This is a genomic window from Macrococcus bovicus (assembly GCF_004359575.1).
Classification (GTDB): Bacteria; Bacillota; Bacilli; order Staphylococcales; family Staphylococcaceae; genus Macrococcus; species Macrococcus bovicus.
Genome location: NZ_SCWF01000004.1, coordinates 1 through 112,791, shown reverse-complemented (window position 1 = coordinate 112,791; position 112,791 = coordinate 1). Strand labels below are relative to the sequence as shown.

General features: G+C 45.0%; 116 protein-coding genes, 32 tRNA genes, 1 rRNA gene and 1 riboswitch (1 of these 150 only partly in view). Of the genes, 31 read left to right on the top strand and 118 right to left on the bottom strand.

The genetic code is table 11. From position 1 onward, the window contains the following. The 4 genes from ERX55_RS05645 to ERX55_RS05635 all read right to left on the bottom strand — a co-directional run. On the bottom strand, positions 1–439 hold the 5' portion of the coding sequence (locus ERX55_RS05645) for an N-acetylglucosaminidase (protein WP_165983717.1). Its footprint begins 419 nt before the window's first position; only the first 439 of its 858 coding nucleotides appear in the window; it begins with the start codon at positions 437–439; its stop codon lies off the left edge, out of view. A gap of 95 nt (positions 440–534) precedes the next feature. Continuing rightward, entirely contained in the window at positions 535–666 is a 132-nt protein-coding gene (locus ERX55_RS11620) for a hypothetical protein (protein ID WP_279512554.1), read from the bottom strand. 16 nt (positions 667–682) lie between these two features. Further along, complete coding sequence (locus ERX55_RS05640; protein WP_165983716.1) at positions 683–1,540, bottom strand: helix-turn-helix domain-containing protein; 858 nt, start codon at positions 1,538–1,540, stop codon at positions 683–685. A gap of 117 nt (positions 1,541–1,657) precedes the next feature. Beyond that, complete coding sequence (locus ERX55_RS05635) at positions 1,658–2,368, bottom strand: transaldolase (RefSeq protein WP_133451598.1); 711 nt, start codon at positions 2,366–2,368, stop codon at positions 1,658–1,660. A 116-nt stretch (positions 2,369–2,484) separates the two neighbouring features. Between ERX55_RS05635 and ERX55_RS05630 the strand changes: the two genes are divergently transcribed. The 4 genes from ERX55_RS05630 (at position 2,485) to ERX55_RS11400 (ending at position 3,728) form a co-directional block, all read left to right on the top strand. Further along, positions 2,485–2,778: a hypothetical protein gene (locus tag ERX55_RS05630; RefSeq protein ID WP_133451597.1), complete on the top strand. Its 294-nt coding sequence runs from the start codon at positions 2,485–2,487 to the stop codon at positions 2,776–2,778. Between the two features lie 40 nt (positions 2,779–2,818). Continuing rightward, complete coding sequence (locus tag ERX55_RS05625) at positions 2,819–3,169, top strand: fluoride efflux transporter FluC (RefSeq protein WP_133451596.1); 351 nt, start codon at positions 2,819–2,821, stop codon at positions 3,167–3,169. Continuing rightward, positions 3,169–3,474 carry a fluoride efflux transporter FluC gene (locus ERX55_RS05620; RefSeq protein WP_243721466.1) on the top strand — a complete coding sequence of 102 codons (306 nt, stop codon included), beginning with the start codon at positions 3,169–3,171 and terminating at the stop codon, positions 3,472–3,474. Before ERX55_RS05625 ends, ERX55_RS05620 begins: the two co-directional genes overlap by 1 nt. Positions 3,475–3,557: 83 nt before the next feature. After that, positions 3,558–3,728 carry a hypothetical protein gene (locus tag ERX55_RS11400; RefSeq protein WP_165983715.1) on the top strand — a complete coding sequence of 57 codons (171 nt, stop codon included), beginning with the start codon at positions 3,558–3,560 and terminating at the stop codon, positions 3,726–3,728. Positions 3,729–3,763: 35 nt separating this feature from the next. Here ERX55_RS11400 and ERX55_RS05615 read toward each other — a convergent pair whose 3' ends face one another. From ERX55_RS05615 to metK, 3 genes are all read right to left on the bottom strand, one after another. Beyond that, complete coding sequence (locus ERX55_RS05615; RefSeq protein WP_133451594.1) at positions 3,764–4,603, bottom strand: aldo/keto reductase; 840 nt, start codon at positions 4,601–4,603, stop codon at positions 3,764–3,766. A gap of 86 nt (positions 4,604–4,689) precedes the next feature. Then, positions 4,690–5,607, bottom strand: coding sequence for a nuclease-related domain-containing protein (locus ERX55_RS05610; RefSeq protein ID WP_133451593.1), 918 nt, complete (start codon positions 5,605–5,607; stop codon positions 4,690–4,692). Positions 5,608–5,807: 200 nt separating this feature from the next. Next, complete coding sequence (gene metK, locus ERX55_RS05605) at positions 5,808–7,001, bottom strand: methionine adenosyltransferase (RefSeq protein ID WP_133451592.1); 1,194 nt, start codon at positions 6,999–7,001, stop codon at positions 5,808–5,810. A 100-nt stretch (positions 7,002–7,101) separates the two neighbouring features. Beyond that, positions 7,102–7,201, bottom strand: a riboswitch (SAM riboswitch). 189 nt (positions 7,202–7,390) lie between these two features. Between metK and pckA the strand changes: the two genes are divergently transcribed. From pckA to ERX55_RS05585, 4 genes are all read left to right on the top strand, one after another. Beyond that, the gene (pckA, locus tag ERX55_RS05600; protein ID WP_133451591.1) at positions 7,391–8,974 is read left to right on the top strand and encodes a phosphoenolpyruvate carboxykinase (ATP); all 1,584 of its coding nucleotides are present in this window, start codon (positions 7,391–7,393) and stop codon (positions 8,972–8,974) included. Positions 8,975–9,349: 375 nt separating this feature from the next. Then, entirely contained in the window at positions 9,350–9,442 is a 93-nt protein-coding gene (locus ERX55_RS05595) for a type I toxin-antitoxin system Fst family toxin (protein ID WP_133451590.1), read from the top strand. Positions 9,443–9,747: 305 nt separating this feature from the next. Beyond that, complete coding sequence (locus tag ERX55_RS05590; protein ID WP_133451589.1) at positions 9,748–10,329, top strand: DUF536 domain-containing protein; 582 nt, start codon at positions 9,748–9,750, stop codon at positions 10,327–10,329. A 132-nt stretch (positions 10,330–10,461) separates the two neighbouring features. Further along, the gene (locus tag ERX55_RS05585) at positions 10,462–11,028 is read left to right on the top strand and encodes a tyrosine-type recombinase/integrase (RefSeq protein WP_133451588.1); all 567 of its coding nucleotides are present in this window, start codon (positions 10,462–10,464) and stop codon (positions 11,026–11,028) included. Positions 11,029–11,093: 65 nt separating this feature from the next. On the opposite strand, the gene ERX55_RS05580 is transcribed toward ERX55_RS05585, so the two are convergent. The 4 genes from ERX55_RS05580 to ERX55_RS05565 form a co-directional block, all read right to left on the bottom strand. Continuing rightward, positions 11,094–11,432 carry a hypothetical protein gene (locus ERX55_RS05580; protein WP_133451587.1) on the bottom strand — a complete coding sequence of 113 codons (339 nt, stop codon included), beginning with the start codon at positions 11,430–11,432 and terminating at the stop codon, positions 11,094–11,096. Positions 11,433–11,447: 15 nt separating this feature from the next. Beyond that, a complete protein-coding gene (locus tag ERX55_RS05575) occupies positions 11,448–12,038 on the bottom strand; it encodes a hypothetical protein (RefSeq protein ID WP_133451586.1) in 591 nt (196 codons plus the stop codon). Between the two features lie 771 nt (positions 12,039–12,809). Continuing rightward, positions 12,810–13,577 (bottom strand): alpha/beta hydrolase family protein, encoded by a 768-nt coding sequence (locus tag ERX55_RS05570; protein WP_133451585.1) that lies wholly within the window; start codon positions 13,575–13,577, stop codon positions 12,810–12,812. Then, positions 13,553–14,008, bottom strand: coding sequence for an NUDIX domain-containing protein (locus ERX55_RS05565; protein ID WP_133451584.1), 456 nt, complete (start codon positions 14,006–14,008; stop codon positions 13,553–13,555). Before ERX55_RS05565 ends, ERX55_RS05570 begins: the two co-directional genes overlap by 25 nt. A gap of 111 nt (positions 14,009–14,119) precedes the next feature. Between ERX55_RS05565 and yidD the strand changes: the two genes are divergently transcribed. After that, on the top strand, positions 14,120–14,350 hold the full coding sequence (gene yidD, locus ERX55_RS05560) for a membrane protein insertion efficiency factor YidD (protein WP_133451583.1): 231 nt from the start codon (positions 14,120–14,122) through the stop codon (positions 14,348–14,350). 258 nt (positions 14,351–14,608) lie between these two features. On the opposite strand, the gene ERX55_RS05555 is transcribed toward yidD, so the two are convergent. The 11 genes from ERX55_RS05555 to ERX55_RS05505 form a co-directional block, all read right to left on the bottom strand. Further along, positions 14,609–14,917 carry a DUF2812 domain-containing protein gene (locus ERX55_RS05555; RefSeq protein WP_133451582.1) on the bottom strand — a complete coding sequence of 103 codons (309 nt, stop codon included), beginning with the start codon at positions 14,915–14,917 and terminating at the stop codon, positions 14,609–14,611. After that, entirely contained in the window at positions 14,914–15,234 is a 321-nt protein-coding gene (locus tag ERX55_RS05550) for a PadR family transcriptional regulator (RefSeq protein WP_133431282.1), read from the bottom strand. The genes ERX55_RS05555 and ERX55_RS05550 overlap by 4 nt, the downstream gene beginning before the upstream one ends. A 230-nt stretch (positions 15,235–15,464) precedes the next feature. Next, the gene (locus ERX55_RS05545) at positions 15,465–15,794 is read right to left on the bottom strand and encodes a hypothetical protein (protein ID WP_133451581.1); all 330 of its coding nucleotides are present in this window, start codon (positions 15,792–15,794) and stop codon (positions 15,465–15,467) included. A 181-nt stretch (positions 15,795–15,975) separates the two neighbouring features. Continuing rightward, positions 15,976–16,314 carry a hypothetical protein gene (locus tag ERX55_RS05540; RefSeq protein ID WP_133451580.1) on the bottom strand — a complete coding sequence of 113 codons (339 nt, stop codon included), beginning with the start codon at positions 16,312–16,314 and terminating at the stop codon, positions 15,976–15,978. Positions 16,315–16,316: 2 nt separating this feature from the next. After that, positions 16,317–16,517: a helix-turn-helix transcriptional regulator gene (locus ERX55_RS05535; RefSeq protein WP_133451579.1), complete on the bottom strand. Its 201-nt coding sequence runs from the start codon at positions 16,515–16,517 to the stop codon at positions 16,317–16,319. 121 nt (positions 16,518–16,638) lie between these two features. After that, positions 16,639–17,601 carry an enolase C-terminal domain-like protein gene (locus ERX55_RS05530; protein WP_165983713.1) on the bottom strand — a complete coding sequence of 321 codons (963 nt, stop codon included), beginning with the start codon at positions 17,599–17,601 and terminating at the stop codon, positions 16,639–16,641. Beyond that, positions 17,588–18,976, bottom strand: coding sequence for an o-succinylbenzoate--CoA ligase (gene menE / locus ERX55_RS05525; protein ID WP_133451577.1), 1,389 nt, complete (start codon positions 18,974–18,976; stop codon positions 17,588–17,590). Before menE ends, ERX55_RS05530 begins: the two co-directional genes overlap by 14 nt. Before the next feature lie 64 nt (positions 18,977–19,040). Then, complete coding sequence (menB, locus tag ERX55_RS05520; protein WP_208001507.1) at positions 19,041–19,862, bottom strand: 1,4-dihydroxy-2-naphthoyl-CoA synthase; 822 nt, start codon at positions 19,860–19,862, stop codon at positions 19,041–19,043. Beyond that, on the bottom strand, positions 19,852–20,634 hold the full coding sequence (menH, locus tag ERX55_RS05515) for a 2-succinyl-6-hydroxy-2,4-cyclohexadiene-1-carboxylate synthase (RefSeq protein WP_165983712.1): 783 nt from the start codon (positions 20,632–20,634) through the stop codon (positions 19,852–19,854). The genes menB and menH overlap by 11 nt, the downstream gene beginning before the upstream one ends. Further along, positions 20,627–22,264: a 2-succinyl-5-enolpyruvyl-6-hydroxy-3-cyclohexene-1-carboxylic-acid synthase gene (gene menD, locus ERX55_RS05510; RefSeq protein ID WP_133451574.1), complete on the bottom strand. Its 1,638-nt coding sequence runs from the start codon at positions 22,262–22,264 to the stop codon at positions 20,627–20,629. The genes menH and menD overlap by 8 nt, the downstream gene beginning before the upstream one ends. Then, the gene (locus ERX55_RS05505; RefSeq protein WP_133451573.1) at positions 22,261–23,493 is read right to left on the bottom strand and encodes an isochorismate synthase; all 1,233 of its coding nucleotides are present in this window, start codon (positions 23,491–23,493) and stop codon (positions 22,261–22,263) included. The genes menD and ERX55_RS05505 overlap by 4 nt, the downstream gene beginning before the upstream one ends. Before the next feature lie 143 nt (positions 23,494–23,636). Between ERX55_RS05505 and ERX55_RS05500 the strand changes: the two genes are divergently transcribed. Next, positions 23,637–24,557, top strand: coding sequence for a 1,4-dihydroxy-2-naphthoate polyprenyltransferase (locus ERX55_RS05500; protein ID WP_133451572.1), 921 nt, complete (start codon positions 23,637–23,639; stop codon positions 24,555–24,557). A gap of 33 nt (positions 24,558–24,590) precedes the next feature. On the opposite strand, the gene ERX55_RS05495 is transcribed toward ERX55_RS05500, so the two are convergent. From ERX55_RS05495 to ERX55_RS05425, 15 genes are all read right to left on the bottom strand, one after another. Then, the gene (locus ERX55_RS05495) at positions 24,591–24,866 is read right to left on the bottom strand and encodes a hypothetical protein (protein ID WP_133451571.1); all 276 of its coding nucleotides are present in this window, start codon (positions 24,864–24,866) and stop codon (positions 24,591–24,593) included. An 18-nt stretch (positions 24,867–24,884) separates the two neighbouring features. After that, on the bottom strand, positions 24,885–25,355 hold the full coding sequence (locus ERX55_RS05490; RefSeq protein WP_133451570.1) for a PH domain-containing protein: 471 nt from the start codon (positions 25,353–25,355) through the stop codon (positions 24,885–24,887). Positions 25,356–25,457: 102 nt separating this feature from the next. Further along, positions 25,458–25,546, bottom strand: a tRNA-Ser gene (locus ERX55_RS05485). A 37-nt stretch (positions 25,547–25,583) separates the two neighbouring features. Further along, positions 25,584–25,655 (bottom strand) — tRNA-Glu (locus tag ERX55_RS05480). Next, positions 25,656–25,730 (bottom strand) — tRNA-Asn (locus ERX55_RS05475). A gap of 7 nt (positions 25,731–25,737) precedes the next feature. Then, a tRNA-Gly gene (locus ERX55_RS05470) sits at positions 25,738–25,811 on the bottom strand. Between the two features lie 10 nt (positions 25,812–25,821). Next, positions 25,822–25,894 (bottom strand) — tRNA-His (locus tag ERX55_RS05465). Positions 25,895–25,900: 6 nt separating this feature from the next. After that, positions 25,901–25,976, bottom strand: a tRNA-Phe gene (locus tag ERX55_RS05460). A 4-nt stretch (positions 25,977–25,980) separates the two neighbouring features. Beyond that, a tRNA-Asp gene (locus ERX55_RS05455) sits at positions 25,981–26,056 on the bottom strand. An 8-nt stretch (positions 26,057–26,064) separates the two neighbouring features. After that, positions 26,065–26,138 (bottom strand) — tRNA-Met (locus ERX55_RS05450). Positions 26,139–26,339: 201 nt separating this feature from the next. Then, positions 26,340–29,354, bottom strand: coding sequence for an efflux RND transporter permease subunit (locus tag ERX55_RS05445; protein WP_133451569.1), 3,015 nt, complete (start codon positions 29,352–29,354; stop codon positions 26,340–26,342). Positions 29,355–29,454: 100 nt separating this feature from the next. After that, positions 29,455–30,378 carry a 2-dehydropantoate 2-reductase gene (locus ERX55_RS05440; RefSeq protein ID WP_133451568.1) on the bottom strand — a complete coding sequence of 308 codons (924 nt, stop codon included), beginning with the start codon at positions 30,376–30,378 and terminating at the stop codon, positions 29,455–29,457. A gap of 123 nt (positions 30,379–30,501) precedes the next feature. After that, positions 30,502–30,589 (bottom strand) — tRNA-Ser (locus ERX55_RS05435). Between the two features lies 1 nt (position 30,590). After that, a tRNA-Asn gene (locus ERX55_RS05430) sits at positions 30,591–30,665 on the bottom strand. 78 nt (positions 30,666–30,743) lie between these two features. Next, positions 30,744–31,304, bottom strand: a complete 561-nt coding sequence (locus tag ERX55_RS05425) for a competence protein ComK (RefSeq protein WP_133451567.1) — start codon at positions 31,302–31,304, stop codon at positions 30,744–30,746. 190 nt (positions 31,305–31,494) lie between these two features. Here ERX55_RS05425 and ERX55_RS05420 point away from each other — a divergent pair, with 190 nt between their 5' ends. Beyond that, a complete protein-coding gene (locus tag ERX55_RS05420) occupies positions 31,495–31,695 on the top strand; it encodes a hypothetical protein (RefSeq protein WP_133451566.1) in 201 nt (66 codons plus the stop codon). A gap of 65 nt (positions 31,696–31,760) precedes the next feature. Here ERX55_RS05420 and lplA read toward each other — a convergent pair whose 3' ends face one another. The 4 genes from lplA to hemE are packed head-to-tail and all read right to left on the bottom strand — an operon-like array spanning position 31,761 to position 36,143. After that, a complete protein-coding gene (gene lplA, locus ERX55_RS05415) occupies positions 31,761–32,741 on the bottom strand; it encodes a lipoate--protein ligase (protein WP_133451565.1) in 981 nt (326 codons plus the stop codon). A 42-nt stretch (positions 32,742–32,783) separates the two neighbouring features. Then, complete coding sequence (gene hemY, locus ERX55_RS05410; protein ID WP_133451564.1) at positions 32,784–34,154, bottom strand: protoporphyrinogen oxidase; 1,371 nt, start codon at positions 34,152–34,154, stop codon at positions 32,784–32,786. Between the two features lie 18 nt (positions 34,155–34,172). Beyond that, the gene (hemH, locus tag ERX55_RS05405; RefSeq protein WP_133451563.1) at positions 34,173–35,093 is read right to left on the bottom strand and encodes a ferrochelatase; all 921 of its coding nucleotides are present in this window, start codon (positions 35,091–35,093) and stop codon (positions 34,173–34,175) included. 12 nt (positions 35,094–35,105) lie between these two features. Continuing rightward, positions 35,106–36,143: a uroporphyrinogen decarboxylase gene (gene hemE / locus ERX55_RS05400; RefSeq protein WP_133451562.1), complete on the bottom strand. Its 1,038-nt coding sequence runs from the start codon at positions 36,141–36,143 to the stop codon at positions 35,106–35,108. Between the two features lie 147 nt (positions 36,144–36,290). Here hemE and ERX55_RS05395 point away from each other — a divergent pair, with 147 nt between their 5' ends. After that, positions 36,291–36,803 carry a putative antibiotic biosynthesis monooxygenase gene (locus tag ERX55_RS05395; RefSeq protein ID WP_133451561.1) on the top strand — a complete coding sequence of 171 codons (513 nt, stop codon included), beginning with the start codon at positions 36,291–36,293 and terminating at the stop codon, positions 36,801–36,803. 454 nt (positions 36,804–37,257) lie between these two features. On the opposite strand, the gene ERX55_RS05390 is transcribed toward ERX55_RS05395, so the two are convergent. Together ERX55_RS05390 and ERX55_RS05385 are read right to left on the bottom strand one after the other, a co-directional pair. Continuing rightward, positions 37,258–38,469 (bottom strand): ABC transporter permease, encoded by a 1,212-nt coding sequence (locus ERX55_RS05390; RefSeq protein WP_133451560.1) that lies wholly within the window; start codon positions 38,467–38,469, stop codon positions 37,258–37,260. Continuing rightward, positions 38,462–39,199 carry an ABC transporter ATP-binding protein gene (locus tag ERX55_RS05385; protein ID WP_133451559.1) on the bottom strand — a complete coding sequence of 246 codons (738 nt, stop codon included), beginning with the start codon at positions 39,197–39,199 and terminating at the stop codon, positions 38,462–38,464. The genes ERX55_RS05390 and ERX55_RS05385 overlap by 8 nt, the downstream gene beginning before the upstream one ends. Positions 39,200–39,306: 107 nt before the next feature. Between ERX55_RS05385 and ERX55_RS05380 the strand changes: the two genes are divergently transcribed. From ERX55_RS05380 to ERX55_RS05360, 5 genes are all read left to right on the top strand, one after another. Next, on the top strand, positions 39,307–39,726 hold the full coding sequence (locus ERX55_RS05380; protein ID WP_133451558.1) for an HIT family protein: 420 nt from the start codon (positions 39,307–39,309) through the stop codon (positions 39,724–39,726). 51 nt (positions 39,727–39,777) lie between these two features. Further along, positions 39,778–40,134 (top strand): YtxH domain-containing protein, encoded by a 357-nt coding sequence (locus ERX55_RS05375; RefSeq protein WP_133451557.1) that lies wholly within the window; start codon positions 39,778–39,780, stop codon positions 40,132–40,134. A gap of 89 nt (positions 40,135–40,223) precedes the next feature. After that, positions 40,224–40,769 (top strand): HTH-type transcriptional regulator Hpr, encoded by a 546-nt coding sequence (locus tag ERX55_RS05370; RefSeq protein ID WP_165983711.1) that lies wholly within the window; start codon positions 40,224–40,226, stop codon positions 40,767–40,769. Positions 40,770–40,805: 36 nt separating this feature from the next. Continuing rightward, positions 40,806–41,351, top strand: coding sequence for a DUF3267 domain-containing protein (locus ERX55_RS05365; RefSeq protein WP_133451556.1), 546 nt, complete (start codon positions 40,806–40,808; stop codon positions 41,349–41,351). Positions 41,352–41,412: 61 nt separating this feature from the next. After that, complete coding sequence (locus ERX55_RS05360) at positions 41,413–42,339, top strand: peptidylprolyl isomerase (RefSeq protein WP_133451555.1); 927 nt, start codon at positions 41,413–41,415, stop codon at positions 42,337–42,339. A gap of 36 nt (positions 42,340–42,375) precedes the next feature. Here ERX55_RS05360 and yhaM read toward each other — a convergent pair whose 3' ends face one another. The 7 genes from yhaM to xdrA form a co-directional block, all read right to left on the bottom strand. Then, a complete protein-coding gene (yhaM, locus tag ERX55_RS05355; protein ID WP_133451554.1) occupies positions 42,376–43,317 on the bottom strand; it encodes a 3'-5' exoribonuclease YhaM in 942 nt (313 codons plus the stop codon). Continuing rightward, entirely contained in the window at positions 43,317–46,223 is a 2,907-nt protein-coding gene (locus ERX55_RS05350) for an ATP-binding protein (protein ID WP_133451553.1), read from the bottom strand. The genes yhaM and ERX55_RS05350 overlap by 1 nt, the downstream gene beginning before the upstream one ends. Then, positions 46,213–47,349 (bottom strand): metallophosphoesterase family protein, encoded by a 1,137-nt coding sequence (locus tag ERX55_RS05345; protein ID WP_133451552.1) that lies wholly within the window; start codon positions 47,347–47,349, stop codon positions 46,213–46,215. The genes ERX55_RS05350 and ERX55_RS05345 overlap by 11 nt, the downstream gene beginning before the upstream one ends. Positions 47,350–47,421: 72 nt before the next feature. Further along, complete coding sequence (locus tag ERX55_RS05340; protein ID WP_133451551.1) at positions 47,422–48,888, bottom strand: coproporphyrinogen III oxidase; 1,467 nt, start codon at positions 48,886–48,888, stop codon at positions 47,422–47,424. 57 nt (positions 48,889–48,945) lie between these two features. Continuing rightward, positions 48,946–49,299 carry a YlbF/YmcA family competence regulator gene (locus ERX55_RS05335; protein ID WP_133451550.1) on the bottom strand — a complete coding sequence of 118 codons (354 nt, stop codon included), beginning with the start codon at positions 49,297–49,299 and terminating at the stop codon, positions 48,946–48,948. A 70-nt stretch (positions 49,300–49,369) separates the two neighbouring features. Then, a complete protein-coding gene (locus ERX55_RS05330; protein WP_133451549.1) occupies positions 49,370–50,500 on the bottom strand; it encodes a DUF445 domain-containing protein in 1,131 nt (376 codons plus the stop codon). Between the two features lie 44 nt (positions 50,501–50,544). Next, positions 50,545–51,009: an XRE family transcriptional regulator XdrA gene (gene xdrA / locus ERX55_RS05325; RefSeq protein WP_133451548.1), complete on the bottom strand. Its 465-nt coding sequence runs from the start codon at positions 51,007–51,009 to the stop codon at positions 50,545–50,547. Positions 51,010–51,317: 308 nt separating this feature from the next. Here xdrA and ERX55_RS05320 point away from each other — a divergent pair, with 308 nt between their 5' ends. Together ERX55_RS05320 and ERX55_RS05315 are read left to right on the top strand one after the other, a co-directional pair. Continuing rightward, a complete protein-coding gene (locus ERX55_RS05320; RefSeq protein ID WP_133451547.1) occupies positions 51,318–52,205 on the top strand; it encodes a cation diffusion facilitator family transporter in 888 nt (295 codons plus the stop codon). Further along, positions 52,192–52,890 carry an SDR family oxidoreductase gene (locus ERX55_RS05315; RefSeq protein WP_133451546.1) on the top strand — a complete coding sequence of 233 codons (699 nt, stop codon included), beginning with the start codon at positions 52,192–52,194 and terminating at the stop codon, positions 52,888–52,890. Before ERX55_RS05320 ends, ERX55_RS05315 begins: the two co-directional genes overlap by 14 nt. 31 nt (positions 52,891–52,921) lie before the next feature. Here the strand turns inward: ERX55_RS05315 and ERX55_RS05310 are convergent, their stop codons facing one another. The 3 genes from ERX55_RS05310 to ERX55_RS05300 are packed head-to-tail and all read right to left on the bottom strand — an operon-like array spanning position 52,922 to position 56,192. After that, positions 52,922–53,551, bottom strand: a complete 630-nt coding sequence (locus ERX55_RS05310; protein WP_133451545.1) for a response regulator — start codon at positions 53,549–53,551, stop codon at positions 52,922–52,924. A 4-nt stretch (positions 53,552–53,555) separates the two neighbouring features. Continuing rightward, positions 53,556–54,644 (bottom strand): GAF domain-containing sensor histidine kinase, encoded by a 1,089-nt coding sequence (locus ERX55_RS05305; RefSeq protein ID WP_133451544.1) that lies wholly within the window; start codon positions 54,642–54,644, stop codon positions 53,556–53,558. A 9-nt stretch (positions 54,645–54,653) separates the two neighbouring features. Beyond that, the gene (locus ERX55_RS05300) at positions 54,654–56,192 is read right to left on the bottom strand and encodes a carbon-nitrogen hydrolase family protein (protein WP_133451543.1); all 1,539 of its coding nucleotides are present in this window, start codon (positions 56,190–56,192) and stop codon (positions 54,654–54,656) included. 78 nt (positions 56,193–56,270) lie between these two features. Between ERX55_RS05300 and ERX55_RS05295 the strand changes: the two genes are divergently transcribed. Beyond that, entirely contained in the window at positions 56,271–57,092 is an 822-nt protein-coding gene (locus tag ERX55_RS05295) for an RluA family pseudouridine synthase (protein WP_133451542.1), read from the top strand. Positions 57,093–57,151: 59 nt separating this feature from the next. After that, positions 57,152–57,757 (top strand): nitroreductase family protein, encoded by a 606-nt coding sequence (locus ERX55_RS05290; protein ID WP_133451541.1) that lies wholly within the window; start codon positions 57,152–57,154, stop codon positions 57,755–57,757. 35 nt (positions 57,758–57,792) lie between these two features. Here ERX55_RS05290 and ERX55_RS05285 read toward each other — a convergent pair whose 3' ends face one another. From ERX55_RS05285 to ERX55_RS11395, 4 genes are all read right to left on the bottom strand, one after another. Next, positions 57,793–59,955 carry an RNA degradosome polyphosphate kinase gene (locus tag ERX55_RS05285; protein ID WP_133451540.1) on the bottom strand — a complete coding sequence of 721 codons (2,163 nt, stop codon included), beginning with the start codon at positions 59,953–59,955 and terminating at the stop codon, positions 57,793–57,795. 51 nt (positions 59,956–60,006) lie between these two features. Next, entirely contained in the window at positions 60,007–61,542 is a 1,536-nt protein-coding gene (locus tag ERX55_RS05280; RefSeq protein ID WP_208001506.1) for a Ppx/GppA family phosphatase, read from the bottom strand. Between the two features lie 25 nt (positions 61,543–61,567). Then, a complete protein-coding gene (gene fumC, locus ERX55_RS05275) occupies positions 61,568–62,953 on the bottom strand; it encodes a class II fumarate hydratase (protein ID WP_133451538.1) in 1,386 nt (461 codons plus the stop codon). An 81-nt stretch (positions 62,954–63,034) separates the two neighbouring features. Beyond that, the gene (locus ERX55_RS11395) at positions 63,035–63,172 is read right to left on the bottom strand and encodes an SAS053 family DNA gyrase inhibitor (RefSeq protein WP_165983710.1); all 138 of its coding nucleotides are present in this window, start codon (positions 63,170–63,172) and stop codon (positions 63,035–63,037) included. 78 nt (positions 63,173–63,250) lie between these two features. Between ERX55_RS11395 and ERX55_RS05270 the strand changes: the two genes are divergently transcribed. Continuing rightward, positions 63,251–64,132 (top strand): nuclease-related domain-containing protein, encoded by an 882-nt coding sequence (locus ERX55_RS05270; protein WP_133451537.1) that lies wholly within the window; start codon positions 63,251–63,253, stop codon positions 64,130–64,132. A gap of 209 nt (positions 64,133–64,341) precedes the next feature. Here ERX55_RS05270 and ERX55_RS05265 read toward each other — a convergent pair whose 3' ends face one another. The 6 genes from ERX55_RS05265 to ERX55_RS05240 form a co-directional block, all read right to left on the bottom strand. Continuing rightward, on the bottom strand, positions 64,342–64,959 hold the full coding sequence (locus ERX55_RS05265; protein ID WP_133451536.1) for a sugar phosphate isomerase family: 618 nt from the start codon (positions 64,957–64,959) through the stop codon (positions 64,342–64,344). A gap of 276 nt (positions 64,960–65,235) precedes the next feature. Continuing rightward, positions 65,236–65,976 (bottom strand): oxygen-insensitive NADPH nitroreductase, encoded by a 741-nt coding sequence (gene nfsA / locus ERX55_RS05260; RefSeq protein ID WP_133451535.1) that lies wholly within the window; start codon positions 65,974–65,976, stop codon positions 65,236–65,238. A gap of 11 nt (positions 65,977–65,987) precedes the next feature. Next, positions 65,988–66,461: a tRNA (uridine(34)/cytosine(34)/5-carboxymethylaminomethyluridine(34)-2'-O)-methyltransferase TrmL gene (gene trmL / locus ERX55_RS05255; RefSeq protein ID WP_133451534.1), complete on the bottom strand. Its 474-nt coding sequence runs from the start codon at positions 66,459–66,461 to the stop codon at positions 65,988–65,990. After that, positions 66,451–67,584: a tRNA epoxyqueuosine(34) reductase QueG gene (gene queG, locus ERX55_RS05250; protein WP_133451533.1), complete on the bottom strand. Its 1,134-nt coding sequence runs from the start codon at positions 67,582–67,584 to the stop codon at positions 66,451–66,453. Before queG ends, trmL begins: the two co-directional genes overlap by 11 nt. Before the next feature lie 70 nt (positions 67,585–67,654). After that, positions 67,655–68,377 (bottom strand): amino acid ABC transporter ATP-binding protein, encoded by a 723-nt coding sequence (locus ERX55_RS05245; protein WP_133451532.1) that lies wholly within the window; start codon positions 68,375–68,377, stop codon positions 67,655–67,657. Then, positions 68,370–69,815: an ABC transporter substrate-binding protein/permease gene (locus ERX55_RS05240; RefSeq protein WP_133451531.1), complete on the bottom strand. Its 1,446-nt coding sequence runs from the start codon at positions 69,813–69,815 to the stop codon at positions 68,370–68,372. Before ERX55_RS05240 ends, ERX55_RS05245 begins: the two co-directional genes overlap by 8 nt. A 158-nt stretch (positions 69,816–69,973) precedes the next feature. Between ERX55_RS05240 and ERX55_RS05235 the strand changes: the two genes are divergently transcribed. Then, entirely contained in the window at positions 69,974–71,131 is a 1,158-nt protein-coding gene (locus ERX55_RS05235) for an aminotransferase class I/II-fold pyridoxal phosphate-dependent enzyme (RefSeq protein ID WP_133451530.1), read from the top strand. Positions 71,132–71,157: 26 nt separating this feature from the next. Here the strand turns inward: ERX55_RS05235 and ERX55_RS05230 are convergent, their stop codons facing one another. The 4 genes from ERX55_RS05230 to ERX55_RS05215 form a co-directional block, all read right to left on the bottom strand. Next, positions 71,158–71,880, bottom strand: coding sequence for an amino acid ABC transporter ATP-binding protein (locus ERX55_RS05230; RefSeq protein WP_133451638.1), 723 nt, complete (start codon positions 71,878–71,880; stop codon positions 71,158–71,160). Further along, a complete protein-coding gene (locus tag ERX55_RS05225) occupies positions 71,873–73,339 on the bottom strand; it encodes an ABC transporter substrate-binding protein/permease (RefSeq protein ID WP_133451529.1) in 1,467 nt (488 codons plus the stop codon). Before ERX55_RS05225 ends, ERX55_RS05230 begins: the two co-directional genes overlap by 8 nt. A gap of 119 nt (positions 73,340–73,458) precedes the next feature. Then, entirely contained in the window at positions 73,459–74,493 is a 1,035-nt protein-coding gene (locus tag ERX55_RS05220; protein WP_341777460.1) for a PTS sugar transporter subunit IIC, read from the bottom strand. Positions 74,494–74,550: 57 nt separating this feature from the next. Beyond that, complete coding sequence (locus tag ERX55_RS05215; RefSeq protein WP_133451528.1) at positions 74,551–75,360, bottom strand: alpha/beta fold hydrolase; 810 nt, start codon at positions 75,358–75,360, stop codon at positions 74,551–74,553. Between the two features lie 157 nt (positions 75,361–75,517). Here ERX55_RS05215 and ERX55_RS05210 point away from each other — a divergent pair, with 157 nt between their 5' ends. The 3 genes from ERX55_RS05210 to ERX55_RS05200 all read left to right on the top strand — a co-directional run bounded on the left by ERX55_RS05210 (position 75,518) and on the right by ERX55_RS05200 (position 78,792). After that, a complete protein-coding gene (locus tag ERX55_RS05210; protein WP_133451527.1) occupies positions 75,518–76,801 on the top strand; it encodes an MFS transporter in 1,284 nt (427 codons plus the stop codon). Then, entirely contained in the window at positions 76,788–77,717 is a 930-nt protein-coding gene (locus tag ERX55_RS05205) for an ornithine cyclodeaminase family protein (protein WP_133451526.1), read from the top strand. The genes ERX55_RS05210 and ERX55_RS05205 overlap by 14 nt, the downstream gene beginning before the upstream one ends. 169 nt (positions 77,718–77,886) lie before the next feature. After that, the gene (locus tag ERX55_RS05200) at positions 77,887–78,792 is read left to right on the top strand and encodes a 3-hydroxyacyl-CoA dehydrogenase (protein WP_133451525.1); all 906 of its coding nucleotides are present in this window, start codon (positions 77,887–77,889) and stop codon (positions 78,790–78,792) included. A gap of 192 nt (positions 78,793–78,984) precedes the next feature. Here ERX55_RS05200 and ERX55_RS05195 read toward each other — a convergent pair whose 3' ends face one another. From ERX55_RS05195 to ERX55_RS05130, 13 genes are all read right to left on the bottom strand, one after another. Next, positions 78,985–79,896: a D-ribose ABC transporter substrate-binding protein gene (locus ERX55_RS05195; RefSeq protein ID WP_133451524.1), complete on the bottom strand. Its 912-nt coding sequence runs from the start codon at positions 79,894–79,896 to the stop codon at positions 78,985–78,987. A gap of 35 nt (positions 79,897–79,931) precedes the next feature. Beyond that, the gene (locus ERX55_RS05190; RefSeq protein WP_133451523.1) at positions 79,932–80,873 is read right to left on the bottom strand and encodes an ABC transporter permease; all 942 of its coding nucleotides are present in this window, start codon (positions 80,871–80,873) and stop codon (positions 79,932–79,934) included. Further along, positions 80,866–82,350, bottom strand: a complete 1,485-nt coding sequence (locus ERX55_RS05185; protein ID WP_133451522.1) for a sugar ABC transporter ATP-binding protein — start codon at positions 82,348–82,350, stop codon at positions 80,866–80,868. The genes ERX55_RS05190 and ERX55_RS05185 overlap by 8 nt, the downstream gene beginning before the upstream one ends. Positions 82,351–82,362: 12 nt before the next feature. Continuing rightward, complete coding sequence (gene rbsD / locus ERX55_RS05180; RefSeq protein WP_133451521.1) at positions 82,363–82,758, bottom strand: D-ribose pyranase; 396 nt, start codon at positions 82,756–82,758, stop codon at positions 82,363–82,365. Further along, positions 82,737–83,621, bottom strand: a complete 885-nt coding sequence (gene rbsK, locus ERX55_RS05175; RefSeq protein ID WP_133451520.1) for a ribokinase — start codon at positions 83,619–83,621, stop codon at positions 82,737–82,739. The genes rbsD and rbsK overlap by 22 nt, the downstream gene beginning before the upstream one ends. Beyond that, the gene (locus ERX55_RS05170; protein ID WP_133451519.1) at positions 83,614–84,585 is read right to left on the bottom strand and encodes a LacI family DNA-binding transcriptional regulator; all 972 of its coding nucleotides are present in this window, start codon (positions 84,583–84,585) and stop codon (positions 83,614–83,616) included. The genes rbsK and ERX55_RS05170 overlap by 8 nt, the downstream gene beginning before the upstream one ends. 171 nt (positions 84,586–84,756) lie before the next feature. After that, entirely contained in the window at positions 84,757–85,083 is a 327-nt protein-coding gene (locus ERX55_RS05165; RefSeq protein WP_133451518.1) for a DUF4870 domain-containing protein, read from the bottom strand. Between the two features lie 183 nt (positions 85,084–85,266). Beyond that, positions 85,267–85,740 (bottom strand): DUF805 domain-containing protein, encoded by a 474-nt coding sequence (locus tag ERX55_RS05160; RefSeq protein WP_165983709.1) that lies wholly within the window; start codon positions 85,738–85,740, stop codon positions 85,267–85,269. A gap of 75 nt (positions 85,741–85,815) precedes the next feature. Next, complete coding sequence (gene dhaM / locus ERX55_RS05155; protein WP_243721460.1) at positions 85,816–86,181, bottom strand: dihydroxyacetone kinase phosphoryl donor subunit DhaM; 366 nt, start codon at positions 86,179–86,181, stop codon at positions 85,816–85,818. Next, positions 86,181–86,750, bottom strand: coding sequence for a dihydroxyacetone kinase subunit DhaL (gene dhaL / locus ERX55_RS05150; protein ID WP_133451515.1), 570 nt, complete (start codon positions 86,748–86,750; stop codon positions 86,181–86,183). The genes dhaM and dhaL overlap by 1 nt, the downstream gene beginning before the upstream one ends. 11 nt (positions 86,751–86,761) lie before the next feature. Beyond that, positions 86,762–87,724, bottom strand: a complete 963-nt coding sequence (dhaK, locus tag ERX55_RS05145; RefSeq protein ID WP_133451514.1) for a dihydroxyacetone kinase subunit DhaK — start codon at positions 87,722–87,724, stop codon at positions 86,762–86,764. Positions 87,725–87,997: 273 nt separating this feature from the next. Continuing rightward, positions 87,998–88,969, bottom strand: coding sequence for an ornithine cyclodeaminase family protein (locus tag ERX55_RS05135; RefSeq protein ID WP_243721459.1), 972 nt, complete (start codon positions 88,967–88,969; stop codon positions 87,998–88,000). A gap of 10 nt (positions 88,970–88,979) precedes the next feature. Continuing rightward, positions 88,980–89,864: a sulfite exporter TauE/SafE family protein gene (locus ERX55_RS05130; protein WP_133451513.1), complete on the bottom strand. Its 885-nt coding sequence runs from the start codon at positions 89,862–89,864 to the stop codon at positions 88,980–88,982. A gap of 323 nt (positions 89,865–90,187) precedes the next feature. Here ERX55_RS05130 and ERX55_RS05125 point away from each other — a divergent pair, with 323 nt between their 5' ends. After that, a complete protein-coding gene (locus ERX55_RS05125; protein WP_133451512.1) occupies positions 90,188–90,646 on the top strand; it encodes a hypothetical protein in 459 nt (152 codons plus the stop codon). 114 nt (positions 90,647–90,760) lie between these two features. On the opposite strand, the gene ERX55_RS05120 is transcribed toward ERX55_RS05125, so the two are convergent. After that, positions 90,761–91,423 carry a metal-dependent transcriptional regulator gene (locus tag ERX55_RS05120; RefSeq protein WP_133451511.1) on the bottom strand — a complete coding sequence of 221 codons (663 nt, stop codon included), beginning with the start codon at positions 91,421–91,423 and terminating at the stop codon, positions 90,761–90,763. Positions 91,424–91,511: 88 nt separating this feature from the next. Here ERX55_RS05120 and ERX55_RS05115 point away from each other — a divergent pair, with 88 nt between their 5' ends. Beyond that, positions 91,512–92,834 carry an Nramp family divalent metal transporter gene (locus ERX55_RS05115; protein WP_133451510.1) on the top strand — a complete coding sequence of 441 codons (1,323 nt, stop codon included), beginning with the start codon at positions 91,512–91,514 and terminating at the stop codon, positions 92,832–92,834. A 96-nt stretch (positions 92,835–92,930) separates the two neighbouring features. Here the strand turns inward: ERX55_RS05115 and ERX55_RS05110 are convergent, their stop codons facing one another. Next, complete coding sequence (locus tag ERX55_RS05110) at positions 92,931–93,515, bottom strand: SMI1/KNR4 family protein (RefSeq protein WP_133451509.1); 585 nt, start codon at positions 93,513–93,515, stop codon at positions 92,931–92,933. Positions 93,516–93,642: 127 nt separating this feature from the next. On the opposite strand from ERX55_RS05110, the gene ERX55_RS05105 reads away from it, so the two are divergent. Further along, positions 93,643–94,068: a hypothetical protein gene (locus tag ERX55_RS05105; protein ID WP_133451508.1), complete on the top strand. Its 426-nt coding sequence runs from the start codon at positions 93,643–93,645 to the stop codon at positions 94,066–94,068. Positions 94,069–94,510: 442 nt separating this feature from the next. Here ERX55_RS05105 and ERX55_RS05100 read toward each other — a convergent pair whose 3' ends face one another. The 10 genes from ERX55_RS05100 to ERX55_RS05055 form a co-directional block, all read right to left on the bottom strand. Beyond that, positions 94,511–97,246, bottom strand: coding sequence for an N-6 DNA methylase (locus ERX55_RS05100; RefSeq protein ID WP_133451507.1), 2,736 nt, complete (start codon positions 97,244–97,246; stop codon positions 94,511–94,513). Continuing rightward, positions 97,246–98,100, bottom strand: a complete 855-nt coding sequence (locus ERX55_RS05095; RefSeq protein WP_133451506.1) for a DNA-methyltransferase — start codon at positions 98,098–98,100, stop codon at positions 97,246–97,248. The genes ERX55_RS05100 and ERX55_RS05095 overlap by 1 nt, the downstream gene beginning before the upstream one ends. Before the next feature lie 241 nt (positions 98,101–98,341). Next, positions 98,342–98,872, bottom strand: coding sequence for a hypothetical protein (locus tag ERX55_RS05090; protein WP_133451505.1), 531 nt, complete (start codon positions 98,870–98,872; stop codon positions 98,342–98,344). Beyond that, on the bottom strand, positions 98,872–100,515 hold the full coding sequence (locus ERX55_RS05085) for an N-6 DNA methylase (protein ID WP_133451504.1): 1,644 nt from the start codon (positions 100,513–100,515) through the stop codon (positions 98,872–98,874). The genes ERX55_RS05090 and ERX55_RS05085 overlap by 1 nt, the downstream gene beginning before the upstream one ends. A gap of 188 nt (positions 100,516–100,703) precedes the next feature. Then, positions 100,704–102,572, bottom strand: coding sequence for a KAP family P-loop NTPase fold protein (locus ERX55_RS05080; RefSeq protein ID WP_133451503.1), 1,869 nt, complete (start codon positions 102,570–102,572; stop codon positions 100,704–100,706). Positions 102,573–102,610: 38 nt separating this feature from the next. After that, positions 102,611–102,994: a hypothetical protein gene (locus ERX55_RS05075; protein ID WP_133451502.1), complete on the bottom strand. Its 384-nt coding sequence runs from the start codon at positions 102,992–102,994 to the stop codon at positions 102,611–102,613. Then, a complete protein-coding gene (locus ERX55_RS05070) occupies positions 102,987–103,700 on the bottom strand; it encodes a hypothetical protein (RefSeq protein WP_133451501.1) in 714 nt (237 codons plus the stop codon). The genes ERX55_RS05075 and ERX55_RS05070 overlap by 8 nt, the downstream gene beginning before the upstream one ends. A 14-nt stretch (positions 103,701–103,714) precedes the next feature. Then, positions 103,715–104,197, bottom strand: a complete 483-nt coding sequence (locus ERX55_RS05065) for a hypothetical protein (RefSeq protein WP_133451500.1) — start codon at positions 104,195–104,197, stop codon at positions 103,715–103,717. Next, complete coding sequence (locus ERX55_RS05060; protein WP_133451499.1) at positions 104,181–104,546, bottom strand: hypothetical protein; 366 nt, start codon at positions 104,544–104,546, stop codon at positions 104,181–104,183. Before ERX55_RS05060 ends, ERX55_RS05065 begins: the two co-directional genes overlap by 17 nt. A 28-nt stretch (positions 104,547–104,574) precedes the next feature. Next, complete coding sequence (locus tag ERX55_RS05055) at positions 104,575–104,970, bottom strand: hypothetical protein (protein WP_133451498.1); 396 nt, start codon at positions 104,968–104,970, stop codon at positions 104,575–104,577. A gap of 88 nt (positions 104,971–105,058) precedes the next feature. Between ERX55_RS05055 and ERX55_RS05050 the strand changes: the two genes are divergently transcribed. Next, on the top strand, positions 105,059–107,128 hold the full coding sequence (locus ERX55_RS05050) for a RecQ family ATP-dependent DNA helicase (RefSeq protein ID WP_243721458.1): 2,070 nt from the start codon (positions 105,059–105,061) through the stop codon (positions 107,126–107,128). Positions 107,129–107,131: 3 nt separating this feature from the next. Here ERX55_RS05050 and ERX55_RS05045 read toward each other — a convergent pair whose 3' ends face one another. Then, positions 107,132–107,503, bottom strand: coding sequence for a thiol-disulfide oxidoreductase DCC family protein (locus ERX55_RS05045; protein WP_133451496.1), 372 nt, complete (start codon positions 107,501–107,503; stop codon positions 107,132–107,134). Positions 107,504–107,616: 113 nt separating this feature from the next. On the opposite strand from ERX55_RS05045, the gene ERX55_RS05040 reads away from it, so the two are divergent. Beyond that, positions 107,617–107,832, top strand: a complete 216-nt coding sequence (locus tag ERX55_RS05040; protein ID WP_133451495.1) for a hypothetical protein — start codon at positions 107,617–107,619, stop codon at positions 107,830–107,832. 202 nt (positions 107,833–108,034) lie between these two features. Here ERX55_RS05040 and ERX55_RS05035 read toward each other — a convergent pair whose 3' ends face one another. From ERX55_RS05035 to rrf, 25 genes are all read right to left on the bottom strand, one after another. Further along, the gene (locus ERX55_RS05035; RefSeq protein WP_133451494.1) at positions 108,035–109,228 is read right to left on the bottom strand and encodes a hypothetical protein; all 1,194 of its coding nucleotides are present in this window, start codon (positions 109,226–109,228) and stop codon (positions 108,035–108,037) included. A gap of 133 nt (positions 109,229–109,361) precedes the next feature. Then, a tRNA-Leu gene (locus ERX55_RS05030) sits at positions 109,362–109,443 on the bottom strand. 83 nt (positions 109,444–109,526) lie between these two features. Continuing rightward, complete coding sequence (locus tag ERX55_RS05025; RefSeq protein WP_133451493.1) at positions 109,527–110,552, bottom strand: hypothetical protein; 1,026 nt, start codon at positions 110,550–110,552, stop codon at positions 109,527–109,529. A gap of 191 nt (positions 110,553–110,743) precedes the next feature. Beyond that, positions 110,744–110,817, bottom strand: a tRNA-Cys gene (locus ERX55_RS05020). A gap of 10 nt (positions 110,818–110,827) precedes the next feature. After that, positions 110,828–110,899, bottom strand: a tRNA-Gln gene (locus ERX55_RS05015). A gap of 10 nt (positions 110,900–110,909) precedes the next feature. Continuing rightward, positions 110,910–110,982 (bottom strand) — tRNA-His (locus ERX55_RS05010). A 2-nt stretch (positions 110,983–110,984) separates the two neighbouring features. Continuing rightward, positions 110,985–111,058, bottom strand: a tRNA-Trp gene (locus ERX55_RS05005). An 11-nt stretch (positions 111,059–111,069) separates the two neighbouring features. Further along, a tRNA-Tyr gene (locus tag ERX55_RS05000) sits at positions 111,070–111,153 on the bottom strand. A 5-nt stretch (positions 111,154–111,158) separates the two neighbouring features. Next, positions 111,159–111,234: transfer RNA gene (locus ERX55_RS04995), tRNA-Thr, on the bottom strand. Positions 111,235–111,246: 12 nt separating this feature from the next. Next, positions 111,247–111,319, bottom strand: a tRNA-Phe gene (locus ERX55_RS04990). A 6-nt stretch (positions 111,320–111,325) separates the two neighbouring features. Continuing rightward, positions 111,326–111,401: transfer RNA gene (locus ERX55_RS04985), tRNA-Asp, on the bottom strand. 7 nt (positions 111,402–111,408) lie between these two features. Beyond that, positions 111,409–111,482 (bottom strand) — tRNA-Met (locus tag ERX55_RS04980). A gap of 51 nt (positions 111,483–111,533) precedes the next feature. Further along, positions 111,534–111,626, bottom strand: a tRNA-Ser gene (locus ERX55_RS04975). A 10-nt stretch (positions 111,627–111,636) separates the two neighbouring features. Next, positions 111,637–111,710: transfer RNA gene (locus ERX55_RS04970), tRNA-Ile, on the bottom strand. A gap of 32 nt (positions 111,711–111,742) precedes the next feature. Further along, a tRNA-Met gene (locus ERX55_RS04965) sits at positions 111,743–111,816 on the bottom strand. A gap of 23 nt (positions 111,817–111,839) precedes the next feature. After that, positions 111,840–111,915 (bottom strand) — tRNA-Ala (locus ERX55_RS04960). A gap of 23 nt (positions 111,916–111,938) precedes the next feature. Beyond that, positions 111,939–112,012, bottom strand: a tRNA-Pro gene (locus ERX55_RS04955). Between the two features lie 10 nt (positions 112,013–112,022). Continuing rightward, positions 112,023–112,099, bottom strand: a tRNA-Arg gene (locus ERX55_RS04950). A gap of 12 nt (positions 112,100–112,111) precedes the next feature. Next, positions 112,112–112,200 (bottom strand) — tRNA-Leu (locus ERX55_RS04945). A gap of 30 nt (positions 112,201–112,230) precedes the next feature. Further along, positions 112,231–112,305, bottom strand: a tRNA-Gly gene (locus ERX55_RS04940). A 5-nt stretch (positions 112,306–112,310) separates the two neighbouring features. Then, a tRNA-Leu gene (locus ERX55_RS04935) sits at positions 112,311–112,394 on the bottom strand. Positions 112,395–112,414: 20 nt separating this feature from the next. Then, a tRNA-Lys gene (locus tag ERX55_RS04930) sits at positions 112,415–112,487 on the bottom strand. Between the two features lie 5 nt (positions 112,488–112,492). After that, positions 112,493–112,568, bottom strand: a tRNA-Thr gene (locus ERX55_RS04925). Positions 112,569–112,578: 10 nt separating this feature from the next. Next, positions 112,579–112,654, bottom strand: a tRNA-Val gene (locus ERX55_RS04920). Positions 112,655–112,665: 11 nt separating this feature from the next. Continuing rightward, positions 112,666–112,780 (bottom strand): 5S ribosomal RNA (gene rrf / locus ERX55_RS04915). Between the last annotated feature and the right edge of the window lie 11 nt (positions 112,781–112,791).

Here is a 112,791-nt window from a genome sequence, read left to right as displayed (position 1 = left end):
AAATCTCATTGAGATCTGATTGACGGGCAGCCTCACGGAATGCGTCCCCCTGCCCTTCCAGTATGCCTTTCCCTTTGAGCAGTTCATCCAGCTTGCCCGCACTGATCCCTTGCGGCTTGCGCAGGTTCAGGAACTGATACTTCTGCTCTGAATGTTGATAATAGGGTTCAGGTCGCAAGTAGCGAGCTATCTGTGAACGCGTCGCCTTCGACCACTTCACGCCATCAGACGCCACAGCATTGGCATGCATCTGACGCTGTAAGGCCTGTCGGTAAGTATAGCCGACCACGACATGCTGATCCCTGAATTTCTCTTCCTGTGCTTCCTTCGATATGAGATAAATCAGATAAATAGCCAGTGCCATAAGCAGTAAAATACAGACAAGAATCAATTTATTACGCATCTCAAGACGTTTGATAGAAGTTCTGTTAGCCGCCAAAATTAACCTCCTGAATTCAGTCTTTTCTATCATACCCAAAAAAGCCCATAAAAAAAACCGAACCCCATAAAGAGTTCGGCTGAAAGAAGAGATGATTAGTGGACGTCAATATCTACTTTAATACCATATAACGGACTTGTAGTGTCATACACTGACGGGCCAGCAAAACCAAGAAGAACTGCCAATGTTGAGAAAGTTAAAAGTGCTTTTGAAAGATTTTTTTTCATAGTATATTCCTCCGCTTTATAAAAGATTATATTGTGTTAATTCTTGCTCATATAAATCAATTAAAACTGTATTGTTTTTCATCTTTGCAAGACCATAGCCTACACTGCATAAGTCACGATCTTTTTGTGAAATGATATTCATTTCTTGTTTTGCACCGCTTGCAAGATAAATCATATTATCGAGCAAGAAAAGGACATTATGCTTAATACAGATTTCAATACCTTCGTTAGCAATATCGAGGCAATCCTCAAATTTATCTTCAGACATTAAAAAAGTTGCATATTGATAATAAATTTTCGCAGCTGCCTCATTATATAAATGATTTTCATTTATAATATATCTTGCTTTTCGAATATGAGTTTCTGCCTTTTCAGGTTCTTTAGATTTTCTATAGAAAATCGCTAAAGAGTTATGGATACTTGCTTCAAGCTCATTATCCTGATGCTTGATCGGATTTTCCAGTAATTCTTCAAGCATCTTGATGGCAATCTCTAAATCTGGCTTCGTATAGCCTGCACATACGGCTTTGACCCACGTCAGATAGCGATGCTCGTATTCGGTCAGCACTGTCTGCAGCTGGGCGTCGACGAAGACTTCAAGTGTCTCAAATTCTTTCGATTCTAAATAATCTTCACATATTTTCTTGCCGCGTATCGTATTATTGACAGGTTCCACACCAAAGAAATAATCCATACTGACATTCAGTCGACGCGCTATTTGATAGAGTGTTTCTGAACTCGGCATAATTTCATTTTTCTCGATTCTACTGACCTGACTTTGTGTACAGATATTTTTAGCAAGATCGGCTTGTGTCATTCTGAGTTCTTTTCTGCGACCGAGAACTTTATCTCCGATCTTTGATGCCAAGTTCATCATCCTTTCTCTTGTTATTTATTTAAATATATCATTTGCATATTGACTATGCAATATGTAATAGTCAGAAAATTGAATTTTCCATATAAAAACTCCCTCATTTGAGGGAGTCTGTCTTTAGAGGATAGCTAGGCCGCTTGTCTTGATGTCTTTCGCGAAGCCTTTGACTGTGTCTACTGATAATTCGTTGATATCACGGCCGATGTTCGGCAGTTTCTTCACGACGTCACCTGGGCAGGTGATGATATCACAGCCGATCTCATCTGCCTGAATGACATTATACAGTTCACGGCAGCTTGCCCAGAGTAGTTTGACGCCTGCTTTACTGTGGCAGACTTCCACCGCTTCTTTCATGAGCGGCATTGGATCGACGCCGGTGTCAGCGATTCGTCCTGCGAAGACTGATACATAAGTCGGCACGCCTTCTTTTACAGCGTCGACGATTTCTTTCACCTGTTCGATGGTATAGACCGCAGTGACGTTTAACTGAACATTTTCAGCTGATAGTTCTTTGATTAACGGGATAAGGGATTCACCTTGTGTATTGACAACCGGAATCTTGACGAAAACATTCTTGCCGTAGTTCATCAGAATTTCTGCTTCTTTACGCATGGTCTCCATATCATCAGCGAACACTTCGAATGAGATAGATGCATCCGGAATGGCTTTGACTGCATCCTCAGCGAACTGTTTGTAGTCCTTGATGCCTGCTTTCGCCATTAAGGATGGGTTAGTTGTAAAACCATCTACTTCTTTATTCTGATAGGCTGATTTCATCTGTTCAATATCTGCGCCATCTGCAAATACTTCTACCTTTAAGTCTCTCATCTTCATTTCCTCCTAGCACTTTAGTCAACCTCACTATAAAGCTTCTAAAATACAAATACAAGCAAGATGCTATATGCTAAAATAAGCCTATACTAATTTTTCAGAGGAGTATGAATATGAAGCAATCACGTCGCTATTTCATGATATCTGTTGTCCTGGTCGTTCTGAGTATGCTGCTCAGCGTGAAGAATCCCCTGCTCAGTCAGCTCTTCGGTTCAGTGACTTCAATCATTCTGTTTTCAGGTCTGGTCAATGCCATTCTATTGATTATCAGTGTCATCATGCTCGACCGTTATATGAAGCGTCCTGAAGCGACATTTCAGTCCGCAGCTAAGATCTGGCAGTTCGTCATCCTGGCTGTCATTATTTATCACTTGATCAGCGGCATGCTGCTGTTCGGTATTATTTAAGATTGTACAGGTGTACAGTCTTTTTTGATGGAGGTTCGGCATGAAATATCTATATGTAGGTGTTTTCGCATTTATTGGTGCTACTCTTCGCTACAGCCTGACACTGCTCATGGGCGATACTTCTTATCTGGGGACGCTGACTGTCAACCTTATAGGTGCATTTCTACTCGCATTTTCAGCCAGTTATCCCTTTGACAATCAGAATCTTAAAGTCGGCCTGACTTCAGGGATGCTCGGCAGTTTCACGACCTTCTCCACTTTCAGCGCGGATAGTATCCATCTGCTGGAAACTCAGCTGTCACTAGGCTTATGCTATATCACCTTGACGATGGCGGGCGGCCTCCTGCTGAGTTATCTCGGTCTGACATCTGGGAGGCGACTGTTTTGCTGATGGTCGGTCTGGGTGCTGTATTCGGCGCCGTCATACGTGTCTATCTCAGTCAGTTCAACGGCCGTTTTCCGTGGATGACCTTACTGATCAATACAGCAGGGTCATTGGTGCTCGGTCTTCTCTCGCACTTGGATACCGTCTATCTCTTCTTCGGCACCGGTATGATGGGTGGTTTCACGACATTTTCGACCTTTGCCCTGGAAAGTGTGCAGCTGTTTGACAAGGACCGGCTGAAGTCTATTCAATATATTGCCCTCTCCGTCAGCCTGCCGCTGCTCGCTTATCTGATGGGCTGGCTGATCTGATTATTTTTATTTTCTCTGAGAATCAGGCTATATCATTCCCCAATACGGGTAGAGATTATAAACAGAGTGAAAGGATGAGAAGCATGGCTGAAGATCAGACAGAGAAGACCCTCCGAGAATTGGATGAACATATTGAGGAGACCGGCATCAAATATAGAGATACACAGGGACAGACCAAAGAAGCAGCGCCGGGTGTCGTGCAGAGCGGCGCAGACAGCATCAAGACGACGCCTAGTGTCAACGGCGACAAATAAAAATGTCGAGTATCGTAACGATACTCGACATTTTTTTAGTGGCCGTTATATTCAGCTGGATCCGGCCCGTTACGGCGGTCTTCATTCAGCTGATCCAGTTCATAGAGGTCTTCTTCAGTCAGTTCGAAGTCAAAGACATTCAAGTTCTCTTCGATCCGGCTCGGTGTCACTGATTTCGGAATGATCACGACATCCTTTTCAATGTTCCAGCGGATGATGATCTGAGCCGGTGACTTGCCGTGTTTCTCGGCGATATCCATGACCACTTCATTGGCCAGAATCTCACCGTTCATCAGTGGCGACCATGATTCCGCGACAATGAACTTCTCTTTCAGATAGCCACGCAGCACCCGCTGATTCAGGTAAGGTGTGAACTCCACCTGGTTGATGACCGGTTTCACAGATGCCTCTTCCAGTAAGCGCTCCAGATGTTCGACGTTGAAGTTGCTGACACCGATATTACGTACTTTGCCGTCGTTATATAGTTTCTCGAGGCCCTTCCAGCTGTCAATATAGAGCTGGGTATCCTGTCCCGGCCAGTGCAGCAGATAAAGATCGACATAATCGAGGCCGAGGCGGTCCAGTGATGCCTGATAGGCAGCCTGTGCCTCTTCGTAGCCGTAGTCATCCAGCCATAGTTTAGTCGTGATGAATAAGTCAGCGCGGCTGATACCCGCCGCTTCTATACCCTGACGGATACCTTCACCCACTGACTGCTCGTTATCATAGATACGAGCTGTATCGATGCTTCTATAACCTGATACAATGGCATGCTTGACTGCTTCTACCAGCTCCTGACCTTCTTCGATACGGAAAGTACCGAGGCCGACCTTCGGCATCGTATTGCCATTATGAAATGTGACTGTCTGTTCCATCTTCCAACACTCCTTCATTCATGATTAATCATCTATACCCCTTCAGGGCCGCTATTAAAACAAGGAGGTCATCAAGACCCCCTTGTCTACGGGTTCAACCGTTCTATTTCATCCAGCATATGCGCCAGTTCCTCTACAGAATACTGGAAGCGGCCATGGAAAACGTATTTCTCGAAGAATGTTTCCAGCTCGTCTTCACCGACGATGACCTTGACATTCTTATCACGAGAATAATTATCCATTGTTCCTGCATCATGTCCCTCTTTATTGAAATACATGATAGGGGTCACCGGATATTGCAGGTGCAATGTCTCCTGCAGCAGCTCGGCATGACGCTTCAAGTCCGCGATATTCTGATTCAGCGATTTGAAGTAGACGACGTCACGGTCGGCATCACGTTCCATCGCGATAGTGTGTTCGATATATTTATCCAGGTCAAGCAGACTGAAGACGTGCTCGAACATCGGATCCACTGAAAACTGTGACTGATCCACGCCGTGATAAATATGCCCTTTCCAGTAATAAGACTCGAGCAGATAAACGCCGGTGCGTGTCATGACGAGATGAGCGAGTCGTTCTGTCCGCTTTAAATCACGGCCAGGCAGGAAGATATTAGCCAGCACATGCATATCTTCCGGACGGATGCGTTCATTGCGCACGAGACGATCCTTCAGCTGGATTAATGTGAAGTCAGTCAGATATTCTCCGCCGTCTTTTGTCAGCAGCTTCAGACTGTCAATCTGTGTCGCCTTCTCCGACAGCTGATGATTCAGGTCTTGACGTTCAGCGTCGAAGGCTTCCGCCTGCGCTGCCTGTTCTTTAGCAGCCTGTTCTTCAAGCGACGCGGCTAATGACCGGCGCTCTGATTCATGACGTGCTGCCAGCTCTTCCTGTTCACGTTTACGTTTTGCGTTTGACATCAGCCAGAGCACAAGAAATACAAGTGCCAGTACAGCAAGTGCAATCAGCCCATAATGCAGGGGTGTTAATTCAGATAAGTTCATAGATCTTCTCCTTCTTTATTGTCTTATTCATATTATAAAGAAGTTCAGCGGGAAGTTCAGTAATTTTCATAGATAAATGAGCAGAGACTTGCACATAAAAACTGCTTTCATCATTAAAAAGTTATTTTTACACTGGACCAATCTACTCATTTCACAAAAATAGACAGGAAGCCTCTGCTCCCTGTCTTTATAATCGTCTATTATTTCGCTAAAGCCGCTTTCAGTGCCTCTGCTTTATCTGTCTGTTCCCAAGGCAGTTCAACGTCTGTACGACCGAAATGGCCGTATGCTGCTGTCTGCTTGTAGATCGGGCGACGCAGGTCAAGCATCTTGATGATACCTGCCGGGCGTAAGTCGAATGTGCTGCGGACTGCTTCCACCAGTTCTACTTCAGAATAGTCACTTGTACCGAACGTATCCACTGAGATTGAAACCGGATGTGCGACCCCGATTGCATAGGCAAGCTGAACTTCCGCTTTATCTGCAAGGCCGGCTGCTACGATGTTCTTCGCAACGTAACGTGCTGCGTATGCGCCTGAACGGTCAACTTTCGTTGCATCCTTACCAGAGAATGCACCGCCACCGTGACGCGCATAGCCACCGTAAGTATCCACAATGATCTTACGGCCTGTTAAACCGGCATCCCCTTGCGGTCCACCGATAACGAAACGGCCAGTCGGGTTGATGAAGTACTTCGTTTCCTCATCGATTAATTCAGCCGGCACAACCGGTTTGATGACATGTTCTTTAATGTCAGCCTGAATCTGCTCAAGCTCGATTTTCTCGTGGTGCTGAGAAGAGATGACGATAGTATCCACACGTTTAGGCTTGTTGTTCTCATCATACTCAACCGTCACCTGTGTCTTACCGTCCGGACGTAAGTAGTCAAGCGTACCGTTCTTACGTACTTCTGTTAAGCGGCGTGCAAGTTCGTGTGAAAGTGAAATCGGCAGCGGCATCAAGCTCTCTGTTTCGTTGCAGGCAAAACCAAACATTAAGCCTTGGTCGCCGGCACCGATAGATTCGATGTCTGAATCCGATAAGTCTTCACGGTCTTCAAGCGCACGGTCTACACCTTGTGCGATGTCAGGTGACTGCTCGTCAATCGCTGTCAATACAGCCATCGTCTGATAGTCATAACCGAATTTTGCGCGGGTATAACCGATCTCTTTAACTGTTTCACGCACGACTTTCGGGATATCAACGTAAGTAGAAGTCGTGATTTCACCGGCGATCAGTGCCATACCTGTCGTCACTGATGTCTCACATGCCACACGTGCTTTTGGGTCTCCTGTCAAAATGGCGTCTAAAATTGCGTCAGAAATCTGGTCCGCAATTTTATCCGGGTGTCCTTCTGTTACTGATTCAGAAGTAAATAATTTACGATCTGCCATAGATAATTCTCCTTTTATATATATGATTACGGTTCAATCCATAGAAAAAAGCCTTTCCCTACAGTTAAGAGAGAAAGGCTCGACAATACAAGTCCATTCACTCTTATCGTTCAGATGAGATCTGCAAACGGTTTGGCACCTTACTTAAAAGGTTGCTGGGCTTCAAAGGGTCCATGTCCCTCCACCACTCTGGATAAGAGAATCCGCAAGTAAGATAATACTAAACTTTGTGTAAACCGTCAACATGTTTAACTTAAGACTCAAAATGTACTATTTTTATGAATTTTCTAACATTAAATATGTGAGATGGCATATGATTTTCATTATGCTATACTAATGAGTGAAAATGCTTACATCAGCATATCAATCATCTAATGGGGGATTATTAAATGAATGAAAATTACGCGGCAGAAATCAATCAGCTGCTGGAAAAACCGTCTACACTGAAACAGTTATCACGTACACAGTTAATCAACGAAATTATTCAGAATAACGAAGGGGAACTGACTGAGTCAGGCGCCATCCGCACTGAAACCGGTAAATATACAGGCCGTTCACCGAAAGACCGTTTCATCGTGCGTGAAGCAGAGACGGAAGATAAGATCGACTGGGGTGCTGTCAACCAGCCGATTGAAGAGGAAGTCTTCCTGAAGTTAGTCAATAAAGTGCTGAACTATTTAAATGACAAGGAAAAAGTCTATGTCTTCAACGGCTATGCCGGCGCAAGTAAAGCCTCACAGTTAAAATTACAGGTTATCAACGAACTCGCTTGGCATAATATGTTTGCCCGTACCATGTTCATCCGTCCTGAAACAAAAGAGGAAGGCCTGGCTATTGATCCTGAATTCACGATCATCTCTGCCCCTCACTTCAAGGCAGACCCAGCAGTAGATGGCACAAAATCAGAAACCTTCATCATTACAAGCTTCAAACATAAGATCATCCTGATCGGCGGAACTGAATATGCCGGCGAAATGAAAAAAGGGATCTTCGGTGTCATGAACTACTACCTGCCGGTGCAAGGCATCATGAGTATGCACTGTTCAGCGAACGTCGGTGAGAATAAGGACGTTGCTCTCTTCTTCGGTTTATCAGGTACTGGTAAAACCACATTATCAGCAGACCCACAGCGTAAACTGATCGGTGACGATGAGCACGGCTGGAACGATGAAGGGGTCTTCAATATCGAAGGCGGCTGCTATGCGAAGACGATTGATCTGACGCGTGAGAAAGAACCGCAGATCTACGATGCCATCCGTTACGGCGCTATCCTTGAGAACGTCAAAGTGGAAGAAGACGGGACACCTGACTATTCTGATAAATCTCTGACAGAAAACACACGTGCCGCTTATCCAATTGATAACATCGACAATATCGTCCTGCCATCTTATGCGGGTCACGCGAAGACGATTATCTTCTTAACAGCAGATGCATTCGGTGTACTTCCTCCAATCTCTAAATTAACCAAAGAACAATCGCTGTATCACTTCTTAAGTGGCTTCACATCTAAACTTGCCGGAACAGAACGCGGCGTCACAAGCCCGCAGCCGGTATTCTCAACATGTTTCGGTTCACCGTTCTTACCACTGCATGCCACTGTATATGCGAACATGTTAGGTGACCTGATTGACAAGCATGGCGTCAAAGTCTACTTGGTCAACACAGGCTGGACAGGCGGCGAATACGGCGTCGGCAGCCGGATGAACCTGAAATATACACGTTCCATGATCCGTCGTGCCATCAGCGGCGGCCTTGAAGATGTGGAATATGTCCAGGATGATATCTTCGGCTTAAACATTCCGAAGTCAGTGCCTGGTGTTCCTTCTGAGCTGCTCCTGCCTCGTAACACATGGGTATCAGATGATGCCTATGACGAGACAGCTACAAAACTGGCGAAAATGTTCCAGGAGAACTTCAAGCAGTTCGAATCACCGGAAATCGAAGAAAAAGGCGGCTTCAAATACCGCGGATAATATAGATAACCCCCTTCACTGTAATGGTCAGTGAAAGGGGTTTTTTATAGCAAGTATTCCGAGACTTGGTGCAATTACTTGTTTTTGCACCAGCTTTCCCTCTCTTTTAATGTCTGAAGTTCTTCCCTGTCTTTATCACGCTTTTATTTTAATAACTGTTTCTTTTTTTCTTCTAAGGCTTGAATTTCTTTTTCGTAATTCATATTTGTCATGGTATATCCTCCTGATGTTTATCGTTATCCTTATTATGCCACTCGTTTTTATGTGATAAAAAGAATAAGGTGAGCCACCTAGAAGAAATAAAAGTAATTCGATATAATGAGTAAGCCGTCTTCACTTCCATAGGCGAGATCTTATGGAAGGAGGTGGATAACTATGGAAATCTTAATTGTTAACGTAATTGCGCCATTGTATGTTGGCGTAGCCCTTGCGTTGTTTTCTCACTGGTTAGATCAACGCAAGGATTAAGACGGCATACTAGCACCTAAAAACCCCCTAACTGTTCCAGCAGTCAGGGGGTTCGGTGTTTCTATGGAAATCTTAATTGTTAAGTACATTATATCTTATTCAGTTTTCTTTGTAAAACTAATCAAGTACATAGATATACTTTACAGCATGTTTAAAAATCGTGATTTCTCGTCCATCTTCTGTTTCGATAATGATCTCATACTGTGGTGCAAATAAATATGTTCCAGTGATAGCTTTTCCGTCAAGAAAAACAACTTTGATTTTCTCACCTCTACGATGATAAAAACCACACTTTCTCTTTGTTAATGACGGTATTAAATCATGCTAGAAGACTAAATATAGAATTAGAAAAAGTAGATAATGCATTAGTTATAAATGATGAACAAGCATTAAAAATAGGAGAAAGCATCAACAATCAAAAACCATTAAATGAGAAAATAAATCTAAAAATGATTTTTGATATGGATAATCAAGAAGGTGAACAGCCTACTCAAAAAGAAGAAGCTAAAGATAAAAAACTTCAGGACGATATTATCAATCTCTTAAAGCAGCAGTTAAATGATAAAGAAAAGCAAATATCTTTCTTAGAAAATCAAATGAATGTTAAGGATGTACAAATCAATAAGTTAAATGAAACTTTAGACAATCAGCAAAAATTATTACATAATCAGCAAGCATTAGCGTTGGAAAGCAACGATAGAATAAAGGCGCTTGAAGTTAAACTTAAAGAAAATGACAAAAGACAGGATAAAGACGGCAAAGATCAGCTATACGTGGAGACAGAAACTCAAAGAGCTGACATGAAAGAGAACAAAGTCGATGATTTCTATAAAGATTTAAGGGAAGACGCTCCCAAAGGATTCTTCAGCAAGTTCTTTAAGAGGTGATCCAATGTAACACAATATAAATTATGTTACATGACAAACCCCGTAAACACAGGGGTTTATTTTTATGCCTGAAATAATGTATCATAATGATATCAATGCATACATTATACGTATCATATAGGAGTGATTTTGATGAATAGCGTGGAACCAATTCGAGACGTGAAAAAGATACAGGAGATGAAAGAGGCACTCGCTTATTATGGATCAGAACGAGACGTTTTTTTATTTAATCTCGGCATTAACTGTGGTCTAAGAGTGAGTGACATGTTGGGACTGAAGAAAAAAGACATTAAGGACTATACGATTAAACTCCGAGAACAGAAAACCCGTAAACAGAAACAAATCCCCCTTTATCATCTAAAGGAGGATATTGATCGTTATATTCAGTTCCTAGAGGACGAAGATTATCTGTTTAAAAGCAATAAACTCGATTCTGATGGGAATGATAAACCGATCAGTCGTGTACAGGCCTATCGAATCCTCAATCATTCAGCTAAGGCGATCGGATTAAATGAAATTGGCACACACTCGATGCGTAAGACCTTTGGTTACCGTTACTACAAGAAGACAAGGGATGTGGCTTTGTTGATGGATCTATTCAATCACTCTTCGCAGTCTGTGACACTTAGATACATTGGGATTAATCAAGAAGTAATAAATGATTCAATTAGTATTACTATGAAAAACATTTTTTCATAGTATATTAAATTGTAAAATCGTACAGCTTAAAATAATATATCAAATTAGTAATTATATTAAAACGTTCATACGCTAACTTTATTATTTTTTATTTTAAAAAACCAAATGATAGAAAAAAATAAAAATAATGTACTTAAAATAATATGATAAACGCTAGGAGCAATAGTGAATAAGATAATCAATAGAATTGAAAAATATACTATACTTATTATACTAATTATTAAGTGAGTAGTGAAAAACCTTTCTTTATAATCAAAAAGTAGGTTATTTGAAAAAATCCATATTCCTAAAGCAATTAATAATGTAAAAGCCGTATGGTAATCTTTGTCAATAAAGTTTGTGATGATAAAATACAATATAGTGAGTAATATAAAGAATTGGATTAGCAATTTGAAGTTTTTCATCTTTATACCTCCTTATTAATATCTATTCCATCCCGTAAGTAAAGTGTAACGGTAGCATCCACTATTATAATAATATTGCCAACCATATTCATAGTAGAAACGTACACCGCTGTATCCAGCAAGGTATAATTTAGTTCCGATCCATGCAGCAAGTAATCCTGCCCCTACGTAATAACCAACGGTTGTTGAGATTGCTCCTATAACATATGTGGCAACTCCAGCACTAATTGTATAAGTATCGGAAGACAAAGAGGCAATCTTACTTTTAGAAACATTGACATATCCAGTTTTAGTTGAACCACAACCATCAGATGGTACAACTTTTTCTGGCACGCTCGAAGAAAGAGTATTTAATGATATTTCAGGAGAATTTATTAATAGATTTGGAGAAGTTTCTACAACTTCAATTTTTAAATCTTTAATTATTTTATCGCCAATCATTTTTTCAACTGTATTTGGTTCAACAGGTGTTGGTACATTAAGTTGTGCTGAAGGCGCATATTCAATTTTTTTTGGAGGATATTCACTTGCTGAAACACTAAAAGATGTGATACTGGCGCAAAGTAAACATAAAGATAGTAACACGATGAAAATTTTTACTTTCATTTTAAAACCTCCCTTATTGTGGTAAAAATACTTCTACTCAAATATTATATTTAAGCAGGGATAGTGTCAATATAATAATTTTAAAATTCAGAAAATTTTGTTGTATAAAAAACTATAGTTGCATATTTTCACTTATCAACTGGATAATTAAGACAAATTAAAAAGACCGGCAGGAATGAAAGAAGCTACCAACTTCTTTCAGACCTCATGATTACGTTATCTACACTAACGTAATCATGATTTTACCGATCAATCTAACTATATAGTTGTGAAGCGAGTATGGGTCGCTTTATACACACATTATATAGTGGAAGAGGTAAAACTTCAATAGACTTGGCTCAAATCGAGAAAAAAGTGGATGGAAGAGAGATTACAGAAGACAGGTAGCGTAAGATCGCTAGCTGTCTTTTTGTTTCCCTCAATTCCATACTGTACTACAAGATTCCGTGTCGTTCATGGCTAAAAAAAACGACGATGGGCTGGAGCCATTGACCAACAAATTCATCCAGCATGTCTACGGGATTTGTCACTTTGACCGTAGGCATATACGGTAGTTTGCATGATTCCACTCTTCTACCACTCGTGAGTCACCCAGGCAGTGACGAGCAGATACAAAAAAGACATGGATAGGGTTTGCCAAAATAGTTAGGGAACATATGGCGTTCAGACGGCTTTACGGTGCATCACAGGCCGTCCGAGAAGTTAGGGACATAATGGACAGCGAATGGCAGAGATAACAAGTGCTATGGCCAGGTGAGAGACCTGATGCAATTACCATCTTTTATCGTTTTCTACAGCAGTCATCCACTCCTGGACTTTCCTTAAAATCTCCCGTTCATGCGGCGGTGTGAAGACATGTCCTTCTTCTTCGTAGATATGTAATTCATAGGGAACATCCAGCTCCTTGAGCCTTTCTTCAAGTATATAAGCATGTTCGATCCCGACCTGTACATCAGCTGTACCGTGAATAATCATAACAGGGGGGCTGTCCGCTCTTACATGGCGATAACCGTTCCGGCTGTCATATGCATCTGGGTTGACGTCGGGCTTGCCGATCAGCCGCTTCATCATACCGCGTAAGTCCGGCCGCTCTTCATACATATAATAAATATCGCTGACCCCGCCCCATATAATGAACGAAGTCGCGCCGACATCCTGATAGGTGAGAAGCCCCTGGATGCCGCCTCTTGAGAAACCAACTAAGTGTATCGGCAACTCGCCGTACTGACTTCTCAGTTCTCTTACCAATGCGCGGACGTCCTCAAGATCCGCACCGCCGAACTCATCTTTGCCCTGGCCTTTTGTGCCGCGGTAATAAGGTCCAATGACCAAGGTCTGATCATTCGCAAACTGCATCAGTCGCACCGGTCTGACCATGCCGACGCCCCCCTTACCACCGCGCAGATAGATGACGATGCGTTCAGGTGCCGGATGGTCAAGAAGCATCGCCGTCACTTCCAGCTCATCAGATGGATAGGTCACCTCATAAAAGCCGCGGTCAAAATAATCCGCAGCTACCCGTGTTTTGCTGAGCCACATACTATCATCTCCCGCACGATATATTGAATACAGTCATCCTGTAGCAGCCGGCTCTGCTCAGATTCCACTACTTCATCCAGTGAACCCACAATGACAGGCCCCTCCGTCTCATGATAATGCACCTGCTCACTGATAGCGGTAATCTCCGCCTTGAAGACGTCTTTAGTGAAAGGGCGCTCAGTCATGACGGTATAGCTCGTGACATATTGCAGACTGCCTGTAGCTCCTGTCTCCTCAAACAGCTCACGGTGCGCCGCTTCTAAAGACGACTCCCCTTTCTCTCTCTTGCCACCCGGGAACTCGATGCCCCGCTCCTTATGCTTCGTCAGCAAAAACTGCTGCCCCATAATCGGAATGATCAAGACATGATGATGCACGGGTTCATCCGTCTTCAGAATCACTGTATTCCCTTCAACATCCTTAAATTCCATCGCCCTACCTCACACTCAGTCTTTTCTTTAGTTTATCATAGTAAGCATGAGAACTGAAAAGTCCATGCAACTGCACTATAATAGATAAAACAACTCTAAAAGGAGCCTGACATGAAACAAATCCTACTCGCCATCATCCGCTTCTACCGCAATTATATCTCACCGATGACCCCGCCGACATGCCGCTTCCATCCGACTTGCTCCCAGTACGGTATGGAGGCCATCGAGACACACGGCGCACTGAAGGGCAGCTACCTGACCACCCTGCGTATCCTGAAATGCCATCCCTTTCATCCAGGCGGCTTCGATCCCGTGCCACCGAAAGAAGATCATAGACATTAAAAACTACTCAATCATTTATATTGAGTGGTTTTGTTATCAGTGCTGTATTCTATTATTTTCTTTCAGTGCCTTAATATTCATGTACATTTTATAGGCAACGAGCGCAACGAAAAAAGAAACACATAAACATAGGATACCCACCACTACACTCCAAGTATTAGGTACTTGTTCACCAATTGCTAAATTAGAGTATGCAGAAAATAAATTCATAGCCAGGAACATAAGTAACATCTTCAGTATATTTGATAAATGTTTAATTCATGACTCATTATCTGAAAACATCTCAAATTTAGGTTCTCCAGGCATATTTTCTTTTCGAAAATAGCCCCAGTTAGACAAAGTGTCGACATGCTCAATATCCATGTCTTCCATAAATTCTCTAAATTCCTCTTTGTTTTGATCCATGAATACCATTCTTACTGTCTCATCTTTTGTAGTTTCTTCAAACATATATTTTCCTAGACCCACTTTCTTCAAACGATATCCTTGCGCTGCCATCTCATTCAACCAGTCTTCTTCCTTCTGATAGTTATGTACTAAAAACCATTTACGCACTACTTTTGTCATCGACTATCACCTCTTAAGAATTTTTCTCCATTCAGACTTAGTTCTTTCAATCTTGAGATCTCTTGTATCAATACTTCTCGTCCTGCTCTTGTCAGTACATATTCCTTCTTACCTTTCGGCCCGTCTTCACTGACCAGTTCAATCCAATCCTTTTTAATCAATGTATTTAATGCACCATATAAAGTACCTGCCGCCATATTAATGCGATTGTTGGAAAGCACTTTGATGTTCTGGATAATGCCATAACCGTGAAGGGGTTCATCCAATGACAATAAAATATAGTAGATACTTTCTGTTAAAGCTGATTGATTATTCATATCGTCACCCTTTATATCGTTAAACTATATATCGTATAACGATATATTAAATCATAATAGTATTTATTGCAAGCAAAAAAACTGACATTTTCATGTCAGTTTTTTCCTTTTTAGCGATGGTTATTGCGCTTTGTTAATAAATAGACAGGTATACCGATAACCATTGCAATCAGTAGTATGCCAAGTGGACTGATCATTCCTAGAATCATTTTGATAGCTCCTTTTCTTTGTTACCTTATGACTTTAAATACTCTGAATTCTTTATCTTTGAAGATAAATTTTTTACCATTCGGACTTTGATTCACTTCATTAGTCACATCAAATTTCTCTACTTCTAATTTTTTTGATATTTTAAACAGCTGGTGCCGATTGTCTTTACTTTCAAGATAATAGGAATCAAATGTCTTCAGGTCTTTTATGGCATTTATAATACTAAAGGCGAAATCAAATAGTGCATCCACCCACTTCATCTTCTCAGACATGTATTTTGTTGCTGTTAATTCAAGGATACTTGCCTGGCTGTCAGTGACTTCCATCACTTTCTGTCTAGATTTATTCATGACGTCTCCTCCAGATCTTTTAGAGCTTTATTATACTTTCTGATGCTATATTCGCCCCAGATATAAGCTATAACCGTGAATATGATCAGCATGATTAAGTAGTCGATGACATATGACAGGATGATATTTGCAGAGATAGACCATTCTTCTGAGAAGATGAAGTAATCCCATTCCTTCTGAATTAACCAGCATCTAATAGTGAGGCTACTATACAGAATGTTGCAAATGCTAAAGACTCAAGAAAATAATGTCTTTTTCTTTTTTGTCTATCTTCTACAGACGCGGATTCAGCTAATGGTTCACCTTGCAGATTTCGAGGCAACATCAAACTTTCGTCTTTTCTGCCAAACCATGCGACCAGTGCCGGAATCATCACGATCAAAATCAGTTCATTTGTAATTCTGTAGATATCACCTGAACTTATATATTGATACAGTGCAGAAAATAAAATCACTAAATAAAGAATTGCAAGTGTAATACCCATCGCTTTTACAATATTGTCCGAGCTTCTTTCATCCATTTTTACTCCTCCTCATAAGAAAATATTTCTTCTATCGTAACGCCGAATACTTTTGCAATATCCCAAGCTAGTTTTAATGAAGGATTGTAATTGCCTCTTTCTAAGTGTCCGATGGTTTCTCTACGTACCCCAACTCTGCTGGCCAGCTCATCTTGTTTCATATCATATCTAGCACGAAATACTCTCAGATTTGTTTTTAGCAATGCAGCCTCCTCCTCAATGATTTTTTGGTTATGTTATATATTTATCACTTTCTGTTATAAATATATAATATAAATAGAGAAATTACAAGTATAATTACAAAATAAAAAAGAACTCACATTTTCATGTCAGTTCTTCTAATTGATTCATATCTACTACCGGGAATGTCATCGTCAGCTTGCCATTCTCCACATGTTCCTCGTAAAGGGCATAGTCGTCTGCAAAATAGGTACCCTGCGGTGTGACGTCCGGAATGGTCTTGAACTCACTCGCTAAGAGCGCTGTGAAGTATTTGCTGAGGCCGTATTCATACATGCCGCCGACGATCACTCGTAAATCGGGTATCGCTTCTTTAATCGCGAGGAGCGGATAGCCGCCGCCGAGCCGTGCATATTTTGCGACGATAGTTTTCACACCGGCTCCGTAATATTTTAGAATTTGATCGATACTTGATGCTGATTCATCTATCGCAAGCGGCAGATGCCGGTTGGCAGCGTAGAGGCTGAAGTCGCTGAACGGCTCCTCAAAATAATCGATGTCATAGGCCAGCAAGCCTTCAAGAGTCGGTACGTCTTCCTCGCCCAGGCTGCCGTTCGCATCTATCACGATCTTGATATCGGCATCACCTGCTCTGACTGACCTGACGTCGTCTAAGACCTGTTCGCTCCACTTGATCTTCACCCGGTTCTGCGGCTTGATATGCTGCCCGCTATGCAGCGTGTATCCTAACGGCACAGTGACTGCCACCCGTTCATTCAGACTCTGCCAGCCGATATAGTCAAAGAGCGCCATCGCATGAGGGGTACGTCGAAACGGTGCCAGTATTGCGCCGAGTGCTGCGTAATCCTGCCATTCGCTTGCTTTAATCTGTTCATATATATACTGGACAGACTGGTAAACCGTCTCTATCGTCTCCTCATGATACCAGTCCGTCTCAAAGGCATTGGATTCCGCAAAGTAAGTGTTACCTTCTACCTCAAGTGATATCACCAGCACTTTTCTCGTCACAAGGTCTGCTTTCACTGTCTTGACCGGATGCTTGAAGGGGGCTTCATAGGTATAGCACTGCAGATTACTGAATTTCATCGAGCAGCCATTCTTTGACGAGGTGTCTGGAAATCTTGCCATTGCTGGTGCGGTGCAGCTGCTTGATGCGTTTATAGAGAACCGGGCGTTTATATTTCGCAATCTCCTGCAGTGTTGCTGTTATCTTCGTGTCCAGGTCGCTGTCACTTTCATAGACAAGCGCCGGCACTTCGCCCCATTTCGCATCGGGCATACCAACAACAGAGCATGCACTGATATCAGGGATACTCAGCAGCAGCTGCTCAATTTCACTCGGATAAATATTTTCGCCGCCTGAAATGATCAGGTCTTTCCGGCGGTCGAGCACATAGAGATAGCCGTTTTTAATCCGGCCGACATCACCTGTCATAAAATAATCCCCGCTGAAAGCTGTGGCGTTCGCCCCTTCAGGATAAAGGTAGCCGTTCATGACATTGTCACCACGCACCAGAATCTCTCCGGCGCCGTTCAGTGGTGCAGCGACTTTGATATCCTCTGTCACCGGACCGACTGAATTCGGATGATTCAGCATATCATCAGGTGAAGCGGTGATAAACTGTGACGCTGTTTCCGTCATGCCGAATGAAGTATAGACCGGCAGATTGCGCTTCAGGCTTTCCTGCAGCGTGCGGTCATTGAGCTTGGCTCCGCCGATCAGCAGCCCTTCAAGTTTGTGCCGCTCGAGCCCCGCCTCCAGCAGCCACTCCAGGGTCTGCGGGACAAGTGAGATATGGGTGATGTCATCTTCTGCTAGTGCCTGGTTGATGGCCGCTGCATCAAATTTATCAAACAGCACCACTGTAAAGCCGTCCATGACGCTTCTGACCAGTACACTGAGCCCTGAAATATGATAGAGCGGCAATGCGAGCAGCCATTTCGTCTCACTGTCGAACGGGAAACTGACCTTACAGCGTTCCGCACTCGCGACATGGTTTCTGAACGTATGCGGCACCGCTTTCTGGACCCCGGTCGTGCCAGAGGTGAACATAATGGACATGATATCCTCCGGCTGATAAGTAGTAGCTGCCGAGGGTTCTGCCGTCCCTTTGAATAACGTCTCCGGCATGATGCAGCTCAGGGAGGTATAGTTGTTATCGGTAATGATAATATCGACTCCGATAGAATCCAGCTGCCGCTTCACTTCCGATTCTGTCAGATGCGTATTGATCAGCACCATCTCTATATGCGCGAGCACAATCGCGTGCATGATAATGACGGAAGTCAGCTGATTGGCCGGCTGCACTGCGATTCGACCGGGCAGCTCCATTTCAAGCAGCTGATCTTTCACAGCGCTTGCCTGTTCATATAATTCGGCAAAGGTCAGTGTGCTCTCATTGAACTTTACTGCAATGTGGTCCGGACGTTCTGCTGCTTGTTTAACTAAATTATGTTGCACTGACCGACTCTCCTTTTACTTTAAAATACGCGCATGCTTTGAAAGCAGACGCGTAAAATAGAACTTATGGAAATTTAGGGAACTGATCGAAGTCCGGCTGACGTTTCTCCTTGAATGCGTCACGGCCTTCTTTCGCCTCATCTGAAGTGTAGTAAAGTAATGTAGCGTCACCTGCAAATTGCTGCAGACCTGCTAAGCCGTCCGTATCTGCATTCATGGCAGCTTTCAGGAAACGGAGCGCTGTCGGTGAATGCTGCAGGATCTCTTTACACCATTTCACTGTCTCATCTTCGATATCCGCTAACGGCACCACTGTATTGACCAGACCCATCTCCAGTGCTTCCTGTGCATTGTACTGACGGCATAAATACCAGATTTCACGTGCTTTTTTATGACCGACGATGCGTGCCAGGTAACCTGAACCGTAACCTGCATCAAATGAGCCGACTTTAGGACCTGTCTGACCGAAGCGTGCATTGTCAGCAGCGATAGTTAAGTCACAGACGACATGCAGCACATGGCCGCCACCGATGGCATAACCGCGAACCATCGCGATGACCGGTTTAGGGATGACACGAATTAAACGCTGTAAGTCAAGAACATTTAGACGTGGAATGTTATCGTCACCTACGTAACCGCCGTGGCCGCGGACTTTCTGGTCACCACCTGAACAGAATGCCAGATCGCCTTCTCCTGTCAAGATGATGACACCGATACGCTGATCATCGCGTGCGCGTGAAAATGCATCGATCATTTCCATTACTGTGTTCGGTGTGAATGCGTTACGGACGTGCGGACGGTTGATCGTGATCTTACCGATACCCTCGAAATATTCATATTTAATTTCTTTGTATTCTTTGACTGTTTCCCAGACTCTAGACATGATATGCCTCCTTCATGAATTCTAATACTATTGTATCAAAAATTTCGGGATGTTCCACATGAATTGAATGACCCGCCGTCACTTCGATGTGCCGGCTGTCTTTGATACGCTGTGTCATCTCCTTATTGATGGTCCTGAATTTGTCGTCAAGTGTCCCCGTCAACAGCAGCACCGGACCATTGAGCCTCGAGAGTGCCGGCCATAAGTCCGGCTGACTGCCCGTGCCGTAGTCAGTGAGGGCTTTTTGCAGGGCTGCCGGCATCTGACTCCTTCTGATGGCGCTCAGTTTCCGGCGGCTGTCTTCATTCAGCGGCGCGGCCGTCTTAAAGAGCGGCAGACGCTCCCAGTACTGCACGAACTGCTCATAATCCTCGGTGAGACGCTCGCCACGCGTCTGGTCGAGCCGTCTCCGTTCCGCCCGGTCAGCAGCGTTCTGAAGTCCAGGTGACGCGCTTTCCAGAATGAGGCCCTGGACAGGATATTTCAGGGCATAGTAAAGGGCAATCCGTCCCCCCATGGAATAGCCATATAGCATCACGCGCTGATAGCCGGCGTGACTGATGACCTCATGCAGCTGATCTGCAATCCAGTCAAAGGACCATGTCTCAACTCTATCACTCCGGTCAGCGCCGTGCCCCGGCAGATCCACCCTTAAAATATCTGTCTGACCCTGCAGACGGCGAACAGCTTCTGTATAAGTACGGCTGTCACTCATAAAGCCGTGCAGCATCACCAGCAGCGTCTCATGTCCACCTTTTGTCCAGTGACTATGCATTGAGGGCCGCCTGTGCTGCTTGATACAGTGCCTGATGCGCCTCGTAGTTGGCCGTGCGGTCTGTTCTGACTTCGTAGAGCACATGCGTTTCTTCCGGCAACTTCATGTCCTCATCCGCCAGACGATATTCCAGATCATATAAAGCAGCGACATGGCTGAAATCAAGTCCGAGCGGCGTGCCATATAACCGTTCAAACAACGCCTCTTCTTCACGCTGCGGCAGGTAACTGAAGATACCGCCTCCATCATTATTCAGCACGATGACGCGTATATCAGACTGTTCAAGCTTATGCATGATCAGGCCGTTCATATCATGATAGAGCGATATATCGCCGATAAAGAGATTGACTGTCTCGTGCGCCGCCATACCTAGCGCGGTTGAGACCACACCGTCTATACCGTTAGCGCCCCGGTTACAATAAGCACGGCCGCGCTGCATAAAGGTATCGCCGTCCCGGATCGGCATACTGTTACCGAAGAAAATAACTTCATCTGCCGGAATCTGTTGCAGCAGCTTAGCCACAGCGGTTCCTTCATCTGTGACTGTACGGATATGCGACTCAATGACGTCAGACAAAGCGTGCTCGAGCTGCTGGAAGACGCTGACCAGGTCATGCTTGACCTCTGCTTCAAGCTTAAGCATGGATTTAAAGAAGGCGGCGGGCTGCATATTGAAGTGATAGGGCGGCACGACCGGAAAGGTATCGGGTTCACTTTTCTCCTGCACGAGTATCTGCGGACACGTCTGCTTCGTCAGCCACTGATTGAGCTGTTTGGAGACGACCGGTTTTCCGACACGGATGATGAAACCCGGTCTGATCGTCTGCTGACTTTTAAACAGCGTATCCGCCGTCCGGACGAGATGAGGATGATCCAGTCCTCTAAGCTGGCTCAGCACATCGGCAAGAACCGGCAGCTTGAACTGTTCAGCCGCTTCAAGCACATGGTCAAGCTTCTGATGCTGACAGTCACCGACAACCATGACACCGTTACCCGCTTCCAGCAGCGGTCTAAGCGCACTTAAGTCCACTGTCCGTTCCTCCTCAAAGACAGCCACAGGTTCAGGGGTCAGCAGTTCGCCTGCCGTCAAGTCCGGAATCAGCGGTTCACGGAACGGCACATTGAAATGGACCGGCCCTCTGTCTGCACCTTCAAAGTGATATGATGCCTGCAGCATCGTGGCTTCAATCAGGTCATGGGGCGCATCGTAGAGATCCGCCAGCGGAAAATCGATTTCAAACTTGACGAAATTCGAATACATTCTGACTTGATCGACTGCTTGCGGCGCGCCGACATTTCTCAGTTCATGCGGGCGGTCACCCGTCAGCACGACAAGGGGCAGCTGACTGATATAGGCTTCCGTAACGGCAGGCGTGAAGTTACTCGCTGCTGTCCCGGATGTACAGATGACCGCTACAGGGCGTTCTGTCGCCTTGATCAGACCGAGCGCAAAGAATGCCGCGCTTCTTTCATCCGGATGAATATAGGTCTTCAGCTCAGGATGCACTTCGCTGGCCATAGCAAGCGGCGTTGAGCGTGAGCCCGGCGAAATCACGACTTCTCGCACGCCGTAATCATAGAGTCGTTTAATCAGTTGATAGACTTGTCTGGTTAATGCTTCATTTTTCATTCTGTCACTCCTAAAAGCTGCAGCATCGGCTTGAATTTAGTTTCGGTCTCATCGAATTCAGCTTCTGGTACACTGTCTTCTACTACACCGCACCCTGCAAAGAGCACGGCGATATTTTCCTTAATAAGCATCGAGCGGATAGCGACAACAAATTCACCCTCGCCATCAGCTGTCACATATCCCATCGGCGCACCGTAGAAGCCGCGGTCACCTTCTGCCTGTTCGATAAATGTCGCTGCCGCCTCTTTCGGAAAGCCGCCGAGTGCCGGCGTCGGATGCAGGGCATGACTGATGCTCAGCACATTCCCTTTTTCCAGCTGTGCCGTAATCGGTGTATAAAGATGATAGACGAAGCGGTTCGTCATGATTTCAGGAGCATCAGGTAGATTCATGCGGGATGTGAAGGGCTCAATATCTGCAGTGATACTTCTGACGACAATATCATGCTCCACTCGATTCTTAGCGTCATTCATTAATTTCTGTGCGGCCTGGTCTATCTCTCTTGCCATCGTGCCGGCGATTGCATTCGTTGACAGCTGATGATCCTCGACTTTGACCAGCTGCTCAGGGGTACGTGAGACAAATGTACTTTCCTGTTCTTCCAGCAACAGAAAATAGCTGTATTCCTCATTCTGCAGTCCGCGCTCTATCAGCCATGCACTATCCACCGGTGCATCCATGACCACTTTCTTCTGTCTGGATAAGACGACCTTATCAAACTGCCCGGCTTTCATCGCTTCAACAGCTGTCGCAACGTTGTGCAGGAACTGCCCTTCATTCAGGTTGGCGACAGACTGCACGACTGGTGCTTTGATCTCGTCGTCTGAACGCCAGTTTAAGATTTCCTCATCGGTCATATCTGTATAAGTGTATGTCAGCTGATTATGCTGGCAGCGTATCTGAATCTTCGGCCAGATGAAATGACTATGCCCGAACGCATCAAATAAGGAACTGTCTCCGGCATCAAACTGAAAGCCGCCGAAGAGACGGATATGATGCGGTTGTTCCGCTTGATCAAGCAGTGCCTGGAACTGCTCTGTAATCAGCTCGGGATTACGGCTCTCATCCTTAATGATATAAGCATGTCCAAGACCGATCAGCCATTCACTTTTATCTTTATTCATATAGAAATAACGCTCACCCTTATAGCGGGCAGCGGCCTTGAACAGTTCAGCGGGTGATTCATAGGCGCCTGCCTGCTCTTTAATTTGAATATTTCCTGTCGACATACATTCAGCTTCTTTCAAATTCTTTTTAGTCCTATCTATTTTACCATTTTTAAGTCTTCTGCGTAGGATTCTCGCTCCTGCATTGACTAAGATTTCAATAAAGCATAAAATTTAAGCAGATATGAAGGAATAGGAGCTTAAAAATGTCAGAACATCTTGCTACACACACAGGTTTCAAAAAATATTATCATCTGATGCGACCCCATACCCTGACCGCTTCATTTGTACCGGTCCTGGTCGGTACAGCGGCAGCAAAAGTGTTCGGTGATGTCCGTTTCGACCTGCTCATTGTCATGCTGATCGCCTGCCTGCTGATCCAGGCGGCAACGAATATGTTCAATGAATATTTCGACTATAAACGCGGACTGGACGATCATACGTCCGTCGGCATCGGCGGGGCTATCGTCCGTAACGGCATGTCGCCAAAATCCATCTATAACCTGGCGGTCGCTTTCTATATTATCGCAGCGATTCTCGGCCTTTATATTTGCTCGCAGTCATCATGGCTGATCCTGCTCGTCGGCATCGTCTGCATGGCAGTCGGCTACTTCTATACGGGCGGCCCCGTGCCTATCTCCTGGACACCTTTCGGCGAAATCTTTGCAGGCTTCTTTATGGGCTTTGTGATCATCATGATCACGTTCTATATTCATACCGGTCATTTAAGCGTCTATCCGGCCGTACTGAGCATTCCGGTCTCCATCAATATCGGTATGATCAATATGGCCAACAATATCCGCGACCGGGTGAAAGACAAGATCAGCGGCCGCAAGACCTTTGTCATTCTGGTCGGAAAAAATATCGCCATTATCACTATGGCCATCCTGTATGCGCTCAGCTTTATCATCATTCTTTATGTGACCTTCACGAAAAATTATGGTTCTCTCTTCCTGCTCATTGTCTTTCTGAGCGCGAACCTGCCGGTCAAAGCAGTCAGACGTTTCTTCAAAGGCGATCAGCCGATCGAACTGATGCCAGCCATGAAAGTGACCGGACAGTTCAACACTGTCTTCGGCTTCCTGCTGGCTATCGGCATCTACTTATCCGCTATTACAGGTATATAAAAAAGACCGAATCCATGGATTCGGTCTTTTTGCTTAGCTGAAACGGTAAAATTCAGTCATGCGGTCCGCAACAGCCTGTGCATCTTCAGCTGTCACTTCTCCTTTAAGGCCGGACTGCGTCAAATCAATTTCATAGGATTTTTCATCATAGTCCAGGATCACTGACGTTCCACGTGCAGTGATTGCTTTTGGTGCGACTTCTTTCACTTCATCTTCTTCATGATGTTCACGGTAATCAACACCGAACTGACCTGCTTTCAGTTCTGCATACTGCACAAGTTTGTCAATATTCATCTTATTTTCCTTCATGATTCCGCCTCCTAAATGTTATGACTTCTTCATTTTAATGAATTCAGTCAGCTTAGGCAAATCCTCTTTAAGGATGCCGCGGACATTGTAATTTTTAGTCCCCATATTCTTACGGGCCACTTTCAGAAACAATGAGCCATATATACCATTGTCACTTTCGTCCATCCGCTCAAAATCCACTTGCGCAATTTTGTTGAATTCAATTTCGTCAAAATGAATGATTTTAGCGCGCTCTTTGCTATGTATCAGCATCAGACGGTCTGCCAGCACAATAACCAGCCCTTTCTGGTTCAGGTTCAGCTGACTGGCTGAAGCGAGATAGACGAGTTCATGATTCTTTATCTCTGAACAGTACACTTTTAAAAGCTTGATAAAGAAACGGCGTTCGCTCTTTTTAATTTTTTTGAAGGTTTTGGAGAATGTTTTATAAGTCAAAGGGTAATCAAGCTGTTCCAGCGCCTGACGTATTGTCATTTTCTTTTTTTTCATATCATACACCAATCTTGTTCAAGAATTATACTTATTATAGCTACAAACCCCAAAAATTTCTATGTAAAATAAAAAAGCCTTTTAAATTAAAGGCTTTGGTAACGGAGGGCAAGGGATTCGAACCCTCGAAACGCTTGTGACGTTTACACACTTTCCAGGCGTGCTCCTTCGGCCAGCTCGGACAACCCTCCATAAAAAAATCAGAAGCGATATTTCACCTCTGATATATGACCCCTACGGGATTCGAACCCGTGTTACCGCCGTGAAAGGGCGGTGTCTTAACCGCTTGACCAAGGGGCCTGGCTCCACAGGTAGGACTCGAACCTACGACCGATCGGTTAACAGCCGATAGCTCTACCACTGAGCTACTGTGGAATTATAATGGAGCGGGTGATCGGAATCGAACCGACGACATCAGCTTGGAAGGCTGAGGTTATACCATTTAACTACACCCGCATAAACAAAGGGCGACTGATGGGAATCGAACCCACGAATGTCGGAACCACAATCCGATGCGTTAACCACTTCGCCACAATCGCCAGAAATGGTGGCTCAGGACGGAATCGAACCGCCGACACATGGATTTTCAATCCATTGCTCTACCGACTGAGCTACTGAGCCATAATGGCGGTCCCGACGGGAATCGAACCCGCGATCTCCTGCGTGACAGGCAGGCATGTTAACCGCTACACCACGGGACCACTTATAATTGCGGGAGGCGGATTTGAACCACCGACCTTCGGGTTATGAGCCCGACGAGCTACCAGACTGCTCCATCCCGCGTCAATAAAAAATGTTACTCAGCTAATATATCATTTACTGTATTTACGAGTCAATTATTAAAAAGTGTAAATAGTTAAACGTTATTGCTGCGCCGTTTTGAAAGGACTTTTTAAGTATATAAAGAAATTGTAAAGACGTCAACAATAAATTGAAAACAATAAGACATCCGGACAGTCAGTGACTGGCCGGATGCCGATATGGTTATTCAGTTATCGTATCAAGGAGCAGGTAGACAAGCGGAATAATGATGAGTGTCAGAAATGTACTGAACAATAGGCCACCGATGACGACGATACCCATCGGCTGATTGATTTCTCCGCCGTCACCCAGTCCGAGCGCGACAGGAATCAGACCAAGAATCGTTGTCAGGGCTGTCATCAGAATCGGCCTTGTGCGCAGTGCCACTGATTCAGTGACTGCATCAAGCTTGCTCAGTCCTGTCCGCCTTCTCTGATTGATGAAATCGACCAGCACGATACCGTTATTGACAACAATTCCGATCAGGACGAGCATGCCAATCATCACCGACAGACTGAGCGGAATATGGGTCAGGAGCATGCTCAGTGCAATTCCGATAATCGTCAGAGGAACTGTCATGAGAATAATGAACGGATACTTGAACGACTCAAACTGCGCTGCCATCACGAAATAGACGAGCAGTACGGCGAGCACGAGCGCGAGAATCAGATCGTCCTTTGAATCATCAATAAGGGCTTGATCGCCTGAAGCCGTGAGTTCTGTCTCATCATCCAACTTCTCAGCTGCCTGATCAACAGCTTGTCTGACTTCTGACGTAGAAGTGCCTGATTTCAGGTCCAATGTATATTGTATCGCCGGGTTCTTGTCTATCGTCTCTATTTTGACCGGACTATCCATTTTTACGGTCTTTGACACTTCCTTCAGCGTGACCGTTTTTTCGTTATTCTTACCGATCATTATATCATCCAGCTGATTTTCAAGGATCTGCGCCGGCATACGTAGTGAGACATCTTCAAGTTGATCATTTAGTGTCATAGTGAACAGGAACTGCCCACGCATCAATGTACTGATCTCAGTCGCCACTTCGCTTGCGTTCAGCTGCTTTTCAGCTAGCTTTGCTCTATCCAGAACGATGACCTGCTCTTTTGTCGTCTCCATCAGGTTGTTCTGCACAGCCACCACACCATTAATGTCACGAAGTGCGGATGTGAGTTTCTTTTCATCTTTCAGCAGCAGCTGACGTGAAGGATGCGACAGATTAAACGTATACGTCTTAGCATCAGTACCTGTAGAACTTGAATTCTGCAGATTGACTTCTGCTTCTTTTTCATAAGTACGGGCTATCTTCTGCAGTTCCGGTCTTACTTTATCACTGACTTCACTGGTTGAGATGTCACGGTCATTCAGCGGCTTCATTTTGATATAGATCGTTCCTTTATTATCGCTGGTCTGTCCTGTTACACCGCCTCGTTCAGACACAGCAGCCACACTCAGTGTGTAATCTATCGACGGCTCGCGTTCCAGATAGACGGTCATCTCTTTCAACGCATCACGAGTTACCGATTTCTCTACGCCATTGCCCATATCCACATTCACTGTCATAAAGCCTTCATCTGTCTCAGGCAGAAAGATCATACCCGCTCTGAGAAGACTGAAGATACTCAGCACAATAAGCGCCAGAACACTCATTAACGTCAGTGCTTTATGCTGCAGAGCACCTTCAAGCAGACGGCCGATTACTTTTTGATAGGCAGGCTGTCCGATTGCTTTTGGATTTTTAAGAAAGCGGCTTGCAAGCATCGGTACGACCGTCAAGGCCACTACAAGAGAAGCAATCAGACTGAAAGCAATCGTCGCAGAAAATTCCTTGAAAATATCACCGATAATACCGGAAATAAAGACCACCGGCAGAAAAACAACAACTGTTGTCAGCGTGGAGCCAGTGATCGCACCTGCTACTTCACGAGCACCAGCATAGGCCGCTTCTTTCGGGTTTCTGCCCATCGACAGGTGCCGGTTGATATTCTCGATAACGACAATCGCATTATCAACCAGCATGCCAACACCTAGCGCCAGTCCGCCTAGTGTTAAGATATTAAGCGTAAAGCCTGAGAAGAACATCAGTACAAAGGTGAAGATGACAGAATACGGAATAGCGACTGCAATAATCAACGGACTTCTTATATTTCTCAGAAAGAGAAATAGGACTGCCATAGCGAATAATGCACCTAATAGAAGTGCTGTACCGATTGACTGAATCGAACGGTTGATATAGTCACCCTGGCTGAAAAGGACAGTTGCTTCTATGTTTTTGTAGACCGGGCTATCCAGTTTATCTTTCAGTGTCTTTTGAAAATCATTTGCCACTTGTGTCGTATCGGCATTTGACATCTCCAGCACATTTACGAGGACAGCAGGCTGACCTGCAGCACGAGTGATGCTCTTCGGCTGCACAGTCTGCTCTTTAACAGTCGCTACATCCTTCAGCCGGACTTCTTCGTTCATGACTGCAGCAAGTGGCAGCTCTTTCAGCTGATCCAGACTGCGGACATCTGACAGAACACGTGTCGATATAACTCGGTCATCTTGTACGATATTCGTTCCGGCAAGACTGATATCCTGACTCGCAATCAATTTCGCAAGCTGGCTGAACGTCAACCCTGTCTTCTTCAGTTTGTCAGGGTTGACTGTAATCGCCACTTCCTTCGTCAGCCCCCCATTAGTATCTACTGAGGCGACACCATCAATCCGCTTCAGTTCTTCAGTCAGACTCTCTACCCTCTCGTTGAATTCATTGACGGGCATATCGGAACTCAGACCAAACTGGATGACAGGCAGCTGAGATGGATCGAACTTCAGAAAACGGGGTTTGGCCGCATCATCAGGCAAATTGACGTTACCGATTTTCTGCAGAACATCTGTCTCGATATCCTTGACACTGGTATTCCAGTCCAGTTTAAGCAGAATCAGACTTGATCCTTCCTGCGATTGGGTAGAAATCTCATCTAATCCCTGTAAAGTAGACAGCTCCTGCTCAAGAGGTGCCGATACTTTCTGCTGGACTTCCTCCGGCCCGGCATTCGGATAGCTGGTCACTACTACAGCTACCGGAGGATTGATGTCAGGAATCAGCTTCAGCGGGATACGGGTCAACGAAATAACGCCAAGTATAAGCACAAGCAGCATTGTAATCGTCGTCATTACAGGGCGTTTAATACTGAGTTTAATCAAATTCATGGAAACTCCTTTTTATTTTTATTATTCCTTATTCTGTAGCCGAGGTCACGTCTTAAGCCTTAATGTCTGTCCATGAAAAAAGCTGATCCCATTCAAGGAATCAGCTTTTCTCAATCTGGTGAACAAGATGTGTTAAAATATCGCAGTACGGCGTTGGGATACTGAACTCACGGCCATACTTTGCCACCCGGCCTGTCAGAAAGTCTACCTCTGTCTTTCGGCCGTTCTGAATATCCTGATGCATAGATGGATAGTGCAGCCCCACTACTTCCGGACTGTATATGGCATGAAATTTATTCAGAGTCGCGTCGAAATCAAGTCGCGCCCCTTTTCGTTCACCGACTGCAATGATTTCTTTCATTAGCGGAATCAGCATATCATCAGCATATGGATAGGCGCCGAACTCCCCGATTTTCTTATCGGTCACTGCGCAATACGTATTGAAGCAGCAGTTGACCAGCGCCTTATTCCAGATGCTCGTAACGATGTCCTCACTGATCCTGCCATTCAGTTGTGCCTCGTCAAAGATAGCATTCAGTTCCTTGACGAAATCATCTACTGTGCCGTCCATGCGACCGAATTCAATATTGCCTGTCCCTTCAAGCGTCACTTCGCCGGGTCCATTGAAGCCTGCAGACCACATCGTCACAGCGAGCAGTATTTTGTCATCGGCTATATATTTTCTGAGCAGGTCCCCGTGACCGAGACCATTCATCATCGACATGACATTCGTCTCTGCCGTGATGACCCCTTGTGCCATCAGCTGCTTGATCTTCTCTTCAGCGGCCATCGCTTTAGTCAGCACAATCACCAGGTCCACCGGCATACTATAGTCTTTAAAGCTTCTGATCGACACAGGATGATATTCTGTTTCTCCTAGGGTATGGACTTTCAGACCATGCGCCGTCACCGCATCAATATGCGTCTGCCAGTCATCCAGAAGCACCACATCCTGACCTGCCTGAGTCAAATATAATCCCACTCTGCTGCCCATTGCACCTGCGCCTGCTACTGCTATTTTCATCTTATCAGTCCCTTCCATTTGTTATGTTCATTATATCACAAACTTTTACTGGCCTTCATATTCTTAAGTGTGATTTAAATAAATAGACACAAAAAAACCATCACAGACGTGATGGTTTTATAACGGAGTAGGAGAGATTTGAACTCTCGCGCCGGTTACCCGACCTACACCCTTAGCAGGGGCGCCTCTTCAGCCACTTGAGTACTACTCCATGGCTCCACAGGTAGGACTCGAACCTACGACCGATCGGTTAACAGCCGATAGCTCTACCACTGAGCTACTGTGGATTAATTTTTAAGACAAATATTATTATAACAACTACAGCTTTTTTTACAAGGCTTTTAGTAAATTTTTTTATAGAAGATTTACACCTGCTGATCCAAGAGCGCATACATGGCGAGGACTTCGTAGATATTCATATTCGCTTTCTTATAGTCAATTTCACTCTTCAGCTTATCGTTTTTCAGTGATTTGGTACGCAGGCAATATTCAAGCTTCAACGTATGCAGATACTGGGTATTAATGATGTGATGGCTGACCGGAAAGACCATCTCACTGCCGTCATCAAAGGTAATCCGTGTATCGTTGAATTTCCCCTTACCGTAGGAGCTGATCAGCAGCAGGTTGAACCAGTAGCCCTCAGCGACCCGGTCACTATGGCTCGGAAAGAAATAGGTGGAGGTCTCCGGCTTGATGACAATCGGTGGCTTATGGCAGATATCTGCGATGATACGCGTCGTCTCTTTCCTTGCGACATATGTCGTGTTATAGAAATGGCAGGACTGTTCTATGATCGTCAGAGGTTTCTGGTCAATCACTACAGGGTTTTTCCCGTATTCCTTAATCTCTGATTTCAGTTTATGACCTTCAATAATCGGTTTGATGTACATCGTTGTCTCTCTGATAATATATCGAAAAGTCGCCATTTAGTCCTCCAGGGGTTTTTAGTCAATTATACTCATTTTCATTATAAATTACCTTAAAATATGTTTAATTTACAATTTTTACTTTATTGTCAAAAATGATATATTTCCTCATTTAATTTTCAGAATATTCTTGTAACGAGTTTGATTTTCAGTTATAATGGGAACAATTATTCAAAAGGAGGCGTTCACTATGCAACAGTTAAATCAAAATGGTCTTGAGATGTTTATCGGCAATTTAAACAATCTATATATTGAGCTGCTGATTGAAGATGCGATGCGCGAGAATCAGAAAAGGGAATACCAGCAGTTGATTGAAGAATCCCTCCTTAACCATAATGAACAGGATTTCCTGTTATATACGACAGCGCTGAAAAAGCTGGAGGCTATATAGATGTCTACTAATCATCGTGAATAAAAATAAGAGATTAACCACTATGTGATTAACCTCTTATTTTTTTATGCCAGCAGGCTGAGAAATTCCTCTCGTTCCACGCGCCCGAAGTAATGAGCGAAATCAATATCTGCAATTGCCTGTGCCACGGCCTGTGTCTGATGCGGGACACCGACCAATCTATTTTCTATTTCCTTGATTTCCCCTACTCCAAAGAAGTCGCCGAATATTCTGGCTTCAGTGATCAGCCCTTTTTTCACATTTAATTTCAGGTCGACCAGTCCGCCCGGGAATTTCTGCTTGGATTCATAGTTGTAAGCGGGATTCTTGCCGTAGTTCCATTCAAATGTCTGATACTTCTCACGGCTTAGCTGGTGAATGGCCTGCCAGTCCTCTTCAGATAAGACATATTCCTCAACATTGCCTTCAAAGATATGGTTCAGCAGTCGTTCCTTGAACGCTTCCATAGAAATGGGCTCATCCAGAAACTCTGTGATGTTCGCGACGCGTGAGCGGATGGAACGGATGCCCTTTGTAATCAGCTTCTCTTCACTCACTGACAGACTTCTGACAACTTCATCAATGTTGCTGTCCAGCATCAGCGTGCCGTGTGAGAACATGCGGTCTTTGGCCTGGAACATCGCATTGCCGGAGATCTTACGGCTGCCGACCTGCAGATCATTACGGCCGGACAGCTCTGCTTTCACACCCATCTCATTGAGTGCTTCCACAATCGGCATCGTGAATTTCTTGAAGTTATGGAAGCTATCCTCATCAGCATGCGTCACAAAGCTGAAGTTCAGGTTTCCCAGATCATGATAGACAGCGCCGCCGCCTGAGATACGTCTGACGATATGGATATGATGTTCATCGACGTACTTCTGATTGACTTCTGCATAAGTATTCTGATTCTTGCCGATGATGATGGATGGTTCATTGACATAGAACAGAAAATAGGAGTCATTCGTTAGATTGTTCAGGATATACTCCTCCATCGCCAGATTGATGCGTGGATCCGTAATGTTATTGTTGCTGATAAATTTCATAAGATAGCCTCCTTTTTTCTGACAGTACCAAAATAAAGACAATTACGCAATGTAATTGTCTTTATTGATTTCTTCTGCTGCTGATTTCGCCTGAGCGATGCAGTCTGGAAGGCCGACTGCCTCAAAGGAAGCCCCGGTCAGTATCAGGCCAGGATAGGTTTCTCTCATATACCGCTGAATCGCATGAATGCGGTCAATATGACCCACTTCATACAGTGGCATACTATTCATCAGACGTGTCACAATGGTGAATTCCGGCTCACCGTTGATATCCATCATCTTGTCTAGGTCACGGCGTGCCAGCTTCACTAGTTCTGCATCGTCATGATCCCTGACCACTGTATCACCCGGGCGACCGACATAAGCCCGTAAGAGGACCTTGCCCGCCGGTGTTGAGTGCGTCCACTTCTTACTTGTCCATGTACAGGCAGTGATCACCGTATCAGAATTACGGGCGATGACAAAGCCTGTTCCATTCTCCTCATTCTTCACCTGTGATTCGTCAAATGCCATGACGACAGTCGCCACACTTGTAGTCTCCATATGCTTGAAATAACGAAGGGGCGCATCTTCAAACCACTTGCTGAAAACGGTATGCGGCACAGTGACAATCACTCTGTCATAATACGTTTCCTGTCCGTTTACGGTGACCAGATAGCCGTCTCCTGACTGCTGAACGGCTGTCACCTCACTGTTATAGCGGATCTTGGCTCCTTTGTCAGTCACTGTCTCTGCTAAACGGTCGATAAAGCTCTGAAGACCGTTTCTGAACTGACGGAACTGACCCTTCGTTTCAGTTTTTTTAGGGGCTTTCTTCTTCTGGTCACGCATGCCCTTGATGAGACTGCCATGCGTCTCTTCCTGCTCCTTGAAGTTAGGAAATGTTGATTTCAAGCTGAGTCTATCGATATCTGCACCGTAAATACCTGACAATAACGGCTCAATCAGATTCTCAAGCGCTTCGTTGCCTAAACGTTTTCTGAAAAAAGCACCGACAGAGATATCAGTCGTCATCTTGTCCGGCTTGATGAAGTAATCCATACCCGCGCGTACTTTACCGAGGGGCGACAGCAAGCGTGTCTCAAGAAATGGCTTGATTTCTGTCGGAATCCCCATAATGGAGCCGCCCGGCATCGGGTACAGCTGATTCTTCGCATAAATATACGACTGCCCGGTCTGATTGGCCACGATATCGTCACCTAGACCGATGGCAGTGGCGAGTTCTGTCATGATTGATTTGCGGGCGAGATAGGATTCAGGTCCCAGTTCTATCGTATAGCCGTCCCGCTGATAAGTCTTAATCTTGCCACCTGGACGGTCAGACTGCTCTAAAACTTCTATCTCTGCATCTTCCAGATAATAGGCTGCTGACAGTCCCGTAATACCTGCACCAATGATTGCGACTTTCTTCATTACGATTCACTTCTTTTCTTATGATTTTAATACTGACTTGATCTCGTCAACCATCGCACCGATAAAGAGAGGATGAGTGCCCGGCATCTCAGGACGGTAGTAATTGACGCCTAGCTCATCACAGATCACTTTACATTCTACGTCGTTGTCATAGAGCACTTCTAAGTGTTCACAGACGAAGCCCACCGGTGTATAGATGAAGTTCTTATAGCCATGCTGTTCATACAGTGCACGTGTTAAATCCTGCACATCAGGCCCAAGCCATGGATCCGGCGTATTCCCTTCTGACTGCCAGCCACGTTCAACATGGATGATGTTGGAATGTTCCGCGATAAGCTTTGCTGTCTCAGCCATCTGCTCCGGATACGGGTCTCCTGCCGCCTTGATTTTCTCCGGCAGACTATGCGCGCTGACGATCAGCACGGTCTCCTGCCAGTGCGGTTCAGTGATGCGGTCGAGCGTCGTATTGACCTGTTCCGTCCAGTACTGAATGAACTTCTCCTGACGATAGAAATCTGTTACATGCTGCAGTTTGATGCCGTATTTCTCTGCTTCTTCCGCCGCCCGTTTATTATAAGAACCTACTGAGAAGTTGGAATAATGTGGCGCCAGGACAATGGTGACCGCTTCAGTGACACCATCATCAGCCATCTGTTTAACCGCATCTTCAATAAAAGGTGCAATATGCTTGAGACCGATATACAGTGTGTAATCATCACCTGTCTCCTTGTTCAGCGCATCGCGCAGTTCCTCTGCCTGACGTTCTGTCATCCCCGCCAGAGGTGAGATGCCACCGATAGCCTGATAGCGGTCTTTTAAATCCTGCAGTGCTTCTTCAGACGGTCGACGTCCACGTCTGATATGTGTGTAGTACGGTTCAATGTCCTCTTCTTTGTACGGCGTGCCATATGCCATAACCAGTAACCCTTTTTTCCCCATGGTCAAGCTCCTTTATTTTTTGTATTGTGCTGAATAATCGTGAACGAATTCAGAGACGCGGCGCAGCGTATCCGGCTGCACTTCCGGGAAGACACCGTGTCCTAAATTGAAGATATAGCTGTCTGACTGCAACCCCTGATCTAATATGCGTTTCAGATGTGACTCAATGACCGGCCAGGGCGCAAGCAGAATGGCCGGATCCAGGTTACCCTGTAAAGTCTTCGTAATCCCTTTTGCACGTGCTTCTTCTATCTGCAGACGCCAGTCAAGACCGAGTACGTCGACCGGCAGTGCGTTCCATTCTTCTATTAAGTGACTTGCACCGACACCAAATGTTGTAACCGGCACATTCTTCTCTTTAATGCCCGCGAAAATACGGTGCATGTGCGGCGCGATAAATTCATGATAGTCTGCTCTATTAAGTGCGCCGACCCATGAATCAAAGACTTGAATCATCTTGCAGCCTGCATCAATCTGTGCGTGTGTGTAGGTGATGCACATATCGCTCAGCTTCTCCATCAGCAGATGCCAGGCTTCAGGCTGCTCATACATCATCGCCTTCGTCTTGTTGTAGTTCTTGGAAGGACCGCCTTCTATCATATAGCTGGCAAGTGTGAAAGGTGCACCCGTGAAACCGATCAAAGGCACATTCAGCTGTTCAGTCGTCAGCAGTCTGATCGTATCCAGAATATAAGGTACATCTTTTTCCGGGTGGATTTCCCCTAGACGCTCGACGTCTTGAATAGAGCGGATAGGATTGCCGATGACGGGACCGATACCTGACTTGATTTCGACATCTACTCCGATGGCACCAAGAGGCGACATGATATCTTTATAGAGAATCGCGGCATCTGTATTGTACTGATCCACAGGCAGCTTCGTCACGTAAGCACAAAGCTCAGGATCATGTGTGATTTCAAACAGAGAATGCGTCTCTTTGATCTTTCTGTATTCCGGCTGACTTCTGCCAGCCTGGCGCATAAACCATACCGGCGTATGGGTTGTTTTTTCACCATAGGCCGCCTTTAAAATTGTATCGTTGAATGGCATTTAACCAGTCCTCCTGTGTCTTTTGAATACTCACTATTTTACCATACTCGGACGTAGCCCGTATTCAATTAAGAATTTGTCATAAATATGACATAATAAGGGGTATGAGTGGTAAATAGAAAGAAAAAGATAACGAGGTGTAGAACGATGAACGTTTATTTTACCCATGGCTCTGATTACTATATGGAGCGCTTAATACAGAAATATCCGGTGCGTAACATTATTAAATATGCGGGTCCGGAGGATATCGTGGTCTATGAAGCGACAGAAGACAAAACAGTCTTCAGTTCAGGAGAAGTCTATGAAGTGGTCGAACAGCAAGGCACAGTGAACGGAGAAGGTGTACTTCTGCTGAGATACTTCCAGGTCAGTGAAGAAAAACAAAAAGTCGCTGAGATGACCTTAACAGGACATAGCGACTTCAGTGAATATGATGGCTATCAGGCTTACCAGCTGCTGAGACCCCATAGAGGCCAGACTTATATCGCCCTCTTTCAGTTCGCTACAGCTGAATCTGCAGAAGACTTCAGAAAAAGTTCCGTCTATCGCCAATATTATGACGACTCATTGAAGCAGTATCAGTCTGCTGATTTCATCTCGAACGTTCAATTCACTAAATTATTACGGCCTTATGAGCCAGCAGAAAGAACAGAGGAATAAAAAAGACCGGCAGCTGCCGGTCTTCTTTGTCGTGACAGACGTTATGTCCGCCATCTGGCATTTATCGCTCATAACTCAGGGGGCAGCACCCTTTTCCGGTCATTATGAGCGATATTCTGTGTTTATCGCTCATAACTCAGGGGGCAGCACCTTTTTTAAGTCATTATGAGCGATATTCTGCATTTATCGCTCATAACTCAGAGGGCAGCACCCTTTTCCGGTCATTATGAGCGATATTCTGTGTTTATCGCTCATAACTCAGGAGGCAGCACCTTTTTTAAGTCATTATGAGCGATATTCTGCGTTTATCGCTCATAACTCAGGGGGCAGCACCCTTTTCCTGTCATTATGAGCGATATTCTGCATTTATCGCTCATAACTCAGGAGGCAGCACCTTTTTCCTGTCATTATGAGCGATATTCTGTGTTTATCGCTCATAACTCAGGGACCACCGCTAATCTTTCAGCAGCACCATGCGTTTCTTCAGTTTCGACATGACCTGCTGGTTGGTCCACCACATGATCGCAAAGAAAAACAGTACATAATAGAAGGTGCCAGGATACAGGCAGATATAAATAACTGCAACGACCACTGTCACTACGAGTGAGAGCTGCCAGAGGAATTTCTGGAAACCCTCTACTACTTTATTTTCCGCTACCGGCCAGACTTGCGGCCATAACTGATACGCCTGCTGTTTATAGAACTGTGACGACTGCAGGACAACAATGTAGATCATAAAGACACCGATGATCGCAGCGATAACAGGCTGATGGACGAGCCAGATAATCAGACCGCCTATCACCACAAGCCGGATAATAATCCAGAATGCATCTTTACTGCGCACAAAATTACGTTTGAACAGAAACAGGAACATACCATCATGATTGTACGCCCGGTCTTTCAGCAGCACATCAAGATAAGGCCGGCGCCGCACATTGTCCTTCAATCCTCTGACATCAGTGAAGAGATTGATGAATTTATACTGACGCTGTGTCAGGTCTTTTTCGTATTCAACCAGCGTTTCCCACGGATAGACACGTTTCTCAGCTATCTGACGTACGAGAAGCAGCAGGCCGAGCAGCATCACAAGCGAGGCCACTCCTGTAAACCAGCTGCCGTCAAGCGACATATAGATTCCTGATATCAGTACGATGAACAGCATTATATTGACGCTCAGATTTGAGACACTGATTTTCAGGAAATAAAAGCGCAGCAGCAGGCCGGTGCCTATACCGATAACACCTGTCAAATAAGCCATGATAGCCCCGTGCATAGAGAAATATGTCCCCGCATGATAAAGCGGCAGCAGAATGGCAAACAGCACTGTGAACAGCAGGCAGCGCCGTATAGCAGAGTCCGCTATACTCTTTCTGACATAATCATCCAGTTGTGCTTCATAAGGCAGTAAGAAAACCTGATCCGCTTCTCTGAAATAAGTGCGCAGCGGCGCCAGTGTCGCCAGCGCCAGGATAAAGGCGATGATCAGATGGTAGTCTATACCGTCCGGCAGTGCTTTTAAGAGCTGGCTGTACTGCAGCATCAGCGCACCGAAGGCGATGGACAGGAAGATGATGAAGTGCCCATTGAAGATAAAACGGCTGTACCGTGCGATTTCTTTAGCGTTCGCACCTGCTCGTTTCTGATAAAGCGACTTCGCGTTATACATGTTGATCACCTTGCGTCAGCTTGATATAGATCGCATCCAGGGATTCACCAGGCATACTGAGCTGAGACTGCAGCTCCTGAATAGTGCCTTTAGCCACTAAATGACCTTGGTGCATGATCAGAAAGTAATCGCAGTACCTCTCAGCGGTCGCAAGTATATGTGTACTCATCAGGACCGTGCGACCGGCCGCGCGTGCCTCTACCATCAAGTCAAGCATCGACTGTATACCGAGCGGGTCAAGTCCAAGAAACGGCTCATCGATGATATGGAGTTCAGGCTGACTGATGAATGCACAGATAATCATGACCTTCTGCTTCATCCCTTTAGAGAAATTCTGCGGAAACTGCTTCAGCTTATCTGCCAGCCTGAATGTTTTCAGCAGCGGCTGACTGCGCGTCATCGCTTCTTCCTTGGTCAGTCCATATGCCATAGCAGTCATATCAATATGCTCTTCTAATGTCAGTTCATCATACAGGACAGGGGACTCCGGAATATAGCTGATTTTCCGGCGGTAATCATAAGGGGCTTCACTAAGTGCGATGCCATCGATGGCAATATCCCCTTTCATCGGCTGAAGGAGTCCCAGCATATTCTTGATCGTCGTGCTTTTGCCGGCACCGTTCAAGCCGATCAGCCCGACGATTTCGCCTTTTTTCAATGTGAAATCTATATCGTGAATGACAGGCTGATTGCCGTACCCACCTGTCAGATGTCTTACTTCTACTGTCAAACTCGCGCACCTCCTAAGGATTATTTCATATTGTATCAAATATCCTTTGTATTCACCTATTGATATGGCTAAAATAAAAATATATCTATTTTACAGGAGGACCTACTATGACAGACTGTATTTTCTGCAAAATCATCAGCGGTGCCATCCCGTCCTATAAGGTTTATGAAGACGCGTATACTTATGCCTTCCTTGATATCTCACAGGTCGCTAAAGGGCACACGCTTGTCGTCCCTAAGAAACACAGTCAGGATCTGCTCGAGACAGAACCTGCAGTGCTGGCCCAGGTCATCACTTCCGTCCAGAAAGTCGCACAGATGATAGATGCCACCCTGCAACCTGACGGCATCAACATCGTGCAGAATAACCGTGCATTCGCCGACCAGAGCGTCTTCCATCTCCACTTCCATATCATGCCGCGTTATCAGGACGATATCGACGGCTTCGGTTACAAGTGGCAGACGCATAGCGATGCATTCGACGCTGACGCCATGACTGCACTCGCTGAGCAAATAAAGAATGCTTGATAGTCAGAATTAGGGGTATAACTAAGGAAAACCAATTGGAGGAATCATCTTATGAAAATCACACATATTGCTGCCGGCTTTACGGTCGGACTTGCAGCAGGTGCTGCGACTGCACTGCTGAACGCAGCCAAGCCTGGATCTGAAGTACAGCGTAATTTCATGGCGAATTCTACTGATGCCAAGGCTCAGGTTAAGCAGCTGAAGACAGAAATCGGTGACCTGAAGAACTATGCGATGCAGACGAAAGAAGAAAGCCAGAAGCTCATCAAAGAACTGGGCACTGAAGTCAAAGAAATGATTGCCAATTATAAGAGCGACATTGAGCCGAACATCAAACATCTGAAGTCCAATGTCGAAAATGTCAAAAATCGTGCAGATGAAGCAAAAGAAACATTCTCTAAAAAATAGCCTTATGTTAAAATAAATCAATTGCACTTATTAAAGCATGATGTCCTCGCATCATGCTTTCTCTATGACCTATTGAAGGGGGAATTTTTTTGCAGCGTGACCGCGAAATCATCGAACAAATGCTCTTTACTCATCATGTCTCTCAGCTGAGCAAAGCTTTATGGAAGACGGTCGAAAAGGACTGGCAGAGCTGGATCAAACCATATGACCTGAACATCAACGAACATCATATCCTCGTCATTATCCGCAATCTGGAAAAAGCAACGATTTCACAGGTCTCCCAGTACGGTGTCATGCATGTCTCAACGGTCTTCAACTTTGCGAAGAATCTCGAGAAGCGCGGCTATTTACGGATGCCGAAAAGCGAGTCGGATAAACGTAATACATATCTTGAACTGACTGAAAAAGGCAAGGAGCTTCTATACGAAACCTATAAGAACTACGAGAATACGGACGACCGTCTGCATGATGCCGCTTTAGAATATCAGAAGGTCATGCTGACGATGCCCGCTTTCAGCGACCTGAAATATATTGTCTCTCAGGTTTATGGCCGGGACTTTATCGAGCAGCTGGATAAAAGCCATCATGACCTTCTCGAAATACTGCTTGACGAAAATGAGGACAGTGAGGCATAATGCATAAGATAATATGACTGATAAGGAGCATTATTCATGTATTCATGTACTAAGAAACTCAACCTGAAACACACGTATGGCCGTCAGCGATTGATTTTCACTTCATTTCTCATCACTGTCATCACCTTCCTTGTTTCATTTGAGGTTTTCAGTTCTTTTGTCAGCGATCACTTCAGCGACAAGTATTTTCTGTTGTTTGTCGGGGCATGTCTGGCTGTTTATCCGTTACACAAATTCTGTCACATCATCATGTTCATGAATGACTTAGGCTCTATCATCATCCAGAAAGTCACAGCAATGGGGTTTCTGCCGATCCTGAACATCAGGCTCAACCACCCCATCAGTAAAGGGCGCTTTCTCATTACACTCGTAATGCCGTTTATCATTATCTCAGCACTGACATTGACCGCTGCAGTGTGGTATCCGCTATACGGACATTATTTTCTGTTTCTATTCTCAATGAATGTAGGTCTGTCATTTGTTGATTTCATTTATATGAAGTATCTGCTGGCCTCTCATAACTGCTCTTTCGTCGAGGAACGGAAGCATGGCCTGGAGTTACTCACGAAGTTCGACATATAATTTCATGATATTTTCATAATGAAATGCTATGCTAGAATGAGCAAAGAAAAGGAGATTGACAATGAAGAAACTAAAAAATGCAGTAGTACCAGCCCTCCTGTCTGTTTCAGTACTTGGACTGACAGCTTGCGGCAATGGCGATGAAGGCAAGACTTTAATCACTTCTAAGGCGGGAGACGTCACAACGACCCATGTGATCGATCAGATCGGCAAAGAAGAAATCGCGAAGAATGCCTTCCAGATTCTACTCAATGACATCCTGAAAGATAAGTACGGCAAGAAAGTAGATGAGCAGAAAATCAAGGACGATGTCGATGCTGAAATCAAGAAATACGGTGGCAAAGAGCAGTTCGAAGCCTTATTGCAGCAGCAGTCACCTGGTATGACAGCAGACAAATATAAAGAGTCCCGTCTGACAGAGGCTTATCAGAAACAGCTGATGAACGACACGGTGAAAGTTTCTGACGACGAAGTGAAAGACAGCGTCAAAAAAGCCTCTCATATTCTGATTAAAGTGAAATCTTCATCTGATCCTTCCGGCTTATCGGATGCGAAGGCGAAAGAGAAAGCACAGTCAATTCTCGAGCAGCTGAAAAAAGATCCAAAACAGTTTGCAAGCCTGGCTAAAAAAGAGTCCGGTGACACCGGTACAAAAGAAAAAGGCGGCGAACTCGGCTATGTCGCTAAAGGCGATACAGTGCCAGAATTCGAGAAAGCGCTGTTCAAGCTGAAAGAAGGCGAAATGTCCGGTCTTGTTAAATCGGATTATGGCTACCACATCATCAAAGCAGAAAAACAGGATGATTTCGCTAAGCAGAAAGAGGCCTTAAAAGAGAAGATCCGTCAGACTAAAGTACAGGAAAAACCTGAGCTGATGATTGATGCCTACAAAAAACTCTTAAAAGACTACAACGTCGATTATAAAGATGAAGACCTGAAGAAAATCATTGATGAGAAAATCCTCAATACTACAGCTTCACAGCAGTAATAAAAATGCTCTGATCCTCAAGATCAGAGCATTTTTTTATTCCAGTGTCTGCGGTTTATAGAACTGTCGGCCTTCCAGCGCGAATATCCGTTCTGAGAACTGCCCTTTCTCCACTTTCTTCAGATGTTTATCAAACATCTGCATACGGGCATCGATATTGTCGATGAAGTGAAGGATCTCTGCTTCTTTGACCATCGGCAGTTTAGGTGAACCATACTCCAGTTTGCCGTGATGCGCGAGAATCAGATGTCTCAGCAGCATGATTTCCTCACCTTCAATTCCATGCTCACGCGCCATCTCCGCTACTTCATCACTCATGATGGAGATGTGACCGAGCAGATTGCCTTCCACCGTGTAGCTCGTCGCCACAGGACCGGACAGTTCCTTCACTTTTCCCATGTCATGCAGAATAATGCCCGCATAGAGCAGACTCTTATTCAGTGATGGATAGATTGCGCACAGAGCTTCTGCCTGCTTAAGCATGGTCATCACATGGTAGAGGAGACCGGAGACAAAATTGTGATGGTTGGAACTTGCTGCCGGAAAGACCAGAAATTCCTGCTGATATTTCTTCAGTAACAGACGGGTGATGCGCTGCAGATTGGCATTCTCTATATCCATGACATAGGTCATCAGCTGGTCGGACATCTCCTGGGCAGAGACGGGCGCCGCTTCCAGGAAATGTTCAAGCTTAATGCCATCTTCTTCTGTCGCTAAGCGGAACTGATTGACTTTCATCTGCTTGCGGCCGCGATAATCAATGACATCGCCTTTGACTTTGACCAGTTTCTCCGGCTGCAGCAGTTTGATATCCTGTTCTGTAACCGTCCAGACTTTTGCTTCTATATCACCGCTCTTGTCCTTCAGATATAAGGTCAGGTACGGTTTTCCTTGATTGGTCACCCCTTGGACAGCTCGGTGGATCAGGAAAAATGCTTCGACCGATTCGCCGGGTTTCAATGTTTCAATTGTTCTCATTATTTTAACTCCTTCTCGTGGCGCTCAAGTACGATTGTCTGCTTGGCCGGTATATTCGTCGAGCGGTTGCAGGTGAAATACAAGTACTGATTATCCTGCTGCTGCATTAAGTACTCCAGTATCTTATCCTTACGATGCTTATCAAAATGAACAAATGCATCATCAATAATAATCGGAAATGGATAGAGGTATCTGAGATGATCGACCAGGCTTAGTCTCATCGTAATATAAAGCAACTCTTTCGTCGACTGAGACAGCTCGGTCGGATGATAGATCTGCCCGTTCTTATGCTTGACGAGCAGTGCATCCAGATAGATGACATCGATATAGCGCCCTTCTGTCAGCAGCGTGAAGATCTCTGAAGCTTTACGGATGATGTTCGGGATACGCTCTCCCTTGATTCTCTGATGATGTGCATCAATCAGTACTTCTATATAATGCAGGGCACTGTAATCAAGCGCAAGCTCATTGACGATATTACGTTCAATGGCATAACGATGGTTGAGCTCTGACAGCGTGGTGTCCTCTTCCATTGTTTTCATCATCTGCTCAATCTGATAGTGTTCATGCTCCCGCTCTTTTAATGTCTGTTCATATTCCTTCAGCTGATCCGTGATACGTCCTTCGATGAGCCGCAGATCTTCAGATGTCTGCTCTGCCAGCTGGGTGCTCATTTCATACGTGAAGTTCTCCTCTTCAAGCAGCTGACTCAGCTGATGATGGCGGTTCAGATTCTGATGATACTCAGTGAATGCTTCAAACTGTCTGTAATAGTCTGACTCCTCCGCCGCCCCTGCTTCATCGAACAGCTGCTTCAGTTCTGTATCCATTTCTTTGTAGCCTTCCTGCAAAGTGGCCAGTTCTTTTTCAGCCAGCTGTAACTGCTCTGTCAGGCGCTGCTGTTCTTTTCGGTTGCGTATCTCTGTTTTGACGAGGCCGCCAAGTTCTGCGAAGACGACTGAGAGGGCCACGTCAGATGAGACCAGGCTGAAGGCATTCACCTTCTGGCTGAAGTGATCAAGCTGCTGCTGCTCAGCGCTCAATGACGCCTTCAGCTGGAGGAGCTGCTGATAGGTCTGCTGCAGACGGTAGATGGTCCGGAACGCATCCGGCAGCAGTGAATCTTCGTAACTGAGTTTCAGCTGAAGTAGGCTCTTCGTTCTGTTCAATGTATCATTCACTTTTTTAAGCGCCGCTTCTTCTTCAGTCAGGAGCAGCTGCAGTTGTTCTTTTTTACGTCCAAGCGCTGCCTTCTCATCCAGAATACGCAGCTGTCTGTCACGGAGAGCCCGCTGACCTTCCAGATCAAACTGATCATCCAGCTGTGACTGCAGATGCTGAATTGAAGTTTCCAGCTGGCTGATCTCGTCCTGCATGATATGGTTCTGATTGTTTGGAACAGGCTTGTTCTGGAAGAATAAGATCATCATGATAATCGGTATCAAAAAGAGTATGGATGCCGGAATGTAAAACTGCAGGTAGAAGAGATAGGCCGCAGTCGCGAGCCCGACCAGTCCACCGAGCAGATAGATCAGATTCAGTTTCTGCCGTTTCTGCTCTTCAATCTCTGCTGTCCGCTGCTGCTCAGATTCAAGTTTATGATAGAGCTCTGTCTTCTGGCTCAGTTCCAGTCGCTGTTCCGAAAGCTGGATACCTGTTCTGAAGAGTTCATCGGTCACGATATGCGGTGTGATATCTGCCAGTTTATCTGCATTCAGCTCTTCTTCACGAGACAGCTGACTGATTTCACGCTGCAGCTGAGCGGCCTTCAGGTTCAGCTGCTCTTTATCTGACAAAGCATAGATCAGATGATCCTTCAGCGCTTCGTCTATCGTGACCGCATGATATTCCTGCCAGCCGATATCATGCTGCAATCTCTCTAATATCGCTTCTTTGTCAGCGATATCCCGTTCCAGCATCTCGCGGTTCTTCTGATGCACTTTAATCTGCGGCTCTTCCTGCAGCAGCTGTTCTGCTGCTGCAAAATCAGACGCAGCAAGTCGCTCAATGGCCGCGTTCTCACATCTGAGCTGACTGATTTTCTCTTCACAGAGGGCGATATCCCGTCTTGCGGCCTGCAGCTGTTTCTTTAAGCCTTCGTAGCGTTCAATCCCATGATCTGGAAAGACCAGCGGCTCAATATTCAGCTTCAGTTCCAGCTGTTTCCATTCCTTGGCACTGTGATGAAAGATCATCTCTTTCTGCTTCATCTGCTGCAATTTCGTCAGCTGCTGGATATGTGTCTTGATATCGTCCATTTTCTGCTTCAGTTCAAACTGTTCTGCCGTCAGCTGCTCGTACTGCTCAAGCTTGACTTCCTCATCCCTGATCTGCAGCTGCAGATTCAGAATCTCCGCTATATGATCGCTCAGCTCACCTTCAGAATGATCCGGTGACAGAAGCCGCAGCTTTTCTTTGATCAGATCCGTCTCAAGCGTTGAGAATTCAGTAGAACCGAAGACCCCTGCCTGCATCAGATAATCCTGCAGCTTCTCTTCTGTCAGCTTGTGCACCTGCTGCAGACCCAGGACATCAAATGAAAAGATTCTCTCATAGGCAGCATCCGTCATAAAGTTGAACTTCTGATGCAGCCATTCACCATCCTTCGGGCTGTTGTTATAGAGAACTGTCAGCTGCTCTGTGCCACCGCGGTAAACCCGCTCGATATGGAGCTCAGAACCAGCGTCCTCAATCACCATATGTCCGCCGTACTGGTTCGTAAAGCGCGGGACATACAGCGGTTTCTCTGTCCGCCCAAAACCGAACAGCAGTGAATGGATGAAAGTCTGCATCGTTGATTTGCCGGTCTCGTTTTCACCGTATATTTGAGTGAAGTTTCTATTCAGATTGAACTGCTGCTCTTCCAGCCGGCCGAAGCCGTATATCTCAAGCTTCTTAATTTTCATCGCTCTTCAGCCTTTCTTTCAGCTTTCTTTCCCCTTGATGAATCAGGGCGACCCGGTCAATCTGCGTATAATCATCAAGAAAACGGCTCATCTCCAGATCGTGATACAGCGGTTGCATCGCCTGATCGAACATGGCATCGTCTTCTATCATCGCTGCATCAAATTCCCGGTGCAGGGTCGTCGTATCAACCTGCTCCACTGTCAGTTTATCGATCCAGACAAAGACATGATCATGACGTTCGTGCTGCTGCACAAGGCGCTTGACCGCTGCCAGTCTCTTCGGCGTGATCAGCTGCTCCTCCTGATTGATCAGTTCAATCTGGTAGATGCCTTTGCCGTCCGGCCGGTGCTCCCCTTTAAATTCTTCCAGTAATTTGAGGAGACCATTCTTCGACAGATCTTCTACCCGGACTTCATACTGACCGAAGATGATATGCTGGACGGGGACGAATAATACTTTCATTTCGATATGGTCGCCTTCCACCATCAAGTAGCCTTTACGACCTGTTTCAGCAGGCAGATAGCTCTGAATGTTGCCCGGATAGTGAATATGAGGCATCTCACTGACCAGCTGTCTCTTATGACGGCCGCCGAGCGCCCAGTAATGATAGAGCTTCTCGTTAAGGGCTTCCTGTTCGAAATCACGGCCGAGTTCGCCGTAAAGCATTCCGATATGGATGCTCTTATCAACCTGATTCGTCGGAAAATAGCTGATATCATGACCGCTGCTTGTGCCGTGGATATAGACCGTATCACCGGACTTCGTAATAAACTGATAGCTTTCGACTTGATCATTGAAGATGATGACATTATCGGGCCAGCTTACCGGGCGCAGCGGCAGACCGGTCTCACCCAGAATGATATAGACATAAATGCCTGCATCCTTCAGTCGCTGGAATTGCTTCTTCAGGAAGATGGTCGTTCTCAGTGTCTGATTATCCGCAGCCAGGACATCTCCAGCGATCAGGACAAAGTCAACCTCCTGCTGAATCGCATCCTTGATCAGCGTACTGAAGCTTTCAAAGCTGGCGCGGTGAATATCTGACATGATGGCTTCTGAGACATAGCCACTCAGCTGGAATGGCGCATCTAAATGTAAATCTGCACAGTGAATAAATTTAATCATTGATCTACCTCGTTTAGTGACTTCACTTTATTTTACAATAAAAAAGACGACGAAACATAAAAAAGCCGAAGATTAGTCTTCGACTTTATAGAGATGATTCAACTTTTTGATTTTTTCGCTTGTATAGTGCGCGTATGACTGATTGTAACTCTTCGGATCTTTCGGATTCAGATAATTCTCGATCTTGCCCGTCTCGGGATGAATGAATTTAGAGGAAGCACCGCAGCCGATGCCGATGATCGTCTGAACCTCCTCCATGATGAGGATGTTATAAAGCGAATATTCCTGGTCAATGGCATAGCCGATATTCTCAAGATTGCCGAGAATATTTTTCTGCCGGTATAAATAATAGGGTTTATAGCCTTCTTCAGCAGCGAACTGCCGGGTCATATTCATCATGTGCATGATCTCATCACGCGGCGCCACAGGATATTTCTCTTTGTTGCGGGTCATCTCGCTTGCGCGCTTGAAGCTGAGAGTATGAACCGTAAGAGACTCCGGTCGCAGCTTCTTTGTCTCAGCGAGGGAATGCGCCACATGTGTACGATCCTCATTCGGCAGCCCGATGATCAGGTCCATATTGATATTATTCATCTGGTATTCTCTGGCAAGCTTGAATTTGTCGACTGTCTCTTTGACAGAATGATGACGGCCGATCGCTTTCAATGTCTCATCTGTAAAGCTCTGCGGATTGATGCTGATGCGGTCGATGTCAAAGTCATTCAGCACTTTAAGCGTCTCCGCATCAATCGTATCAGGACGTCCCGCTTCGACCGTCACTTCTCTGACGGTCGACATATCAAAGGAGGCATAGCACTGATCCAGCAGCATCTTGAGGTCTTTTGGTGTGATGGATGTCGGTGTGCCGCCGCCGAAATAAATAGTCGTCACCTTGATGTCATTCTCTTTCAGCCAGCGACCTGTTTCAGCGATTTCATGCAGCAGACCCACCAGAAATTCCGGGACATCATTCTTATGGACCAAGATACTGTAGGCCGGGAATGTGCAGTAGGCACACTTCGTCGGGCAGAAGGGGATGCCGATATAGACACTCACTTCCCGCTTCAGCTCGTATAGATCGGGTATCGCTTCATTCTGAGTGTGAACGATTGACTTCATCAGATCAAGTTTCTCCTGGCTGATCAGATAATCCTGCGTCAGTCTGCTGCTGATGGCTTCATGTGAGAGTCCCTGACGGTAAAGGCGGTGATACAGCTTTGTCGGCCGGATGCCTGTGAGAATCCCCCAGCTCTGCGTGATGCCTGTATGGGCAGTCAGCATCGTCACAAGCGTCTCCGCAACGGCCTGTTTCACCGTCTTCTTATCCTGGCCTGTCCGCTTTGCGGTCGCTGTATAGACTTCCCCGTCTATCGTCAGATGCCCCGTCACCGTGACGCCTTCTTCCTTTGTCACCTTGAAGGCAAGTTCATGCTGCCCTTCTCCTACCAAGAGAAAAGAGTCTTCATAATAAAGGTTGATGATGTTCTGCAGGTAGAGGAGATCATGCTCCATTTCCTGATTCTTCAAATATAGTTTCATGGCTTACCTCTTTAAAAAAAATAAACGAAAACAAGGTTTCGTTTATTTTCTACATGTTTATTGGTTGTCTTGCCCGTATAAGTCTTGTAGCGGTTTTAAGATGATGCGGTTCAAGTCTTCGATGACCTGTCCCATGCGTTGTTCAGCCTGCATGAGTTTTGAGATGTTCTCATCCTGCTCAATCTTGCCCGCAAGCTCATTCGCTTTGGCGATATCCTCTTCTGTGATCTCTTCACCGCTCATCTGTTTTTCCTGTAAAGTCATCTGGATGCTGCGGAAATCTGCGAAGATGGCTTTCGATTCCTCATTGCTGTTAACCGCTTCTAATTGCGCTTTAACCGCCTGATACTCTTCGCTCTGGCGCAGTGCGCTTTCCAATCTGTTTGCATCATCATAAATATTAACTGACATATTAATTCTCCTTTAACTAACTGTTTCCTCTAATTTAACATACTTAAGGAAGATAATCACTTGATTAGGATCAAATAAAGAGGGCGACGACACCTTGCAGGAGGCCGATGATGCCCCCCAGTAAAAAGCCGAGCAGCGTGATCAGCTTGAGCTCTTTACTCGCGATTTCGATGACCAGCTCTTCAATAAATGACAGCTGGAAACGGTCGATCTGGTCTTTGATCAGCTCTGCGATATGCAGGCGGTCAAGAATGGCGGGCATGCTGTCTGCCACGCGTGCCAGTCCTGTGTCAAGCAGCCGGTCCATCCCTTCATTTTCTGCATAGCGGAATGCTTCGGGGAACAGCTCATAGAGCGGCGTGCGTGTATAGTACTCGATATTGATTTTCTCTTTGATCGTCTCGACGGAACGGTTGATCAGAAGACGGACTTTTTCTTCCGAAATATAATCAATAGGCGCGGTCTGCATAAGACGGCTATATTCTTTATCAACTTCACTCTGGATGATGGCCTTGATCTTCTCTTCCTCTGTCAGCTTCAGCATCTCTCGCTGCACGCGCTCAGCAATAGCGTCCGGTGTCATCAGCATCTGCAGCAGACCGATCATTTTACCTTTTTGCGTGAAGAAATTCTCAACCATGTTCAGGATATCGTCATAGCCTTTATCTGAAGCGATATACACCTGAAACTTCTCCAGCAGCACATCAGAAGCCCGATTCACTTTCTCAGTGAGTGCCAGCTGGGTCTGCTCAGGCAGCAGCTGACTTAGCGCGGTGCCGGCATACTGGTCAGCGACAGCGGTCAGCTCTGCCTTGATTTTCTCTTCCAGCATGTGGTTCAGCCGGCTGTCAATATCCAGGTTAAAGCGCTCAGCTAAATAACCGATCGTGTACCGCTGATCTTTCAAGTTCCCGAGCTGCTCTTTCAGCAATCTTTCAAAGAAGACACGTGTTTCAGCGGTCATGATCTTTTCCTTGAAGACGTCAGGCGTCAGCAGATGACGGGTGACCATCTCACCTATTTTCTGGGACAGTTCATGACGGCGTTTCGGAATAAGCCCCGGTGTGAACGGCAGCTGACGACCCAGCACATAGACAGGTTCGTAAGGTCTGAATAACATCTTGATCGCAATATAATTCGTGAATCCGCCGATGACAGCACCAATCAGACCCATAAAGAGAACAAGTAGTATTGACTGCATAAAGCTCCTCCTTTATAAGAAAAAGCAAACGTCATGACGTTTGCTTAAACATTTACAAGCTGCTCAGCTGTCTTCTTAGAGAAGAACATTTCAGCTTCGCGTTCTTTATTAGAACCATAGAGCGGCTGATTAGAACGGTCAAGAATACGGTAAAGATTTGAGATCTTGTTGAACTGTAAAGTAAAACCTGCTTCTTCGCGTCTCGTTTCCCACCAGAGCTCATCTAAGTTATCGTTCTGCGGATATGCACAAGCACCACGCGAAATCACTTGGACCACTTCAAGCGGATCGCCGCCAAGTGTTGTCTGGAGCACTTCTGAATCGCGGAACAATGCACATAATGAGACACATGTGGTCCAGTTAGGCAGGACACGTTCTTTCTCAATCTGCACTAATGTTTTCTTTGAAAGACCGATCGTCTGAGCCATGGTATCTTGTGTATAGCCAGCTTCAATTCTGACCATCTTAAATTTTGTCTGCAGTAAATCTGTAAAAGTTTGTTTATCCATTCCATTCGACCTTTCTTTTATATATTTACTCATCATTAAATGTTAATAACATTAAATTGAAATAATACACATCTCAATAAGTCACTTTAACATCTTAATATAATTTACAAAAAATTAAAAGAAAAAAATACTCATTTTATGCTCTTTTGCCGATATGTGTCCATTCTCTGTAAATTGACAGATTAGTCACGCAATTCAAATGATGATGCCCTCTTTTTTCACGCTGTCACGGGCTGTATTCTCTATTGTAGAAATCAGCAGGCTTTTGCGTCATAATAATGAAGTATTCTAACTAAAGGCGGGATTGTATGCATATTAAAGATAAACTGGAACAGGCAAAAAAGGGCGCGCGCGTCAGTATCATGATGTATATTCTGCTGACCATCCTGAAAGTGGTGTTCGGTTATCTCAATGATTCTCATGCCCTCGTGGCGGATGGTCTTAACAACGCGACAGATGTCATCTCCTCTATCGCCTTACTCATCGGACTATCTATTTCTATGCGGCCGGCAGACTCCAACCATAACTACGGTCATTACCGTGCGGAGTTTATTGCATCACTGATCGCGTCCTTCATCATGTTCGCCGTGTCAGTTCAAGTCATTGTGCAAGGCATCACTCACTTTATTCAGGGCGAGTATTCAGCCCCTACTTTTGAGGCAGGTCTCGTTGCACTGCTCTCCGGAATTCTGATGTTAGGGGTCTATTTCTACAATCGTAATCTCGCCAGAAAAGTCGGCTCCAGCGCACTGAAGGCAGCTGCGTACGACAACCTGTCCGATGCGCTTGTCAGCTTCGGCACCCTTGCCGGCATCCTGGGCGTGATGCTCGGTTTCCATACGCTGGATACCATCGCAGCTGTCGTTGTCGGTCTTATCATCATGAAGACATCCATCGATATCTTCAAGGATACGGCCATCACCCTGACAGACGGCTTTGATGTCGAGACGCTGACCGACATGAAGAGCCTGGTCACAACGATTCCCGGCGTCATCCGGGTAATTGACTTAAAGGGTCGCAACCACGGCGTCATCACATTCGCCGATGTCACCGTGACAGTCAATTCCCTCCTCACTGTCAAAGAGAGTCACGATATCGCTGAAGCCATTGAGTCCAGGATGAAAGAACAGTTCGGCTCCATCGAGACCATCGTACACATTGAGCCGGAAGGAGGAGATACAGATGTTCAAAGATAAAGTAGTGGTCATTACAGGCGGCGCAGCAGGAATCGGACGTGCTGCCGCAGAACGCTTCAGACAGGAAGCGGCTGAGGTCGCTGTCATAGATATTCAGGAGAACGGGTATTTTACAGGCGATATCAGTCAGCCTGAGACACTCGTCCAGTTCCACGACAGAGTGGTGAAGGACTTTGGTGCGATCGATGTTCTGATCAACAACGCACTGCCGCTGATGAAAGGCATTGATGATTGCAGTTATGAAGAGTTTCTGTACGCCCAGCAGGTCGGTGTCGCCGCGCCGTTCTATCTCAGTAAGCTCTTCAAGGACGATTTCACGGCCGAGGGTTCCATCATCAACATCACTTCTACACGTGCAGCTATGAGTCAGTCCCAGACGGAAAGCTACACAGCAGCGAAAGGCGGCCTCACCAGTCTGACGCACGCACTGGCCATGAGCCTGAATGTCAGAGTCAATGCCATCGCGCCGGGTTGGATTGATACGGCTGAATCTGAATTTTCAGGGGCGAACCACTCGCAGCACCCTGCCGGACGCGTCGGTAAACCAGAAGATATCGTTGAGATGATGTTATTCCTTGCTTCAGCCAGAGCAAGCTTTATCACCGGTCAGGTCTTTACAGTTGATGGCGGCATGACCAGACAGATGATTTATCACAATGATCAAGGCTGGCATTTCAACGGCTAAAATAAAGCGAAGATGACACGTCATCTTCGCTTTATTTATTGATTAAGTTGTAAGTCATCGCATAGATAGCGGCCTGCGTACGGTCCGTCACCTCAAGTTTCGTGAAGATGTGGCTGACATGTGTCTTGACCGTTTTTTCAGACACGAACAGAATATCCGCAATCTCCTTATTTGTATGACCTTTTGTCATCTCTTCCAGTACTTCCAGTTCCCGTTTAGACAGTCTGTTCCTAAGATGGGGCAATGAGACTGCCGCCTCCGCTGCTGTCATGACTGAAGGATGGAAGTATCTTTCCCCCGCCACCACTTTATTGATGGTCTCTATCAGTTGACCGGGTTCAGCATCTTTGATTTCATAGCCATCTGCCCCTGCTTCCATGACGCCGATGACATGCTCCTCGTCAATATAACTGGATAAGATGAGAATCTTAATCTCCGGATAATGCTGTTTGATGTATTTAGTCGTTTCAATTCCATCCATACGCGGCATCACAAGGTCCATCAGAATACATGCCGGATGCACGCCTTCTGCCAGGTAGTCTATGACTTCCTGACCGTCACTGAAATCTGCGATGACTTCATAATCTGTCATCGAATCCACCAGAAACTTCAGACCCTGTCTGACAATATGATGGTCATCAACGAGTACAAGTGTCGTCATGGTCTCATCCTTTCAGCTGCAGTGTAATCGTTGTTCCTGCTTTACTGCTGTCAATCAGGAGCTGTCCGCCTATCGACTCTGCACGCTGCTGCATATTGCCAAGTCCATGTGTCGGCAGCTGACTGGCTGAACTGACAGTAAAGCCCTTGCCGTTATCTTCTATTGTAACAGAGTGTGCACTGATTGTGATGACCGCCTGCTGTGTCTCAGCATGTTTTCTGATATTGTTCAACGCTTCCTGGATGATTCTGAAGATAGTAATCTCTTCTTTATTATCAAACTGTACGAGACCCTCTACGTGGAGGGTCGTCTCCAGATTCAGCACCTGGGCATACTGACGGATGGCATGGGTCAGCCCCTCCTCCAGCCCGATAGGCTTCAGCTGCCAGATAAGTGCACGCATCTCATTGACGGCATTCTGACTCGTCTCCTCTATGATGGAGAATGCCATCTTCGAGCGGGCATCCTCCGTCTGAGCCCCCGCGGCATGGGCTGTCAGCTTCAGTGAGAACAGCATCTGATTGACAGAATCGTGGAGGTCACGTGCCAGGCGATTGCGTTCATTCGTCAGCGCAATCTCCCGTTCCTTCTCCGTCAGCGCAATCCGCTTGATTGCACTGCCGATCTGGAAGGCGACTGATTCCAGCAGCTCTAATTCTTCTGCACTATACGTTTCCTTATGAGGTGTGGCGACATTCAGCAGGCCGAACTTCTCCTGTCCGGACTGCAGCGGCACAGTGGCATGATGCGTGATGCCCCCTGTTTCAGACGGGAATTTGCGGTTCGCCTGAACGATTCGGGAGCAGGTGATGATGTTCGAGGCCTTCGTCAATTTGCCTTGATGATACCTTGAGACACACCAGCAAGGGCCTTCCGTCATATAATGGCAGTGATTCCGCTCAAGCGCCTGGGGTAGGTCATAATCAGAGACAAGCTGATGGTGACCGTCCTGATCGATAAAAAAAATCCAGCCGGTCGAAAAATCACTGCCTTCGACCAGCCGTTTCAGCGCACCCAACAGCATTGACTGAACTTCTGTTTCCTCATTCAGAAATTCTGCTATTTCTTTTAACAGTGCTGTCTTTGATTTCATGCGCTCACCTTATTTCTTATATTGAATGTGATAGAGGTCATGTCTACGGTCACGCAGCTGGCGCACTGTGCCGTCTTCACGGCCGCGGCGCAGCACTTCGAGGTCAACATCACCGATCATCACCATCTCCACATTTTCACCTGTCTCACCGATGATACCGTCACGCGCAAAGCCGAAGTCGCTCGGTGTGTAGATACCTGACGCTGAATACTGGATATCCATGTTTTCAGTCTGTGGCAAGTTGCCGCACGTGCCGCTTGTCACTGTATAGATCTGGTTCTCAATCGCACGAGCCATGGAACAGTATTTCACACGTAAGTAGCTCTGACGGTCTTCTGTAGAGAACGGCGTGAAGATGATCTTCGCCCCTTTTTCCGTCGCGATACGTGCCATTTCAGGGAATTCGCTGTCATAACAGATCTGGATAGCAATCTTCCCGCAGTCCGTGTCAAAGACTTCCACCTTATTACCTGGTGAAATGCCCCACCAGCGACGTTCATTCGGTGTGACGTGGATTTTGTACTGCTTCTCAATTGAGCCGTCACGACGGAATAAGTAGGAGATGTTGTAGATTTCATCGTCTTCCTCGACGAAGTGGGAACCGCCGATGATATTGATGTTATAACCCATCGCGAAGCTGTTGAACATCTCGATGTACTGCTCCGTATATTTAGTCAGATGGCGAATCGATTCAGCCGGATTGCGTCGCTCGTCAAAGCTCATGAGCTGGGTCGTCAGCAGTTCCGGGAAGACAACAAAGTCACTGCCCGCATCGTAAGCCACATCGACGAAATATTCAATCTGATTCGCAAACTCTTCAAATGAATCTATCTTACGCATCATGTAGTTGACCGTACAGATACGGACCGGATAGCTGGTCTTGAAATGAAGATTGCTTTTCGCCACAAAGTCAGGATTGTTCCATTCCATCAGTGTCGCGTACTTACTGCTTTTGACATCATCAGGCAGATAGCCCGGATTGATACGCATCAACGTAAAGCCGTTCATAAACTGGAAGGTCAGGACCGGGTCCTTGATCTTGCGCTTCATCACATCATTGACATATTCACGCGGGGATAGTTCATCTTTATAGAGATGATAGTTAGGAATACGGCCGCCGATGATGATACTCTTCAAGTTCAGTTCATAGGCAATTTCACGGCGTGCCTCATAGAGACGCTGGCCGACACGCATGCCGCGGAAATCCGGATGCACCATCACCTCTATGCCGTAAAGATTGTGCCCGTTCTCATTATGATTGGTGATATAACCTTTGTCTGTAATATCATCCCATGTGTGACGGTCATCGTACTCGTCGAAATTGATGATCAGACTGGAAGAGGAACCGATGATAGTTCCTTCATATTCAATGACCACCTGTCCGCGCTGGAAAAGATTCAAATGGGATTCCAGCTGCTCCCTTTTCCAGGGCTCCATGCCGGGGAAGCAGACCTCCTGAAGCTTGATGACTTCATCTATATCATCAAATGTCATCAGACGTGATTCAATTGATTTATTGAAATTCTCTAAGTTAAGTTCCTCTGTCATGTTCATACTCCTTCGTTTGCTCTATAATAAGTATTATACACGACTCAGGGAGTCGCTAAACATATAATGGAGGCAACAATGAATATCACAATCAACTCGTCATTTGACGGCATGACAGTAGAAGAACTGCTGAAACACTGGGTGCTACCTAAAAAAATGATGCATGAACTGCGCATGTCCAAAGAACTGATGCTTAATAACGAACCTGCTACATTCCGCTCGATTCTTCATACAGATGACCAGCTGATGCTGCCACTGCCAGAGGAGAAAAGTCAGTACAAATCGTCCTTCAGACTTTGTGAAGTGGCTTACGAAGATGAATACCTGGCGATACTGGTTAAACCCAAAGGTGTCAAGACCCATCCAAACGATATGATGGAGACCAATACCCTGCTGAACCACGCTGTCTATACGCTGAAATCAGATTATGTTGAACCGATTCATCGTCTCGATCAGGAGACAGTGGGCCTCGTGCTTGTCGCCAAGAATCCACTGGTCAAGAAGATACTGGACCGCATGCTCGAACAGCGCGACATCACCCGAACCTATAAAGCGAAAGTCCGCAGTCTGCTGCCCCTGAAAAAACAGACCATTGAACTGCCTATCGGCAAGGATAAATTCCATCCGAACAAACGCCGCGTGTCCGACAGCGGTCAGCATGCCGTCACACATATCATCGATTCACATGTGCTCGGCGACGGTGTGACTGAAGTTGAACTGAAACTGGATACCGGCCGGACGCATCAGATCCGTGTCCACCTCGCAGCTATCGGCTATCCCGTTCTCGGCGATCCTTTGTATAGCGACTCCAAATTACGCCAGCTGCAGTTGACCGGCTATAAGCTGACTTTTGTCCATCCGATTACGAATGAACGTGTAGAGGCAGAACTCAAACAGTAAAATTGCATTTTGACCTTCTTTCACTTAACATATAAGTGCTAATTAAAAGGAGGAACATTATGTCAGACTTAAATATTTTCACAGATAGAAAAGCGGTCAAAGAATATGACCCGGATTTCAAACTGTCAAAAGAAGAACTCATCGATCTACTGGAGAAAGCAAACCGTGCACCTTCTGCGTGGAATCTGCAGCACTGGAAATATATCGTCGTTCATAGTGATGACGCCAAAGAGAAACTGCTGCCTCTCGCATTCAACCAGCGTCAGATCACTGAGTCGAGCGCGACACTCATCGTTCTCGCTGATAAACAGGCGGAGAAAAATATTGATGCCGTCTTTAATCCAGATGTCGAAGCTGGACGTATGACACCTGAACTCAAGGAGCGCCTCGCCGGACAGATCACTGGCGCGCATTCACGACCTGAATATGCGTTTGAAGCAGGTGTCCTGAATGCATCACTTGCCGCGATGCAGTTCATGAACGCCGCTACACTCGCTGGATTATCAACCTGTCCGATCGGGGGCTTTAATCGGACCGCTCTGATCGAAGCGTTCGATATTGAAGACCGCTACTTACCGATCATGCTCATACCGGTCGGAAAACAGGCTAAAGAAGCACGTGAGACGTCACGTCTTGCTGTTTCAGACGTCGCTGAATTCCTCTAAAAAAATCAGTGCAGCGAATTCGCTGCACTGATTTTTCAGTTTCTTCTGATACGTGCACGCACACGGTCAAATAAGCGGGCACGCTTAGACATCATCGGTCTCGGCGGCTCCACCTCTTTTTTGACGAGGCTGCGTTTATACTGTTCCGCTTCCTGCACGAGTTTCTCCTGTGAGTTAGTCGGCTCCAGATCGTTCCTTACGTATTCATAGACCCCTTCATTAGTCTGCTCCCGTGCTTTCAGATTATCATTCAACTGCAGCGCCAGAATATCTTTCAGTCTGGTCACAATCACTTCATCAAGTACTGGGAACAGAATCTCGACCCGTTTGATCATATTACGCGTCATCATGTCTGCTGAAGAGAGATACATTCTTTCTTCGCCGTTATGATAGAAATAATAAATACGGGAATGCTCAAGGAAACGTCCGACAATGCTGATCACGCGGATGTTCTCGCTGACCCCTGGAATACCCGGCTTCAGACAGCAGATACCGCGGATGATCAGATTGACCTTAACCCCTGCCTGACTCGCTTCGAACAGCTTCTTGATCACTGCTTTATCAGTCAAGGAGTTCATCTTGGCGATGATGAGACCGTTGCCATTGGCTTGATGAGAGGCAATCTCCTGGTCGATATGATCCAGGAACTCATCACGAATTTCAAACGGCGCCACATGCAGCTTCTTGTACTCCGGCTTCTCAGAGTAGCCACTTAAATAGTTGAAGAAGTTCATGGCATCCTGACCGATTTCCTTATTCGTTGTAATGATACCCATATCTGTATAGATTTTAGCGGTCTTATCGTTATAGTTACCTGTCCCGAGATGAACATAAGGGACCAGTTCCTCGTTTTCGCGTTTGATGACAAGCGTGATTTTACTGTGCGTCTTCAGATGCGTCATCCCATAGATCACATGACAGCCCGCTTCTTCAAGCATCTTCGCCCAGTGAACATTGTTCTCTTCATCAAAGCGCGCTTTCAGTTCGACTAAAACCGTCACCTGCTTGCCTGATTCAGCCGCATGTTTCAGCGCTTCAATAATCGGTGAATCGCTGGATACACGGTACAGCGTCTGTTTGATGGCCAGTGTATTCGGATCTTCTGCAGCTTCTTTAATGAAGTCCACAATCGGCTGGAATGATTCATACGGGTGATGGAAGAAAACATCACGTTCCTTCGCTGTCTGATAGACATTCTGCTCCTTCAATGCAAGCGGCGGTGCTGCTTCAAACGGCTTAAACTCAAGCTGCGGGTATTTCTTGCCGATCATGCCCGCCAACTGGAAGAGCATCGTTAAATCAAGCGGGCCATCAATTTTATAGATATCCCGTTCTTCGATATCCAGTTCCTGAGTTAAAAAGGAGCCATTGATGGTCGGATCATGCCGTACATCAATCTCCAGACGTACCGCAGCCCCACTTTTTCTTTTCTTAAGGAACTTCTCGATTTCAATCAGCAGATCTTCCGCGCCGTCTTCATGAATCGTCAGATCGGCATTACGCGTGATTCTGAAAGTGAACGTCCGCAGAATTTCATAACCTGCAAATAAGCGGCCGATGAAGTGAGTGATGATATCTTCTAGCAGAACATAGACGCGGCGCTGGTCATCCTTGATTTCGATGATACGGTTAAGGAGCGCCGGTATCTGTACGATGGCAGATTTTTTAGCGCCCGTCGCATCCTTGACATCCACAAAGATGTTCAGCGACTTATTCGTTAATTTAGGGAACGGGCGGTACGCATCAATCCCGAGAGGGGTCAGTGTCGGCAGGATTTCAAACTCAAATTTCTGTTTGATGAACTCGTAGTTCTCAGCAGACAGTTCATCAGGGGTTTTGAAGAAGACCTGGAAACTTTCTAGTTCTTTCAGCAGTTTATGATACTGTTTATACTGGATCCGCACATTTTCACGGTTTTTCTCATCGATAGCAATCAGCTGTTCAGTCGGTGTCATCTGCGTTTTATTTTCACGCTCTGTGAAATTCAGCTTCACCTGATCTTTCAAGCCGGCTACCCGCACCATGAAAAACTCATCTAAATTGGATGATGCGATAGCTAAAAACTTAAGACGTTCAAGCAACGGATTCTTCATGTCCATTGACTCTTCGATGACTCGATAATTGAAAGCGACCCAGCTAACTTCTCTGTTGTTATAATATGCTTTATTGTTTAAATCCATCTTTTTGTTCGTTTCCATTTTAGTCACCTCAACTATGTCTATAACCTTTACTTATACAGTTATAACGGACTAATGTAAATTTTCTGTAAAGATGATGTTAATTTTTGACTTAGTGATTTTTTCCAGGTGCTTTTTCTGGCGCTCTGCCTGATATTCCTCCGCAATCGGATCGCCCGAATAATGGATATACAGGTTCACATGCTCCTTCTCCTGTTCCATATATAACTCGGTGACGACGCGTGTATTGCTGACATTCAGCGCATGCGCAAACTTCAGAATGCTGCCGAGCACCTGAATTTCCCCTCTTTCCTTATCACTGAACCAGCCTGTCTCATCCATGAAGAACTTGAGGAGCGATTTGCTTTTATAGCTTGCAAGAAGCGCTAATTTAACACGCTCACGATGAGCGATGCCGTTCAGACTTGAGTTTGAGATGATATAGTACGTGTGCTGGCTGGATGCATCAGAATCGATATAACTGCCCAGATAGAACAGATAGGCTGCCTGCAGCATCAGTTTCTTCTGCTGCTTATCGCCCGCGATGAGATCCATTTTCTCCAGCTCAAAATAAAGCATTTCTGCCAGCTTGCGACGCTGCAATGCATCTTCATGCTTGATGTTGTAGCTGTAAGCCAGATTGCGCAGGCTCTCTTTAAACACTTCATTCTTATCAAAAGGATGTTTGTAGTCTTCCTCAATAATAGACATCGTGATGCCTTCACGCAGACCTTTACGTGAGAAAATAAATTCAGTGGCATTGACTTCCTCGTAAAGCGTCGTGAAGACGATGCCTGAAGGGACAATGATGTCCTGACGGTCCTTGCTCAGACCATCGAGATCATCAAGCTGTTCCATCGTCGAGGTGATCAGCTTTTTGAAGACATATTCGATATCCTGCTTCGACATGGAATAACCGTGGACACCCGCAATCGGATATTCAGACAGAGACTGATGGATACGTGCGAAGTTACGTGCAGATCCCCCGATAGCAATAATAGGTACTTTACGCTTACCCAGCCATTTAAGTGACCGCAACTGTTCCTTGACATATTTTCCGGCCTCTTCGATAGCACCAGAATCGTTATGAGCCTTACCATTAAAGAATAGTTTCTGCAGGGTGACGACACCAAACGGGAAGCTGTGCGAGAACTTCAGTTCCTTATCCTCATAATAAGTGACTTCTGTGCTGCCGCCGCCGATATCGACGGTGACCCCGTCTTCGTAATCAAGCGTGTTGACGACTGCATAGTAGCCGAAGTAAGCCTCTTCTTTTTCCGAGATAATGCGCATCTTGATTCCGGTACGTTCCACCACTTTATCAATGATTTCCGTGATGTTCTTTGATTGCCGGACGGCCGCTGTCGCAACAGGATATAATGCTTCCACATCAAACTTGTCCGCTACTTTCTGGAAGCTTTCGAGGGTATCACATAAGACATTGATCCCCTCTGCAGCCATTTCTTTGTCGGCATCCAGATACTGATAAAGGCGAGCAGGTGTTTTAATATTCTGCAGTTCAATCAGCCCTGTTTTTTCAGAGTACTCAAAGATGACTAATCTGATAGTATTTGAACCGATATCCACTAAACCTATTCTTTTCATAATCTACCTCTTCCCTGCTTCATACTTATTATTTCGGATGAATCATATCCTCCGGTTTGATCCAGTCATTATACTGTTCTTCTGTCAGATAACCGCTTTTCAGGGCCGACTCTTTCAATGTCAGGCCTTCTTTGTGGGCGGTCTTCGCGATATAAGCTGCTTTCTCATAACCGATGTGCGGATTAAGGGCAGTCACAAGCATCAGTGACTGGTTCAGATAGTTCGTGATATTCTCTTCAATCGGCTCGATTCCGACTGCACAGTTGTCATTGAATGAGTTCATACCGTCCGCCAGTAGATAAATCGACTGGAGCGTGTTATACATGATGACAGGTTTAAAGACATTCAGCTCAAAGTTACCCTGACTTGCTGCCATACCGATCACTGTATCATTACCCATCACTTGTACAGCGACCATCGTCAGCATCTCACTTTGAGTCGGATTGACTTTACCCGGCATGATTGAAGAACCAGGTTCATTTTCAGGAATCGACAGTTCACCGAGACCTGCGCGCGGACCTGACGCAAGCCAGCGTACATCGTTCGCAATCTTCATTAAATCTGCTGCCAGTGCCTTCAAGGCCCCGTGCACGAAGGTCACTTCATCATGAGCCGTCAGCGCATGGAACTTGTTCGGGGAGGAAACGAAGTCATAACCCGTCTGCTCCTTGATCTGTGCGGCCACGCGGTCACCGAATTCCGGATGCGCATTGATGCCAGTCCCCACAGCAGTGCCACCGATCGCCAGATTCAGCAGTTCTTTTTTAGCTGTGTTCAGCAGTTCCTCACATTTGTCGAGCATGTAGCGCCAGCCTGAGATTTCCTGACCCAGCGTTAAAGGTGTCGCATCCTGTAAGTGAGTACGACCGATTTTGATGATATGCGCGAACTTTTCCTCTTTGTCTTTCAGCGTGTTGCGCAGACGGTCAAGTGCCGGCATGAGTTTCACTTCAATCTCATTGTAAAGGGCAATGTGCATCGCCGTCGGGTAAGTATCATTTGAACTTTGCGATTTGTTGACGTCATCATTCGGATGAATACGTTCTTCAGAATCTGATTCAGCCAGATACTGGTTCGCAGCGAATGCGACGACCTCATTGACATTCATATTACTCTGCGTACCGCTGCCGGTCTGCCAGACGACAAGCGGAAAATGTTCGTCCAGTTTGCCTGCCAGTACATCATCACAGGCTTTGACAATTGCAGCTGCTTTCGCTTCAGATAATTTACCCAGTTCTTTATTGACGACTGCCGCCGCACGTTTCAGATGTGCGAAGCCGTAGATGACTTCAATCGGCATCTTTTCTTTACCGACCGGGAAATTCTGCTTGCTGCGCTGCGTCTGAGCGCCCCAATATTTTTCAGCAGGTACTTCGATTTCACCAAATGTATCGTGTTCAATTCTTACAGACATGTTATTCTCCCCTTAATGTTTTGATACTTCTATTCTACATTAAATAATAAGGACATTCATCACAAAAAAACAGCTGAATCATCAGCTGTCTTCGCGTTCATCTTGTGTACCGTTGAAGTTATGCTCCTCAGCATTCTGCTCTGAAATCTGTTCCATTTCTTTTCCGAGTTCTACAACATCACTGAAATCTTCAACCATTTCATTTTCTGGATTGTGCATGGATAGTCCTCCTTAAAATTTGTCAGGCTGCTCATTAAGGGATATATTGGAAATGTCAAATACATCCAGGAGCGCCTCATGATCATCTACCATTCTCGTACCCTCATTCATCAATATTTAAGCTATGAAATGCTGAAATATCGTTATCCCTTTGGCGTTGAGACGATTGACAGACAGGAAAGAATGAAGAAAGGTTACAGCGGTGAATCTCTGGCTGACCACTGGCTGACCGACTTATTCACGTCCTCCAGCTGCCTTTATCTTTGTGATTTACGACTGAATATTGACTTTGAGCAACTGCAGATTGACAGCCTTATTATTTTTGATCAGACTGTCATCGTCCTTGAAATCAAGAACTACAGTATGGATCTGATCTATCAGAATGGCCATTTCTACCGGCAGTCCGGCGAGATACTGACCTCACTGCACACACAGCTCGGTAAAATCAGGCGGCTGATGTCCAAACTGATTGCTGACTATGACAGCACGATTGAGGTGAAGGTTATGCCGTTCTTTGTCAACAGCAAACAGCAAATAAGCGGTCTGCTGCTAGACGGTGATGTCCTTGTGCCTGGTAATTATCAGCACGTGCTCGCACCCTATATAGCTAGCCGAGCGCCCCGTGATGACTTAGCACGTTATCTTGTTTCATTGAACCAAGCCAATGACTTCGACAGAAAGCTTGAGATTGATTACGATTCAGTCTCTAAAGGCATCTACTGTGAGAGATGTCATCAGCCGCTCATCAAGAAAAGCCAGCGCCAATATGGTTGTTCAGCGTGTGGCCAGGTCTATAATGCGCATCAAGTTGTCAGCCATCAGCTCAAAGTCTATCGTTATATATGGGCTGACCGACCTGTGACGACTAAGACCGCTTATGAATGGATGGACGGCAAAGTCTGTTGGCGGACGCTGCAACGCATACTGGCAAATAAGACAGACGAATCACTTATTCCCTGAGACTAGGCTGGCGCGCCACTCAAGCTGTCTTCTCTTCCCGAGTGGCGCCAGGCGCGCCACTCAAGCTGTCTTCTCTTCCCGAGTGGCGCCGGGCGCGCCACTCAAGCTGCCTGCCGCTCCCCAGTGGCGCCGGGCGCGCCACTCAACCCTCTATTATTTTCTCCCTCAATTAAAAAACACCAGCTCATCACGAGCTGGTGCGCTTTATCTTATGAGAACACTGAATAATAATATTCACGTACATCTGCTGGCAGGCCTTGTGCCGCTTCCCAGTCTAAGATGACTGTCGACATACGGTGTGACTTCAGATTGCCGGCCTCAAAGTTTGTATTGGTTTCACTTGTGCTGTAAAGCTGTGAGACAACATTCGCTTTATCTGCACCTGTCACTAACAGAATGATTTCGCGTGCAGTGAGCAGACCCTTATCTGAATCAGAATTCACTTCACGGTAACCGACTGTGCCATCTGTATTGATTGTCCCTACCAACATAGTCAGTTTACCTTTGTTTTCTTTTGTCTTGGCTTTCTCTTTAATTTCTTCATCAATATTCACTGTTTTCTTCACACTATGCAGCTGATCTTTGACGATGCCCATATTCAGAAATTCAGCCCCAGCATTATCATAATCGAATACATGAATCTGGCTCGCATCGACTGGATAAGTCGCCATCTCTTCATGTAATTCACGGTAGAAATGATCCTGCTCATCGTTCAGTGCAAACACAACGATTGAAGTCGGGTTATTGTTGAACTGTTTTCTTACGATATCTGCCGCATACTGAGAAGCGATACCCTCAGTTTCAAAAATCTTAAAATTCATTGCCATGATGTTTTCCTCCTGAGTCCACTTTTAATAATTCACTTATACCCTTATTAGTATATCATTGAAACATAAGGTTTCACTCTTAATTGTTATGGTATATAATAAAAGTAATTATATTTCAGGAGGTCCTTCCCTTATGAACACTTTATTAATTTGCATGGTCGGTTTATCATTCATCGTTGCAATGTTAACAGCTGGTCGTGAATCTCAATACGGCATCCGCGACGAAGAGCTTAAAAACTTAAAATAAAAAAAGATTGGCTCTCCGCCAATCTTTTTTTATTGCTGCAGGAATCCTTGTTTCTTCACCACGTCATCTACATCCAGCCGGGTCTTTTCACTCAGCATTCCGACGACCTGCTCACTCCATTTATCAGCCCGCTTACCATTCGTCCGTGCCCGGTAATAGGCCGCGATCTCCTCGTCATATCCTGCAATCTCTTCAGCATAGCTGCTGCTGTCATAACCGTTCTCATGATAGATATGCTTAAACGGCAGCCGTTCTTTCTGACTGCCTGAGTCAGCAGGATGACCCACAACCATCCCAAAAAGCGGATAGACATGTTCCGGCAGATTCAGGATATCAATCACCTGCTGCATATCGTTGCGCAGGCTGCCGATATAGCAGATGCCAAGTCCCATACTTTCCGCTGCGACCGCCAGATTCTGCGCGGCAAGTGCTGCATCTACAGTCCCTACCAGAAAACTTTCTGTCGCACCTAAATAGTCATTGATATCTGCGCCGAGTTCTTCGCTCATCAGCTGATGGCGGTAGAAATCTGCAACAAATACAAACAAGTGACCATTGTCCTCTACATAGGTCTGACCGCTCACTTTTCGTAAGGCTGCCTTCTTATCAGCATCGGTCACGCCGATAATGGAGTAGGCCTGCAGGTAGCTGGATGTTGAGGCCATCTGAGCGGCCTCCACCAATCTCCGTACTTCCTCTCCTGTCAGCTTCTCGTCAGTAAACTGCCGGATGGAGCGATGATTCATTAACTGTCTGATGACTTCATTCATATCTACACCTCTTATTTCAGATTTGGATAATTCTGCTGTCTCAGTGCTTCATAGACTAAGATGGCAGCAGTGTTCGACAGGTTCAGTGAACGTACATTATCGTTCATCGGAATTCTGAGCGCTGTATCCATATACTTTTCTTTTACCCAGTCTGGCAGGCCAGTGGTCTCTTTACCGAAAATAAAATAATGCTGGACAGTCGTATCTGAGTAATCAAACGTCGTATGCGGCTTCTGACCGAACTTCGTCAGCAAGTAATAATTGCCGCCCGCTGTCTTCTCAAAAAACTCTTCGATGCTGTCATAGTAGATGATATTGACAAATTTCCAGTAATCAAGGCCCGCACGGCGCAGCATCTTGTCATCTGTCGAAAAGCCGAGCGGACGGATCAAGTGCAGCGTCGTATCCGTTGCGGCGCAAGTTCTGGCGATATTTCCTGTGTTGGCCGGAATTTCCGGCTGATAAAGCACGACGTTAATTGACATGTGTAATCTCCTCTAATCCTTTTAATATTTCATTCTTGACTGCTGCGTCTTCTTCCATCCTGTATCTTTCCTCCAAGAAAGGGCGTTCCGCTTCCCCGGCAATTTGACCGATCGCCCAGTATGCAGTTCCTTTGATGACCGGACGCTCATCTTTCACAGCCACTTCTTTCAGTGTCGGCACTGCACTCTCTTCCTTAAAATGGGCAAGCGCGATAATCGCATTGCGCTGGACCGGCTTCTTGCCACGCCAGCTCCCTGCCAGATGACCATATTCATTCTTGAACATCTTATTGCTCATAGTCAGGAGCGGTTCAAGTAACGGCTTCAGCTTAAGAGGTTCCAGTATGATGTCGTCATGGGTCGTATGGATGCCGCGGTTCTTCGGACAGACCTGCTGACATGTATCACAGCCGTACAATCTGTTCCCGATCTTGCTTCTATATTCATCCGGCAAGAAGCCTTTCGTCTGCGTCAGAAAACTGATGCACTTCTGTGAATTAAGCTGGCCGTTACCGACTAAAGCACCGGTCGGGCAGCGATCTATACAGATGGTACAGTCCAGACAGCTGTCCAGGACAGGTGCATCTGGCGGCAGCTTGATGGAGGTGAGCAGTTCACCGAGATACGTCCATGTCCCGAGCTTCCTATTCAGAATAAAGCCATTCTTCGCGGCATAGCCCAGTCCCGCGCGCTCCGCTACAGCCCGGTCGCTTAATACACCGGTGTCGACCATTGACAGACACTCCGCCTCTGGTAGACGCGATTTGATGAATGCTTCCAGTAGCTGCAGCCGTTTCCTGAGCAGGGAATGGTAGTCCATCCCCCAGGATGACCGCGCGAACATGCCGCGTCGCTCTCCGCGGGTACTTTTCGGTGTGCCGGGCAGTTTGTTAGGGTAACCCACCGCTATAGCAATGATCGATTCAGCTGAAGCCATGGACTTCCTCGGATCGATTCTCAGCTCGATATCTGACTCCTCAAAGCCTGAAGCATAGCCCTTCGCATAATATGCTTCAAGCTTCGGCCTCAGCTCTTCAAACGGCTCCGCTGTCGTAAATCCGATGGCATCGATGCCGATCGTCTTGCTATACGCAATGATCTCCTCTTTCAGCGTTTGAGACATGTACTCACCTCCAAATCAATGCAACTATTTTACCACAAAAAAACACAACGCCGGAGCGTTGTGCCTGAATTTATAATACTTTGGATAGAAAGCTCTGTGTCCGTTCATTCTGCGGGTTGCCGAAGATCTGGGCAGGCGGTCCTTCCTCCTGGACAATGCCTTTATCCATGAAGATGACCCGGTCAGCCACTTCTCTTGCAAAGCCCATCTCATGTGTGACGACGACCATCGTCATCCCTTCACGCGCCAGACTCTTCATAACAGCGAGCACATCACCGACCACCTCAGGGTCGAGCGCTGACGTCGGTTCATCGAACAGCATGACGTCAGGATTCATCGCCAGTGCACGTGCGATAGCGACACGCTGCTTCTGTCCGCCTGACAGCTGCGACGGATAGCGGTCCGCCTTATCCCTCAGACCGACTTTGTCCAGCAGCTCGAGGCCGAATGCCTCGAGGTCAGCCTTGTTGCCTTTTTTCAGCAGTAATGGAGTCATCGTCAGATTGTCGAGCACCGTCTTATGCGGGAAGAGATTGAAGCTCTGGAACACCATCCCCATCTTCTGGCGATGCAGGTTGATATTCGTTTTCTTGTCGTTCAGGACATTGCCCTCAAAAATGATCTCACCGCTTGTCGGTGTCTCAAGCAGATTCAGACAGCGCAGCAGTGTTGATTTGCCGCTGCCGGAAGGTCCGATGATGGCCACCACTTCCCCTTCCTGCACATCGATATTAATCCCTTTCAGCACTTCAACATGTCCAAAGTTTTTATGGAGTTCTCTCACATTAATCACTTACACTCATTCTCCTTTCGAATAAGTTCATCACTCGTGATAAACCAAATGTCAGTAAGAAGTAGACGATCGCCACAATCAAGAGCGGTTTAAATGGATCAAACGATGCCCCTTGCACGACCTGCGCATTGAACATCAGTTCGCTTACCCCGATGACCGAGACGATGGAAGATTCCTTGATGACAGTGATAAATTCATTACCTAACGCCGGCAGGATGTTCTTGATGGCTTGCGGCATAATGACTTTGTTCATCGCCTGGGCATGGCTAAGTCCGAGCGAACGCGCCGCTTCCATCTGTCCTTTATCCACTGCCTTGATTCCTGCACGAATAATCTCGGCAATGTAGGCACCACAGTTCAGGATGAGTGCAATCGCCCCGCAGACAAATGCGGATAAATCAAGTCCGAGTACTGCTGTCGTACCGAAATAGACCAGAAACACCTGAACCAGGAGCGGCGTGCCGCGGATAAATTCGATATATACCCAGGCGATGGCCTTCAGAATCTTATTCGTACTGAGCTTCATGAAGGCAAAGATGCCCCCGAAGAGTGAACCGAAGACAACGCCCAATAACGAAATCAGAATCGTTGCACCGAGTCCCTGCAGGAAATAAATGCCGTATTTACTTAAAAATGAGCCGTCATCAAACATGGCTTCGTTTGCTTTTTCTTTATAGCCTTCAATCAGCTTCTGATCATTCACCTCTTTGATGGAAGCATTCAACGCATCGAGGAGCTTCGGTGAATCTTTCGGCAGTGCGATGGCTGTCCCTTTATCAGCATTGCCGAATTCCAGGTCTGAATAGGCTAACTGCGTATTCTGTGACAGATAAGCATCTGCAACAGGGCCTTCCATAATGACGCCCTCCACTTTACCTGTATTGAGTGACATGATGGCTTCCGGCAGACGCGTCAGAGAGGTCAGATTGGATTCAGGCAGCTCTGTCTGCGCCAGCTCTTCCTGTGTCGTCTGTTTCTGTGCGGCAATCCCCTTACCCTTGAAGTCTTCTACTGTCTTCAGTTTGCTCTGATTTTTCTTCTGAACGACCATACGCTGTTTAACCTGCATATACTCATCCGTAAAATCGACTTCTTTCTTACGCTCAGGCGTCGGGCTCATCCCCGAGATGATCACATCAATCTTGCCCGTCTTCAGTGAACCGAGGAGACTGTCAAACTGCATATTGACGATCTTCAGCTCCACTCCTAAATCTTTCGCTATTTTCTTGGCCAGTTCGATATCGATACCGACATATTCCCTCTTGCCGTTCACCGTTCTCTCAAATTCATACGGTGCATAGTCAGCCGATAAACCGACACGCAGCTCGCCCCGCTCTTTAATGACGTCAAGCTGATCGTCTGCAGCAAATGCGCTGTAGAGCGGCAGACTTGCAATCACCAGCAGTAACGCCAGTATCAAGGTAATACTCTTCTTCATGTTCAATATCCCACCCTCCTTAAAAACTTTTGTAATAACTATACATTCTATTTAATATATATACAATAGTCAATTTAACGTTGCTTTAAACAGTTAAAGAAACTATAGTTAAGATATATTATATTCAGAAAATTCGGATTATGAAAGAGGTTTTTTTGATGAAGGAAATTAATGCTTACGTCTCGCAGCTGGAAGTACCGGGTACACGACAGTTTTCAAACAAGGTGGCCCGCTATGATAACTGTGTGGATCTCACTCTGGGCCAGTCAGGATTTATGCCGGCCAGCTATATCAAAGAAGCGATGATCAAGGCGATTGAAGAGAATCAGCTGCGCTATACCCATAACAAAGGGCTGCTGGAACTCCGCGAGGCGGTATCGGACGATATCTACCGCCGGCTGAACGTCCGTTATGATGCTGAGACTGAAATCCTCATGACGAACGGCGGCTCTGAAGCCATAGATGATGTACTGCGGACCCTCCTCAATCCCGGCGACGAGGTGCTGGTGCCCGTACCTACCTATCTCGGCTATGAGCCGGTCATCAAACTGCTGGGCGCGGAGACGGTCTATATCGATACGACAGACAGTCATTTTGTACCGACGGGTGAAGCGGTCGCTGCTGCTATCACCGAACGAACAAAAGCCATCATCTTCAACTATCCGACGAATCCGACCGGCGTCACCTATTCATATGACGAGATCAGCGCGCTGGTCGATGTGCTGAGTCAGACAGATATCTTCATCATCACGGATGAAATCTATTCAGAGAACGTCTATGACAGCCCCCATCACTCATTCATGGAGTTTCCGGCGGTACGCAAGCAGCTCTTTGTCGTCAGCGGCCTGTCCAAATCGCATGCCATCACCGGCGCACGGGTCGGCTACGTCCTCGCACCGGCCGAACTGCTGGAACATGTCACGACCGTGCATCTATACAATTCCATCTGCGTCGCGACACCAATGCAGTACGGCGCCATCAGTGCACTGAAATACGGTCAGGAGGACGTCAAGAGGATGAACGCGGCTTATGTCGAGCGCCGTGACTATCTGTACGACCGTCTGGTGAAGATGGGACTGCCGGTCATCAAGCCGCAGGGTGCGTTCTACATCTTTCCGGATATCTCTGCCTACTCATCTGACTCATTTCAGTTCGCCAATGAGCTGATTGAAGCCGTGCAGCTGGCGGTGGTACCCGGCAAATCCTTCTCAGACCTCGGTGAAGGCTATATCCGCCTGTCATTCGCCTGTACGATGGAGGAGATCGTCGAAGCCTGTGACCGGCTGGAGCGTTTCCTGCACGATTATCCGAAATAAAAAAATCCAGCCGAGGCTGGATTTTTTTAGAGTACTTTTGACAGAAAACGCTGGGTCCGTTCATTCTGCGGGTTGCCGAAGAGCTGGGCAGGCGGTCCCTCCTCCTGCACGATGCCTTTATCCATGAAGATGACCCGGTCTGCGACTTCACGGGCAAAGCCCATCTCATGTGTGACGACGACCATCGTCATCCCTTCACGCGCCAGATTCTTCATGACAGCAAGCACATCACCGACCACCTCCGGGTCGAGCGCAGACGTCGGTTCATCGAACAGCATGACGTCAGGATTCATCGCCAGGGCGCGCGCGATGGCGACGCGCTGCTTCTGTCCGCCTGACAGCTGCGACGGATAGCGGTCCGCCTTATCCCTCAGACCGACTTTGTCCAACAGCTCGAGGCCGAATGCCTCGAGGTCAGCCTTGTTGCCTTTTTTCAGCAGTAATGGAGTCATCGTCAGATTGTCGAGCACCGTCTTATGCGGGAAGAGATTGAAGCTCTGGAACACCATCCCCATCTTCTGGCGGTGCAGGTTGATATTCGTCTTCTTGTCGTTCAGCACGTTGCCCTCGAACACAATCTCGCCGCTCGTCGGGACCTCAAGCAGATTCAGACAGCGCAGCAGTGTTGACTTGCCGCTGCCTGACGGACCGATGATCGCGACCACTTCCCCTTCATTGACTTCCAGGTTGATTCCTTTCAGTACTTCCACCTGACCAAAACTTTTATGAAGCTCTCTCACATTAATCACTGACACTCAGTCTCCTTTCAAATAGGTTGATCAGTCGGGACAGCGCAAACGTCAGCACAAAATAGACAGCGGCCGTAATGACAAGCGGTGTGAACGGATCAAAAGACGCCCCTTGCACGACCTGCGCATTGAACATCAGTTCGCTTACCCCGATGACCGAGACGATGGAAGATTCCTTGATGACCGTGATGAATTCATTGCCGAGTGCCGGCAGGATATTCTTGACGGCCTGCGGCATGATGACCTTGTTCATCGCCTGGGCGTGGCTCAGTCCGAGTGAACGCGCGGCTTCTATCTGGCCTTTGTCGACCGCCTGAATGCCCGCCCGGATAATCTCAGCGATATAGGCGCCGCAGTTCAGGATCAGCGCGATAGCACCGCAGAGGAAAGCGGACAGGTCCAGCCCGAGCACCGCCGTCGTCCCGAAGTAGACAAGGAACAACTGGACGAGGAGCGGTGTCCCCCTTATGAATTCAATATAGAGCCAGGCGATGGCTCTCAGCACTTTATTCGCACTGAGCTTCATAAAGGCGAAGATGCCGCCGAACAGTGAACCGAAGATGACACCCAGCAGTGAAATCAGCACTGTTGCACCGATTCCGCGCAGAAAATAGGAACCGTATTTATTGAGAAATGTCCCGTCATCAAACATATCCTTGTTGGCCTGCTTCTGATATTCCTCAATCAGCCCCTTCTCCTCTGCATCCTTGATGGATGCATTGATGGCTGCCAGCAGCTTCGGATTGCCTTTTGGGACAGCGACTGCCGTCTCTTTCTTGCCGTCATCGAACGTGAGATCGGCGTAGGTAAGGTCCTTGTTCTTGGTCAGGTAGGCGTCACCGATGACACTGTCAATCACGGCCGCTTCTGCTTTCCCGGTCTGGACCGCCATGATGATATCAGGCGTCCGTGTCAGGGCATTCAGACTGGCATCCGGAATCTCCTTCTGGGCGATTTCCTCCTGTGCCGTCTGTTTCTGTACCGCAATGGTCTTACCCTTAAAATCAGCGAAGGAAGTGTATTGGTCTTTATCCTTCTTCTTGACAATCACTTTCTGGTCAACAAACAGGTAGTTATCAGAGAAATCCACCTTCTTCTGCCGTTCAGGGGTCGGGGTCATTCCTGAGACGATCACATCAATCTTCCCGGTCTTCAGGGCACCGAGAAGACTGTCGAATGTCATATTGACTATCTTGATCTTCAGGCCGTGATCCTTCCCTATTTTCTCGATGAGTGAAATATCGATTCCTGCATATTCATTCTTACCATTGACATTCCGCTCAAACTCAAAAGGCGCGGCGTTGGCTGCGAGGCCCACTCTTAATTCCCCTCTTTTTCTCGCAGTATCCAGTAAATCTTCCTTCGCCGAAACTGGCGCAGGTATTAAGGTAAATAACAAGACAATGAGCATTACTAAACTGAACAGACCTCTTTTAGGCACGATGACATCCCCTTTCATTTACTGGATTAATTATACAATCCAGCCAGGGAAGATACAATACAATTCGTTGCAATTTTCAGACATTTAAATACTTCCATAATAAATGCAAAATAAAAAATCCAGCCTCGGCTGGATTTTTAAATTTCCGGTTCAAATTTATAAATTTCATTCTGATACTGCGGAATAAACTTCTTCAGTACATAATGGAAGAAAATCGCGGCCGGCAGGGGCACGACCAAGTAAGCGAGCAACAGTTTGAGCAAGGCATTCCCTTCCATCGTCGGCAGGGCATTGAGCGGTCCGACCAGACCCGTGTAACCGAAACCTGCGGACATCGGAGTCCCTTGGATGCCCATAAAGTAGGCCATCAGACCGCCGACAATACCATTCAGTATCAGGGGCACGATAATGACCGGATTTCTGAAATAGACCGGCATCATCATCTTTGCCGCACCGATCACAAGTGTCGTATTGACCCCTTTATTGTTGACGAACCATGACCCTACGATGAAGGTGTAGCAGCAGGCCGCAATCCCGAGGTTCGCTGCACCACTGCCGAGTCCAGACAGACTGATGACCGTCGCAATAGCGACAAGGGAAATCGGTGTCGCCATCATGACAGAATAGAAAACACAGATCAGAATACACATGAGCAGCGGGTTCAGCGTCGTAAAGTGATGAATCAGTTCGCCGAGAGTCCCCGTGATCATTCTGACATAGGGCAGTGTCAGCGTACCGATAATCCCCGGTATAATGCCTGCAAGAATCGGCAGAAAGACAAGATTAAGCGTGCCGAGACGGTCACCGACCAGCTGAATGACGAGAACAGACAAGGCGATGGTAATCAGAATATTGATCAGATCCCCCATCCCGGTCAGCATCGCGCCCTGCTCTGTAAACTTGACAGCCCCTGAACCGATAAAGGCTGCACCGCCGATAATAGCGCTCTGCGGACCGTTCATCTTGAACTGGTGGCCGACCAGCGTGCCGATGATAATGGATGCGCAGAACTGGAAGATCTGCAGAAACTGCAGCAGCACATTGAAGATATCATAATGCTGCGCCAGATATTTAAAGAGTTCACCCAGCATAGCGTTCGGAATCAGCGCAACAACGATTCCTGTCGCCATGCCGTTTAATATTTTAAAGAAAAAAGACTTCAATTCATTCACTCCTTTAATCACTATCTAGTCCACTATCATAGACTAAAAGTGATATATGCACAACGCTTATTTCAGGTGCATAATAAAAACAGCTGCGAGTGACTGAATCAGCTCCTTCTCCTCTATCATCGGATTGTGACCGGCGTTCGCGACAAGCGTCACTGTCGCGTTCGGTTCATTATTGAAGAATGACAGCTGGTCCTTGTATCCGACGACGGTATCCTGTTTACTGACAACGACATGCAGCGCGGTATCATCACCGATATCAATCACATCTTCACAGCGGAACTGATAGTAGACACTCGCGTCTCGTCTCAGCTCCTTCATGAAAGTCTTATCAGCCTGCTTGATGCCCGGTACGATCTGTTCACGGTACCGTTCCCATGTCTGCTGGTTGATGACAGCCGTCGTAGCCAGATACTCATCGTAGTAGTCCGCATCCGCCTGGACAGTGACACGCTCCTCAATCTTCTGTTCAAGCGGCTCACGGTTGCGTTCACTGTACTCGCCTTCCACGACCGGACAAGTCAGATAGGCACCCGTGATCCGGTTCTTCCAGCGGTCCATCAGCCCTAAGCACATATAGGCCCCGTAGGAATGACCGAACAGGATGATATCCTGATGCGGCGTCAGTGTATCGATGAATGCCATAATGACATCCAGCATATCATTCGTCGTCGTGATGGATAGATCCGCCTCCGACTCACCCATGCCAGGAAGATCCAGATAGATACGTCTGAATGAATCATCAAATAAATGGTCGTACAGCTGGTACTGACTGGACAGATTCAGCCCGTTGCCATGAATGAAGTAGACCGGTCTGCCCGTGCCGGCCTCCTGATAGTTCAGTGTGATATTTTTAATCTGTATGTGCATCTCATCCCGTCCTTCTCTTTTGATAACAGGAGATTATACCCTCCCGAAGAAAAAATAATCCGTTATAAAACGAATAACCGATAAAATTTAATTGACAGAAAATTCTTTCAAATATAATATTTAATTTAAATACAGCTTAAACAAAGGGGAAATAACTATGAACAAGAAACTTGAGAACAAGGTCCTCGGCGCCAGTCTTATCGGCTCCTCCATTGAATGGTTTGATTTCTTTCTCTATGCATCCGTAGCGAGCGTCATCTTCAGCAAGCAGTATTTCGTGACGGACGATCCGACTGTCTCTAATCTGATTGCCTATTTCGGCCTCGCGCTCTCCTTCTTCATCCGGCCGTTCGGCGGCATCTTCTTCGCCCATATCGGTGACCGGATGGGCCGCAAGAAGACACTCGTCATGACACTCTTGCTGATGGGTGTTGCCACAGTGGCCATCGGTCTGATTCCGACTTATGAATCCATCGGTATCGCGGCACCGCTTCTGCTTCTCCTCTGCCGGCTTGTACAGGGTCTCGGTATCGGCGGTGAATGGGGCGGGGCTCTGCTGCTGGCTACTGAGTATGCGCCACCTGAAAAACGCGGCTATTTCGGCAGCGTGCCGCAGATGGGCGTCACAATCGGTATGGTGCTCGGCTCACTGGCCTTCTATCTGATGACGGCGCTGACAACTGAGGAACAGTTCAACAGCTTCGGCTGGCGTATTCCGTTTATCTTAAGCGGCGTGCTCGTAGTCTTCGGTTTCATCATCCGTAAGGGCCTGGACGAGACACCTGCCTTCAAGGAAGTTCAGCAGTCAGGCACTGCACCGAAAGTCCCGCTCTTCCACACCTTGAAATATCACTGGAAAGAAGTGCTGATCACAAGCGGCGCGAAATTTGTCGAGACCGCGCCTTTCTATATCTTCGGGACGTTCGTCGTCGGCTATGCAACGACGACACTCCATCTGAAGTTTGAACATATCATGCTGATTGTCATGGCCGCTGCGATATTGACAACCCTGATGATTCCGTTCTACGGCAGACTGAGTGACCGTGTCGGCCGCCGGAAGCTCTACCTGATCGGTGCGACCGCTATGATGCTGTACAGCTTCCCGTATTTCTGGCTGCTTGAACAGCGTTCCATCGTCATGGTGCTGATCGCGACTATTATCGGTCTCAGCATCATCTGGTCACCGATCACCGCCGTTTTAGGCACGATGTTCTCGGAAGTCTTCAGCAAGGAAGTCCGCTATACGGGTGTAACGCTCGGCTATCAGATCGGTGCCGCACTGGCCGGCGGAACAGCACCGATGATCGCAGAATACTTGATGGGCCGCTTCAATCACTCCTACGTGCCCGTAGCCATCTATCTGATGGTCATCGCTGCGATCTCCATCACCGCTGTGCTCAGTATCAAGCGTCATAAGGAGCCTGGCCATGAAGTATTATAACGACGAAGCCATTCAGTCCGTCTACCAGATGCCGGATGCTATCGAAGATATCCGGGCTGTCCTGGAGGACGTCCGGAGCCAGCATATTATCATGAAGGAGCGGACAGTGATTGAAGTGCTAGGCACCGAGAACACCATGCTCTATATGCCCTGCATTAATACGAGAAGTATGTATTCCATTATGAAGACTATCTCCATATTCCCGGAGAATAATGCGCAGCCGGTCTCGCAAGGGGTCACACTGCTCAGTGAGCTCACACATGGTGCCCACGTCGCGACTCTGGAGAGCAGCTATCTGACACGTCTCAGAACCGGTGCCATGAGTGCCGTCGCAACCGATCACTTAGCTGCCTCAGATGCACAGGTGCTCGGCGTCATCGGCACAGGCGGCATGGCTTTCGAGCAGGTGCTCGGCGTTACTGCCGTAAGAGATATTCAGACGATCAAGCTCTATAACAGAACAACCGATAAAGCGCATGCCTTTAAGACGAGATTACAGGCGGTAACCACAGCTGACATCGTTGTCTGTCAGACAGCGGAAGAAGCGGTGACTGGTGCAGATATCATCAATTGTGCCACCCGTTCTGAGGAAAAAGTCTTCAGTCACGACCATCTTAAAAGACCTGTTCATATTAACGGCGTCGGTTCCTACTTACCCTCGATGCGCGAGATTGATACCGAGACGATCACACAAGCTGACTGCATCGTCCTCGATGATATCGAGGGTGCAAGACACGAGGCAGGCGAATTCATTCAGGCAGAACAGGACGGCAGTTTTTCATTCAGTGAGGCTGTCCCGCTGGCCGCTATCAGCACGCTGCCGCAGCAGCCACTGGAGATCACTATCTTCAAGTCTGTCGGTGCCGCCTACTACGATCTTGCCGTAACGGTAGGGGCCTACCAGCGACTGAAGTAACTGCGACACTCAGTTCATCTAGCATCATTAAGATAAGCTTGCTCTCATCCAGTGCAAGCTTATCTATTTTGAGATTTGATTCATAAGCAACTTATTTGAGCTCCTTATCAATAAGGATTATAATAATTAACGAAATAATACTAACTAGTAATAAATAAAGAAGACGGTTATGATGAAAAATATTACGATTGTCGGCGGCAGTGTCTTAGGCACTCAGATTGCCTTTCAGTCAGCTTACTTTGGTTATGATGTGAAGCTTTATGATATCAATGAGGAAGCAGAAAAAGCAGCTATCGACAAACTGGATAAGCTGATTGCGACTTACACGGCTTTCTTCCATGATGACACTAAAGCCCAAGCAGCCAGAGCACGTATCTCTACGACGCATGACCTGGAGACTTCCCTGCAGGATGCTGATCTGATGATTGAAGCCATCCCTGAAATCAAGAAAATCAAAGTCGACTTTTATACGAATGTGGCGAAAGTCGCACCTGAAAAAACGATTTTTGTGACAAACTCTTCAACGATGATTCCAAGTGACTTCGCTGAATATACAGGACGGCCCGAAAAATTTCTGGCGTTACATTTCGCCAATGAAGTCTGGAAAAACAACACAGGCGAAGTGATGGGGCATGCCGGCACTGACAAGAAATATGAATATGAAGTGCTGGAGTTTGCGGAATCAATCGGCTTGATTCCACTGCATGTGCTGAAAGAACAGCCCGGCTATATCTTAAACTCAATCCTGGTGCCATTCCTTGAAGCCGGTAAACGCCTCTATGTGAAAGGTGTCGCTGATCCGGAGACCATCGATAAAACCTGGATGGCAGCAACCGGTATGAAAGTCGGCCCGTTCGGTGCGTTAGATGTCATCGGACTGAATACGGACTACAACATCACCTTGACAAAAGCACAGGAAGAAAACGACGAGGAACTACTAAAATTCGCTCAGCTGATGAAAGAAGAATATATCGACAAAGGCCATTTAGGCACATCTACAGGTAAAGGGTTCTACACGTATCCAAATCCTAGCTACCGACAAGAAACCTTCCTGAAAGCAAAAGGCGATCAATAATCTCATCATAATAGAACACCCACTCCATTGATTAAAATGGAATGGGTGTCTTTTTGTTTAAGAAAATTTTAGAAGCACGAAATGACTTGCTTACCAGACATTTTTCATTTTCTCATACTCTATCATTTTCATTCATACTAACCATTAAATACTCACAATAAAACCTCCAGCTGTCAGCCGGAGGTGCTTCATTTACTGCTGCTTCACTAATTTCAGAGGAACTTTAACTTCTTTTTCCACCTTCTTGTCGTCTTTCAGTGATGTAACAGTTTTGACTGCTTCTTCACCCATTAAAGCTGGCTGCTGTGCGATAGTGGCATCCAGATTACCCGCTTTAATTGATTTCAGTGCATCGTCATTGCCATCAAAGCCAACAACTAAAATATCTTTATTACCGATTGCTTCTATAGCGCCTAAAGCCATTTCATCATTATGTGCAAAAATAGCTTTTATGTCAGGATTGGACTGCAGGATATTCTGAGCTACGTTCAGACCTTCAGCTCTGTTGAACTTAGCTGTTTGTTTTGCAACTACTTGCAGTTCTTTATCAGCAACCTGATGGAACCCTTTTCCTCTTTCACGTGTTGCACTTGCACCAGGTACACCTTCAAGTTCAGCTACCTGTGCCTTCTTCCCTACTTTTTGAACGATAAAGTCAGCTGCCATTTTACCACCTTCGACGTTGTCAGAAGCGATGAAAGAAGCGACATCGCCGCTGTCGACTGAACGGTCCAGAGTGATAACAGGAATATTCTCACCGTTCGCATTTTCAACCGCTGATGCGATAGCCGCTGAATCAGTCGGGTTGATGATTAAATAATCTACTTTCTGTTGAATCAGGTCATCAATATCATTGGCCTGTTTGGCAGAATCATCTTGTGCATCGACAACTTTAACCTTATAGCCTTGGGTCTTCGCTTCTTTTTCAATAGCATCTTTAATTGATACGAAGAAAGGGTTATTCAGCGTTGACAAGCTGACACCAATCGTCATTTCCTCTGTTTTGTCAGCTGACTGATCACCCTTCTTCTTCTCGGGAGACTCAAGACTACATGCTGCTAACGACAATACCAACACTAATAAGATGGCTAAAAACTTTTTCATACGTAACACTCCTTTTATATAGTTTGATTAATCCCTTATTTCTTTCTATCAAGCAGCACGGCAATAAGAATCACAATACCTTTGATCACTTGCTGATAGAACGATGATACACCCAGTAAATTAAGACCGTTGTTCAACACACCAATAATAAGAACACCTATCAATGTGCCGAATATACGTCCCTTACCACCCGTAAGTGAGGTTCCCCCCAGCACCACTGCCGCAATTGCATCCAGTTCGTAGGCTGTTCCTGCTGTCGGCTGTGCAGAATTCAAGCGTGATGTCAGGATAGCACCGGCAAGCGCTGCCATTAAGCCTGAAATAGCGTAGATCATTATTTTGACACGGTTGACTTTTATACCTGAAATGAAGGCAGCTTTCTCATTGCCTCCGATAGCGTATGTGTGCTTCCCGAATACAGTCTTATGCAGAACGAAATAAAGAAGGATAAACACAAGTAACATGGTAATCGCCGGAACAGGTATGCCTAAAAAGTATCCTTTGCCGAACATCTGGAACAAGATACTGTCACCTAGATTGGTAATCGGATTCCCATCTGTCACTACTAGAGTGAGCCCTCTGAAAATAGTCATTGTAGCTAATGTCGCGATGAACGGTGCCATCTTGCCGAAAGTAACCAGTACACCATTGACGGCCCCAAGAATCAGACCGATTATCGCACCAATCAGTAAGGCGAGGATCGGGTCAACACCATTTGTCATCATAATTGCTGACAGAGCGCTGGACAAGGCAAGAATTGAACCGACTGACAAGTCGATACCACCGGTCAGGATGACAAAGGTCATACCGAACGCAATCAGGCCATTGATTGAGACTTGTCTTAATAAATTGAAGATATTGCTAGGTGCGATGAAACTGTTGTTCAAAATCGTGATGACGATTACCAACAATATCAATCCGAGCAGAGGTCCTAACCGCTCCAGAATGTTGCTTTTTTGTGATAATGATTTATCCATTTAACACGCCTCCTGTTGCTAGAGTCATAATATTCTCCTGCGATATCTGTTCTTTCGCCAGTTCACCTGTGATACGTCCTTCCTGTAGCACATATACACGATCACTTAATCCGATGATTTCAGGCATTTCCGACGAGACCATGATAATCGATAGCCCACGATCTGTCAGTTCATTCATCAAAGTATATATCTCCCGTTTCGCACCGACATCAATACCGCGTGTCGGTTCATCTAATATCAGAACCGCAGGACCGTTACCTATCCATTTTGCAAGGACGACTTTCTGCTGGTTGCCACCGGATAATGAAGAGACCGGCAAATCTTTATTTGATTTGACTGATAATCGTTTCTGCATCTCATTCACGAATTCCTCTAGCGGATTATTCTGGACAACCCCATTTTTTGCAAAGCTTTTCAGGTTGGCAAGGGTCATATTGTCCTTGATTGATGCATCCAAGACCAGACCTTCATCTTTACGATTTTCAGTAATGAAGCCGAACCTGTTTTTGATAGCATCTTGAGGACTATTGATTGTTACCGGTTTTCCGTTCAATGTAACCTTCTTCCGTCCCTTATCAATCCCGAACAGACTGCGCATAATCTCTGTACGACCTGCTCCCATTAGACCACTGAAGCCCAGAATCTCACCTTTCCTGAGATTGAAATTAATCCCTTCAAGTCCGAACTCATCATTCGTTAAGTCAGACACTTCTAATATAATCTCTCCAGGTATAGTCGTACGTTCAGGGAACTGCTGATCCAGGCTGCGGCCGACCATAGCCTGAACAATCTCGTTATAACTGGTTTCTTGCGTAGGTTTCGACATCACAGAGATGCCATCACGCATTACTGTAATTTCATCAGCAATCTTAAATATTTCATCCATGCGATGACTGATATATACAAATGCCACACCTTCTGCTTTCAGCTGATTCATCATGATAAATAGATGTTCAATTTCCTTATCGGTAAGTGCAGCAGTCGGCTCATCCATAATAATGACTTTGGCATCTGTCATTAGCGCTTTCGATATTTCAATCATCTGCTGCTCACCGATTGAACACTTACCTGCAAGACGGTTCAAGGGCAGATTAAAATCAAGTCGTTTAAAGATACGGCGTGCTTCTGCTGTCATCTGACGCTCATCCAGCATACCGAACTTGTTTCTCACTTCTTTACCGATGAATAGGTTTTCAAGCACAGTCATATCCGGCCAGATGTTAAGCTCCTGATGAATAAACTGAATACCTGCCTCTTCTGAGTCTTTCGGAGAACTATAGTCCACTTCCGCTCCGTCCATCTTGATGATACCTTTATCCCGCTTATGGATACCTGATAAGATATTCATCAAAGTCGATTTCCCAGCACCGTTTTCACCCATCAAAGCATGGACAGTGGCGCTATGCAGGGTGAAATCCACTCCACGTAATACATGGTTCTCACCAAATGATTTCTCAATCTGCGACATTTCAATCATGCTGTCACCTCCTTAAAAGTTAACACCGCTTCTTAAAATAATATTGGCATAAGGTGTCGCTTCACCTGTTCTGATAATAGCTTTAGCCTGCCGGCTTCGTTGCTTGAACTCTTCGTGCCTCACATACTCGATCTTCATCTCACCACCGAGTTCCAAAACTGCTAAATGAATATCAGTATTCGCTGCTTTAATCTCGTCGGCCATGACCATTCCCTCAATGACCATATGCCTTTCAACCTCACTGAGCACATCTAGAAATGAAGGCAGGCCTTTACTAACTGCCAAATCTATCTTCTTTACACCGGCAGGCACCGGCAGACCACAGTCTGCAATAATCAGCTCATCAGTATGCCCTAAGTCACTTAACACTTTGGAAATCTCGCTGTTCAATGTTCCTGTACGATACATTCAATCATATCCTTTCTATGCGGCATGCCGCCTTGTGCACCGAGGGCTGTCACAGATAAGCCGGCAGCCTGATTACCGAATGCCACTGCTTCTGACAAACTCATATTCTCACTTATTGCGACTGCAAGTGCGCCGTTAAATGTATCGCCTGCACCGGTTGTGTCCACAACTTTTTGTAAGTGCGCGGGTACTGTAACCATTTCCTCATCAAAATAAGTTGCACCTTTTTCACCTAGCGTTACAATCATCTGGCGACGATACTGCTGGAGTAAGTCTTTATAACTGGTACCAAATAATTCTTCAACTTCTGTCTCGTTAGGGGTGAAATAAGTTACTTTATTCAACAATTCGGTATCCAGAGGTATAAAGGGGGCAGGGTTGTAAACAAGACGCAACTGTCTCTTATGACATTCGTTGATGACAAATTCAATCACTTCAAGTGGTATTTCATTCTGTAGCAAGACGATATCCTCAGCTGTGATTTCATCCAGCACCTGTCTGACTTGTTCAACTGATACTTTATAGTTAGCGCCCGGCACCACAACAATAGAGTTGTCTTGATCAGCCAACATAATGCTTGCTGTACCACTTGTACAATGTGGAATCGTTTCCACATGGTTGACTTGTATCTGTTCTTTAATCAAATTATCTAGAATCATTTTGCCGAATTCATCATCGCCTACACATCCCACCATATGGACGCTGGCACCAAGACGGGCTGCTGCCACTGCCTGATTGGCTCCTTTACCACCTGTCGTCATGAAGAAGCGGTCGCCTAGCAAAGTTTCACCTTTTTTAGGTGCTCTCTTAACTTCTGTCACTAAATCAACTGACATACTACCGATAACATAGATTTCACTCATGTTTTTCACTCCTTGTACTTTCTCGTGCAATCAGATGAACATCAATACTCATATATCTGTCAATCTTTTCATCGTTCAGTAGGGCAATCAGCTGATCACAAGCAATTCTGCCCAGTCGATAGGCCGGCTGGTGAATGGTCGTCAGACTTGGATAGGTGTGACTGGATATCAGAATATCATCATATCCGACCACCTGGATATCATCAGGTACACGTTGTCCGTACCGCTGCAATAAACCCAGCAGCTGAATCGCAACCAAGTCGTTATAACAGATCAGACCATCATAATCAGCTAGTTGAGTCATCAATGATTCATCTATTTCATCAGATGCTAGCTCCACTGCATCAAACTCAACATCAAATTCGCCCAACGCATCTCTTGCGCCTTCAAACCTTTTTTTAAATGAACTGAACTTCTGATTTCCATAAACAACCAACAGACGTCGACACCCCTGTTCGACTAAGTGTGTCGCCTGTAGCCTGCCTCCCTTATAGTGATCCGCTTCTACTGCAAATGACGTGTCATCAGTCCGGTCAAGCGTGACATGCGCCATACCAAGATTGCTGATATATTGCGATGCATCTATCATCTGCAGGGTGGAAGAGATAAACCCTGCACAGTTATTTACTTTAAAGGTTTCGATATATCTTGATTCCTTCTCAACATTCTGGTCACTGTTACCAATGATGATATGATATCCGCGCTGAAGCGCTGCATCTTCCACTCCCCGTGCCACCAGAGTAAAGAATGGGTTGCTGATATCTGGCAGAAGCAGACCGATGATTTTAGATTTCTTGTTATATAAGGAACGGGCTGTTTCATTGGGACGGTAATTGAGGGCTTTAATGGCGGCATCAATTTTCTTTCGAGTATCCTCATGAACATAACCTGAATTATTGACAGCCCTTGAGACTGTAGCAACGGATACGCCGGAGTATTCAGCAACATCTTTAATTGTGGCCACTTTTAAACCCCCCTTTATGTAATCGTTTACATACATAGTAGCACGTGAAGAAAGCGATTGCAAACCTTATTCAGATTTCCTCACCTTAAATTATCATAATAGAACACCCACTCCATTGATTAAAATGGAATGGGTGTCTTTTTGTTTAAGAAACTGATGTAAAATATGCTTTTACTTTAAAAAAGGAATGGTGCCAAACGGCTTGTAAACGATACCTTCATTCGCTTTCACTACGCCGATGATATTAAAGATCAGATAAGCTGTCCCGATAATTGGTGTAGTAATGAAGCCGATTAACACAAACATCAAGAGGCCTGAAATCGTCAGCCAGATGAAATAGGAAATGCCAAAGTTAAGATAAGCTTTGCCCTGGGCATCCACATAGGCAGATTGATCGCGCTTAACCAGCCAGAGAACAATCGGTACTAAAATAGACGTAAAGATACCTAACAACCAGATCAGCATGCCAAAATTTCTATCTTCTGTTTTAATCTCCATTTGTATACTCCTATCATTTTTTCTTTATAATACCATTTTTTCAGGTCTAAAAATACACTTTTAAAAAATAAAGCTGAATGATGTAAATGGCTGATGGAGTTATTCTTGAATGCGTTCTTTAGATATCTCTTTATTAAAAAAGCCCTGCAGCTGAATGTTCAAGTTCATCTGCAGGACTATATGTTATTTGCGTTTCAGTGCCCAATCTGTCGGCAGCAGTGATATGAGCAGCAGCACGCCCATTATAATGAAGAAGCCACTAGCACCTAGTTGAAAGAGTGTGTCGCTTAACGCTGTCTGTTTGAAGCCATTCATGATATACACAATGAGAAACGGTAAATACGGAATTCCGCTCATTATCTGTATGTCGACGTACCACTTTTCACTGATACCTATATCACGTAAGCGACGAATAAAGCCGCTGGAACAAGCCCAGACAAGGATAAAAAATGACGGCAGGCAGAAAAATAGTAACCCGATAGACATTCCTTCTCCCGGATTGTAGAACTGTTCATCCAGCCACCAGAGTAACCAGCAGATCAGCATCCAAATAGCAACCGACAGTATCATAGGCGGCCAGAACTGTGTCCGTGTATCCCGTCCTTCACTCGTAAAGGCATACCACCAGAAATCCTTCATAGCTTCTCTCATTCCCATATTCAGTCGTCCCTCTCAAGAAACACATCATCTCGCTCATTCCCCTACCAGCGAGAGCCAGGGACGAGGTAGCTGTCAGTCTTTCTCTTTAAAGTTATTTTTCAAGCTCTCTAAAATATCATCCTTACTTTTACCGAGCATCATTTCCACACCAGCCAGAAAAGCCCCTTCCACGAGCGGGTAATGGGCGATCGTGATCTGTGAATAATCATTCATCTCGAGCGCCATCTCAATATTCATCTTACTGGAGCCAATATCGTAGAAGACAAGGGCCTCATCCTCTACTTCATCAAACATCGCTGTAATCGCATCAATCGATGTGCCGATTTCGCCGTCGATACCACCGACTGCTTTAATCGTCAGACCCTCTGCCATCTGACTGACAAGTTCCTGGATTCCTGCAGCAATTTCTTCACTATGACTGACGACACAGATTTCCATCAGCGGACACCTCCGATCAAGGCATCGAGGATATAGACCGCACTCTGGGCACCCGGATCAATCGTCCCCTGTGACTTTTCTTTGAAATAGGCAGCGCGTCCTTTAGTCGCCATCATATCCTTCGTCTCTTCAGCCAGCTGCTGCAGCTCTTCTGATGAGAGCAGATGATCGGCATCTGCTGCCGGACTGATGACATCATACATCGTCTTCTCGCCGCCTGTCACCTTGCCGCGTGCACTCACCGCTTCCTTGAACGCATCAAGGAGTGCATGGATATTGCCGGCTGTCAGTTCATCCTCAGCGACCTGCGACATCTTGACGAACGAGAAGCCGTACAGCGGTCCAGACGCGCCGCCGACCGCACTCATCAAGGTCATGCCGCAGGATTTCAGTACGTCTGCGATGGTCTCGCCGGTCAGCTTGTCATTCACTGCCTTGAATCCGCGCAGCATATTCACGCCGTGATCACCGTCGCCGATCTCTCTGTCTAGGTTCGTCAGCAATGTTTCATTCTCTTCGAAGGTCTTAAGGAGACCAGTCAGACGTTCTTTCAGTTCATGTGCATTCATACGAAGTCCTCCTAAAAGTATTTACTCGCTGCCTTACTGTCCAGAGCTGCTACGTAATCATCGTCATGCTTGAGGAGTGTAATGGAGAAGCCCTGCATATCCAGCGCCGTCATATAGTTACCGACAAAAAGCTTTGTCATCTGTAGATGCTTCGTATCAAAGTATTCTTTTAAGTAGCGTGCAACGACCGCGAGCTCACTGAGCGGTGTGCCGCCCATGCCGTTGACCATGACGATGAACTTGTCACCCTCGATTTCTTTCTCGAGCTCTGTCATCAGCCGCGCAACAATCTGATCGACCGTCTCCATTTTTTCGCGGTAGATGCCCTTCTCGCCGTGGATACCGATACCGATCTCCATCTCATCAGCTGCAAGCTCGAAGCCGTGCTGCCCAGTCGTCGGCACCATACAAGGCTCAAGTGCCATCCCGATTGTATGCATATTCGGCAGCACCGCCTCCACTTTGGCTTTTACTTCTTGAAGAGATAAACCCTGCTCAGCATAGTAACCTGCAATCTTATGGACGAAGACAGTGCCCGCCACCCCGCGACGCTGTTCCTTGTTATCGATGGCGATATCATCCGCGACAATCACGCGGTCAACCTTGATGTCCTCCATCTCAGAAAGCTCCATCGCCATCTCAAAGTTCATGACATCACCGGCATAGTTCTTGACGATAAGAAGTACGCCCGCATCAGTCGCCACCGCCTTGATGGCCTCAAGTATCTTGTCCGGTGTCGGCGAAGTGAAGACCTCACCACAGACAGCCGCATCAATCATCCCCTGTGCGACGTAACCTGCATGTGCCGGTTCATGACCGCTGCCGCCGCCTGAGACAAGGGCCACCTTATCCTTCTTTCTGTCTTTACGCACAATGACTGAATCTGCAATGACTTCATGTGTGTCGTCCGCTAACGTAAGTCCTTTCAGCATATCCGCAACAAACTGTGTCTTGTCATTCACTAACTTTTTCATTAGATTCGCCTCCTGTTGCTTATATTATAAATATTTCCATTAGAAAGCGCTAACAATTGTATGCTGGACAAATTATATAGTAGTCATTTCCGCGATAATCGAATTAATCCGATTTACATTATTCCCGCACTTCACCATTCGTCGCTATAACTTCTTTATACCAGTCAAATGATTTCTTTTTCCTGCGTGCCCTTGTACAGTTGCCTTCATCATCCGACTCCACAAAAAAACCAGATATCATCAATGATATCTGGGATGCAAGATATTCTATTTTTAGTTTTTGGATTTTTTCTGATAAGCTTCCAGTATCTTTGATGCGGTAACGACATCGAGTACTGCAGAACCGACTGTCTTAAAGATGGTAATTTCATCTTCTAACTGACGTCCTTTAATCTCACCGTTAATAAGCTGACCGAGTTCTCCGTTGTACTGATTTTCATTAACGAAACCTTCTTCAAGCGGCTGGATAAAATCACCTGCCTCCTGCATAACACCATCTGTTGTGTCAAAGATAACTACATCCGCGTCCTTGATGATTTCTTTCGGTATTTCACACATATCCTTTGTATAGGCACCGACACCATTAATATGTGCACCTCGTTTAATATGACGCGCTTCAAAAGTAGGACGCTTACTCGTGGTAACACTGGTTATGATATCAGCATCTGTCACACAGGCCTCACTGGTCTCAACAGGAACCATGCGTACACCAAACTTCAGGGCCATCTCTTCCGCAAAAGCGCTAGCACGGCTGAAATCCAGATCGAAGATACGCACTTCTTCCAGGTCACGAACAGTCAGCATCGCTTCCAGCTGGCATTCAGCTTGACCTCCTGTACCAATCAAAGCACCGATTTTAGCATCAGGCCGTGATAAAAGTTCTGTTGCCGCCCCCTGGACTGCGCCGGTACGAAGTTGCGTCAGATAAGTGCCATCAATCATTCCACTCACCATCCCCGTCTCAGGGTTCATTACAATCATCGTGGCCGGTACACTAGGCAACCCTTTCTGTACGTTATCCGGATATACCGAGACAATCTTGATTCCAAGTGCGTCTTTCTCGCCTTCAACGTAGCCTGGCATAAAGAGTGCCTGCCCATGTCTTGTCGCAATGTCAATATTCGTGCGCAACGGTACAATAGCCTGTCCTTTTGAATAATGGGCGAGCGCTTCTTTATCCGCTTCAATGGCATCACGCATCGTGAAGCAGTCTTTCACGTCTTGTTTCGTCAGATTAATCATCATGATCTACTCCTTAAGCAATCTTTGTGTCGGTCCGGTTCTTATGAAACTGTGATTCAAGCATTGTATAAGCACTATACAGCAAGACGGCAATGACCACCCATTTCAGCATGTACGTATCCAGAGACTTGACGAGGAAGACGGCAGTCAGTACGCCAAGGACACCGAATGTTGCTGCAAACAATGTAATTTTTCTGCTGTAGTGCTGTAATTTAACGAATTCCACACTGCCGACCGGCACTGAGAATGTACATGCCCCCATCATGATCGGGAATGCAGCGACAGGATCCATACCCATCAGATATACCGTAACCATCGTCAAAGCATATGAACCAATACCAATATTATTGAGAGCACCATAAACAAAGAGTAGGAAACCTGTCAGTACTAATTTAAAACCGTATAATTCAGTTGCAGTTCCGCTTGAAGCAATCCAGTTCATCTGACCCGCAAAGATCAGGAGGGCTGCAACAATCAGGCCGAAACCGATGAAGACTTTGATAATATTAGCTGGTAATTTGACGACAAACCGAGGACCGATATAAGCGCCGATGACCTGACAGATAATGCAGACTACAAGTGTCTTAATACCGACATCAATAGAACTGATGTAACAGATCGCCATGACAGCTACCGGAATAACACACTGGGTATTCAATGTACCCGGCAGTTTTTTGATGTCGACCCATTTAAGTTTGTCATAAAGTACTGTTCCTATCGCGAAGTCTGAAATACCGAATGTAGATAGAAAGAACATGGCAAACGAACTGAATGGCAGAGCCTTGGCATTTGCCGGCTCAGCTTTCATCTCCTGAGTATGAGTGGCAACATCTTTGGCAAAGAAAAAGAGGAAATACAGATTCACGAGAACAACGGCAACAATTAACAGAGTGACCATAACTAAAACCTCCCATTTTTAATTTTGTGATTATTTTCACAATTGCGTATAAAAAAATTTATTCTGACTTAAATCTCATCTATAATTTACCATGACTTTTTCTGGAATACTATAATAATTAACAGGTATTTTCGAACTATTTGTGAATATATTCACAAATATATGTGATTTACTTATGTACGATTAAAATCCTATCACCTATTCAACTGAATCTTCATTCATATACTTTGTGTCATGCTACAATCAAGATAAAATTGAATATTTTATTCATTTGTCTATGGTTTGCGGCGTCCGATATGATAACTACTGAAAGGAAATTGATAATGATACCTGTTTTATTAGCTGTCAGAGAAAATGACAGAATGTTTATGCTGAAATATGGTTATGATTTACATGACAGTCTTCAAGATGATATGGACATTGTTCTGAATACCCTGGATTATGCGATTGAAGAAGTATTAATCAAGAAGTACGGTTACGAATACGACCTAGAGAAGCTAATGGAGATCCCATGGATCAAAGAACTGTATCATCAGAAAGAATTGATACAGCAGCATCTAGCTGATGATAATGGCTATACCGGTTATCAGCCTTATCAGTTATGGATATACGGAGATAGTGAAGTCAAACTGACTCTGCATAATAACCAAGTTCTGATAGGTCATATGGAAAGCCTGGATGAAGAAGATGTAAACCATGCCTGGCTTGAATTTCGTCTCACTGCAACTGCCGAGTTGAAACCGATAGCATTCAATGACATCAAAAGTGTCCATAAGATATAAAAAGAACTATGAAGCTGCGACTTGCAGTTCCATAGTTCTTTTTCAGTATTAAATAGGTTTCTTCGTTTTAAATACTGGCTTCATACCAACATCGAAATCCAGACATCAGCCACCTTATGTGATTACTTCACCATATATACCACTCGCCCAATTTTTATCGACCTTTATGTCATTGTCTTCATGTCTGATCAACAGATGTGACGTAGACTCGTCATGCTCAATCAGCTGGATTTTTGAGTTGATCTTAATGTGCTTGCTGTCCAAGAAGCTTAACAGTTCCGGATGGTCGTCTGCTCTTCTGATGATCAAGAGATCTCCTTCACTGAAACTTAGTAAATTCTTCTGATAAGTCTCCTGATAGTCGTCCCCTCTCGGAATGATGCCGCCGTGCGGACAGTGTGCGGGATAGCCCATCAGCTGGTCAATTCTGTCGATGAACAAACTTGAAACTTTATGTTCAAGCACTTCAGCTTCACTATGCACCTGGTCCCAGGAATAATTCAGAAATTCGATAAGAAAGCTTTCGATCAGTCTATGTCTTTTAATGATTTCAAGCGTATGCTGCAGTCCTTGCTCCGTCAGCATGTATCCTTTATATGACTGGTAGTCCACCAGTCCATCCTTCTGCAGCTTTGTCATCATCTCAGTGACGGACGGCGGTTTCACTTTCAACTGATTGGCCAGTAATTTATTGGATACATAGCGGCTGTCTCCGCCTTGAGTGAGCAGCACTTTTAAATAATCCTCTTTTTCTTCGGAAATTTTGTTTACAGCCATGAGGTCATCTCCTTGCCTATTATATTTACAATATATCATATCTTTTATATAATGAATTTGTTAGGCGTGCCTAAAAAGGAGTGATAAGATGCAAAATAGTTTAGAAGAAATAAACAGCACTGTGCGTTATAACGACAATTATCCTTTTCTGAAAAGATTATCCGCGTTTATAGGCCCCGGTCTGTTAATAGCTGTCGGCTACATGGATCCCGGCAACTGGATCACATCGATGAGCGGAGGCGCTAAATACGGCTATGTTCTACTCTCGGTCATCCTGCTTTCCAGTTTGATGGCCATGCTGCTGCAATCGCTCAGTGTGCGTCTCGGTATCGCGAGCGGCATGGACCTCGCTCAGGTGACGCGCCGGATGACTACGAAAAATAAAGCTGTAGTTGCCTGGATCATCGCCGAGCTTGCCATCATGGCGACAGATATAGCTGAGATCATCGGCAGTGCCATCGCGCTGAATCTGTTATTTGATATTCCACTTGTCATAGGGGTAGCGATTACGGTAGCCGATGTCTTCCTGCTGTTACTGATCATGAGACTAGGTTTCAGAAAATTAGAGGCAGTCGTCGGCGTCCTCGTCTTCACCATTCTGATTATATTTGTCTTTGAAGTCTACTGGTCCCATCCCGATGCACGAGAGATCCTGAACGGCTTTGTTCCGCAGACGGCTGTCCTCACAAACAGCGGTATACTATACATGGCGCTCGGTATAGTGGGCGCTACCATCATGCCGCATAATCTCTATCTGCATTCATCTATTGTTCAGACCAGACAGTATAACCGTGACAGTAACCCCTCTAAAAAAGAGGCCATCCGACTCGCCACTATCGATTCCAACCTGCAGCTGTCTATCGCCTTTCTAGTCAACTGTCTCCTTCTGACATTGGGTGCCGCACTGTTCTATGGCACGCATCAGTCGCTCGGCAGATTCTATGAATTATATAGGGCACTGAAGGAATCTCACATAGCCGGTCCTGTCGGCGGAGGAGTGATGAGTACGCTGTTTGCAGTTGCGCTGCTCGCTTCCGGCCAGAATTCAACCATCACAGGCACCTTATCAGGACAGATTGTCATGGAAGGATTCATCAACTTAAGAATGAAGCCCTGGATGCGACGCCTACTGACCCGCCTATTAGCCGTGATTCCTGTCTTTTTCTGTCTCTACTTCTACGGCTCAAGCATAGCGAATGTGGAAGAATTACTGGTATTTACCCAAGTATTCCTGAGCCTCGCACTGCCTTTAAGCATCATCCCCTTGCTGATGGCGACCAGCAAGAAGCAGATCATGGGAGAGGACTTTGTCAACAGAAGAATAATCAACATCATCGGCTGGTTATCGGTGGTCGTTCTATGTGTGCTTAATCTCTATCTGATAGTTGAGACCCTCTTAGAGGTGATATAAAAAGAGAATAAATGAACAGCACCCCGAAGGTTAGAGTTCTCCTCCAACCTTCGGGGTGCTTATTCAGCTTATATCATTTTATGACGTTTATTGCACTCAGCCTTTTAAAGGCAGCGCCATCTCCTTCAGTTTATCAAAGAAGAGCACTTCATCCTGGCCATAATGAAAACGTCCATCCTCATCTATATGATACTGATCGCTATCGATCGTCTTCTCGATGAAGGCCAGGAAATCATTCAATGACTCGGCGACAACATACATCGTCTCAAGATCACTGCCATAGGTGATGATCTGCCCTTTCGTTCCGGTCTCGCCCGGATCCGTGTCCACGGCCAGGAAGTTACCGAAGCCGTCAGTCGCAAAGGGCAGCCAGAGCGCATGATAATATCCTTCCTTAATGGCACCTTCAGGCACAATAGCAGCCGTCATCTCCTCTGCTTCATCCTGATTGAACTCGACTTCCCTGATGACTTCCTCGAGCGGCAGCCACTCAAGACCGAAGAACAGACCGATGCTGTCATAACTCTCACCATCCGCCTCCCGGTAGAGCGCCACGAACTGTTCATCAAGCGGTGCCTTGAATACTTCAGCAAGCTCCTCCATCTCCTCAGCCGTCGCACCCGGATTCAATGTAGCCGCAAAATAAACCTTGTCATTCTCAAACAATCGTTTAATGTCCATACAATACCTCCCCCCTTGTAATAGTTGATTATTCCCTGTGAGGTATATTTTTATACATCAGCACACAGTTTTTGCCAAGTATATGATACAATGGCTAAAATTACCTTCATCAGTAAAGGAGACACCTATGAACAGATATGACGCTATTCTTCTTTTCAGCCAGATTGGCATGCTTATCCTCGGCTTGCTGTATCTACCTGACATCATCAAATCAGGACTGACACCGGATAATCTATATAGTCTCTTTATGTTCCTCGGCGCAATGACGCTCGTCGCAGGCTTCGGCACAAACATTTTCACCAATACCCTGAACCGCGAAGATTACAGCAGACACTATCCCCTCTCAGTCCGGCTGCGCTGGTCATGGATCAATACAATCGTTCAGGGACTCTGCATCATCGCCTTCGCCGCCATCTGTTATTACCTCACCTTTTATCTGAGTGACGAGCAATTCTGGCGCATACTGAGTCTTCTCTGGATTCTGCTGTGTTTCTATAACATTTACCGGGAAGGGCGGCAAAGAAGAATATGGATGGGAAGAGAAAGCAAATAAAATGCTGCAAATCATCAATGAAATACTACTCTAGGGTAAACAATTTGCTTAAAGCAAGAATTAAAAAAATTTACTATGGAATTTAAGTTATGAAAAGACCATCTATTTTAAACGATAAATTAATCTCTGAAATTAAAATTTAATGTAATTAGACGCAATCATCGTTTATTTAGTAATCTGCTATCATATTAAGCTATTTCCACTTTTCAAACAATTTGAGAAATTAAACAGAAAACTTAATTTTTATTTTTGATTATTTTATTGGCTACAAAAGATGTTAATTTGCCAGATGATTTAAAAAATCATCTTCCATAATTATTTTTAGTATTATTTTTTCTTTAATCGCTTGATAACTATATCTTAGAAGTTCTATATAAAGTATATTGATTTACATATTCATTTAACTTATTCATATGATTATCACACTGTCTAACATTTCAATTTAATCTTTCTTAATTCTCAATAAAACAGACTTATAAATAGTATTTTTTACATTCTCAAAAATATCTTCAATACCAAAAATAGTAAATATTAATTTATTGTATTCATTCCACTCTTGATCATTAAGTTGATCAAGAATCTTAGGAACTCCTCGAGATGAAACTTCTTGCCATTTGCGGATTATCAATTCTTTTTGATTCAACTCTAATATTTCAAAATTCAACATATAAGTGTCGAATATACCTTCTTTAGTAGTATCCAGAGCACCTAACCCCCTTGCAAACCCTGCTCCTTCTATCATAAACTGTCCTATAAAAGAATTTAATAATGCATGTACAATATTTTCACACTCTGAGAACTCTTTTTTTAAAATAAATACCGTTAATCTTTGATCTATAATTAGTTCAGGCGGTGTTTTGGCCCAGAACAATCTTTGATCCGGATTTAAAGAAGTTACAAAATTTCCATAAACCTCTTTTGGCAACTGGTACCATACTTTCAACTTCTCTTGTGATTTAGTTTTAGTGTTTCTAAATTTTTCAATATAGTTAATAACACCATACTTATTGTTCATTTTTAAAGATTCAAGAGTCTCTCTAACTATTAAAGCATTCGAATTTGGTGTAGCTTTAAAAGAACTTTTCGGCGCCTTTTTTAAAATGGGTTGTATGTATTCATCTTCAATGTTATCTTCACTTTTAATATTATAGAAAAAATCATCGTTTGTTGATTTCACTCCTCTTTTAGCAGTAAACACTGCTTTTGTAGGAATAATTATATCTTCTAATCTTTTAAACCAATTTACATCATTAAAACAAATATTTGGAGACAATCCTTTGTCAATAATATATTGGATGTCCTCGTATGAATATTTGTATTTTTCAATCCCTTCAATATTATCATCTATCAATATACTGTTAGCAATGTCAATCAACTCATCGTGACTTATTTTATGTAATGATTTGTTGATTTTAATAAAGTTTGTAATTTCATTTTTATCAATATCATCTATTCTTTTCTCTAATATTAAAATAGTGGCAATAATATTTGAATTATTAAACCACTTGGATGCTCCTGAAATTATCACTGATTTTACTTTAAACAACTTAATTAACGTATTAAAAAAGTTTTTATTTTTATTAGCTTTCATCCATGAGACGGAAGTTATAACCCCTAATTTTCCATTATCTTTTAGTAACTCATGTGCTTTAATTATTCCAAATTGGTACCAGTCTGCTTTAAGGTCTAATTCCTCATTGTATATTTTTAAATAATCATTTATTTTTGAAATCTTTAAATTATCTGTTTTGTCTCTATCATTACTACTGATAAATGGAAAATTAGAAATAATAAAATCAACTTTGTCTAGAGTATAATTAATTTTATTTCCATTTTCAGGATTTACTATTTCAATTTTATCTCCTATTCTTTGGTCTAAAAAGTCTTTTTGATATATTACGTTTGGTAAGTTTAATGAGTTTTTCTCAGAAAATGAGATATTGGCAACTTGCAAAGGTAGTTTGTATTTGTCAGCAGCCCACACTTTGTTATGAGCCTGATATATGCCAACCTCATCTTTTAACAATTGCATAGCTTCTCTTGCAATTGTTCCTGATCCTACACATGGATCAAAAATAATTCCACTTGTATCATCTATTACAGAATAAACTAATAATTTTGCTAAATTAACAGGAGTAGTATAAAGCCCCATTAATTGTCTTTTAGAAACATTAATTAGACTTTCTAAAATCATTTGAAATTCTTGATGGTTATATTTGTTAAATTCTTTTGTAGAAATAAATATCGCATATTCTTTAAGAAGTATAAAAGTTTCATTAGAAATTATAGTTTCTCTTTCATCAATATGAAATATAGTGTAAAAATCTGATAATCTTGTTGCATGATTAAAAGATTCTTTAATAATTTGAATATCCGACTCATTTATTAAAGTATTCAGTGCTACATTTAAAGAATTATGATAGCTTTTTATCATATTGGCAAAAGTTATTCTATTTAACCAATTTAAAAGAACATACTTAGAATATAAAACAAATATTTCTTCATTTTTTTTGTTTTTAGTTTCAGCTGCAAGTTCTAGTAATTCTTGTTGATACCATCTTTCGATTTCAATTTTCATTTGTCTCTTAGGATATTTTTTATAATATTTAGCTAATATAGGAGCATGCATTTCAGCTATATTCATTAATGTTTGATCCACCGTTTGAGATATATGACTAGTAGTAATAATATCATTGATAAACAAATTATTTAACAGAACAATTATGTCCTCTAATCTCTGAATCCATATAGTCCGATTCTTAGCTACATCCATTCTATTATTTATACCGATTACTTCCGAATGACTAAGTGCCCATTTATTGTTAGAAGTGGATTTTCTCGTATAAATATGAGCATGATTAAAATTCCAAAGTAAAATAACATTAGTGCTTAATCTATTAGCCTTATCGACAGCATTTTTAAAGAATTCATTATCATTTATTGATACATCAGGCATTTTTAGCTCAATACCTACTGCAACTTCTAGTTCTTCTTTATCCTTAAAAAATAATACATCCGGAAATAAAGTTGTTGCTCTATTATCAATAGAATCATTAATTTTTGTTAGGGAAAGTTCTCCCCCTGCAGACTTAAAAATGAAATCGTTTTTTTCAAAGATCATTTGTGCTTCTTTAATAAAATTTATTGCTTCACTTCTTTCATTAATCTTTAATTTCATTAAACCTTCCCCCTAAACAACCCTGTCTTAGAAATATATTTTTTATGAAACTCATCTAAATTATTAAACTCATTTAAAAGACGTGCTTCCGATTTTTCAATATAATTAATAGTTTCTTTCTTAAATAGTTCACTAAATTCATTCTTTTCAATACCGATAAAGTTTCTTCCTTCTTTTAAAGCAGCTACTAAAAATGCTCCGCTTCCTGACGTGTTATCAAGTACAGTATCTCCTGGATTCGTGTAAGTTTTAATTAAAAATTGCCCCAGAGCAACTGGTTTTTGAGTAGGATGAATTACTTCACCTTCTGCCTCTGCGGTTTTAAAATACAAAATATCCGTGGGATACCTTTCTCCTGTGCTTTGCACATGCGATGCTGAAAATTTCCCATAACTCCCTGTTAGTTGATCTTTTCTGATACCTTTATTATATGCTTCTCCTTCTAACATTTGTGGATGATATGTTGGTTGTTTTTTATAAAATATTAATACCTCTTCAAACTTTCTCAATGGTTGTTTTTTTGCATTCAGAAAATTAGTAGCTTTTGATTTCACCCATATATATTTATACTTATACTCTTTTATATTTGATAACATTAATTGTGCTGAAAACAGACCGCTTGCAGTAAATGCCATTACACCATTATCCTTTATAATCCTATGATATTCTTTCCATAAATCATCTAATGGTATAACTGAATCCCATTTATTTTGTGTTGTTCCATAAGGTAAATCGACCAAAATGAAATCAATAGATTTATCTTCTATTAGTTTCATTTTTTCTATTGTGTCTCCTTCAAGTATTGTATTTAATATATCGGTATTAGATTCATAATCAAAACTTAGCTGCTGCATATTTTTATCTCCTTCTATTTCACTATAATAAAATATTTAAGTGTTATTATTTAGTTATTAAAGAATTATATAATAATTGCTTGAATTTAAATTTTCGCTTAGATTTTTTCCATTTTTTTAAAAGCATTTTTGTTATCTTAACTTTTATTTGTTGCCCCATAATTCTATAATTAATATAATTTTATATTATAATTTTTCAACTATCATCATATATAATATCTAATAGTTATCTTATTAAACTTTAACCTGCCCGCATCAGCTCCATCAGCGCTGACTGCTGAATCGCTGTTTTCAGATTGGTCTTGTTGATGCCGAGTTCCTGGTTGCCTTTTCGCATGATATGGACTTTAGGATAGATATGTTCTGAGCCGTCCTCCAGTTTCTTCAGGCCACTGCTGCTGCCTTCCATCCCTTTCATGGAATGTGGCACTGTACCGATGAAGATGTCTGAATATGCTGTAGTATATTCTAGGGCTCTCAGGTCAAAGTTAGTCGCTTCATCGTATGAGATGACTTCAAACTGGCCCGGTATGCTCGCCGCCTTGAAGATACCATCAAGATCTTTTGTCTTGATGGTGGCATTGTTCAGTCCGATGATCAGAATCTTCGCTTTCTCATTAAAGCTGAAGGCTCTTTTTTCCTCTGACTTTATACCATACTTCACTTTGAACGTCTCAATATTACCCGTTCTGTTCTCCATAATCGCTTCCTGCTTGATTCTCTCAAACAGTCCTTCCAGCATATTCATCAGCATATCGTAATCCATCTGCATCAGTAGTCCTCCTTATCGAATTTATTGAAGATAGTCGGCAGTTTCTCCTTAAAGCGCTTGATACTCCTCTGCATACGCTTATAATCGGCCAGTTCTATCTTCATTTCATCAGCAATCAAGTTCATCTCTTCCTCTGAAAGCACTGGCACCAGGTATTCTGCAAGCTTCTTGTTCGTGAAAGTGAAAATGACACTACCTGTATTCATCCGTTCTATCATGTTATGGCCAATCTCACTGTTCATATAGGCGAGTAGATAGTGTGGGTCTACTTTGCCGGTATCCGGTCGGATGATGGTGATATTCGAGCTGACAATCACTTGTTTATCTGCTGTCGCTTTATCAATAATGGCCACTTTAATCTTGGAGCCGCGGCTTGTGATGACGAGATCATTCTCTTTGACGAGCATCTTCTGGTTGGCATCCAGCAGTTCCTGACTGATCGGCTGCTTGATGTCATCGATATAAATATCATCCAGGTCACTCAGGTTCAATAGGTAGCCTGCCTTGTCTTTATCTTTATCCGCATCAAGCGTCTGCTTATTGATGTCACGACCTCTTAACAGCTGTGTCGTCAGTTCTTTGAGTGGAACCGGGTTAATCAGATGATTCTCGGCATTCTTCAGATGGACGAGTGGATGGAGATTATATTCCACTTTTTCGAGGTCAGACTCCGTAACGTCAGTAGTCCGTTCTGAACCTGACTGAAGGTCTGTCATGATACGCCCGATATTATCTTCAGTGAATGTGTTCTTCTGTCTCGTCGCACCGGTCACATATTCCCCGCTTGCATCAATAAAGCGAATTTTATCGTTCTCTGTCTTCGTCAGAATCAGCATATAGGTCGGAATCGCTGTATAGTTCATCAAATCAGACGGCAGCTGAATAACCGCTTTCAGACACTTACGGTCCACGAGCCACTTGCGCACTTCCTTGTCCCGGATTGCGTTCAGCGCAGCGCCTCTCACGATACTGATGCCGACACCGTCTTCTTTCAGTGCGGCATAGACTCGCAAAGTGAAGATCCAGTCGGATATCGCAATCTTGTCGAGCTTGTATTCAGGATTCTCTGCCAGCTGCCGGCGTATCTCCTGTCTCACATTACCGAGAAACGGCATGTTGCAGTAGACCATGTCATACTTATCCTTACTCCAGTGAATGAGCGAATCGGTCTCTTTGATATCGAGCTTCTTCACTCCGCTTAGTCGTGACAGGACTTCCGCAATTTTGATGGCGTTAGGATTGAGTTCCTCACCGTGATAGTCAGAACCGATTCCCGCTTCATGCAGCTGTCTGATAAAGTGACCGGAGCCTGATGCAATATCTAGAACAGTGCCACTCGTCTCGGCATAATGCTTGAATATCTCAAGCGCCAGCTTCTCACCCTCATCAAACTCGAACAGTTCATGCGTGCGGTCATGCTGATTAATCATATAGAAGAACTGGATGAGTTCATCTTCTGATAATTGTTCAAGAAGAGATTCCAGTTCATTTAAATCTACTGACTCTTTCAGATTCAGAACAGATAGATTAAAACGTCCTGTCTCCAGCCACTCTTCATAAATATTGATCACATCCAGTGAACTGATTCTGATACTTCCTCTTAAAGCGTCCATAACTGACCATGCCTTTTTTAGTAAATCCAAGCTCGACACTCCCTTTTTGGTTATATTTAACCTTTTGTTATTCTTAATATAATACAAAATGTTGGAAACGTCAATATATTTGGTTAAATAAAACCAAATAAAATCCCCGTTGCTTTTAGCACGGGGATTTTATTTAAAACAATAATAAGAAAATATTAAGTATTTTAAATCTTATCCTATTCTCTTTCTTAATCTAATTTCTTCACTTTTTCGATTATGATTTGTATATTTGAAGGATCGTACTTTATTCCGAATTCCGACAAAATCTTATATAATGTATAAATTGACTCATAGCCTCCCAGATGATGGCCTAAAGCCAAAATATTGTCCTCACCTGGTATATTGAGTATAACTTGTCTTGTTTTCTTATGATTTTCTTCTTTCGGTCCATAATAATATCCTAATTTTAAGTTTGCAGATAACTCTGTAGAATTTTGAAACTTCTCTTCATTTTTAAGTTCTTCAAATTTTTGTTGATCTGCGAACAAATCTTCGACAATCACTTTAAATGCTTTCATCGGCTGCATAGGATTTAGAAGAGTTTTTTGTCCATCATTACCGCTTTTTCTATAAATAATAGGATTTCTGTCTAGCTTATAATCCTGCATGTATTGATTTTTATGTTCAATAAACTCAGAGATATTAATCTGTTCTTTTTCTCCTGTGCCTTCACGTTTAATATAATTAGTCTCTCCATCCGTTCCACTAGTTAATTGAGCTCTTTTCATAATTTTCATGAACTCTGCTACCACCTCTTCTGAGTTCATTTTCCCGTCTCCGTCCTTTATATACAAATCTTTTAACAGAGTAGTAAGTAACTCCAAAAAGACAATATATCTTCCTAAATCATCTTTGTAATCTTCCTCATATAAATCTGCAAGTTTATTATTTACTAATTTAGAAAGCAAGTAAGTTTTGTACGTTTCGTCATCTTTAACATCTTTAAGATTCAATAAATGAAACACTTCATCGTAGGTTTGTGCATTGATTAGTGTTATATACAAAGGTTGAAACGATAGCTGCATACAGATAACTGATAGTAATAATATTTCTTCTTTAATATCGTTATAAGTTAATTTTCTTTCAGAAGAGATTGAACTTCCATTAAGAAGAGCATTAATTTGTCTATTTAAAAGATAATTGTTGATTAACCGTTTTATGCCACGTGGGTTATTTCTTACACTATAACGTATTAAATTTTCCAGACTGCCAATTGGAACGTTTGTATCAATTTCGTCTATTGTGAACCAGTCGATATTAGAGCTTAGAAATGATAAATAATTGTAATGCTCAATAGGTAGTTTAAACGGAACTTGTATCATTTTATCTAAGAAACTTTTCGTTTTTTCTTTAGATGTATTTTTAGATGCCACTATGCCTTGTTGAATCACCTTATTATCTACAGCAAGGACGAATATACATCCTTTAATATCTAAAAACAACTTAATAATTTCTAGAAGACTGACTGTTACGACTGGATTAAGACGATCTAAATCATCAATGAATATAACTAACCTGGAATTTTCTCCTTTGGCTTGTAATCTTTTTTCTACAATTTCGGTAAGATTTTTTTTAAGTTCTTCAATCGCTTTAGCAGGATCAATCAGTTTTTCACCTTTCTCTTTCGGATTATACTGTGTTCCAACTTTAGCCAATGCTACATTTAAGCCAATCAAGGAAATAGCAGCTACAACTTCTTTTGCTTTTTGAATGATTTCATCCATATCTAGTGCATTATCCGATAGTTTATCAATCATATAACTTAAAAATGAGATTCCCAGGTTTTCTTGTAAATTAAACTGAGAGTATTGCCACGTATTAAATGTAACTGGAATAAAATTATTTGCAGAGGCATTCTCTTCATTCATTTTTTCCAGTTTTTTCATTGTTAAGTTAATGAAAGAAGTTTTACCTGTTCCCCAACCGCCTTGTAAAGCAATAGTGATAGGCGTTTCACTTTCAGCAATAAAATTGCTTAATGCAGTCACATAAGAATCAACACCGAATGTATCTTCATTATGATCATTAATAGGTAAATCATGAATACCATTTTTCATTATTGAATATCCCCTTTTTAATCATGATTTTGACATATTTAAAGCTCAAACATCGCTACTTCCTGCAATTCTTCTGAAGATAAAATAATCAGTTGTTCAAATTCTCTATTCTTTTGTGGTATAAGAAGTTCCAGCATAACAATATCCACTACCTCTCTAAGTGAGAAGTCGATTCCTTCTTCCGGTCGTTCACCATCAAAGAAACATTCTTCAATATCCAAGGTCTCATCACGATTTATAGTGGCAACATATTTCTTCTCTCTATTATTTTCCCCGCCTACTATGAATCGTCCTTTTTCATCTAAACGATTTCGTGTCTTAAAGTCGTGCAGCAGCGTCTTAAATATCTGTTCACTTACTTCCAGCCACTCCGGCCCTCTTCTATCCATCGTTCTGTACTTTTCAATCAGCTCTCTATTCATCAAAAGCCCTCTCCTTTATGACAAATACCGTCAACAGCTCTTCACCCATCACCTTAACGACAACTGCTTCACTATGCAAGTGTTGATAGATTCTTTCTGCTAACTGCTTACGCGGCATTTCTTTAGATGTGCCTTCTAACTGTAATGCTGGCATATAGGTTAATGGGATGTTGAGGTCGATGTCCCTTCTGACCATCTCCCAGCCAATCATGTGGGAGATAGTCTCAATCGTAAATGTCTTATTGCCAGTAGCATATACTTCACTCAGATGTTGATAATACGAGCTGTCCTTGACTATACTCAATCGCTGTTCCTTCGGTCGGTATATGGCCAACGTATGGAAGACACCGTCACTCCTTCTGCTTTCCAGAATGATGAAATCATAATTCATTTCAGATTCACCCAGTACTAGCTGTTGATAGATTGTAGTGGCTTCTGCTGTGTTCAGAATATATTGCTGACCCTGTCCTATATGTTCTGCCATGTCACTACCCGCATAGGTATCCAGTAAATAACTGAAATTCTCCAGTTCATCATGGAAGAACTCGTGATCTTGATCAGGCATATTTTGAAAAGCAATGACGAAATCAGGATCTAAATAGTCATCTGCACATAACTGAACTTCTGCTGCTATTACCCGGTTTACTTCATTCAGTCTGAACATTTTCTGCGCTTCTGTCAGCATACCTATCCCCCGTTTATCCATATTAATTTCATTCTCTAATCATCTGCCCATTCCTTCTGTACATTGTCATCGTAATAGGAGATGGCAAACAGTTGCTTATCTTGATTAAAGTGAAAGTGTGCATAGCCGTAGTCATCGCGATAGGTCGTGAACTCACCGTCATCATCCCAATCAGGCTTTTCTGTGGATGTCTGGTGTGGTGGGCCCCATAATTTCCGGATTGTTGTTCTATCATAGTTGAGTGATTCAAGATGATTATAATCAATAGACAGAATGAAGAAGTCATCTCTGTGCCATTCTTTTTTGCCGACAAAACTGAAGGTCACGGGTTGTTCTGTCGTGCCATATTCACAGCCAAATGCCTCGGGGTAGTCGTAACTCAAGTCATGTTCGCCTGATCCGAGTTCATTCATTACTTCCGCATAAGTAGAGCCGTATTTGATTCCGTTATAGCTGAACGTCCCGGCGGTCATTTCATTGATGATTTGTCGGTCCGTTATATTAGGTCGTCTGATCATTGTTCCGCCTCACCTTCGCCACTATTTTCCCAATGACAAACTGCAGAATCGTGAAGACAACAGTCAGAAAGACCATAAATCCGGTCGGCCCGAATGGTTTAAAGTAGCCATTGTCCTGGCCGTTGATGAAGATGATGCAGAGAATGATTGAGAGAATCATCGAGATGATATTGCCTCTTATGACGGCTATATCCCGCTTCTGAACTAATAATAAGCATGCAAGCGCGACGGTATAGATGATCGAGAAGGTGTAACCGAGTACCGTTCCCCACTTGAAGTCTGCATAGGCCGCGATAAAGGCGACGGGCAGCAGGTAGCCGAGTTCCAGTTTGTGCAGTGATTTTTTCAATTCTCCACCCCTTTTCATTTTATCCACATTATAACATTTTTCTTATCAATAGATAGAGCGTGATCAGATAAAATGTATGTCCGATCATCCAGCCGCTGAATTCCTTCGGCGAGATGATATAGACCGGCGATTCTGCCACTATGACCATCAGTGGGAAGAGGATGATGAAGAAGAGGAAGAGTCCTATCATAAATGGTCTGAGCGGTCTCCCCCGTTCATAGAGACTGCCGGCTGTCCACGCCACGACCAGGCTGATGAAGGTGTGGAGTGCAAACTCGAGCAGGATATGGACATGCGGCCGGTGCGTCAGGAAATCGATATTGAGCAGTAAGGGTGCGGTATGGGTCCCGAATAATGTGTCATAGATGAGCAAGATGTCGTACAGGATGAGTGCGGTGACTATCCCGATCGTTGTTGTCTTCATAAACGTCTCCTTTTTCTTTCTATGTTACCGCACTGCTTAGGATTTAGTCCTGTTTTTTAGTACAATGGAATCAAAAGGAGGGCTTCATTTGATAGAAGAACGTGCACGGGAGATTCTGCATGAGACCTACGGGACGGATAGCGCGTTCCGGGCGGGTCAGCTTGAGGCGATTACTGCGGTCGTCAAGAAAGAGAAGACGCTGGTCATCCAGAAGACCGGCTGGGGCAAGTCGATTGTCTATTTCATTGCCACGAAGATACTACGGGAACAGGGCGCCGGTCCGACGGTGATCATCAGTCCGCTTCTCGCGCTGATGCACAACCAGATTGAAGCGGCAAGTCGTCTCGGTCTGAACGTGGTCACCATCAACAGTCATAACCGCGATGACTGGGAGACAATCTATGCGTCATTCCATAAAGTCGATGCCATTATCGTCTCGCCTGAGAAATTGTCGGACCCGACGTTTATTGAGAGACTGGGTCAGGTCTCAGGTATCGAGATGGTGGTCATTGATGAGGCCCATTCCATCTCGGACTGGGGGCATGATTTCCGTCCGGACTATCAGCGTATCGTCTATCTGCTGCAGTCATTCCCGGACCATATCGCTATCCTCGGTACGACGGCGACAGCCAATGACCGCGTCATCCAGGATATTAAGGATCAGCTCGGTGACGACCTGCAGGTGTTCCGCGGCGACCTGATCCGTGACAATATCTCGATTCAGGTAAATCCGTCACAGAGCAAGGTGGAGCGGCTCGCCTTTATCACCGATGCCCTGATACGCCATCCGTATCTTAGCAGGGAGCAGGGTATCATCTACTGTCTGACGAAGAAGGAATGTGAGTCGGTTACGGACTTTCTTGTTCAGCACGGCATCTCTGCAGTCGCCTACTATTCCGGTGTGCAGGACACGTCCGGTGAAGATATATCAGAAGCGATACTCGAGCAGTTTCATACCGGTGCCGCACGCGTCATCGTCTCCACCGTCAAGCTCGGTATGGGCTATGATAAGGCGGATATCGGCTTTGTCATTCATTTTCAGCTGCCGCAGAATCTGATCGCCTATTATCAGCAGATCGGACGTGCCGGCCGCGACGGCAGGGCGGCGCTCGCCATTCTGTTGCACGGCGATGAGGACGAGGAGATTCTCAAGTCCTTCATCGACAGCGCGAATAAGGACCCTGAGCTGCTGCAGCAGATACTGACGCTTCTCGGGCAGCACACGGAGGGTCTGAGAAGAAATGAGATCCTGCCTTCATTCAACCTGAGCGTATCGAAACTGGATGGCGTGCTGAAATATCTCTTCGTTCATAACTATATCTATAAGGACAAGAGCCGCTATCTTCTGAACAGGAACCAACCATTTGATGCCGTACGTAACGCGCATGTCCAGCAGCAGCTCAATCAGACACGGCTCGCTGAACTGGCACGCCTGAAGGAATTTGTGAGCTATGAGGGCTGCTATATGAAGTTCATCGCCGAGGAACTGGATGCACCGGATACAAAGTCACGCTGCGGCATCTGTGCCCACTGCAGAGGCCGGCAGTTCATTACCCTGGCAGACGACAATCCGTATCTCGCTGCGGCCAGAGATTACAAGAATAAGCTGCACGGCATCATCCAGCCGCGTAAGCGCTGGTCCGATAATAAGAAGATTGATGAAGCACTGCAGTATGAGGCAGGCTGGACCTATACCGTTGACGCCTACTCCCCTATCGGCAGACGTTTCATGCTGGAACGGGATAACGGGCATTATTCAGACAAGACAATGACCACTATCAGCCAGTTCCTGGGTGAACATATCACAGACAATGACATCGACACAGTCGTCGCTGTCCCGAGCGTCAGACGGCCGGACCTCGTACCGGAACTGGCGCGTCATATCGCTGCAGCGCACGACATTGATTACATCGAGGCACTGGCACGGACAGGTGCCGGGGCCCGTCAGCAGGACATGCACAACTCGGTGATGCAGGAACAGAATGTGCGGGAACATCTCACGCCAGCTGACAGCCCATCATTAACCGGCCGGCGTATACTGTTGCTCGATGACCTTGTCAGTTCCAGATGGACCCTGACCGTTGTCGCGAGCCTGCTGAAAGAAGCAGGCGCTGCTAAAATCTATCCGTTCGCGCTCGTCAATATAGGCAGTGACTGACTGTCAGTCCAGCATCTTTTTGCGCATCGCTGCTGTCGGGAGTGGACAGGCTTGTCTGGTGAAATGATGCCGGTTACGCGCAACGAGTTTGTAGAGACTGTCTCTAATAGTGGTGGGCACCACTTTGAGGAATCTCACATTGAAACCCAGGTCCAGCAGGATTTCTATGACCGCTTCACTGTAGATGAATGCCTCATCCTCTCTTAAATAAATCACACTATCAATGGACTGCAGCGCTTTGTTAGCCAGTTTCCGCTGCGCTGTCTCAGATTTAAGTGCCGCAAAATGCAGTTGATCAGCTTGATCCAGACGAATAAGCAGACGTACAGCGCCGTTACAGATTAAACAGTCATCATCAAAGAATACGATATTCATATGATAGGCCCCTTTTTAACTCCTATTATAAACTTATTGGTCAACAGCCTCATGGTTACAGCTTGACTTCAACTCCCAATAATTTACACTAACAGTATGAAGGGTGTGACATAATGAATAGAAGTCAAAAGATAGCGGCTTTATTACCCATCTGGTTGATGATGATTGTCTCTTACAACATTATGCTGCATGTTATATTCGACGGCGGTTCTCTACTGAGACTCACGCTGACCGTCCTGGGTTTTATCTTTATAGCTTCACTCGCCTTACTGGGTGCCTGGACAGTATATCAAGACAACATACAACACCATGACGATAGCTTGAACTGATTCTATTAGCAGGATAAATAAAAACACTCCTGTCCAATTCATATCAAATGAATTGGATAGGAATGTTTTTATTATGCATCATCACTGTATCATCCAGCAGAAGAAATATTGATCTCATTTACAGGAAAACGTGATGGATGATAGATATCAGGATTATGATACGTTTCAGTTAACCATCATAAAGCTTATTGTTCGCACATCTTTACTGATACTGAGCCAGGATCTCCTGCCATTTGACCTGGGCTGCTTGGTCGCCAGAAATCTCAAACGATGCACCTGGTGTATAGTCTCCTCTTACGCCTGTGTCATCGTATTCACCGAATCCCGTTGTAAAACCAACTTGATCGGCCGGACCAATAAGCTCATAGACTACGCCATTATCAGCAAGGAGATATTTGTGAATATCAGTTCCCGGCTTAACTGCCCTAGAATAGCCTTCAGCAGTACTTCCATTAGTTCTTTGTTGCCCAGTTGAGCCATCTTTTGCCGTATAGAAAGCGACACCCCCTATAGCGTGAATCTGAAAACCGTTGTGCCCTGGATTCTCTAAATCCTGTGCCTGCACATCACCGTCAGGCGTCTCAGCGTACCAGTCGCCATGTCCTGCTGCACCATGCGTGAACCATTCATCAGTGAACGCCATATTTCCTATCTCCGCTCGCTCACCAGCCCAGTCATAGAAGGCTTGCCTCATCGCTAGTTTGTCATCTTCAGTGAAGGTCTGGTTGGCCTCATTGGAATGATTCTCATTTTCCGGAAGCTGCTCGATCAGTACCACCTGGTCGCCTTCAAATAACACGACAATCTTATAACCGTTATTTTTATTGCTGTCATAAATATAAATATCGGGGTCGCTAGATAATGGTGCTGAAGCTTCAGTTTCTGTCGGCATGCCGTATGCCGCTTCTACCTGACTTTTCGTCACTTTCATTGAAGGATTAATGAAGATATTCTCTACATAGCCATCTGGGTAATCGAGCGCGATATCACCGAATTTACCAGTTGTCGGGTACTGTGCTGCTCGACCATGTCCACTGGACTGACCATACAGCTTTTCCACCTCATTGATCGGCATGCCGACGGTGATACCTCCAAACTCATTAATGTAATTATGATAAAAATAGTCATTGATAAAGTCTTTTGATAGAATATCGACTTTCCCATCTTGAGTGATATAAGAGATACCTTCTGACTGCTCTACGGATTTTGCCTCTTTCTTTTCCGCTGGCTCAGTCGTTTGCTCTTCAGTTGAAGGCTCTGGCGCTTTAGTCTCAGCAGTATTCTCTTCCGTTTTCAGGTCAACTGATTTCTGACTTGCTGTCTCTTCCATCTTATCTTCATTTGAACAGGCTGCCAGTAACAACGAAGCTGCTGCCACCATCATCAATCGCTTCATCATGTCCCTCTTTTCTTTTATTTAGTCATTTGATATATATTTACATTAATAGTATAAATTATTTGTAATTAAATGGATACCCTTCTACAAAGAAAAAAAGCCCCTGAACTTGATGTTCAGGGGCTTTCTGTGATACCACCGGTCGGGGTCGAACCGACACTCCGTGAGGAACCGGATTTTGAGTCCGGCGCGTCTGCCAATTCCGCCACGGTGGCTTGAGTTAAAAACAATATATTAATTATAGAAGAATTTCCGGTTATCGTCAAGACAGAAAAAAGACCAGTTGCCTGGTCTTTTCTTACTGATAGCTGACTGACTGCACGATAAAGGCCTTACCGCTCTTCTCTGCATTGACGGTCAGATGTTTACCGTATGTGCGCGTTGTTGTATAGACTTTGAATTTCTCTGTTCCATCCTCATTTGTATAGCTGCTATTTTTAACGGTTGTCGCTTTGCCGAGATGTTTCTCCAGGTCTGTGAGCTTCAGTTCCTTGTCACCTTGAAGCTCATAACGCAGGGATTTCAGCTGATTGCCGGCTGGTACATTGTAGCTGAGGACCAGGTTCATACTCTGGCCGTACGTCGCTGATACTGCTTTAACCTTACCTTTTACACGGATGATGTCATCAGATGATGAGTCTCCGATCTTCGTCAGGACTTCTGCTTTTGACATGCCGGGCTTCACACCGAATAACTGATAATCCCCCTTTGTCATCGCTTTGATATTTGCTATTGTCGGGTCTTTAATATCAGCATCCTTCAGCTGAGACGGATCAACCTTTTCTGCACCTTCATAATCAGTTGAATAGCCACTGACTGTCCATTCCCCTGTCGGGCGTTCAAAGTTGATGGTGAGATGGCCATATGTGCGTGTCAGGAAGTCATCTTTAATATTCTTCGTCTCATTATCATAGAAATCAGTAAAGCTAGACTTACCCAGGTTTTTCTGAATATCCTTCAGCTTGACAGGTTTCTTCGTGCTGTCAAATAAGAAGCTCTGCAGCTTCATCTGGCTTATTTCAGCATGACGATTTTCTTCACCGGCAGTAAAACTCACGGGGCCGTATGATGCATCGACCATCGCCCATTCATCACTTCTTATTTCGTACTCGTTAATCGGCGTACCCAGTACTTTTACTGCCTGTGCGTATGTCGTATTCAGTTTAACGCCTTTGACTGCATACGTCCCCTTCTTCAGCTGACTGACTGTCTCTTTGTTCTTCAGATCGGGTAGTGCAATAGGCTTTGCTGCGGCACCTGCTGTTCCTGCAAGACCCGTGGTCATCAGAGTGGCTGCGAGTAAAGTAAATGCTGTTTTTTTCATGCTGACACCTCTTTTTCTAATTAATGTAATTCAATTAAAGTATAGATTGAATTGTCAGAAATTGATAGTCCCTCTGAATATATTTAAGAAAACTTTAAGGTAAATAAAAAAACTCTCCGTCATATAGATGGAGAGTTTCAGAATATAAAAAAGACAGGATTACTCCTGCATCAAAATTCATTTAATTAAGATGGAGGCGCCAACCGGATTTGAACCGATGATAGAGGTGTTGCAGACCTCGGCCTTACCACTTGGCTATGGCGCCTAATGAAAAGCTGGGGTAGCTGGATTCGAACCAACGAGTGACGGAGTCAAAGTCCGTTGCCTTACCGCTTGGCTATACCCCAATGATCAAAGGGCGACTGATGGGAATCGAACCCACGAATGTCGGAACCACAATCCGATGCGTTAACCACTTCGCCACAATCGCCATGGCAGGGGCAGTAGGAATCGAACCCACATCAAAGGTTTTGGAGACCTCTATTCTACCGTTAAACTATGCCCCTACTATTAAGAATGGTGGAGGGGGGCAGATTCGAACTGCCGAACCCGAAGGAGCGGATTTACAGTCCGCCGCGTTTAGCCACTTCGCTACCCCTCCATGCATGGTGCCGGAAAAAGGACTTGAACCCTCAACCTACTGATTACAAGTCAGTTGCTCTACCAGTTGAGCTATTCCGGCATAATAAAAAGATGGCTCAGGACGGAATCGAACCGCCGACACATGGATTTTCAATCCATTGCTCTACCGACTGAGCTACTGAGCCATACAATGGCGGTCCCGACGGGAATCGAACCCGCGATCTCCTGCGTGACAGGCAGGCATGTTAACCGCTACACCACGGGACCATTGTAATTGCGGGAGGCGGATTTGAACCACCGACCTTCGGGTTATGAGCCCGACGAGCTACCAGACTGCTCCATCCCGCGATAATAATAAATAAGTATGCGTATTCTAGTTGTATGCTGAAGTAAAAATAATGGCGGAGGAAGAGGGATTCGAACCCCCGCGAGCCGTTAAGCCCCTGTCGGTTTTCAAGACCGATCCCTTCAGCCGGACTTGGGTATTCCTCCATTATATAAGTGGACCTTGCAGGACTCGAACCTGCGACCCAACGGTTATGAGCCGTTTGCTCTAACCAACTGAGCTAAAGGTCCTAAATCCAAGGTTTCACTATTAAAAAAGTTAGTGGCGGCAGAGGGGATCGAACCCCCGACCTCACGGGTATGAACCGTACGCTCTAGCCAGCTGAGCTACGCCGCCGATATAAGATTGATTATTTAAAATGGTGGAGACTAGCGGGATCGAACCGCTGACCTCCTGCGTGCAAAGCAGGCGCTCTCCCAGCTGAGCTAAGCCCCCATTTTTATGCTTAAAGAAGTAAGTCGGGAAGACAGGATTCGAACCTGCGACCCCTTGGTCCCAAACCAAGTGCTCTACCAAGCTGAGCTACTTCCCGTAGCTATAAATGGCGCGCCCGAGAGGAGTCGAACCCCTAACCTTTTGATCCGTAGTCAAACGCTCTATCCAATTGAGCTACGGGCGCTGAATATTTGAATGGTGCCGAGGACCGGAATCGAACCGGTACGGTAATCACTTACCGCAGGATTTTAAGTCCTGTGCGTCTGCCAGTTCCGCCACCCCGGCTAATATAATAAAGGATTTAAGTCAAAATAATGGAGCGGAAGACGGGATTCGAACCCGCGACCCCAACCTTGGCAAGGTTGTATTCTACCACTGAACTACTTCCGCTTATATGGTGCGGGTGAAGGGAGTCGAACCCCCACGCCGTAGGCGCTAGATCCTAAGTCTAGTGCGTCTGCCAGTTCCGCCACACCCGCAATTAAATTTGAAATAAGGATGAGCCATAGAGGATTCGAACCTCTGACCCTTTGATTAAAAGTCAAATGCTCTACCAACTGAGCTAATGGCTCTAACATGGTGCCGGAAAAAGGACTTGAACCCTCAACCTACTGATTACAAGTCAGTTGCTCTACCAGTTGAGCTATTCCGGCATAATAGAAATGGTGGAGGATGACGGGATCGAACCGCCGACCCTCTGCTTGTAAGGCAGATGCTCTCCCAGCTGAGCTAATCCTCCGTAATAAAACTGCCCGGCAACGTCCTACTCTCGCGGAACGTAAGTCCAACTACCATCGGCGCTAGAGAGCTTAACTTCTGTGTTCGGTATGGGAACAGGTGTGACCTCTCTGCCATCATCACCAGACAGGGTGAGAA

Bases quoted from the DNA above. Each gene is read 5' to 3' on its own strand.
- ERX55_RS11620 (WP_279512554.1), bottom strand. From the start codon at position 666: ATGAAAAAAAATCTTTCAAAAGCACTTTTAACTTTCTCAACATTGGCA.
- ERX55_RS05640 (WP_165983716.1), bottom strand. From the start codon at position 1,540: ATGAACTTGGCATCAAAGATCGGAGATAAAGTTCTCGGTCGCAGAAAA.
- ERX55_RS05635 (WP_133451598.1), bottom strand. From the start codon at position 2,368: ATGAGAGACTTAAAGGTAGAAGTATTTGCAGATGGCGCAGATATTGAA.
- ERX55_RS05630 (WP_133451597.1), top strand. From the start codon at position 2,485: ATGAAGCAATCACGTCGCTATTTCATGATATCTGTTGTCCTGGTCGTT.
- ERX55_RS05625 (WP_133451596.1), top strand. From the start codon at position 2,819: ATGAAATATCTATATGTAGGTGTTTTCGCATTTATTGGTGCTACTCTT.
- ERX55_RS05620 (WP_243721466.1), top strand. From the start codon at position 3,169: ATGGTCGGTCTGGGTGCTGTATTCGGCGCCGTCATACGTGTCTATCTC.
- ERX55_RS11400 (WP_165983715.1), top strand. From the start codon at position 3,558: ATGGCTGAAGATCAGACAGAGAAGACCCTCCGAGAATTGGATGAACAT.
- ERX55_RS05615 (WP_133451594.1), bottom strand. From the start codon at position 4,603: ATGGAACAGACAGTCACATTTCATAATGGCAATACGATGCCGAAGGTC.
- ERX55_RS05610 (WP_133451593.1), bottom strand. From the start codon at position 5,607: ATGAACTTATCTGAATTAACACCCCTGCATTATGGGCTGATTGCACTT.
- metK (WP_133451592.1), bottom strand. From the start codon at position 7,001: ATGGCAGATCGTAAATTATTTACTTCTGAATCAGTAACAGAAGGACAC.
- pckA (WP_133451591.1), top strand. From the start codon at position 7,391: ATGAATGAAAATTACGCGGCAGAAATCAATCAGCTGCTGGAAAAACCG.
- ERX55_RS05595 (WP_133451590.1), top strand. From the start codon at position 9,350: ATGGAAATCTTAATTGTTAACGTAATTGCGCCATTGTATGTTGGCGTA.
- ERX55_RS05590 (WP_133451589.1), top strand. From the start codon at position 9,748: ATGACGGTATTAAATCATGCTAGAAGACTAAATATAGAATTAGAAAAA.
- ERX55_RS05585 (WP_133451588.1), top strand. From the start codon at position 10,462: ATGAATAGCGTGGAACCAATTCGAGACGTGAAAAAGATACAGGAGATG.
- ERX55_RS05580 (WP_133451587.1), bottom strand. From the start codon at position 11,432: ATGAAAAACTTCAAATTGCTAATCCAATTCTTTATATTACTCACTATA.
- ERX55_RS05575 (WP_133451586.1), bottom strand. From the start codon at position 12,038: ATGAAAGTAAAAATTTTCATCGTGTTACTATCTTTATGTTTACTTTGC.
- ERX55_RS05570 (WP_133451585.1), bottom strand. From the start codon at position 13,577: ATGTGGCTCAGCAAAACACGGGTAGCTGCGGATTATTTTGACCGCGGC.
- ERX55_RS05565 (WP_133451584.1), bottom strand. From the start codon at position 14,008: ATGGAATTTAAGGATGTTGAAGGGAATACAGTGATTCTGAAGACGGAT.
- yidD (WP_133451583.1), top strand. From the start codon at position 14,120: ATGAAACAAATCCTACTCGCCATCATCCGCTTCTACCGCAATTATATC.
- ERX55_RS05555 (WP_133451582.1), bottom strand. From the start codon at position 14,917: ATGACAAAAGTAGTGCGTAAATGGTTTTTAGTACATAACTATCAGAAG.
- ERX55_RS05550 (WP_133431282.1), bottom strand. From the start codon at position 15,234: ATGAATAATCAATCAGCTTTAACAGAAAGTATCTACTATATTTTATTG.
- ERX55_RS05545 (WP_133451581.1), bottom strand. From the start codon at position 15,794: ATGAATAAATCTAGACAGAAAGTGATGGAAGTCACTGACAGCCAGGCA.
- ERX55_RS05540 (WP_133451580.1), bottom strand. From the start codon at position 16,314: ATGGATGAAAGAAGCTCGGACAATATTGTAAAAGCGATGGGTATTACA.
- ERX55_RS05530 (WP_165983713.1), bottom strand. From the start codon at position 17,601: ATGAAATTCAGTAATCTGCAGTGCTATACCTATGAAGCCCCCTTCAAG.
- menH (WP_165983712.1), bottom strand. From the start codon at position 20,634: ATGCATAGTCACTGGACAAAAGGTGGACATGAGACGCTGCTGGTGATG.
- menD (WP_133451574.1), bottom strand. From the start codon at position 22,264: ATGAAAAATGAAGCATTAACCAGACAAGTCTATCAACTGATTAAACGA.
- ERX55_RS05505 (WP_133451573.1), bottom strand. From the start codon at position 23,493: ATGTCGACAGGAAATATTCAAATTAAAGAGCAGGCAGGCGCCTATGAA.
- ERX55_RS05500 (WP_133451572.1), top strand. From the start codon at position 23,637: ATGTCAGAACATCTTGCTACACACACAGGTTTCAAAAAATATTATCAT.
- ERX55_RS05495 (WP_133451571.1), bottom strand. From the start codon at position 24,866: ATGAAGGAAAATAAGATGAATATTGACAAACTTGTGCAGTATGCAGAA.
- ERX55_RS05490 (WP_133451570.1), bottom strand. From the start codon at position 25,355: ATGAAAAAAAAGAAAATGACAATACGTCAGGCGCTGGAACAGCTTGAT.
- ERX55_RS05445 (WP_133451569.1), bottom strand. From the start codon at position 29,354: ATGAATTTGATTAAACTCAGTATTAAACGCCCTGTAATGACGACGATT.
- ERX55_RS05440 (WP_133451568.1), bottom strand. From the start codon at position 30,378: ATGAAAATAGCAGTAGCAGGCGCAGGTGCAATGGGCAGCAGAGTGGGA.
- ERX55_RS05425 (WP_133451567.1), bottom strand. From the start codon at position 31,304: ATGGCGACTTTTCGATATATTATCAGAGAGACAACGATGTACATCAAA.
- ERX55_RS05420 (WP_133451566.1), top strand. From the start codon at position 31,495: ATGCAACAGTTAAATCAAAATGGTCTTGAGATGTTTATCGGCAATTTA.
- lplA (WP_133451565.1), bottom strand. From the start codon at position 32,741: ATGAAATTTATCAGCAACAATAACATTACGGATCCACGCATCAATCTG.
- hemY (WP_133451564.1), bottom strand. From the start codon at position 34,154: ATGAAGAAAGTCGCAATCATTGGTGCAGGTATTACGGGACTGTCAGCA.
- hemH (WP_133451563.1), bottom strand. From the start codon at position 35,093: ATGGGGAAAAAAGGGTTACTGGTTATGGCATATGGCACGCCGTACAAA.
- hemE (WP_133451562.1), bottom strand. From the start codon at position 36,143: ATGCCATTCAACGATACAATTTTAAAGGCGGCCTATGGTGAAAAAACA.
- ERX55_RS05395 (WP_133451561.1), top strand. From the start codon at position 36,291: ATGAACGTTTATTTTACCCATGGCTCTGATTACTATATGGAGCGCTTA.
- ERX55_RS05390 (WP_133451560.1), bottom strand. From the start codon at position 38,469: ATGTATAACGCGAAGTCGCTTTATCAGAAACGAGCAGGTGCGAACGCT.
- ERX55_RS05380 (WP_133451558.1), top strand. From the start codon at position 39,307: ATGACAGACTGTATTTTCTGCAAAATCATCAGCGGTGCCATCCCGTCC.
- ERX55_RS05375 (WP_133451557.1), top strand. From the start codon at position 39,778: ATGAAAATCACACATATTGCTGCCGGCTTTACGGTCGGACTTGCAGCA.
- ERX55_RS05365 (WP_133451556.1), top strand. From the start codon at position 40,806: ATGTATTCATGTACTAAGAAACTCAACCTGAAACACACGTATGGCCGT.
- ERX55_RS05360 (WP_133451555.1), top strand. From the start codon at position 41,413: ATGAAGAAACTAAAAAATGCAGTAGTACCAGCCCTCCTGTCTGTTTCA.
- yhaM (WP_133451554.1), bottom strand. From the start codon at position 43,317: ATGAGAACAATTGAAACATTGAAACCCGGCGAATCGGTCGAAGCATTT.
- ERX55_RS05350 (WP_133451553.1), bottom strand. From the start codon at position 46,223: ATGAAAATTAAGAAGCTTGAGATATACGGCTTCGGCCGGCTGGAAGAG.
- ERX55_RS05345 (WP_133451552.1), bottom strand. From the start codon at position 47,349: ATGATTAAATTTATTCACTGTGCAGATTTACATTTAGATGCGCCATTC.
- ERX55_RS05340 (WP_133451551.1), bottom strand. From the start codon at position 48,888: ATGAAACTATATTTGAAGAATCAGGAAATGGAGCATGATCTCCTCTAC.
- ERX55_RS05335 (WP_133451550.1), bottom strand. From the start codon at position 49,299: ATGTCAGTTAATATTTATGATGATGCAAACAGATTGGAAAGCGCACTG.
- ERX55_RS05330 (WP_133451549.1), bottom strand. From the start codon at position 50,500: ATGCAGTCAATACTACTTGTTCTCTTTATGGGTCTGATTGGTGCTGTC.
- xdrA (WP_133451548.1), bottom strand. From the start codon at position 51,009: ATGGATAAACAAACTTTTACAGATTTACTGCAGACAAAATTTAAGATG.
- ERX55_RS05320 (WP_133451547.1), top strand. From the start codon at position 51,318: ATGCATATTAAAGATAAACTGGAACAGGCAAAAAAGGGCGCGCGCGTC.
- ERX55_RS05315 (WP_133451546.1), top strand. From the start codon at position 52,192: ATGTTCAAAGATAAAGTAGTGGTCATTACAGGCGGCGCAGCAGGAATC.
- ERX55_RS05310 (WP_133451545.1), bottom strand. From the start codon at position 53,551: ATGACGACACTTGTACTCGTTGATGACCATCATATTGTCAGACAGGGT.
- ERX55_RS05305 (WP_133451544.1), bottom strand. From the start codon at position 54,644: ATGAAATCAAAGACAGCACTGTTAAAAGAAATAGCAGAATTTCTGAAT.
- ERX55_RS05300 (WP_133451543.1), bottom strand. From the start codon at position 56,192: ATGACAGAGGAACTTAACTTAGAGAATTTCAATAAATCAATTGAATCA.
- ERX55_RS05295 (WP_133451542.1), top strand. From the start codon at position 56,271: ATGAATATCACAATCAACTCGTCATTTGACGGCATGACAGTAGAAGAA.
- ERX55_RS05290 (WP_133451541.1), top strand. From the start codon at position 57,152: ATGTCAGACTTAAATATTTTCACAGATAGAAAAGCGGTCAAAGAATAT.
- ERX55_RS05285 (WP_133451540.1), bottom strand. From the start codon at position 59,955: ATGGAAACGAACAAAAAGATGGATTTAAACAATAAAGCATATTATAAC.
- fumC (WP_133451538.1), bottom strand. From the start codon at position 62,953: ATGTCTGTAAGAATTGAACACGATACATTTGGTGAAATCGAAGTACCT.
- ERX55_RS11395 (WP_165983710.1), bottom strand. From the start codon at position 63,172: ATGCACAATCCAGAAAATGAAATGGTTGAAGATTTCAGTGATGTTGTA.
- ERX55_RS05270 (WP_133451537.1), top strand. From the start codon at position 63,251: ATGATCATCTACCATTCTCGTACCCTCATTCATCAATATTTAAGCTAT.
- ERX55_RS05265 (WP_133451536.1), bottom strand. From the start codon at position 64,959: ATGGCAATGAATTTTAAGATTTTTGAAACTGAGGGTATCGCTTCTCAG.
- nfsA (WP_133451535.1), bottom strand. From the start codon at position 65,976: ATGAATGAAGTCATCAGACAGTTAATGAATCATCGCTCCATCCGGCAG.
- trmL (WP_133451534.1), bottom strand. From the start codon at position 66,461: ATGTCAATTAACGTCGTGCTTTATCAGCCGGAAATTCCGGCCAACACA.
- queG (WP_133451533.1), bottom strand. From the start codon at position 67,584: ATGTCTCAAACGCTGAAAGAGGAGATCATTGCGTATAGCAAGACGATC.
- ERX55_RS05240 (WP_133451531.1), bottom strand. From the start codon at position 69,815: ATGAAGAAGAGTATTACCTTGATACTGGCGTTACTGCTGGTGATTGCA.
- ERX55_RS05235 (WP_133451530.1), top strand. From the start codon at position 69,974: ATGAAGGAAATTAATGCTTACGTCTCGCAGCTGGAAGTACCGGGTACA.
- ERX55_RS05225 (WP_133451529.1), bottom strand. From the start codon at position 73,339: ATGAAAGGGGATGTCATCGTGCCTAAAAGAGGTCTGTTCAGTTTAGTA.
- ERX55_RS05215 (WP_133451528.1), bottom strand. From the start codon at position 75,360: ATGCACATACAGATTAAAAATATCACACTGAACTATCAGGAGGCCGGC.
- ERX55_RS05210 (WP_133451527.1), top strand. From the start codon at position 75,518: ATGAACAAGAAACTTGAGAACAAGGTCCTCGGCGCCAGTCTTATCGGC.
- ERX55_RS05205 (WP_133451526.1), top strand. From the start codon at position 76,788: ATGAAGTATTATAACGACGAAGCCATTCAGTCCGTCTACCAGATGCCG.
- ERX55_RS05200 (WP_133451525.1), top strand. From the start codon at position 77,887: ATGATGAAAAATATTACGATTGTCGGCGGCAGTGTCTTAGGCACTCAG.
- ERX55_RS05195 (WP_133451524.1), bottom strand. From the start codon at position 79,896: ATGAAAAAGTTTTTAGCCATCTTATTAGTGTTGGTATTGTCGTTAGCA.
- ERX55_RS05190 (WP_133451523.1), bottom strand. From the start codon at position 80,873: ATGGATAAATCATTATCACAAAAAAGCAACATTCTGGAGCGGTTAGGA.
- ERX55_RS05185 (WP_133451522.1), bottom strand. From the start codon at position 82,350: ATGATTGAAATGTCGCAGATTGAGAAATCATTTGGTGAGAACCATGTA.
- rbsD (WP_133451521.1), bottom strand. From the start codon at position 82,758: ATGTATCGTACAGGAACATTGAACAGCGAGATTTCCAAAGTGTTAAGT.
- rbsK (WP_133451520.1), bottom strand. From the start codon at position 83,621: ATGAGTGAAATCTATGTTATCGGTAGTATGTCAGTTGATTTAGTGACA.
- ERX55_RS05165 (WP_133451518.1), bottom strand. From the start codon at position 85,083: ATGGAGATTAAAACAGAAGATAGAAATTTTGGCATGCTGATCTGGTTG.
- ERX55_RS05160 (WP_165983709.1), bottom strand. From the start codon at position 85,740: ATGGGAATGAGAGAAGCTATGAAGGATTTCTGGTGGTATGCCTTTACG.
- dhaM (WP_243721460.1), bottom strand. From the start codon at position 86,181: ATGGAAATCTGTGTCGTCAGTCATAGTGAAGAAATTGCTGCAGGAATC.
- dhaL (WP_133451515.1), bottom strand. From the start codon at position 86,750: ATGAATGCACATGAACTGAAAGAACGTCTGACTGGTCTCCTTAAGACC.
- dhaK (WP_133451514.1), bottom strand. From the start codon at position 87,724: ATGAAAAAGTTAGTGAATGACAAGACACAGTTTGTTGCGGATATGCTG.
- ERX55_RS05135 (WP_243721459.1), bottom strand. From the start codon at position 88,969: ATGATGATTAATCTGACGAAACAAGACGTGAAAGACTGCTTCACGATG.
- ERX55_RS05130 (WP_133451513.1), bottom strand. From the start codon at position 89,864: ATGGTCACTCTGTTAATTGTTGCCGTTGTTCTCGTGAATCTGTATTTC.
- ERX55_RS05125 (WP_133451512.1), top strand. From the start codon at position 90,188: ATGATACCTGTTTTATTAGCTGTCAGAGAAAATGACAGAATGTTTATG.
- ERX55_RS05120 (WP_133451511.1), bottom strand. From the start codon at position 91,423: ATGGCTGTAAACAAAATTTCCGAAGAAAAAGAGGATTATTTAAAAGTG.
- ERX55_RS05115 (WP_133451510.1), top strand. From the start codon at position 91,512: ATGCAAAATAGTTTAGAAGAAATAAACAGCACTGTGCGTTATAACGAC.
- ERX55_RS05110 (WP_133451509.1), bottom strand. From the start codon at position 93,515: ATGGACATTAAACGATTGTTTGAGAATGACAAGGTTTATTTTGCGGCT.
- ERX55_RS05105 (WP_133451508.1), top strand. From the start codon at position 93,643: ATGAACAGATATGACGCTATTCTTCTTTTCAGCCAGATTGGCATGCTT.
- ERX55_RS05100 (WP_133451507.1), bottom strand. From the start codon at position 97,246: ATGAAATTAAAGATTAATGAAAGAAGTGAAGCAATAAATTTTATTAAA.
- ERX55_RS05095 (WP_133451506.1), bottom strand. From the start codon at position 98,100: ATGCAGCAGCTAAGTTTTGATTATGAATCTAATACCGATATATTAAAT.
- ERX55_RS05090 (WP_133451505.1), bottom strand. From the start codon at position 98,872: ATGCAGATGGATTACGATATGCTGATGAATATGCTGGAAGGACTGTTT.
- ERX55_RS05080 (WP_133451503.1), bottom strand. From the start codon at position 102,572: ATGAAAAATGGTATTCATGATTTACCTATTAATGATCATAATGAAGAT.
- ERX55_RS05075 (WP_133451502.1), bottom strand. From the start codon at position 102,994: ATGAATAGAGAGCTGATTGAAAAGTACAGAACGATGGATAGAAGAGGG.
- ERX55_RS05070 (WP_133451501.1), bottom strand. From the start codon at position 103,700: ATGGATAAACGGGGGATAGGTATGCTGACAGAAGCGCAGAAAATGTTC.
- ERX55_RS05065 (WP_133451500.1), bottom strand. From the start codon at position 104,197: ATGATCAGACGACCTAATATAACGGACCGACAAATCATCAATGAAATG.
- ERX55_RS05055 (WP_133451498.1), bottom strand. From the start codon at position 104,970: ATGAAGACAACAACGATCGGGATAGTCACCGCACTCATCCTGTACGAC.
- ERX55_RS05045 (WP_133451496.1), bottom strand. From the start codon at position 107,503: ATGAATATCGTATTCTTTGATGATGACTGTTTAATCTGTAACGGCGCT.
- ERX55_RS05040 (WP_133451495.1), top strand. From the start codon at position 107,617: ATGAATAGAAGTCAAAAGATAGCGGCTTTATTACCCATCTGGTTGATG.
- ERX55_RS05035 (WP_133451494.1), bottom strand. From the start codon at position 109,228: ATGAAGCGATTGATGATGGTGGCAGCAGCTTCGTTGTTACTGGCAGCC.
- ERX55_RS05025 (WP_133451493.1), bottom strand. From the start codon at position 110,552: ATGAAAAAAACAGCATTTACTTTACTCGCAGCCACTCTGATGACCACG.